This window comes from Endozoicomonas sp. 2B-B, from assembly GCF_053470045.1.
In genome coordinates, this window is the sequence record NZ_JBLZMU010000001.1 from 6,392,055 (window position 1) to 6,507,397 (window position 115,343).

General features: G+C 48.5%; 59 protein-coding genes, 1 tRNA gene and 1 pseudogene (1 of these 61 only partly in view). 38 read left to right on the forward strand and 23 right to left on the reverse strand.

Annotated features, from left to right (window positions below):
• The 3 genes from ACOMHB_RS22765 to ACOMHB_RS22775 all read right to left on the reverse strand — a co-directional run.
• Window positions 1–83, reverse strand: the start of a protein-coding gene (locus tag ACOMHB_RS22765; protein WP_448218338.1) for a transglutaminase domain-containing protein. The gene continues 4,054 nt to the left of window position 1, outside the view; 83 of the gene's 4,137 nt are visible here — the first part of the coding sequence; it begins with the start codon at window positions 81–83; the stop codon falls past the left edge of the window.
• A gap of 17 nt (window positions 84–100) precedes the next feature.
• Window positions 101–3,553, reverse strand: coding sequence for an AAA family ATPase (locus ACOMHB_RS22770; RefSeq protein WP_448218339.1), 3,453 nt, complete (start codon window positions 3,551–3,553; stop codon window positions 101–103).
• Between the two features lie 314 nt (window positions 3,554–3,867).
• Window positions 3,868–11,226 carry an AAA family ATPase gene (locus ACOMHB_RS22775; protein WP_448218340.1) on the reverse strand — a complete coding sequence of 2,453 codons (7,359 nt, stop codon included), beginning with the start codon at window positions 11,224–11,226 and terminating at the stop codon, window positions 3,868–3,870.
• A gap of 266 nt (window positions 11,227–11,492) precedes the next feature.
• On the opposite strand from ACOMHB_RS22775, the gene ACOMHB_RS22780 reads away from it, so the two are divergent.
• The 12 genes from ACOMHB_RS22780 (at window position 11,493) to ACOMHB_RS22835 (ending at window position 43,386) form a co-directional block, all read left to right on the forward strand.
• Window positions 11,493–19,442: an AAA family ATPase gene (locus ACOMHB_RS22780; RefSeq protein ID WP_448218341.1), complete on the forward strand. Its 7,950-nt coding sequence runs from the start codon at window positions 11,493–11,495 to the stop codon at window positions 19,440–19,442.
• A 228-nt stretch (window positions 19,443–19,670) separates the two neighbouring features.
• Window positions 19,671–20,654, forward strand: coding sequence for a transposase (locus ACOMHB_RS22785; RefSeq protein WP_448218342.1), 984 nt, complete (start codon window positions 19,671–19,673; stop codon window positions 20,652–20,654).
• A gap of 393 nt (window positions 20,655–21,047) precedes the next feature.
• Window positions 21,048–28,457: an AAA family ATPase gene (locus ACOMHB_RS22790; RefSeq protein ID WP_448218343.1), complete on the forward strand. Its 7,410-nt coding sequence runs from the start codon at window positions 21,048–21,050 to the stop codon at window positions 28,455–28,457.
• Window positions 28,458–28,577: 120 nt separating this feature from the next.
• Window positions 28,578–36,407 (forward strand): AAA family ATPase, encoded by a 7,830-nt coding sequence (locus ACOMHB_RS22795; RefSeq protein WP_448218344.1) that lies wholly within the window; start codon window positions 28,578–28,580, stop codon window positions 36,405–36,407.
• A 19-nt stretch (window positions 36,408–36,426) separates the two neighbouring features.
• The gene (locus ACOMHB_RS22800; protein WP_448218345.1) at window positions 36,427–37,755 is read left to right on the forward strand and encodes an MFS transporter; all 1,329 of its coding nucleotides are present in this window, start codon (window positions 36,427–36,429) and stop codon (window positions 37,753–37,755) included.
• Window positions 37,756–37,953: 198 nt separating this feature from the next.
• Entirely contained in the window at window positions 37,954–38,547 is a 594-nt protein-coding gene (locus tag ACOMHB_RS22805) for a hypothetical protein (RefSeq protein ID WP_448218346.1), read from the forward strand.
• 162 nt (window positions 38,548–38,709) lie between these two features.
• A complete protein-coding gene (locus tag ACOMHB_RS22810; protein WP_448218347.1) occupies window positions 38,710–39,360 on the forward strand; it encodes a pseudouridine synthase in 651 nt (216 codons plus the stop codon).
• A 433-nt stretch (window positions 39,361–39,793) separates the two neighbouring features.
• Window positions 39,794–40,834: a peptidoglycan DD-metalloendopeptidase family protein gene (locus ACOMHB_RS22815; protein WP_448218348.1), complete on the forward strand. Its 1,041-nt coding sequence runs from the start codon at window positions 39,794–39,796 to the stop codon at window positions 40,832–40,834.
• Window positions 40,835–40,971: 137 nt separating this feature from the next.
• Window positions 40,972–41,403, forward strand: coding sequence for an Mpo1 family 2-hydroxy fatty acid dioxygenase (locus ACOMHB_RS22820; RefSeq protein ID WP_448218349.1), 432 nt, complete (start codon window positions 40,972–40,974; stop codon window positions 41,401–41,403).
• 248 nt (window positions 41,404–41,651) lie between these two features.
• Window positions 41,652–41,912 carry a DUF5062 family protein gene (locus ACOMHB_RS22825; protein ID WP_317144975.1) on the forward strand — a complete coding sequence of 87 codons (261 nt, stop codon included), beginning with the start codon at window positions 41,652–41,654 and terminating at the stop codon, window positions 41,910–41,912.
• Between the two features lie 206 nt (window positions 41,913–42,118).
• Window positions 42,119–42,973 carry a methyltransferase domain-containing protein gene (locus ACOMHB_RS22830; protein WP_448218350.1) on the forward strand — a complete coding sequence of 285 codons (855 nt, stop codon included), beginning with the start codon at window positions 42,119–42,121 and terminating at the stop codon, window positions 42,971–42,973.
• 71 nt (window positions 42,974–43,044) lie between these two features.
• Window positions 43,045–43,386 carry a DUF2956 domain-containing protein gene (locus ACOMHB_RS22835; protein ID WP_422138974.1) on the forward strand — a complete coding sequence of 114 codons (342 nt, stop codon included), beginning with the start codon at window positions 43,045–43,047 and terminating at the stop codon, window positions 43,384–43,386.
• A 17-nt stretch (window positions 43,387–43,403) separates the two neighbouring features.
• Here the strand turns inward: ACOMHB_RS22835 and ACOMHB_RS22840 are convergent, their stop codons facing one another.
• Window positions 43,404–44,873 carry an SLC13 family permease gene (locus tag ACOMHB_RS22840; RefSeq protein WP_448218351.1) on the reverse strand — a complete coding sequence of 490 codons (1,470 nt, stop codon included), beginning with the start codon at window positions 44,871–44,873 and terminating at the stop codon, window positions 43,404–43,406.
• A gap of 200 nt (window positions 44,874–45,073) precedes the next feature.
• On the opposite strand from ACOMHB_RS22840, the gene ACOMHB_RS22845 reads away from it, so the two are divergent.
• Both ACOMHB_RS22845 and dbpA read left to right on the forward strand, forming a co-directional pair.
• Window positions 45,074–46,618 (forward strand): hypothetical protein, encoded by a 1,545-nt coding sequence (locus tag ACOMHB_RS22845; protein WP_448218352.1) that lies wholly within the window; start codon window positions 45,074–45,076, stop codon window positions 46,616–46,618.
• Between the two features lie 103 nt (window positions 46,619–46,721).
• Window positions 46,722–48,101, forward strand: a complete 1,380-nt coding sequence (dbpA, locus tag ACOMHB_RS22850; RefSeq protein ID WP_448218353.1) for an ATP-dependent RNA helicase DbpA — start codon at window positions 46,722–46,724, stop codon at window positions 48,099–48,101.
• Between the two features lie 84 nt (window positions 48,102–48,185).
• On the opposite strand, the gene ACOMHB_RS22855 is transcribed toward dbpA, so the two are convergent.
• A complete protein-coding gene (locus ACOMHB_RS22855) occupies window positions 48,186–49,193 on the reverse strand; it encodes a hypothetical protein (protein ID WP_448218354.1) in 1,008 nt (335 codons plus the stop codon).
• A gap of 228 nt (window positions 49,194–49,421) precedes the next feature.
• Between ACOMHB_RS22855 and ACOMHB_RS22860 the strand changes: the two genes are divergently transcribed.
• From ACOMHB_RS22860 to ACOMHB_RS22880, 5 genes are all read left to right on the forward strand, one after another.
• Window positions 49,422–50,009, forward strand: a complete 588-nt coding sequence (locus ACOMHB_RS22860) for a TIGR04219 family outer membrane beta-barrel protein (RefSeq protein ID WP_448218355.1) — start codon at window positions 49,422–49,424, stop codon at window positions 50,007–50,009.
• A 110-nt stretch (window positions 50,010–50,119) separates the two neighbouring features.
• Window positions 50,120–53,326, forward strand: coding sequence for a hypothetical protein (locus ACOMHB_RS22865; RefSeq protein ID WP_448218356.1), 3,207 nt, complete (start codon window positions 50,120–50,122; stop codon window positions 53,324–53,326).
• Between the two features lie 111 nt (window positions 53,327–53,437).
• Window positions 53,438–53,932, forward strand: a complete 495-nt coding sequence (locus ACOMHB_RS22870) for a SycD/LcrH family type III secretion system chaperone (protein ID WP_448218357.1) — start codon at window positions 53,438–53,440, stop codon at window positions 53,930–53,932.
• Window positions 53,932–55,263, forward strand: a complete 1,332-nt coding sequence (locus tag ACOMHB_RS22875; RefSeq protein ID WP_448218358.1) for a hypothetical protein — start codon at window positions 53,932–53,934, stop codon at window positions 55,261–55,263. Before ACOMHB_RS22870 ends, ACOMHB_RS22875 begins: the two co-directional genes overlap by 1 nt.
• A 179-nt stretch (window positions 55,264–55,442) precedes the next feature.
• Window positions 55,443–57,659, forward strand: coding sequence for a YgiQ family radical SAM protein (locus ACOMHB_RS22880; RefSeq protein WP_448218359.1), 2,217 nt, complete (start codon window positions 55,443–55,445; stop codon window positions 57,657–57,659).
• 124 nt (window positions 57,660–57,783) lie between these two features.
• On the opposite strand, the gene ACOMHB_RS22885 is transcribed toward ACOMHB_RS22880, so the two are convergent.
• Window positions 57,784–58,080, reverse strand: coding sequence for a type II toxin-antitoxin system RelE/ParE family toxin (locus ACOMHB_RS22885; protein WP_448218360.1), 297 nt, complete (start codon window positions 58,078–58,080; stop codon window positions 57,784–57,786).
• Window positions 58,073–58,294 carry a TA system antitoxin ParD family protein gene (locus ACOMHB_RS22890; protein WP_448218361.1) on the reverse strand — a complete coding sequence of 74 codons (222 nt, stop codon included), beginning with the start codon at window positions 58,292–58,294 and terminating at the stop codon, window positions 58,073–58,075. Before ACOMHB_RS22890 ends, ACOMHB_RS22885 begins: the two co-directional genes overlap by 8 nt.
• 276 nt (window positions 58,295–58,570) lie before the next feature.
• Between ACOMHB_RS22890 and ACOMHB_RS22895 the strand changes: the two genes are divergently transcribed.
• The 6 genes from ACOMHB_RS22895 to ACOMHB_RS22920 all read left to right on the forward strand — a co-directional run bounded on the left by ACOMHB_RS22895 (window position 58,571) and on the right by ACOMHB_RS22920 (window position 66,249).
• Window positions 58,571–58,876, forward strand: coding sequence for a DUF1244 domain-containing protein (locus ACOMHB_RS22895; RefSeq protein ID WP_448218362.1), 306 nt, complete (start codon window positions 58,571–58,573; stop codon window positions 58,874–58,876).
• 114 nt (window positions 58,877–58,990) lie between these two features.
• The gene (locus ACOMHB_RS22900) at window positions 58,991–59,962 is read left to right on the forward strand and encodes an aldo/keto reductase (RefSeq protein ID WP_448218363.1); all 972 of its coding nucleotides are present in this window, start codon (window positions 58,991–58,993) and stop codon (window positions 59,960–59,962) included.
• 65 nt (window positions 59,963–60,027) lie between these two features.
• Entirely contained in the window at window positions 60,028–62,199 is a 2,172-nt protein-coding gene (locus ACOMHB_RS22905) for an ABC transporter substrate-binding protein (RefSeq protein ID WP_448218364.1), read from the forward strand.
• Window positions 62,200–62,242: 43 nt separating this feature from the next.
• On the forward strand, window positions 62,243–63,220 hold the full coding sequence (locus ACOMHB_RS22910; RefSeq protein WP_448218365.1) for an ABC transporter permease: 978 nt from the start codon (window positions 62,243–62,245) through the stop codon (window positions 63,218–63,220).
• A gap of 10 nt (window positions 63,221–63,230) precedes the next feature.
• On the forward strand, window positions 63,231–64,601 hold the full coding sequence (locus ACOMHB_RS22915) for an ABC transporter permease (RefSeq protein ID WP_448218366.1): 1,371 nt from the start codon (window positions 63,231–63,233) through the stop codon (window positions 64,599–64,601).
• Between the two features lies 1 nt (window position 64,602).
• Window positions 64,603–66,249: an ABC transporter ATP-binding protein gene (locus ACOMHB_RS22920; RefSeq protein ID WP_422135452.1), complete on the forward strand. Its 1,647-nt coding sequence runs from the start codon at window positions 64,603–64,605 to the stop codon at window positions 66,247–66,249.
• Between the two features lie 342 nt (window positions 66,250–66,591).
• On the opposite strand, the gene ACOMHB_RS22925 is transcribed toward ACOMHB_RS22920, so the two are convergent.
• The 4 genes from ACOMHB_RS22925 to ACOMHB_RS22940 all read right to left on the reverse strand — a co-directional run bounded on the left by ACOMHB_RS22925 (window position 66,592) and on the right by ACOMHB_RS22940 (window position 89,866).
• Entirely contained in the window at window positions 66,592–67,155 is a 564-nt protein-coding gene (locus ACOMHB_RS22925; RefSeq protein ID WP_448218367.1) for a hypothetical protein, read from the reverse strand.
• A gap of 329 nt (window positions 67,156–67,484) precedes the next feature.
• Entirely contained in the window at window positions 67,485–69,170 is a 1,686-nt protein-coding gene (locus tag ACOMHB_RS22930) for a ShlB/FhaC/HecB family hemolysin secretion/activation protein (protein ID WP_448218368.1), read from the reverse strand.
• Window positions 69,171–69,218: 48 nt separating this feature from the next.
• Window positions 69,219–89,063: a leukotoxin LktA family filamentous adhesin gene (locus ACOMHB_RS22935; protein ID WP_448218369.1), complete on the reverse strand. Its 19,845-nt coding sequence runs from the start codon at window positions 89,061–89,063 to the stop codon at window positions 69,219–69,221.
• A gap of 104 nt (window positions 89,064–89,167) precedes the next feature.
• A complete protein-coding gene (locus ACOMHB_RS22940; protein ID WP_422135460.1) occupies window positions 89,168–89,866 on the reverse strand; it encodes a SapC family protein in 699 nt (232 codons plus the stop codon).
• A 193-nt stretch (window positions 89,867–90,059) separates the two neighbouring features.
• Here ACOMHB_RS22940 and ACOMHB_RS22945 point away from each other — a divergent pair, with 193 nt between their 5' ends.
• Together ACOMHB_RS22945 and ACOMHB_RS22950 are read left to right on the forward strand one after the other, a co-directional pair.
• A complete protein-coding gene (locus ACOMHB_RS22945) occupies window positions 90,060–90,251 on the forward strand; it encodes a hypothetical protein (protein WP_448218370.1) in 192 nt (63 codons plus the stop codon).
• Window positions 90,252–90,278: 27 nt separating this feature from the next.
• Window positions 90,279–91,499, forward strand: a complete 1,221-nt coding sequence (locus ACOMHB_RS22950) for an HD domain-containing protein (protein WP_448218371.1) — start codon at window positions 90,279–90,281, stop codon at window positions 91,497–91,499.
• A 23-nt stretch (window positions 91,500–91,522) separates the two neighbouring features.
• Here ACOMHB_RS22950 and ACOMHB_RS22955 read toward each other — a convergent pair whose 3' ends face one another.
• Both ACOMHB_RS22955 and ACOMHB_RS22960 read right to left on the reverse strand, forming a co-directional pair.
• Window positions 91,523–92,884, reverse strand: a complete 1,362-nt coding sequence (locus ACOMHB_RS22955; RefSeq protein ID WP_448218372.1) for an OprD family outer membrane porin — start codon at window positions 92,882–92,884, stop codon at window positions 91,523–91,525.
• Between the two features lie 168 nt (window positions 92,885–93,052).
• Complete coding sequence (locus ACOMHB_RS22960; protein ID WP_448218373.1) at window positions 93,053–94,636, reverse strand: NTP/NDP exchange transporter; 1,584 nt, start codon at window positions 94,634–94,636, stop codon at window positions 93,053–93,055.
• Window positions 94,637–94,984: 348 nt separating this feature from the next.
• On the opposite strand from ACOMHB_RS22960, the gene ACOMHB_RS22965 reads away from it, so the two are divergent.
• A complete protein-coding gene (locus ACOMHB_RS22965) occupies window positions 94,985–97,978 on the forward strand; it encodes a hypothetical protein (RefSeq protein ID WP_448218374.1) in 2,994 nt (997 codons plus the stop codon).
• A gap of 199 nt (window positions 97,979–98,177) precedes the next feature.
• Here the strand turns inward: ACOMHB_RS22965 and ACOMHB_RS22970 are convergent.
• The 5 genes and pseudogenes from ACOMHB_RS22970 to ACOMHB_RS22990 all read right to left on the reverse strand — a co-directional run bounded on the left by ACOMHB_RS22970 (window position 98,178) and on the right by ACOMHB_RS22990 (window position 101,935).
• Window positions 98,178–99,344, reverse strand: a pseudogene (locus tag ACOMHB_RS22970) (IS3 family transposase).
• Between the two features lie 200 nt (window positions 99,345–99,544).
• Window positions 99,545–99,838, reverse strand: a complete 294-nt coding sequence (locus ACOMHB_RS22975; RefSeq protein WP_448218375.1) for a type II toxin-antitoxin system RelE/ParE family toxin — start codon at window positions 99,836–99,838, stop codon at window positions 99,545–99,547.
• On the reverse strand, window positions 99,825–100,076 hold the full coding sequence (locus tag ACOMHB_RS22980; protein WP_422138992.1) for a ribbon-helix-helix domain-containing protein: 252 nt from the start codon (window positions 100,074–100,076) through the stop codon (window positions 99,825–99,827). Before ACOMHB_RS22980 ends, ACOMHB_RS22975 begins: the two co-directional genes overlap by 14 nt.
• Window positions 100,077–100,195: 119 nt before the next feature.
• Window positions 100,196–100,777 carry a phage tail tube protein gene (locus ACOMHB_RS22985; RefSeq protein WP_448218376.1) on the reverse strand — a complete coding sequence of 194 codons (582 nt, stop codon included), beginning with the start codon at window positions 100,775–100,777 and terminating at the stop codon, window positions 100,196–100,198.
• A 273-nt stretch (window positions 100,778–101,050) separates the two neighbouring features.
• Complete coding sequence (locus ACOMHB_RS22990) at window positions 101,051–101,935, reverse strand: transposase (protein ID WP_448218377.1); 885 nt, start codon at window positions 101,933–101,935, stop codon at window positions 101,051–101,053.
• A gap of 254 nt (window positions 101,936–102,189) precedes the next feature.
• Between ACOMHB_RS22990 and ACOMHB_RS22995 the strand changes: the two genes are divergently transcribed.
• Complete coding sequence (locus tag ACOMHB_RS22995) at window positions 102,190–102,429, forward strand: type II toxin-antitoxin system Phd/YefM family antitoxin (RefSeq protein ID WP_422138996.1); 240 nt, start codon at window positions 102,190–102,192, stop codon at window positions 102,427–102,429.
• A complete protein-coding gene (locus ACOMHB_RS23000; RefSeq protein WP_422138997.1) occupies window positions 102,426–102,857 on the forward strand; it encodes a type II toxin-antitoxin system VapC family toxin in 432 nt (143 codons plus the stop codon). Before ACOMHB_RS22995 ends, ACOMHB_RS23000 begins: the two co-directional genes overlap by 4 nt.
• A gap of 172 nt (window positions 102,858–103,029) precedes the next feature.
• Here the strand turns inward: ACOMHB_RS23000 and ACOMHB_RS23005 are convergent, their stop codons facing one another.
• The 5 genes from ACOMHB_RS23005 to ACOMHB_RS23025 all read right to left on the reverse strand — a co-directional run bounded on the left by ACOMHB_RS23005 (window position 103,030) and on the right by ACOMHB_RS23025 (window position 106,226).
• On the reverse strand, window positions 103,030–103,368 hold the full coding sequence (locus ACOMHB_RS23005) for a hypothetical protein (protein WP_448218378.1): 339 nt from the start codon (window positions 103,366–103,368) through the stop codon (window positions 103,030–103,032).
• Between the two features lie 109 nt (window positions 103,369–103,477).
• The gene (locus tag ACOMHB_RS23010) at window positions 103,478–103,801 is read right to left on the reverse strand and encodes a helix-turn-helix domain-containing protein (protein WP_422138999.1); all 324 of its coding nucleotides are present in this window, start codon (window positions 103,799–103,801) and stop codon (window positions 103,478–103,480) included.
• Window positions 103,798–104,124: a type II toxin-antitoxin system RelE/ParE family toxin gene (locus ACOMHB_RS23015; RefSeq protein WP_422413097.1), complete on the reverse strand. Its 327-nt coding sequence runs from the start codon at window positions 104,122–104,124 to the stop codon at window positions 103,798–103,800. The genes ACOMHB_RS23010 and ACOMHB_RS23015 overlap by 4 nt, the downstream gene beginning before the upstream one ends.
• A 426-nt stretch (window positions 104,125–104,550) precedes the next feature.
• Window positions 104,551–104,627 (reverse strand) — tRNA-Arg (locus ACOMHB_RS23020).
• A gap of 513 nt (window positions 104,628–105,140) precedes the next feature.
• Entirely contained in the window at window positions 105,141–106,226 is a 1,086-nt protein-coding gene (locus tag ACOMHB_RS23025; protein ID WP_448218589.1) for an IS630 family transposase, read from the reverse strand.
• Between the two features lie 139 nt (window positions 106,227–106,365).
• Here ACOMHB_RS23025 and ACOMHB_RS23030 point away from each other — a divergent pair, with 139 nt between their 5' ends.
• From ACOMHB_RS23030 to ACOMHB_RS23065, 8 genes are all read left to right on the forward strand, one after another.
• Complete coding sequence (locus tag ACOMHB_RS23030; protein ID WP_448218379.1) at window positions 106,366–107,097, forward strand: hypothetical protein; 732 nt, start codon at window positions 106,366–106,368, stop codon at window positions 107,095–107,097.
• A gap of 157 nt (window positions 107,098–107,254) precedes the next feature.
• Window positions 107,255–107,632 (forward strand): hypothetical protein, encoded by a 378-nt coding sequence (locus tag ACOMHB_RS23035; protein WP_448218380.1) that lies wholly within the window; start codon window positions 107,255–107,257, stop codon window positions 107,630–107,632.
• Window positions 107,633–107,890: 258 nt separating this feature from the next.
• Window positions 107,891–108,901, forward strand: coding sequence for an HNH endonuclease (locus tag ACOMHB_RS23040; RefSeq protein WP_448218381.1), 1,011 nt, complete (start codon window positions 107,891–107,893; stop codon window positions 108,899–108,901).
• On the forward strand, window positions 108,898–109,488 hold the full coding sequence (locus tag ACOMHB_RS23045) for a class I SAM-dependent methyltransferase (RefSeq protein WP_448218382.1): 591 nt from the start codon (window positions 108,898–108,900) through the stop codon (window positions 109,486–109,488). Before ACOMHB_RS23040 ends, ACOMHB_RS23045 begins: the two co-directional genes overlap by 4 nt.
• On the forward strand, window positions 109,488–110,237 hold the full coding sequence (locus ACOMHB_RS23050) for an HNH endonuclease family protein (RefSeq protein WP_448218383.1): 750 nt from the start codon (window positions 109,488–109,490) through the stop codon (window positions 110,235–110,237). Before ACOMHB_RS23045 ends, ACOMHB_RS23050 begins: the two co-directional genes overlap by 1 nt.
• 253 nt (window positions 110,238–110,490) lie before the next feature.
• Window positions 110,491–113,361, forward strand: a complete 2,871-nt coding sequence (locus ACOMHB_RS23055; RefSeq protein WP_448218384.1) for a UvrD-helicase domain-containing protein — start codon at window positions 110,491–110,493, stop codon at window positions 113,359–113,361.
• A gap of 398 nt (window positions 113,362–113,759) precedes the next feature.
• Window positions 113,760–115,094 carry an MATE family Na+-driven efflux transporter gene (locus ACOMHB_RS23060; protein WP_448218385.1) on the forward strand — a complete coding sequence of 445 codons (1,335 nt, stop codon included), beginning with the start codon at window positions 113,760–113,762 and terminating at the stop codon, window positions 115,092–115,094.
• Window positions 115,091–115,333: a hypothetical protein gene (locus ACOMHB_RS23065; RefSeq protein ID WP_448218386.1), complete on the forward strand. Its 243-nt coding sequence runs from the start codon at window positions 115,091–115,093 to the stop codon at window positions 115,331–115,333. The genes ACOMHB_RS23060 and ACOMHB_RS23065 overlap by 4 nt, the downstream gene beginning before the upstream one ends.
• Window positions 115,334–115,343 lie beyond the last annotated feature (10 nt).

Sequence of the window (115,343 nt, forward strand, 5' to 3'; positions counted from 1 at the left end):
AAACTATGCTGGATCAGACTGTTTATTTGCCCACAGGTGACACTGCCGCGAGCGGGCAGGGCACGATCCAGATACCAGCCCACCCAACTGCAGATATCCGTTAAATCCCTGGGGTAAACTCATGGACGGGCAAGAGTTCCTGATAATATTGCCAGAGTGTCATCACACTGTTGCTCGCGCTGTGTGCAATGTCGTTTATTTGGTGCTCCAGCAAATACTCTTGTAAATGCTTGACCAGAGCGGGTTCCACCACTCTGTCCCGAAGAAATGCCTGGTCTAACCGGGGGTAGTAAGCCCTGGGCAGTTTCTCTTTCAGGGCCGGGTCCATTTGGCGCCCGGCGTAATGATCCGGGTTACCGGTGAGAATCACCCGGTGTTTTGGGCTGACCTTGACAGGATGACCATTGACATAGATGCAGGGTTGCGGTTCCCATAAGCCGTTCAATGATGCCAGCAATCCGGCTTGGGCCAAATTAGCCTCATCCAGCAACAGGGTGATGTATGCTCCGTCTTTGTCGGATTTGGTATTGGCCCATTCCATCAATGCCCGGTTTTGCTGCGCCATAGAGCGGTCGCCATTGGTGTTTTGTTGCCACTGCCAGCGTTTCATCAGGGTCTGTTCGCTGTCAGAGGGTCCCAGAGAAATGACCGCAGCCTGTCCCGAAGCCTTCGCCATTTTGGCGGAAAAGTAACTTTTCCCGGTGCCGGTTTCTCCCTGCAGGAAGATAACGGGAGAATCCGCAAACCGGTCATGGAGTCGGGATAAGCGTCGACTTTCACGATCCTTCTGGTTCATTGAGCCGTGATAAAGATCCCGGGCCAGTGCTGACAAGGGGTTATCCGCAGAACCCATCCATATCAGTGATTCAGCCAGTCGATGTTCTATGCGTTCAATGCCTTCTGCCTCAGAATTCGCTGTTCTGGCCCTATGAAAGCAATCACTAGCCAGGGCGTGAATGGCATCGGATCGGGTCTGCCTCGATAGCAAAGATAACTGCCAGCCAGAAGTCAGTGCATCTTGCAAGCGTTTAATCTGCCTTGCTGGCCTGATGGCCAACGATTGCCAGGGCTTTGCTGACGCCGGACTTATTTCCAACTGATACGCTATGGCATCTCGTTGATGTTCGGGCATATAGGCCAGGATCATGGCAGAGAGCCTGTCAAAAGCGTCTGCTTCACCCCCCTCTGGAAATGGACTTTTATAGGACAGTTGTAATTCGTTACCTTTAAATACGGCCGGGTCAAAGGCTCTGGCCAGTGACCACAGGTTCTGTTGCACAAACGATCTATCTAAAGGCAGGGCACTGTTGATGATGGTGTTTAACCGATCCGGGTCTACCGAGGCGGTTTGATCCTCATCCGGTTTTTCATCGGCATCCGGCGTTTTATCCGGTAACAAGTGGCAGCAGGCCACTTTCATAAAATCCCGTACTGATGGGTTCTGCCGGGTACCATGGGTGATGACGCTATCAATGGCCTTGCGCCAGTGGCAGGGTAAAAGCTGTAAGGACTGGTCAACCTGCTGCGCTCGCCGGGCAGCCAGTATCAGGTTATTCAACAACCCTGCGGTTATTTCAGGTAAAGGGTTACAAAGATCGCCGGGTACGGTTTCAAATGCTCTGTAAAGTGAGTGAAGCGCCTGTTCTGGCAGCTCAGCCCGTGAGATTTCATGCCTGACGACATTGATCTCCCAGAGATCGATTTCAGGACAGGGCTCACCCGTGGCAACCATCGAATGAAATACTGAAGACGGGCTTTTCGCTGACTCAGGCCAGAGCAATGTTATATGAGCCTTTGGATAGGCCTGTAACTGGCCGTTCACCAGCAGAGGTTGCCTGACTACCAGGGGTTCCAGAAGCTGCTGAAGCGTTGGATTACTTTCCAGCCCTCTAAATACTACCGGCTTGCCAGTGGTCAATGCCTCCTGCAATGCAGTCTTACGGTGTCCAAAATGGGCCTTTTGTTCCGAGGTGATATGGATATTATCAAACAGCTGGCTGAAGCTGGTCTGTTCATTGATCTGGATGACCAGAGGGGCTGGCTGATGATAATTGATCCAGAGACTTGCCTGGGCGTGCTGCTGATAAGTGACGAAATTAAAGGTGGCGTGATCTCCGGCTTTTTCCTTTGGGCTGGACAGAGGATGCTGATCACTTTCTGTCAATCCCAGGGCTTTGGGCTGCTGTTTCCAATGGGCCAGCTGAAGTCGGGGCTTCAGGCCGGTCGTCTCGCGAATCGTCTGCAATGAACCCAGCAAACGAAACCAGAGTGACTCAGTGAGGGGAGACGTCACGGTAACTGCGCCACCGGCCCGAACCTGTTCCAGCAGGCAGGTATTGGCTACTGCGTAGCCTTCCGGGGCGATGGCAATCGGGTTCAGCCATTGAGCAATATTACTTTGGTTAATGATGATCGGGTTTCGTGGTGCCTGCTCTTTGTGATCTTCTTTGTCACTCTCTTTGTCACGAGAGTGAGACAGGCTTCGGAACAGAGAGTGAATCTCGTCATCCGCTACCGGCATCTGATAAAACTGAACATTGTCGGGTAACTGGCAGACCTTGCCATTGCTCTCAAAGCTCTGCTGCGCCAGCATCTGGCGAATGGTCTGTTCAAAGGCCAGATCCTGCCAGTCAGCCCCTCTCAGAATCACCCGTTGTCCGGCCCTCAATAACTCAAGGCTGCCGGGGATGTGCCGTATCCGTCCCTTTTTATCCACACCGGGGCCGCCCAGCAGTAGCTGTCGCCAGTTGTTGTGCAGGTGACAGTCAATAAGAACGGTATTGTCGTCATCCATAGCGCCTTCGGCAGAGGGGAGTTCAGCCAACAGCGGAGGAATTTTGGCTGGGATATTGTCAGTCTTTGGTTCAGACTGCCAGGTATTGCCCGGTCGATTAATTCGCCGCCAGAAATCAGCACCCGGAGCGCCTGCCGCCGGTGCGTCGGCCTCCTGCGATTTGTCGTGCTTGCCAGCTGATGCCAACTGCTCAGGGTCTGCCACTACCAGCAGAGAAACGTGTTTGCCCAGAGAGCGTTTCTCCTGACTGACTTTGTCGTACAGACAGGGGTTATTCGGGTCCAGTAAATCGTTAAATTTGGGCAGTTCCTCGCTGGTAAGTTTTCGGATATCCAGCACCAGGGTGAATGGTTGCGAACCCTCAAACAGCTTGCCTGAACGCAGAGTCTGACGACCATCGTCGGAAATGCTCAACCGGCTCACCAGATTAGCCTGTGAGAGCTCATCGGGGTGGGAAATAAGGGTGACATCCCGATGGTCATCACAGGTCTGGGAAACCAGAATCTGACGAACCTCATCATCACGGGTGACAAAACGAAAATCGAAGGCATGAGGGGCCTTGCAGAGTGAGGAATCCATTGAGGATACGGTTCTCACCTTATCAGGCAACCTCATCGAAGGTGGCGATAGAGTTAGTTTGGACTTTACTTCCGGACAAATCTTTGCAATCTCTGACGATAAATCCAGATTTTCTCTCTTGGCTGGCACGCCACTTTCAATAACAAGTTTTTTTCTTTTTTCGCCAATCTGACCATCCATAGTCAATCTCCCTCCTGACATCTGAAGGACTGCGTTGAATTTCTTAGTGTTTAGACCTGTAAGGTGTGATTAAAGTTCCATTTCAACTGTTACCCCTCTGCAGGGTTGTCCGGCCTGCTGTTCCGCTGCACTGAATCAGGTACTCAGTTAATGTTTCCATTCCTGCGGAGGAGTTCGTCATTCCGGCGAAGGCGGGAATTCAGCGCCAACAGTGGGACTCCGCCTTCTCGGGGATGACAAGGCCAGGGTGCACCGGGCAACAACCATTAAAGGAAGTTTCCGATCTCGAAAAACTCAACATGACCAAACGGTTATCAGGTATCCAATGCGTCACAAAGCGAATTCAAATTCACGGTACTCAAAAACTCTTCGGCAATTTTTGTCATATCACGGGGTTTGAGTACCAGAGCGTTATTGGCGTTGAGTACCTGCTTCAGGTAGGTATCCTCAATACAGTCGTGCATAAGGGAATAGGTGTCTATTTCTGACATCATGCTGTAAAGCTCTCCTGGTGAAGAGGGATCGTGAGTGCCATAGTTGCCTCTATCTTTGGTTCGCCAGTTGTAAGCATCGATCCAGCAATACGTTAAACTACCGCCTTTCGAGTGTGTTAATTCATACAGATAATGACTGTAGGCCTGCTGAATCGCTTGCTTGCACTTGTCTTTTAAATTATCCACAAGTTTTTCTTCCTCTAACGGCTGCAAGTCCGGGCGTTTCTCAACTTTTTGTCGACAAAGGGCTATGACCTTGTCTTTGATCAATGTTGCGTCCCAGTCAGGTTTTCCTGTGATAATCACCGGACGATGGTTTGCCTTGCCGGAAATGAACTGCACAAATGCAGGGTTGTGCACTAGCATTCGTTCTATGTTCGGAATGCCCTCAGGATTGTCCGTCCAGGCGGTCTCTACAGACGAGTTGGCAATTTTACCTTCAAGGAATGACGAAAACCCATCATGACCATGAGTGATGAAAAAGGTGGAGGTATCACTTGTGTTCTCTCGCAAGCGTTCATAAAAAAATTGCCATGACTGGCTATTTTTTTCCCTGGACAAGAACGTCTGATACCACTTTTTCAGGCAACAGGCGGCTTCAACTTTCAGTTCATCGGAGTATTTTTCCATATACATCAATAGATAATGAAAGTCATAGGCCAGCTCGGGATAATTCTTATCGTACGGCAGTGGATCAAGCCAACCCGATGCCACGGCCTCACGGGCAAAGAGAGTAACCGAAGGTCTGGCTAAGTGCAGAATATCCAGCATTGCCTTCAACCACTGGTGAGGGCTTGCTCCACCCTGAACAATGATTTTTGAGTGTAATGACTTGAGTGGTTCAGTGACCTGATCTTCATCACTGTTGGACAATATTGCTTTTACTGCGTCCGACATCGGCCTTCCGTTATAATGGTTTCTGGACCCGGGACAGACCAATGCCTTCTCGTCATCGCCCAAGGCTTCTGTCTCCAGCGACTCCAGCATTAAGACACCCATGGTAAATCCGGCTAAATCTTGTTGATTCCAAAGCCTCTCTACCATTTGGGAAACAGTCATATGGGCTTGCCGTAATGGACGGTTTGTCTCGAGGGCTTTTTTCAGTTCCTCAAGGTTCATGTCAAACACCTTGGCCAGAGCTTGCTGTTGTGCTGAATCAGCACTTTTCAGAAGATCTTTCAGCAGATTCCTGATCTTCTTTGATGCCCTGGCGTAATCACTGAAGTTCCCGGTGGGTTGGAAGTCAGGACTGATTTCTATTGTCTGCGCAGGGGCCCCGCCCAAATCCAACGATTTCCAGGTTTGGCCTCCATCTTCGGAATACTCGGCAAAGCAGTGGACAGAATTGTCCATTTGCCGACAGGGAATCCCAAAGTAACGACACAAAGCAACAAAAACAGGCACACGATGACGACAGCTACCTTGCCGCTCTGTTACCAGGAATTGAAAGAAATTCTGACTTTCCTCTGGTTCAGACTTACCGGAAAACTGTCTGCAATAGTTATTGATCGCACAAATACGTAGTAGCTTGGATTTAGCGTTTTTTATGGCCTGCAAAAGCTCCTGTAATTCGGTTGGGTGTTGGTTGGTGGGTGCAAACAGTTCGTCCAGTACCTTTTTCATGCCTTCTGAACAGTGGGTGTCAGAAGCTGTTAATCGTTTTGACAGGGCCTCTTTATCAGGCGATTTTATGCCCGGTTCTCTCTCTTCTACGATATAAGCGATCAGAATACTCTGGCTGGCTTTGGCCTCTGGAATAGTCAGTGTGTGAAGCCCGGTACATCGATCCCTGACCAGTTTAAAGTCCAAATCGGGTTTGATACGCAGGGCCACGATATAGTCGTCAGGCGTCAGGCTGGGCAATGCATATTGACCATTTTTTGATCGCATACTCAGGGTCGCCAGCGTTTGATATCCGGTTAATGTCACTTCCAGACCATACTCTGGCAATCGTGCAGGCGTGAGGGGTTCGACTCTCTGAATGTCCTGATCACTCATGTCGATCAGTTCGACGTCACCCTCAACAGTGACATTAATATCCCTTGCCCACCAGCGGTACATATGGGAAGGATCTCGGCTATCAAAGACTTTATAATCGATAACGTTTGGCTTCGCCCGGTCCTCATAATTCGTGTTCTGGTCCAATGTCGAAGCCTGTTTCTCGTGAACTTCCGGATTGTATTTTTCAGAAACCTCAACCCAATGGCTTGGCTGACCCATTTGCTGATGCCAAAACCCGGGCCACAATTGAATGGCATTGGAGTTCCATGCACTTATCCGCCGCTCAGCTTCCTGAAGAAAAGGCTGGGAAGCGGGTAATTTCAGCGTTTGTTCCTCTTCTTCCGTCAGAGGAAAGACGCTATTGGCATCCACGCCTGTGCCCTCAAACGCACGGGTAAACCAGTGTTGCTGGCAGTGTCGGTACAGTGCCCGGGTGAGAATATCGTCCGACTGGTTCGGCTTCAGGGAAAGACCGGATTTCAGCCATCTGGCCTGGGCCACCATCCTGATAATTTCTGTTTTGGCTTCCTCTTTATTCAGATGACTGGTAATACGGATTTCGTGGTGTTTTTCATCGATGCTGTTGCGATCACTGAGTCGAATCAACCAAGGACGATCAATGCCCGATACCGTTTGGTAGAACCAATGGCTCAGCTCAGGCTCAGGCGCTCCTTTACCCATGGCAAGAGCCGATAAATTGGGTAGTTTCTTCAGCGATCTGTTGGCGGCCATCAGATAAAGCCGGTAGTGCTGATTGAGGGATTGATGGAGTGCTTTATCGCTAAAATCACCCCCTCTGTTAACCGATCTGGCGACATTCTGCAGATCAAGACTGGTTGGCTGTAATGGCAGTTTTTCCCGTTGCAGGTAAGCTCTTAAACGACAATGTTTCTCAGTCAACCATTTAGCCGCGATTTTTCCCTGCGGGTCTTGTGGCAACACTTTTTCGGCAATGGCCTGCAATTCTGCCGGGTTATACTGCCGGATGGGCAAATGCCGAAAACGCCCTTTCAGCGCCGGTGATAAGGGTTTTCGCCCGCTGTACTCAGGCGGGTTGATGGTGGCAAACAGGTGGAAACCCGGATGGGCGTCACCGGCCAGAATATCGTTTAACTCCCCTTCCAGATGCTGGCTGTCGATCAGATTCATTTCCGAAATCACCACGATGCCGCCTTCAATTTTGGCCTTCTGGATCTTTTCACACACTTTGTCCCAGTAACAGTCGCAGGCATTCAGGTAAAAGACTTCTGGCATGGACTCTCTCTGTCGCCTGGCCTCCTGTCTGACACTTTCAATCACCAGGTTGAGCGTGGCATCCTTGCCCCGTCCCGCCGGGCCTTCAATCAGTGTCGCCTGACGTCCGTCGTGTTTTCTGTTGAGGTGATAAGCCTGCTGACAGCGAATTAAATCCTGTCCGAGCCATTGCACCAGCTCACAGACTGCCGATCCGGAGGTATCAAAGTCTGGTCGGAATTCTCTGGTGACTGTACAGAAGTTCTGCTGAATATCTGACAGGGTCTGGTTACGAACACTGTCGCTTAGGGTATTGTTCGGGTGGTAACGGGCAGCAAACCAGATTTCCAGTGCCGACAGGGCATCCTGATGAGTTTCAGTGATTTCCGGCCCCAGTACGTCCCGAAAACTGTGTTGGATCAAACTGTTTATTTGCGCACAGGTCACACTGCCGCAAGCGGGCAGGGCACGATCCAGATACCAGCCCACCCAGCTGCAGATATCGGTTAAATCCCTGGGGGTAAACTCATGGTCGGGCAAGAGTTCCTGATAATATTGCCAGAGTGCCATCACGCTTTTGGTAGCACTGTGTGCAATGTCGTTTATTTGCTGCTCTGGCAGATGCCGTTGTAAATGCTTGACCAGGGCCGGTTCCACCACACTGTCCCGAAGGAATGCCTGGTCTAACCGTGGGTAGTAAGCCCTGGGCAGCTTCTCTTTCAGGGCCGGGTCCATTTGGCGCCCGGCGTAATGATCCGGGTTGCCGGTGAGAATCACCCGGTGTTTTGGGCTGACTTTGACAGGATGGCCATTCACATAGATGCAAGGTTGCGGTTCCCATAAGCCGTTCAATGATGCCAGTAATCCGGTTTTGGCCAGGTTGGCTTCATCCACAACCAGAGTGACATAGTGTCCATCCTTCTCGGACGGAGTCTTGGCCCATTCCATCAACGCCCGGTTTTGCTGCGCCATAGAGCGGTCGCCATCGGCGTGTTGTTGCCACTGCCAGCGTTTCATCAGGGTCTGTTCGCTGTCGGAAGGTCCAAGAGAAATCACCGCAGCCTGTCCTGAAGCTTTCGCCATTTTGGCAGCAAAGTAACTTTTCCCGGTTCCGGTTTCTCCCTGCAGGAAGATAACGGGAGAGTCCGCAAACCGCTCATGGAGTCGGGATAAGCGACGACTTTCACGATCTTTCTGACTGATCTCGCCGTGATAAAGATCCCGGGCCAGTGCCGACAAAGGCATAGCAGCGGAACCCTGCCATGTCAGTGATACAGACAGTCGATTTTTTATACGTTCAATGCCTTCTGTCTTGGAATTCGCTGTTCTGGCCCCATGAAAACAATCGGCGGCCAAAGCATGAAGGGCATCGGATAGGGTCTGCCCCGATGGCAAAATTAATTGCCAGCCAGAAGCCAGTGCATCCTGCAAACGTTTAATCTGTCTTGATGGTCTGATGGCTAACGGTGGATGTTCTTCTGCTTCCTCCGGATCAATTTCGAACTGATAGGCTAAAGCATCTCGTTGTTTTTCAGGCCTATGGGCCAGGATCATGGCACAGAGCCTGTCGAGAACGTTTTCTTCGCCCCATGCTGGAAATGGATATTCATAGACCAGTTGTAATTCGATGCTTTTAAATACTGCCTGATCAAAGGCTCTGGCCAGTTGCCACAGGTTCTGCCTGACAAACTTTCTATCCAACCGCCGGGAACTGTTGATGATGGCGTTTAAACGATCCGGGTCCACCGAAGCCGTTTGATCCTCATCTGGCGTCTTATCCGGTAACAAGTGCCAACAGGCCACTTTCATAAAATCCCGTACTGATGGGTTCTGCCGGGTGCCATGGGTGATAACGCTATCGATGGCCTTACGCCAGTGGCGGGGTAAAAGCTTTAAGGACTGGTCAACCTGCTGTGCCCGCCGGGCGGCCAGTATCAGGTTTTGCAACAACCCTTCGGTCATTTCTGGTAGCGGGTTACAAAGGTGAGCAGGTACGGTTTCAAACGCCTGGTAAAGTTTATAAAGCGCCTGTTCTGGCAGTTCAGCCCGGGAGATTCTATGTTTGACGGCATTGATCTCCCAGAGATCCACCTCAGGACAGGGCTTACCCTTGGCAACCATCGAACGAAATATTGACGATGGGCTTTTTACAGACTCAGGCCAGAGCATTGTGACATGAGCTTGTGGATAGGCCTGTAACTGCCCATTGACCAGCAGAGGTTGGCCAACAACCAGAGGCTCCAGAAGCTGCTGAAGAATTGGATTAGTTTCCAGCCCCCGCAATACCACCGGCTTGCCAGCGGTCAATGCCTCCTGCAATTTACTCTGACGGCGTCCGAAATATGCCTTTTGTTCCGAGGTGATATGGATATTATCAAATAGCTGGCTGAAACTGGTCTGTTCATTGACCCGGATCACCAGAGGGGTTCCCGGATGATTATTGAGCCAATGGCTGGCCTGGGCAGCTTGCTGATGGGTGAAGGTATTAAAGGCGGAGCGAGCCCTCATTTTTTCCTGCAGGTAAGACAGAGGCTGCTCATTATTTTCTGCCAATCCCAGAGCTTTCGGCTGATGTTTTGAATGAGCCACCTGAAGCAGCGGCTCTACCCCAGTTGTCTCGCGAATCGACTGCAATGAACCCAGCAAACGAAACCAGAGAGTCTCAGTCAGGGGAGAGGTTACGGTAACTGCACCACCGGCCCGAACCTGTTCCAGCAGGCTGGTATTAGGAACTGCAATGCCTTCCGGGTGAATGGCAATGGGGCTCAGCCATTCCCTGATATTATTCTGGTTAATAACGATTGGGTTTTGAGGTGCGTGCTTTTTATCAAGTCCTTTGTCACATTTTTTTTCATGAGAGTGTGACAGGCTTTGGAACAGTGAATAAAGCTCGTCATCCCCAACCGGCATCTGATAAAACTGAACATCGTCGGGTAATGGACAGATCTTCCCATTACTCTCAAAGCACTGGTGCGCCAGCATCTGTCGAATGGTCTGTTCAAAGGCGAGATCTTCCCAGTCAGCTCCTTTCAGAATCACCCGCTGTCCGCTCCTCAATGACTCAAGCCTGCCGGGGATATGCCGGATTCGTCCCTGTTTATCCACACCGGGGCCACCCAGCAGCAACTGTCGCCAGTGACTGTGCAAGTGGCAGTTAATTAGAAGGGTATTGTCGTCCATGACAGTTTCGGCAGAGGGGAGTTCAGCCAGTAGCTTTGGAACCTCGTCGATCTCCATCGATGGATCATTGCCGGTTTTTGCGTCCAACTGCCAGGTATTGTCCGGTCGATTAATTCGCCGCCAGAAGTCAGCCCCCGGGGCACCGGCCCCCGGTATATCCTCAAGCCTGCCAACCGGTCTCAACTGTTCAGGGTCTGCCAGCACCAGCAGAGCAACATGCTCGCCCAGGGGGCGCTTCTCCTTGCTGACTTTGTCGTACAGACAGGGGTTATCCGGGTCCAGCAGGTCGTTAAATTTGGGCAGATCCTCGCTGGTGAGCTTTCGGATATCGATCACCAGGGTGAGTGGCTGCGAACCTTCAAAGAGTTTGCCCGGATAAAGGGTGTGGCGACCCTCTTCGGAAATGCTCAACCGGCTCACCAGATTAGCCTGTGAGAGCTCATCGGGGTGGGAAATAAGGGTGACATCCCGATGTTCATCGCAGGTCTGAGCAACTAAAAGCCGACGAACGTCATCATCATTGGTGACAAAACGAAAATCGAAGGCATGAGGGGTCTTGCAGAATGAGGAATCCGTTGAGGATACGGTTCTTGTCCGGTCGGGTGACTTAATCTGAGGTGACGATACATTGAGTTTGGCCATGACATCAGAGCAGATCCCGACATCATTTGCTGATAATTCCAGCTTTGGTTTCTTGGATGGTACGCCAGTATCAGAGCCACTATCAAAAACCGATTTGTTTATTTCCCTTATTCCACCATCCATGGTCAATCTCCCTTCCTGATGTCTTTTGAAGAACTGTATTGAAACTGATTGATTGTTTGACCTTAGGATGGGATTAAAGTTCGATTTTGACTGTTACCCCTCTATAGGGTTGCCCAGCCTGCTGTTCGGCTGCACTGAATCAGGTGAGGCCGTCGCATCTGCCATGGTTGCGGCTCTCTATTTAAATGGAACTTACGTTTAATCTTAAGGTCAAAATATATAACAACTTCAACTTGGTTCTTCAGATCGCAGTAAGGAGATTGACTATGGATGGTCAGATTGATGAAGGTACAAAAAAACACGCTCTGGATCCTAACCTTCTTGATCATGGCGGGCATGGCGTGGCAGCCAAGATAGCAAAGCTGGATTTATTATCAGAACAAGAGAAGACTGTAAGAAGCTGCTCTGAAGTAAGGTCCAAACTAAAAAGATCGCCATCTTTGGAGACGGTGCCTGACAAAGTCAGAACCGTCTCTTCAACGAATTCCTCGCTGCCAAAGGCGACTCATTCCTTCGATTTTCGTTTTGTCGCCAGTGATGATGAAGTTCGACAGCTTTTGACTGCCAGAACCTGTAATGAAGATGTTACTGTTATTTCCCACCCCGATGACCTCTCACAGGCTAACCTGGTGAGTCGGCTGAGCATTTCCGAAGAGGGTCGTCATACTTTGCGCTCGGGCAAGCTGTTTGAAGGTTCACAGCCATTCACTCTGGTGATGGATATCCGACAGCTCACCAGCGAAGAACTGCCCAAATTTAACGATCTGCTGGACCCGGATAACCCCTGTCTGTATGACAAAATCAGCCAGAAAAAACGCCCCCTTGGCGGGCATGCTTCTCTATTGGTCCTGGCAGACCCTGAACAGTTGAGGTCGGTTGGCGCTCCGGGTGCCGATTTCTGGCGGCGAATTAATCGTCCGGGAAATACCTGGCAGTTCAAGGCACAGACCGCCAATGATTCATCGATGGATATCGATAAAGTTCCTCCGGTATTGACTGAACTCCCCTCTGCCGAAAGTGCTATGGAAGACGGCAATACCGTTTTAATTGACTGCCATTTGCACGGTCACTGGCGACAGTTGCTGCTGGGCGGTCCCGGAGTGGATCAAGAGGGTCGAATCCGGCACATCCCCGGCAGGCTTGAGTGTTTGAAAGCCGGACAACGGGTGATTCTGAAAGGGGCCAACTGCCGTGATCTGGCCTTTGAACAGACGATTCGGCAAATGCTGGCGAAAAAGTGTTTTGAAAGCAATGGCAAGATCTGTCCGTTACCCGACGATGTTCAGTTTTACCAGATGCCGGTAGGGGATGACGAGCTTCATTCACTGTTTCAAAGTCTGTCCCACTCTCTTACCAGAGAAGGTGTCAAAGAAGATGACAACAGAGAGAACGCGTCAGGAAGCCCGATCATTATTAACCAGAGTAATATTGCCCAATGGCTGAACCCCATTGCCATTGCCCCGGAAGGCTATGCAGTCCCTAACACCTGTCTGTTGGAACAGGTTCGAGCGGGTGGTGTCGTCACTGTAACCTCGCCCCTCACTAAGGCACTCTGGTTTCGTTTGCTGGGCTCATTGGCGACTATTCGCGCGACCACCGGCCTGAAGCCCCGACTTCAGGTAGCCCACTGGAAACAGCAGCCGGAAGCCCTGGGATTGACAGAAACAGATGAGCGCCCTTTGTTCGGGAACCATCAGCAACAGAAAAAAATCAAAGATCATGATGCCTTTGAAGCAGTCACTTATCGGCAACATGCCGAGGCAAGCCAATGGATCAATGATCACCGGGGAGCACCTCTGGTCATCCGGGTCAATGAACAGACTTGCTTAAGTCAGCTATTTGATAATCTCTATATCACCTCAGAACAAAAGGCGTATTTTGAACGACGCCAGAGTGACTTGCAGAAGGCATTAATTGCTGGCAAGCCAGTGGCATTCCTGGGGCTCGAACAAAATCCATCCCTGGCGCAGCTGTTGGAACCTCTGATGATGGGTCAGCCTCTGCTGGTCAATGGCCAATTACAGGCCTACCCCCGGGCTCATGTCACCCTGCTCTGGCCTGAGTCTGCGATAAGCCCATCGCCAGTATTTCGTTCGCTGGTTGCTGCGGGTAAGCCGTGTCCCGAGGTCGATCTCTGGGATATCAATGCCCGCAAGCATGGTATCTCCCGGACTGAACTGCCAGAACAAGCGCTTAAGCAACTTTACCAGGCGTTTGAAACCGTCCCTGGCGGCCTTTGTAACCCTTTGCCTGAAATGACCAAAGGGTTGTTGAATAACCTGATACTGGCAGCCCAACGAGCACAGCAGGTTGACCATGCCTCACAGCTTTTACCTCGCCACTGGCGCAAGGCCATCGATAGCGTCGTCACCCATGGCACCCGCCAGCATCAGTCCGTGCGTGATTTTATGAAAGTGGCTTGCTGGCAGTTGTTACCGGATAAGACGCCGGATGCTGATGAGAAACCGGATAAGGATCAAACCGCCTCGGTAGACCCGGATCGGTTAAACGCCATCATCAACAGTGCCCTGCCATTGAATAGAGTGTTTGTGGAACAGAACCTGTGGTCACTGGCCAGAGCCTTTGACCCGGCAGTATTTAAAGGTAACGAATTACGACTGTCCTATAAAAGTCCATTTCCAGAGTGGAGTGAAGCAGACGTTCTCGACAGGCTCTCTGCCATAATTCTGGCCCATGTGCCCGAACATCAACGAGATGCCATAGCGTATCAGTTGGAAATAAGTCCGGCGGCAGCAAAGCCCTGGCAATCGTTGGCCATCAGGCCAGCAAGGCAGATTAAACGTTTGCAAGATGCACTGGCTTGCGGCTGGCACTTACCTTTACTACCGGGGCAGACCCGATCCGATGCCATTCACGCCCTGGCCATCGATTGTTTCCACATTGCCAGAGGAGAATATGTCACAGAGAATCCCGCAGAAAGCATTGAACGCATAGAAAATCGACTGTCCGATTCGCTACAGCCGGGTTCTGCTTATAGGCCATTGTCAGCACTGGCCCGGGATCTTTATCACGGCGAGATGAGTCAGGAGGATCGTGAAATCCGTCGATTATCCCGGCTCCATGACCGGCTTACGGACTCTCCCGTTCTATTCCTTGAGGGAGAAACCGGCACCGGGAAAAGCTACTTTTCCGCCAAAATGGCAAAGGCCTCAGGACAGGCTGCGGTCATTTCCCTTGGACCTTCCGACAGCGAACAGACCCTGATGAAACACTGGTACTGGAAAAAGTACGCCGATGGCGATCGCTCTATGGCACAGCAAAACCGGGCTCTGATGGAATGGGCCAATACCCCGTCCGACAAAGACGGACACTATGTCACCCTGGTACTGGATGAAGCCAACCTGGCCAAAGCAGGGTTGCTGGCATCATTGAATGGCTTATGGGAACCAGAACCCTGTATCTATATAGACGGTCAACCTGTCAAGGTCGGCCCAAAACACCGGGTGATTCTCACCGGTAACCCGAATCATTACGCCGGGCGCCAGCTCGACCCGGCCCTGAAAGAGAAACTGTCCAGGGCTTACTATCCCCGCCTGGACCAGGCTTTCCTTCGGGACAGAGTAGTGGAACCGGCTCTGGTCAGGCAGCTACAGCGGCATCTGCAGGACTACGACCAAATCAACAAGATTGCACATGAAGCCACCGAGAGTGTGATGGCACTTTGGCGGTACTATCAGGAACTGTTGCCCGAGCATGAGTTTACCCCCAGGGATTTAACGGATATCTGCAGTTGGGTGGGCTGGTATCTGGACCGTGGGTTATCTAAAGGAGACAGTGTTAGCTGTAAGCAAGTGAACAGTCTGATCCGGCAAAGTTTTCGGGATGTGCTGGGTCCCGAAATCACCGAGACTCATCAGGATGCACTTTTGGCACTGGAAATCTGGTTTGCTGCCCGTTATCAACTGGACAACACCCTGAACGACAAAGTTCGTACACAGAACCTGAATGATATACAGCAGCCCTTCATGGAATACACCGAAAAAAACCGACCTGAGTTTGATACCTCCGGATCGGCAGTCATTGAACTGGCGCAACAGCTTGGACAGGATTTAAGTCGCTGTCAGCAGGCTTATCATCACGAGATAAAACACGACGGCCGTCAGGCGACCCTGATTGAAGGCCCGGCCGGACGGGGTAAGGATGCCACGCTGAACCTGGTGATTGAAAGCGCCAAACAGCAGGCCAGACTAAGGCAAGAATCCATGCCAGAGGTCCATCTACTGAATGCCTGTGATTGTTCCTGGGAGCAACTGTGTGAAGTAATCCAGAAAGCAAAACTGGAAGGCGGCATCGTGGTGATTTCAGAAATGAACCTGATCGACAGCCAACATCTGGAAGGTGAGTTAAACGATATTCTGGCCGGTGACGCCCATCCGGGCTTCCACCTGTTCGCCACCATCAACCCGCCAGAATACAGCGGGCGAAAACCCTTATCACCGGCGCTGAAAGGGCGTTTTCGACATTTGCCCATCCGGCAATACAACCCGGCAGAATTACAAACCATCGCCGGGAAAGTGTTGCCAGAGTCCTCAGAAGGGACATCCGCCGCTAAAAAGCTAACAGAAAAACATTGTCTTTTAAGGGCTCATCTGCAAGGCAGAAAACTGCCATTGCAGCCGACCAGCCTCGATTTACAAAATGTCGCCAGGGCCGTCTTCGCAGGAGGCGATTTTAGCGAAAAAGCCGTTCATCAATGCCTCAATCAGCACTACCGGCTTTACCTGATGGCTGCCAATATATCACTGGAGAAACTGCACGAGTCACCGGCTCTTGCCATGGAGAAAAGTGAATTTAGTTCCGGACTTTGCCGTTGGTTCAATCAAATGGTATCGGGCATTAGTCGTCCGTGGCTGATACGAAAAAGTGATTGCAACAGTATTGATGACAAAAACCATGAAATTCGTATTAAGACCCAACTGACTCCGGAGGAAGCCAAAACGGAAATCATCAAGGGGATAGCTCAGGCAGAATGGCAGGCATCCGGTCTTTCCCTGAAGCCGGACGAGTCGGACGACATTCTCACCCGGGCACTTTACCGACACTGGCAGCAATGCTGGTTTGATCGTCAGTTTGGCCAGTCGGGCGTGGACGCCAGTAGCCTATTCCCCCTGACGGAAGAAGAGTCACAAACGCTGAAATTGTCTATTAACCAGCCTTATCTTCAGACAGCTGATCAGCGGATAGAAGCATGGGAAGCCGGTGAAGTTCAATGGTGGCCTGCATTCTGGCGTCAAATCAGTGGTCTGCTGAACCATTTTGTAGACGATTTTATTAACGAAACTCCAGCTGTTAGCGCTTATAAAGCGCCTGAACAAAACTTGCCAAAAGTTCGGGAGCAACAGGCTTCGGCACTGGATCAGAGAACGAACCGTGAGCCACAACCCGTTAATGAAGTATCGACTATCAGCTCTGATAAAACGCCTGAACAAAACATGCCAAAAGTTCAGGAGCAACAGGTTCCGGCAGTGGATCAGAGAACGAACCGTGAGCCACAACCTGTTAACAAAACTTTGCCTGCCAGCGCTGATAAAACTCCTGAAAAATACCTTCCAGAGGCCCACCTGGAAAAGGCTCCGAAGTTGGACCGGAAAACGAATTATGAGAACCAGGAAAGGCCAACCGTTAAGGAATATAAAATTTTTGATACGACGCAGTTTCCTTCCGCAATGATGCGCCTGTTGGCAGAGGATGTTTATGTGTCTCCTGAGGGCAATGTCAAACAGATCAGTATTAATGATCAACACGTACAGGGAGCCGAAGTCCTCGTACCTGCAAGGTTGCCAGAGCCTGACCAGGAAGTGATATTGGCCAGAGATCAAACGCTGGCAACTTTTACCTGGCCATCAAAAAATGGTCAGCTTAAATTGCCCAGCCTGACGACTAAAGACTATATCGTGGCCCTGCGTATGAAACCCGGTTTTTCATATACCCTGCTCAGGGATCGATATACCGGGCTTCACACACTGTTTATTCCGGAAGCCAAAGACAACCAGAATATTGAATTGGCTTATATCGTAGAATCCAGAAAAGCGGGCAAAAAAACACCTGTTGAAGAAGTCCGACCCGCACAATCAACACGTTTTGACACCCGCTGTTCAGAAGGGATGAGAAGCGTACTGAAGGAAGTGTTTGATAACATTAAGGGGCAACCAACCGAAGTACAGATACCTTTGCAGAACATAAAAGACGCCAAAAATACAAGGCAACGCATTATGGCGATCAGGGACTATTGTAAACAGTTTTCCGGTAAGGCTGAGCCGAAAAAAACGAAAAATTACTTTCACTTCCTGGTAGCACAACGGCAGGGGCGCTGTCGTCATCGTGTGCCTGTGTTTGTTGCTCTTTGTCGTTATTTTGGGATTCCATGTCGGAAAATCAGAAGCTATACCCATGCCTTTGCAGAGTTTTCTGCAGATAGAGGCCAAACCTGGGAGTCAGCGGATTTGGGCGGGGCGCCTACTCGGGATATAAACATCCTGTCCAAGTTCCAGCCTCGCAAGCAGGTCAGTGGTTCTGGCACTCAGTCGAAGAAAATCAAGGATATCCTGAAAGATGCTGATTTAGCACAAAAGGCAGCTCTGGCTCAAGCCATTGGTTTGAGCCCTGAGGAATTGAGCAAAGCCCTTGAGCAAGACACTACATTGCCGGTATCCCAACTAGACACTCTCGAAGTACTTAAGGAACTTTGGAGGCGAAAAGATTTAGCCAGTTTTTCATTGGGCGTCGCAATGATTGAGTCGCTGGATACAAAAGAATTGAGCGATGTCAAGCATGAATTGCTCAGTAGTGAGACTCACCCCAATCGCAAGAATGGATTTCCCGATAGTAAGCCTTGGTTCGACTACGACGATAAATCTCTCATTAATAGTCTTTGGACTGGTCACGAGGATCTGCCTCCCAGTCATATTATTCGCGGCGATAGGCATAACACTAAACCTGTGTCAGAAGTAGTAAAAGAATTATTGATCTTCAGGCATGAAGATCAGGTCACTGAACCACTCAAGTCACTCCATTCAAAATTGATTGATCAGGCCGGAGTAAGCCCACAAAAGTGGTTGAGTGCAATAGTGGATATACTGAAATTCCCTTGTATAAATAGTTCGACTATTCGCCTTGCCCATGAAGCACTGACATTGGGTTGGCTGGATCCACTGCCGACCGATATGGTGGGGGCTCATGAACATCACGATCTGTTGGTGCGTCTGCAAAAAATCGATGCACTGAAGGTTAAAGCCACCCGTTGCCTGAAAAAGTGGTATCAGGAATTTTTGTCCAGGGAAAAAAATAACCAGGTATGGCAGTTAGCTTATAAAGACTTCCTGGAGAGAGAAGGTGATGTCATGTTCGTCGAACATCGGCATGGCGGGTTTTCGCGACTGCTTGAAGAGAACATTGCCAGTCAATCTGTAAAAAGTGCCTGGACGGAACAACCTGAGGGAGTTCCTGATATAGAACGAATGCTGGCGCAACAACCCGCATTTTCGAAGTTCATCTCAGGGCAGACAAACCACCGTCCGGTAATTATCCTGGGGCAACCTTCCTGGCAAGACAGTGTGAGTAATGAAAAAATCGAAGCCCTGTTTCAACTAAAAATCAAGAACACCCCCGATTTGAAGGCGGTATTGGAAAGAATCAATAAAAATCATGTAAACAGCGATCAATGCGCCCATAACTTGCGAGCATTGGACAAAGCATTCAGGGAAGCTGGGGGCAATACACAATCTCAGGCTCAAAAAGAGGAATATAAGAAAAAACGGAATGAACTCCTGAATAATTACACCCTTAGTTTAAAGACCCTTACTTCGTCATCAAAGGACAAAGAACTTTTGAATCATTTAAAAGACAAATGCAAGAAAGCGATACAACAGGCCTTCTGTCATTACCTGTATGGAGTAACACACTCGAAAGGCAGTAGCTTAATGTATTGTTGGGCCGAAGCTCGCATAGGGTCTGAGACTCAGGAGAGCGACAACTATGGCACTCATGCTCCATCCTCACCAAAAGAGCTATACGCCATGATGTCTGAAATTGATAGCTCTCGCGAATGTGAGCACAGGTTTAAAGATGCCTACTTAAGGCAAGCACTCAACGTCAGTAATGCTCTGGTGCTCAAACCCGGTATGCTGGCAGCCATCGCCAAAGAATTTTTGAGCAGCGTGAATTTGATCTCGCTTTATGAGTCATTAGAGACCTGATAAAGAAAAAAAGAAAAAAAAAGAAAAGAAAAAAAAGAAAAAAAGACACCCACAAAAAAAAAAGACACCCAAGAAAAAAGAAAAAAAGAAGAAAAGAAGAAAAGACACCCATAAATTTGTTTAAGAAAAAAGAAAAAAAAGAAAAAAAGACACCCATAAATTTGCTTTCCCATCCACCTGGTCTACTTTTTCACCCATCACTGATTTTTTACCCAGACAGGTGAGTTCATGGCCCAAGCTCGCAATACTCTGATTGACCCCGGCTCAACGCCTTATTACCACTGTATGGCAAGATGTGTTCGTCAGGCTTACCTCTGCGGAGAGAACCACCTGACTGGCAAGAATTACGAGCATCGCCGCCAATGGGTGGTGGATAAACTTCAGGAACTGGTTTCAGTCTTTGCTATCGAAGTTTGCGCTTACGCTGTCATGTCGAATCATTATCATGTGGTTTTGCACATCAATCAGTCATCTGCCAGAGGCTGGTCACGGAATGAAGTGCTTCATCGTTGGACGACCTTGTTCGCAGGCCCGCTTCTGGTGCAAAGGCATCTGGCCGCTGACAAACTGGGCAGCGCTGAGTTGGCCCGTATCGATGAATATGCTGAGGAATACCGGCGTCGTTTAACGGATATCAGCTGGTTTATGCGCTGCCTGAATGAACATCTTGCTCGTGAGGCCAATAAAGAAGACGAGTGTAAAGGACGCTTCTGGGAAGGACGCTTTAAAAGCCAGGCATTGCTGGACGAAGCAGCGTTACTGACCTGCATGACCTATGTTGACTTGAATCCGATTCGGGCTGGAAAGGTGGAAACACCGGAAGCATCAGACTACACGTCGATTCAGGAACGCGTGGAGCAGGTTACACATTCTGAGACTAAAAAGCAGCCGCTGACCCTGAAACCTTTTTGTTCGCAGGGCCAGAATACGGACGTTGCCCTTCCCTACCTTCTTCACGACTATCTGGAACTGGTTGACTGGAGTGGTCGCATTGTCAGAACAGATAAGAAAGGTTCCATCCCGTCGCATATCCCTCGTATTCTTGAAAGACTGGAAATTGATCCGGATGAGTGGATGAAAACCATGCAATGGAATAATCGTTTTTATCGGGCAGTTGGCCGTCTGGAGGCGATGAAGGCTTATGCACTTGAAGCGGGACAGAAGTGGCTTCGAGGTTTAAATGTCTGTAGTCGTTTGTACCTGACAGGTTAGTGCAGAAGGCAGTTAAGAAATTAAACACTTTCTCTTTATCTCTCCTCGACTTTAAGTCGGAATAGTTTTGTGTTGTCTGAATCATGGCCTGAGCAGCCTCTGTTCGTGGGATGCTTCTGTATGGCTCGCTGATAGGTTATTCGAAGATGGGTTTTTAGATCCTTTTTTGGGAATGCAGTTTTTAAATGTCTTATTTATTTAATGGGTGTCTTTTTTTTCGTGTTTCTTTTTTTCATTTCATTTTTATGGGTGTCTCTTTTTTTTGCTTTGGGTGTCTTTTTTTTTGTTTTGGGTGTCTTTTTTTTCAATTTTTTTGAACTCTCATCCTGTCTGAAGGTCGAATGATATAACAATTTCGATGCAGTCCTTAATTTGACAGGAGGGAGTTTGACTATGGATGGTTATCCTATTGATAGAAAAACTGATGCCAATGCTCTAAAAATTAGCGAAATTAGCGCGCCAGCCAAGAAAACAAAAAAGCTGGTTGATTCATCTTCAAAGATAATAGCCATCTGCTCTGGTCTCAATGAGCAACTCAATATATCGTCAACTCAAATGATGAAGCCAGAGAAAGCGAGAACCGTATCCTTGACGGATTCCTCGCTGCAAAAGGCTTCCCATGCCTTCGATTTTCGTTTTGTCGCCAGTGATGATGAGGTTCGACGACTTTTAGTTACCCAAACCTGCGATGAACATCGGGATGTTACCCTTATTTCCCATCCCGATGACCTTTCACAGGCTAATCTGGTGAGCCGGTTGAGCATTTTCGACGATGGCCGCCAGGTTCTGGGTTCAGGCAAGCTGTTTGAAGGTTCCCAGCCACTCACTCTGGTGATCGATATTCGAAAGCTCACCAGCGAGGAGTTGCCAAAATTTAACGATCTACTGGACCCGGCTAACCCCTGTCTTTACGACAAAGTCAGCCAGAAAAAGCGCCCTCTGGGAGAACATGTTGCTCTGCTGGTCGTGGCAGATCACAGACAGCTGGCATTGGTTGGCCAGCGTGATGACGCCTCGGGGACCAATGCTCCGGGCGCTGATTTCTGGCGGCGAATTAATCGACCCGAAAATACCTGGCAGTTCGACACAAAGACCGGCAATGATCCATCGATGAAAATTGACAAAGTTTCCCCGGTATTGACTGAACTGCCCTGCTCTGAAAGCGCCATGGATGACAAGAATACGGTTCTTATTGACTGCCACTTGCACAGTCACTGGCGACAGTTACTTCTGGGCGGCCCCGGTGTGGATCAACAGGGGCGAATCCGGCACATCGCCGGCAGGCTTGAATCTCTGAGGGCCGGACAGCGGGTGATTCTGAAAGGGGCCAATTGGAAGGACCTGGCTTTTGAACAGACGATTCGACAGATGCTGGCGCAACAGTTCTTTGAGAGCAATGGGAAGATCTGTCAGATACCCGATGATGTTCAGTTTTACCGGATGCCGCTGGGGAATGACGAGCTTTATTCAATGTTCCAAAGTCTGTCTCACTCTTCTGACAAAGAAGGTGAGAAAGAAGGTGAAAAAGGATTTGATAAAGAGCAGGTACCCGAAAACCTGATCATCATTAACTGCGGTAATATCACGGAATGGCTGAGCCCTATTGCCATTGCCCCGGAAGGCTATGCAGTCCCTAACACCTGCCTGTTGGAGCAGGTTCAGGCGGGGGGGACAGTCACCGTAACGTCTCCCCTCACTGAGGCACATTGGTTTCGTTTGCTGGGTTCATTGCAGACTATTCGCGAGAGGACAGGCCTGCCCCCCCAACTGCTGGTGGCTCATTCAAGACGGCAGCCAAAATCCCTGGGATTGGCAGAAGGCCATGAGCAATCTCTGTTCAAGAACCGTCAGCTACAGAAAAATGTCAGAGATCACGCAGCTTTTGATACTGTCACTTATCAGCAACATGTCGAGGCAAGTTATTGGATAAATAATCAGCAGGAAGCACCTTTGGTTATTCGGGTCAGTGAACAGACCGGCTTTAGCCAACTCTTTGATAATATCCATATCACCTCGGAACAAAAGGCACATTTTGGACGCAGTCAAAGTGCGTTGCAGAAGGCATTGACCGCTGGCAAGCCTGTTGTATTCTTGGGACTGGAGAGTAATCCAACGCTTCAGCAGCTTCTGGAGCCCCTGTTTGTTGGCGAACCTTTGTTAGTGAATGGCCAATTACAGGCGTACCCACAAGCTCATGTCACAATACTCTGGCCCAGGTCTGCAAGAAGTCGATCTTCAATAGTTAACTCCATGGTTGACACGAGTAACCCCTGTCCAGAGGTTGGTGTCTGGGAGATCAATGTTCTAAGGCAGGGTATCCCCCGGGCCGAGCTGCCAGAACAAGCGCTCTACTCACTTTATGAAGCATTTGAAACCGTACCTGCCGACCTTTGTAACCCTCTGCCTGAAATGACCGAAGGGTTGTTGAATAACCTGATATTGGCTGCCCGGCAGGCACAACAGGTTGACCAGTCTCCACAACTGCGGCCCTGCCACTGGCGCAAGGCTATCAATAGCGTCATCACCCACAGCACCCGGCAATGTCCGCCAGTGCGGGATTTTATGAAAGTGGCTTGTTGGCTCTTGTTACCGGATAAGACGCCAGATGCCCATAACAAGCCGGACGAGGGTCAAGCCGCCTGGGTAGATCCGGATCGGTTAACTGCCATCATCAACAGTGCCTTGTGGGTGGATAGAAGGTTTGTGATAGAGAACCTCTGGCAACTGGCCAGAGCTTTTGACGTGGGATTATTTAATGAAAAATTAAAGTTGTCCTACGAAAGTCCACTTCCGGAGTCTGGCGCAGAAGAATTTCTGAACAGGCTCTGTGCCATGATCACGGCCCATGCACCTGAAAAACGACGAGATGCCATAGCCTATCAGTTGCAAGTCGATCTGGAATCAACAGTGCCCTACTCACTATTAGCCATCAGGCCATCAAGACAGATTAAGCGTTTGCAAGATGCACTGACTTGTGGCTGGCGATTACTTTTGCCATCCGGGCAGACCCGGTTCGACGCCGTTCACGCTCTGGCCACTCATTGTTTTCATAGGGCCAGAGCAGCGAATTCTCAGGCAGAAGGCATTGAACGCATAGAACATCAATTGGCTGAATCACTGAAATGGCAGGGTTCTGCCAGTTCGCCCCTGTCAGCACTGGCGCGGGATCTTTATCACGGTTTGATGAGTCAGAAGGATCGTGAAAGTCGCCGATTATCCCGACTCCATGATCGACTCGCAGATTCTCCCGTGCTCTTCCTGAAGGGAAAAACCGGCACCGGGAAAAGTTACTTTTCTGCCAGAATGGCGAGGGCTTCAGGACAGGCGTCGGTACTTTCCCTTGGACCTTCTGATAGCGAACAGACCCTGATGAAACGTTGGCAGTGGCAAGAGCACGCCGATGGCGACCGCTCTATGGTCCTGCAAAACCGGGCGTTGATGGAATGGGCCAATACCGAATCCGACAAAGACGGACACTATGTCACTCTGGTTCTGGATGAAGCCAACCTGGCCCAGACCGGATTGCTGGCTTCATTGAATGGCTTATGGGAATCGAAACCCTGTATTTATGTGAATGGTCATCCTGTCAGGGTCGGCCCCAAACACCGGGTAATTCTTACCGGTAACGGGGGTCAATACGCCGGGCGCCAAATGGACCCGGCCCTGAAAGAGAAACTGCCCAGAGTTTACTACCCACGCCTGGACCGGGCATTCCTTCGGGACAGGGTGGTGGAACCGGCTCTGGTCAATCAGTTACAACGGTATCTGCCGGAGCAGCAAATAAACGACATTGCACACAGTGCCACCAACAGTGTGATGGCACTCTGGCAATATTATCAGGAGCTGTTGCCCGGGCATGAGTTTACCCCCAGGGATCTAACCGATATCTGCAGTTGGGTGGGTTGGTATCTGGATCGTGCCCTACCCGCTCGCGGCAGTGTGACCTGTGAGCAAATAAACAGTTTGATCCAACATAGTTTTCGGGATGTACTGGGGCCTGAAATCACCGAGGCTCATCAGGATGGCCTGTCAGCACTGGAAATCTGGTTCGCTGCCCGTTACCAACCGGAGAGCACCCTGAGCGACAGAGTTCATAACAAGACCCTGCTGGATATGCAGCAGACCTTCAGTACAGTCAGCAAAAAAATCCGACCAGACTTTGATACCTCCGGATCGGCAGTTCGTGAACTGGCGCAGTGGCTTGGGCAGGATTTAAGCCGCAGTCAGCAGGCTTATCATCACGACAGAAAACACGGCGGTCGTCAGGCAACGCTCATAGAAAGCTCGGCCGGAAGGGGTAAAGATGCCACGCTGAACCTGGTGATTGAAAGTGTCAGAAAGCAGGCTAAGCGACGGGGAGAGTCCATGCCGGAAGTTTATCTCCTGAATGCCTGTGATTGTTCCTGGGACAAAGTGTGTGAAAAGATCCAGAAAGCAAAAGTCGATGGCGGCATCGTGGTGATTTCGGAAATGAACCTGATCGACAGCCAGCATCTGGAAGGTGAGTTAAACGATATTCTGGCCGGTGACGCCCATCCGGGTTTCCACCTGTTTGCCACTATCAACCCGCCTGAGTATAGCGGGCGAAAACCCTTATCACCGGCGCTGAAAGGGCGTTTCCGGCATTTGCCCATCCGGCAGTACAACGCGACCGAATTACAGACCATTGCCGAAAAAGTGTTGCCAGAGTCCTCACAAGGGACATTCGCCGCCAAGATTCTAACAGAAAAACATTGTCGTTTAAGGGCTTACCTGCAACTCAAAAAACTGCCATTGCAACCGACCAGCCTTGATTTACAGAATGTTGCCAGGGCTATCAACAGTGCTGGCGATTTTAGCGAAAAAGCCGTTCATCAATGCCTCAATCAGCACTATCGGCTTTATCTGATGGCAGCAGACCTGTCGCTGGAGAAACTGCCAGAGCCATCGACTCTGACCATAGGTAAAGGAGAACCTGCTGCTGAACTTTGCAGTTGGTTCAATCAAACAGTAAAGGGAATTAATCGCCCCTGGTTGATACGAAACTGTGATCACAAAAGCATTGATGAAGAGCGCCATGAAATAAGTATTGAGGCCAATCTGAATGAAGCCGAAGCCAAAACAGAAATTATCGGGATGGTGGCTGAGGCAAAATGGCTGGCATCCGGTTTTTCCCTGGAGCCAGACAAGTCGGACGATATTCTCACCCGGGCACTGTACCGACACTGGCAGCAAAGCTGGTTTGATCGTGAGTTTGGCCGGACGGGCGTGAAAGCTAATCTTATATTTCCCCTGACGAAAGAAGAGGAGCAAACTCTGAAAATGCCGGCTTGCCAGCCTTATCTGCGCGAGGCTGATAAGCAGATAGCGGCATGGAAAGCTGATGAAGTTCAATGGTGGCCTGCGTTCTGGCATCAGATAAGTGATCTGCCAAACCATTGGATGGACAATTCTGAAAAATACAATCCAGAAGTCCTCGAGAAAAAGGCTAAGGCACTGGACCAGATAACAAACTATGAATGTCAGGAGAAACCAAAAGTTGACGTTCATGAGGTTTTTAATACGCGCTACCATTCTCCTGCGATGTATCGCTGGCGGCCAGTGGATACCTATGTGACTTCTGAGGGTAATATCAAACAAATCAGTCTTGATGATATTCACATTCTGGGGGTCGAAACCCTCATACCTGCCCGGTTACCGGGGTCTGAGCAGGAAGTGACATTAACCAGCAAGCAAACGCTGGCGACCTTTACCTGGTCATCGAAGAATGGCCAGTTTGCATTGCCCAGCCTGACGCCCGACGATCATATCGTAGCCCTTCGTATAGAACCCGATTTGCCATATACCCTGATCAGAGACCGATATAACGGACTACATACATTGTTTGTTTCCAAGATGTTTGTTTCCAGGATCAATGCTGAACAGAGTATTCAATTTGCTTATATCGTAGAACCCAGAGAACCGGGTAGAAAAGAAGCCCGGCCAGAACAATCAACATGGTTAGACACCCACTGTTCAGAAGGTATGATTACTGTACTGGAGAAACTGTTTAAGAGCATTGAACAACAACCAATCGAAATACAGGAGCCTTTGCGGTCAATAGAAAATGCTGGAGACACCAGGCAACGTATTGAGGCAATCACTGAGTATTGCCGACAGTTTTCCGGTGCGTCTCAACCAGAGAGTGCTAAAAATTTCTTTGCATTCCTCGTAACACAGCGGCAAGGTAGCTGCCGTCATCGTGTGCCTGTTTTTATTGCTTTTTGTCGTTATTTCGGGATTCCATGTCGGCAAATTAATAACCGTATCCACTGCTTTGCCGAGTACTCATTAGATGAACGCCAAACCTGGGAGTCAGTGGATTTAGGCGGAGCACCAATACGGCCAAAAGAAATCACTCCTCAATTCCAGCTCACCAGGAAAGTCCGTAATGCCAGCACTGCATCAAAGAAGATTAAGAATCTGCTGAAAGGAGCTGACTTAGCACAACAGCATACGTTGGCTGCAGCCTCTGGAATGAGTCTTGAGGAAATGAAAAAAACCCTTGAGACAGACAATGCTTTGCCAGAAAGCAATCCAGGTATTCCCGAATTATTAAATAACCTTTTTAAGGAAAAAAGTTTATCCGCTTTTTCCATGGGTGTCTCAGTGATCGAGTCACTGGAGAAAGAAGAGTTTGATCATTTCAATTTGAAATTTAAACCCATATCGGAGGCAATCCATCAAATATTGTCCAGCAGTGATAAAGATCAGGTCAGTGAACGACTCAAGTCACTCCATTCAAAAATTATTCTTCAGGTCGGCACCACCCCTTACAATTGGTTGGCTTCAATGGTCTATCTACTTCATAAAAGTAACCTGAGCAGGCCTTCGGTTCTTCAATTGACCCGTAAAGCCATGGCATGGGGTTGGCTGGATCCTGTGCCGGACTACGATAGCAAGATTATGGGAGCCAATATACATCACGACCTTTTGGTGCGTCTGGAAGGTGTAGATGAATTGCAGGTCGGCGCCACCCATTGCCTGAAAAAGTTGTATAAGCAGTTATTTTCGTTGAAAAAAAATAGCCAGAAGTGGCGGATGGCTTATCAACGCTACCAGGAAAAAAATGGTAATGCCTTCTTGTCCATCACTCATTGTTATGAAGGTTTTTCAGCATTTCTGGAAGATAAAATTGTCAGCTCATCTCTACAGAACGCCTGGACAGACGAACCTGAGGGCATTCCGAATATAGAACGAATGCTGGTGCATCATCCTGCGTTTGTGAAGCTAACCTCAGGCAAGGCGAACCACCGTCCAGTGATTATCATGGGGCAACCTCACTGGGGCGATACGGTGTTTGATGAAAAGGTTGATTCCCTGTATCAACGAATAATCAATAACAGCCCTTACCTGAAACCGTTATTGGAAGAAATCAAACTAAATCCCCATGGGGTGTCGTGGGATGACCAAAAGCTTCTGGATGATATAAAAACCAAATCCAAGCCCATGATTGAGCAGGCTTTCATTCAATACCTGTATTCAGTAACACACTCGAAAGGTGGTTGTTTAACCTATTGTTGGGGAGATGCTCTCTTCGGGGACTGCGAGGATCAACGTTACTATGGCGCTCATGATCCGTCTTCACCAGAAGAGCTGTTAGTCATGATGTGTAGTTTTCATAGCTCTTTAACGTTTCAGAATTCTGTTAAGGATGCCTACCTGCGGCAGGCACTCAACGTCAATAACGCTCTGATACTCAAATCCGCTGAGCTGACAGCCATTGCCGAAGAGTTTTTGAACAGCGTGAATTTGAATTCACTCTCTGAGTCACTGGATACCTGATAACCGTTTGGTCATGATCAGTTTTTCGAGATCGTTAAAATGGAACTTTAATCACACCTTAAGGTCTTACCACTAAACAATTTCAATAACTTCAAATGACAGTTGAGAGGGAGATTGACTATGGATGGCCAGATTGCTGGAAGTACCAAAAAACGCGTTTCTGATCCTGGCCTGCTTGATGATGGCATGGCAGCCAAGATGGCAAAGCTGGATGTATCGTCAAAGGAAAAGCAGGATGTAGAAATCTGCTCTGAAGTAAGGTCCAGACTAAAGAGATCGTCCTCTTCGGAGACTTTGCCTGACAAAGTGAGAACCATCTCTGCGGATTCCTCGCTCCAAAAGGCGACTCATTCCTTCGATTTTCGTTTTGTCGACAGTGATGACGAGGTTCGACAGCTTTTGGTTGCCAGAACCTGCGATGAACATCAGGATGTTACGGTTATTTCTCACCCCGACGACCTCTCACAGGCCAACCTGGTGAGCCGGTTGAGCATTTCCGAAGAGGGCCGCCACACTCTGAGTCCGGGCAAGCTCTTTGAAAGTTCACAGCCATTGACCCTGGTGATCGATATCCGAAAGCTCACCAGTGAGGAACTGCCTAAACTTAACGATCTACTGGACCCGGATAACCCCTGTCTGTTCGATAATGTCAGCCAGAAGAAACGCCCTCTGGGCGAACACGTTGCTCTGCTAGTGTTGGCAGACCCTGAACAGTTGGCATTGGTTGGCCGGCGTGAAGACGCACCCGGTGCTGATTTCTGGCGGCGAATTAATCGACCGGGCAATACCTGGCAGTTCGAAGCACAGACCGACTATGACTCATCGATAGAGATCGACGAGCTTCCTTCGCTATTGGCTGAACTCCCCTCTGCTGAAAGTACCACGGATGACGACAATACCGTTCTTATTGACTGCCACCTGCACAGTCACTGGCGACCGTTGCTGCTCGGCGGCCCTGGCGTGGATAAACAGGGGCGAATCCGGCACATCCCCGGCAGGCTTGAGTCATTGAAGACCGGGCAACGGGTGATTTTGAAGGGGGCTGACTGGAAAGATCTGGCCTTTGAACAGAGCATTCGTCAGATGCTGGCGCAACAGTGCTTTGAGAGCAATGGGAAGATCTGTCCGTTACCCGACGATGTTCAGTTTTATCAGATGCCGGTAGGGGATAACGAGCTTCATTCACTGTTCCAAAGTCTGTCCCACTCTTCTGTCAAAGAGGGTGACGATAGCGAGTGCACATCAGAAAAACCGATCATTATTAACCAGAGTAATATCAGGGACTGGCTGAGCCCGATTGCCATTGCACCGGAAGGCTACGCAGTCCCTAACATCCGTCTGTTGGAACAAATTCAGGCAGGTGGTGCAGTCACCGTAACGTCTGCCCTCACTGAGGCAGACTGGTTCCGTTTGCTGGGCTCACTGCAGACTATTCGCGAAACAACAGGCCTGGAGCCCCGGCTTCAGGTGGCTGATTCAAAACGGCAGCCAGAAGCCCTGGGATTGGCAGAAAACGATAAGCACTCTTCGTCCAGCAGCTGTCAGCTGCAGCAAAAAATCAAAGATCAACGCGCTTTTAGTACCGTGACGTATCAGCATCATGCCCAGACCAGTCACTGGATAAATAGTCAGCAGGAAGTGCCTCTGGTTATTCAAGTCAATGAACAGACCAGCTTCAGCCAGCTATTTGATAACATTCATATTACTTCCGAACAAAAGGCGCATTTTGGACAACGTCAGAGTCAGTTGCAGAAGGCATTAACCTCTGGCAAGCCGGTTGTATTCCTGGGAATGGAGACTAATCCAACACTTGCGCAGCTTCTGGAACCCCTGATTGTAGGGCAACCTCTGTTAGTGAATGGCCAATTACAGGCGTACCCACAAGCACATGTCACCCTGCTTTGGCCTGAGTCTGCGAAGAGTCCGTCTTCAGTAGTCAATTTGATGGTCGCCATGGGTAAACCCTGTCCTGAGATCGATCTCTGGCATATTAATGCTCGCAAGCATCAAATCCCGCAGACTGAGCTGCCAGAACAAGCAATTGCTAAACTTTACGAAGCCTTTAAAACCGTTCCTGCCCACCTTTGTAACCCTCTGCCTGAAATCACCGAAGAGTTGTTGAATAGCCTGATACTGGCTGCCCGCCGGGCACAGCAGGTTGACCACTCCAAACAGCGCCTGTCCTGCCACTGGCGCAGGGCCATCAATAGCGTCATCACCCATGGAACCCGGCAGGATCCGTCCGTGCGTGATTTTATGAAAGTGGCCTGTTGGTACTTGTTACCGGATGAGGATCAAGCCGCCTCGGTAGACCCGGATCAGTTAGCTGCCGTCATAAATAGCGCCCCGCGATTGGATAGAACGTTTGTCAGGCAGAACCTGTGGCCACTGGCCCGAGCCTTTGACCCGGCAGTATTTAAAGGTACCGAATTACGTCTGTCCTATGAAAAACCATTGTCAGGGCAGGCTGAAAAAGAATTTCTGGACAAGCTCTGCGCCACAATTGTGGCCCACGCGCCTGAAAAACAACGGGATGCTATAGCGTATCAGTTGGCAGTCAATCCAGCGGCAACAAAGCCCTGGCAATCCTTAACCATCGAGCCAACAAGACAGATTAAACGTTTGCAAGATGCACTGGCTTGTGGCTGGCAGTTACCTTTGCACTCAGGGCAGACCCGATCCGATGCCATCCACGGCCTAGCCAGCGATTGTTTTCACATCGCCAGAACAGCGAGTTCTGAGGCAAAAGGCATCGAACGCATAGAAAATCGACTGTCTGAATCACTGAAATGGCAGGGTTCCTCTGATGAGCCTCTGTCTGCACTGGCCCGGGATCTTTATCATGGCGAGATGAGTCAGAAGGATCGTGAAAGTCGTCGATTATCCCGACTCCATGACCGTCTTACCGACTCTCCCGTTATATTCCTTGAAGGGGAAACCGGCACTGGGAAAAGCTACTTTTCCGCCAAAATGGCAAAGGCTTCAGGACAGGCCAAGATCATTTCCCTTGGACCTTCTGACAGCGAACAGACCCTGATAAAACGCTGGCAGTGGCAACAACACGCCGACGGCGACCGCTCTATGGTGCAGCAAAACCGGGCATTGATGGAATGGGCCAATACCAAATCCGACAAAGACGGAGAATACGTAACCCTGGTTCTGGATGAAGCCAACCTGGCCGAAGCCGGACTGCTGGCGTCATTGAACGGCTTGTGGGAACCGAAACCCTGCATTTATGTGAATGGTCATCCTGTCAGGGTCAGCGAAAAACACCGGGTGATTCTCACTGGCAACCCCGATCATTACGCCGGGCGCCAAATGGCCCCGACCCTGAAAGAGAAACTGCCCAGGGCTTACTACCCACGTCTGGATCAGGCTTTCCTTCGGGACAGAGTAGTGGAACCGGCTTTGCTCAATCATTTACAACGCCATCAAATAAACGGTATTGCACATAAGGCCAGCAAGAGTGTGATGGCACTGTGGCAATATTATCAGGAGCTATTGCCCGACCATGAGTTTACCCCCAGGGATTTAACCGATATCTGCAGTTGGGTGGGCTGGTATCTGGATCGTGCGTTATCCGAAGGAGACAGTGCCAGCTGTGAGCAAGTAAACAGTTTGATCCAACAAAGTTTCCGGGATGTACTGGGTCCCGAAATCGGCGAGACTCAACAGGATGCCCTTTCGGCACTGGAAATCTGGTTTGCTGCCCGTTACGAACTGGACAACACCCTGCGCGATAAAGTTCATAACCACACCCTGCCAGATATTCAGCGGGACTTCGAAGCATTCACCAAAAAATTCCGGCCTGAGTTTGATACCTCCGGATCGGCAGTTATTGATCTGGTGCAACATCTGGGACAGGATTTAAGTCGCTGTCAGCAGGCTTACCATCACGACAGAAAACACGACGGCCGTCAGGCGACGCTGGTTGAAGGCCCGGCTGGACGGGGTAAGGATGTCACGCTGAACCTGATGATTGAAAGTGTCAGACTGCAAGCTGAGCAACGGGGAGAATCCAGGCCGGACGTCTTTCTCCTGAATGCCTGTGATTGTTCCTGGGATAAAGTGTGTGAAGCGATCCAGAAAGCAAAAGTGGAAGGCGGCATCGTGGTGATTTCAGAAATGAATCTGATCGACAGCCAGCATCTGGAAGGTGAGTTGAACGATATTCTGGCCGGTGATGCCCATCCGGGTTTCCACCTGTTTGCCACCATCAACCCACCTGAGTACAGCGGACGAAAACCCTTATCACCGGCTCTGAAAGGGCGTTTCAGACATTTGCCGATCCGGCAGTACAACCAGACCGAATTGCAGACCATTGCCGGGAAAGTGTTGCCACTGACTCCGGAAGGGAAAACTGCGGCTAAAAAGCTGACTGAGCAACACTGTCGATTAAGGGCCTGCCTGCAACAGAAAAACCTGCCGTTGCAGCCGACCAGCCTTGATTTACAGAATGTCGCCAGAGCGGTTGACAAAGGGGGCGATTTTACCGAAAAAGCATTGCTTCAATGCCTCGATAAGCACTACCGACTTTATCTGATGGCAGCCGAACTGTCGCTGGAGAATCTGCCAGAACCACCCGCTCTCGCCATAGGTAAAAGTAAGTTTGATTCCGGACTTTGCGAATGGTTCATCCAAAGCATACCCAACATTGATCGGCCGTGGTTGATACGAAAAAGTAACCTCGACAGTATTGATGAAAAAAACCACGAAATTCGTATTAAGGCGCGTCCGAATGAAGAGGAAGTCAAAGCGGAAATCATCAGGAGGGTGGCTCAGGCCAAATGGCAGGCATCTGGTCTCTCCCTGAAGCCGTATCAGTCCGGCGATATTCTCACCCGGGCACTTTACCGACACTGGCAGCAACGCTGGTTTAATGATGAGTTTGGCCGCACCGGCGTGAAGGCCGATGACGTATTCTCCATGACGAAAGAAGAGGAACAAACCCTGAAAACACCGGCCTGCCAGCCTTATCTTCGGGAGGCTGATAAGCTGATAGAGACATGGAATGCCCGTGACATTCAATTTTGGCCTGCATTCTGGCATCAGATGAGTGACCTGCCGAACCAGATGTTGAACGATTCTATTAACGAAGAGACGCAGGTTAAGGCATTGGCTGAAGAAACTGACTTTTGCGGCCTGGCTGCGAGTGATGGTAACAAAACGACGGTGAATCGGGCATTGGATCGGGAAACGGACTTTGAGAGACTAACGAAGCCAACAGTAGAAGAGCATAAAATCTTCAATACTGAGAACCCCCCTCCCAGTATGTATCGCTATGAGGTGATGAATATTCGTGTGACTGTTAAGGGTGATATCGAATGTATCGATATTAATGATCAACACATTCAGGGAGTCGAAACCCTCACACCAGACCCGTTACCCGGGCATGACCAGCCAGTGACATTAACCAGTGATCAAACATTGGCAAGCTATAAATCACCCCCACAAAGAGGCCAATATGTATTGCCCAGCCTGACGCCTGATGACTATATTGTGGCACTGCGTATGGAACCCAATTTGCCATATGAACTGATAAGGGATCGGTATACCGGGCTTCACACAGTGATTATTCTCGGCACCGGAGCCAATCAGAGTATTCAGTTCGACTATGTCGTGGAATCCAGAAAACCGGGCAAAAAGACATTGGCTAATGAAGCCCAATCTGAAGGGTCAGATCCATCAGCACGTCTTGATGCCCACTGCTCAGAAGGTATGAAAAGCGTACTGAACGAACTTTTCAAGACCATTGCCGATCACCCGCCGGAAATACAGCAGATTTTGCGGGCAATAGAAAACGCAGAAACCACAAAACAACGAGTTGAGGCGATCTCGGACTATTGCCGACAGTTTTCCGGTAAAGCTAAACCGGAACGCAAAAAAAACCTCTTTCACTTCCTCGTCACCCAGCGGCAAGGCTCCTGTCGTCATCGAGTGCCTGTTTTTATTGCTTTTTGCCGTTATTTCGGGATTCCATGTCGGCAAATAAATAGCCTCAACCACGGCTTTGGCGAGTATTCAGTGGATGGTGGTCGAACCTGGGAGTCTGAGTCTTTTGGCGGGGAACCTGTAGAGGAAAAGGAAATCAAACCTGAATTCCAGCCTAACAGGAAGGCAAATGCTCCCAGCACGCCCGCCAGAAAGGGTAATGCTTCCGGTACAGGCACCAGAGAGAAAAATGCTTCCGGCACGCCCACCAGAATGGAAAGTGCTTCCGGCACTTCCACCAGAATGGCAAATGCTTCCGGCACTTCCACCAGAATGGCAAATGCTTCCGGCACGCCCACCAGCATGGCAAATGCTTCTGGCACGCCCACCAGAATGGCAAATGCTTCTGGCACGCCCACCAGAATGGAAAGTGCTGTCAGCGCTGCGTTAGCGAATTTTATAGGTCTTTTGAAAGATGCTGTTATAGCAAAACATCAAAGAGCCTATGGTGAGAGCCTCGAAGAACTGGACAACGCCGATGAGGCAGACTGTGAATTGCCGGAAACCAATCCAGGCACCGCCGAAATGGTCTTGAAACTTTGGAAACAAAAAGATCTAACCAGTTTTTCCATGGGTGTCTCAATGTTACTGGAGCAAGAAGCATTGGGCGATGCAGAGAAGAAATTGATCGAAGGGGGCTATTTTTTAGCCCGGATTGAGTCCCCGATGACGGCGACAGTCAGAGAAATATTGCTCAATAATGATGGAGATCAGGTCACTGAACAACTCAAGTTATTGCACTCAAAAATGATTGTTCAGGGCGGTGCAGACCCTTACGAATGGTTTAAATCAATAGTGGAGATTCTGAAACGCAGGATCTTGACCGACCCTGCGGTTATTCACTTTGCCCATGAAGCCCTGAAATCAGGTTGGCTGGACCCAGTGCCGACCAATGGGGGCCATACTGAATCGGCCAGTTATTATTATGATCTATTGAGGGAGCTGGCAAAGTTCGATGAACTGAAGGTCGAAGCTACCCATTGCCTGAAAAAGTGGTATAGGAAATTATGGTCCAGAGAAAAAAATAGTCAGGTATGGCGGTTGGCTTATGAGCGCTTCCGGGAGAGGGAAGGTTATGGCTTTTTCATCACTCATTGTCATGACGGGGTTTCACGATACCTGGAAGATAGCATTATCAGCTCATCTATACAGAACGCCTGGACAGACCAACCTGAGGGCATTCCCAATATAGAACGAATGCTGGTGCACCGTCCTGCGTTTTCACAATCAGTCTCAGGCAAGAAGAATCACCGTCCGGTGATTATCATAGGGGGATCTTTCTGGTGCGACACAGTGATTAAAGAAAAGGTCAAGGCTCTGTTCCAACAAAAAGTAGAGAACAATCCGGACTTGAAGGCGAAATTGGAAAGAATCAATCAATATAAGAAAACTGCGGCAGCGCTTGAAGATTACATCAACTCTGGGCGAAATAGGATTGAAGAGCTTGAAACAGCCATGGATCAACAACAAAATCAAGCTCAAAAAGAAGAATATAAGAGAAGTATGCTTGCTATGAAAAAAACGCACCAATCCATTCGCAGAAGTTACGAATCTAGTCTGAAGTCATTAGAGCTGTCGGATGAAGAGAAAAATCTTCCTGACATCTTAGAAGACAAATGCAGGCAAGCGATTCAGCAGGCCTTCAGTCATTACCTGTATGAATTGACACACTCGAAAGGCGGCTGCCTGACGTATTGTTGGGTCGGTGCTGTCATCATGCCCAAGAATGATTACCAATGTGGCTCTCATGCCCCATCTTCACCAGAAGAGCTCTGTGCCATGATGTCCAGGGTTCAAGGCTCTTCCGCAAACTCTTCTATTGAAGACTCCTACTTAAGGCAGGTTCTCAACGCCAATAACGCTCTGGTACTCAGATCTGATAAGATGAGAATAATTGCCGATGAGTTTTTGAAAAGCGTGAATTTGAGCTCAATTTGTGACTCATTGAGCCTGTCATAAAAAATAACGAGGCTTTAACATGAGGCAACAGAGTCAGCTGGCACTGCTGGGTAAAAGACGCTTTCTACCTTTTTTCCTGACCCAGTTTCTGGGTGCTTTTAACGACAACCTCTATAAAAACTGCCTGTTACTGATGGCGGCATTCGCTGCAGCAGAAAACCTGCCACTTAACTCAGATCTATACATCAACCTGGCTGCTGGCCTGTTTATTCTTCCTTTCTTTCTTTTTTCCAGTGCTGCCGGGCAGATCTGTGACAAATATGAAAAGTCGATGATTATCCGCCGGGTCAAACTGCTGGAAATTGTCACCATGGCGGTCGCTTCCGGCTTTATCATTACCCAGAACTACCTGATCCTGTTGGTTCTGCTGTTCCTGATGGGGGTTCAAAGCGCTTTTTTCGGGCCGGTTAAATACGCCATTATTCCCCAGCACCTGAATGAAAATGAACTGATTGGCGGCAATGCTCTGGTAGAAATGGGTACTTTTGTTGCCATACTGGCGGGTACGCTGGGTGCAGGTATTTTGATTGAACAGACTGATGCTACTGTCTGGGTAGCCGTTTCTGTCGTTCTGTTTGCCGTTCTGGGTTATTTGGCGTCTCTATTTATACCCGGGGCTGCAGCGGCTGATCCCAACCTGAAAATCAACTGGAACCTCTTTCAGCAGACCCTGACTATAATCCGGAAAACCCGATCAAACGACAGCGTTCACAAATCCATTATTGCCATTTCCTGGTTCTGGGCTCTGGGGGCTGCTTATCTGACACAGCTTCCCAACCTGGCCAGCGAGACCCTGAAAGGCAGTCCACAAGTCGTCAGTGTCATGCTGGCGATATTCATCATTGGCGTCGCTGCCGGTTCGCTGTTCTGTGGACGACTTTCCAAAGGTCATATTGAGCCGGGTATTGTACCCATTGGTGCCCTGGGTCTGAGCCTGTTCGGAATTGATTTGTATTTTGCTGTCACTCCTGCCACAACGACAAACTTACTGACCATTGATGCCTTTATGGAAAACAGTGAAAATCTGAGAGTTTTGCTGGATCTGGGCATGATTGGTTTTTTCAGCGGCCTGTTTATTGTTCCTCTGTATGCCATGGTTCAGCAGAGAACACCTGCGAACCGTCGTGCACAGACGATTGCTGCCCTGAATGTTCAGAATGCATTCTATATGGTGGTCAGTGCCCTTTCTGGCATGGTATTCCTGGGGTTACTGGAGCTGTCCATTGAACAGTTTTTCCTGACACTTGGTGTACTCAATCTGCTGATCTGTGCCCTTATTTTCAGAAAAGTGCCGGAATTTATAGAACGTTTTGTCGCTCGCTTCGTTAAGAAAGTCGCCAGTGATTGAGTTCATTGTCGGTACTTCCGTATCGTGACATAAAACGACAACTATGTTGTAGCGGGGGACTGCATAATGCTCGCACATTCATTATCGACCCTGTGCATAACCTTTGACAGTCCACTGGAATTTTTTTGTTATGTTTTCTGGAATTTTGCAAATTCTTTTTTACAATGAGGACTGCATTCGAAGTAATGAGATTTATTTATGATAAGAATCATGCTTCTTTCTATATTGATTTTTTTGACATCGTCTTCTTATGCCAGACCAACAATTAATTATTTTGAGTTATTGGGCTCATGGTATGGTAAGAGTGCCAGCCTTGATCATATCAATCTGGAATTTCATGAGCTAAATACCTTCGCTTCTGAAAAACTGTTCATACTCTCCATGCAGGATGAAGATGGTCGTATCGAGATCGGCCAGGTAATGAGAGATGGTAGTTATGGGACCTACACTATGAATGTAACAACAGATGAGGGAATGTTAAGTCATAGCGCCTTATGGATTTCAGCTTCTCCCCCTGAAAATCCCGACTTGAATGGTGTTTTTTTAACAAAAGAAACCAATCTGGAAGAATTAAGAAAAATGCCTGGAAGAATGACCGCTTACATACGGTTAAAAAAAATTGCTACTGGGAAATTAGTCATTTGCTGGGAAGATTTTGATTACTACCTTCACAATCAGAGATTATTTTTTAGAGACTCCAATTTAAAAGAAAACAAAAAAATTTGGCCCTCGACAGATTCAAGCATTTGCTCAAGTGAAAGAGATATAATACTAAGAAAAGATGAGCTATGAAAACTCAATGTCAGGTTTCACTTTGTCGGGCAGAGTCCTTAAGCTGGATACTACGAGCGTAGGCTTTACCGGTGGTGACAGCAGCAGTGATTAGAAGTCTTACTTTTCATCCCCCCCTCAATCCCTGCATAATGCCCGCACATTCATTATTGACCTTTTTGCATGACCTTTATTGCGCCTCACTGTCAGGAACCTTTGACTGAGCTGTACCGTGACTCCGAACTGGTGGTTGTTGTTAAACCTGCGGGATTGTTAAGCGTTCCCGGTCGTCCACCCAACGATAACGACAGCGCTCATGCGCGCCTGCTTGCCATTGAGCCGGAAACCCGGGTGGTCCACAGGCTGGATATGTCCACATCCGGGCTCATGGTGTTCGGCCTGAATGCAGCCAGCCACAGAGAACTGAGCCGACAGTTCCAGGATCGGGAAGTGGAGAAAGGGTACATTGCAGAAGTCTGGGGAACGCCGGAACAAGACTCCGGAGAGATATCCCTGCCATTGATTTGCGACTGGCCTAACCGACCCAGACAAAAGGTGGATCATGAGCAGGGAAAAAAGGCCCTGACCCGGTATTACTCCGTAGCGGGTGATGGCACTCACGGCAGGGTCTGGCTGGAGCCCGTGACAGGACGGTCTCACCAACTCAGGGTTCACCTGGCTGAGCTGGGACACCCTATTCTGGGCTGTGAGTTTTACGCTCATGATGAAGCCAGAGCAGCGTCTGACCGTTTGCGCCTGCACGCCAGCCTTCTGACATTCAAACACCCTGCCACGGCAGAAACCATGAGATTTGAGAGCCAGCCTCCTTTCTGAGGGCTGGCGGAGTTGAGTTTTTACAGGAAAAAAGTAAACAAGGGATTCATGCCCATAGCGGGAGCCAGAACAACAGGGTAACGGGCGAAAACGCCTATTGATGAGTGCGTTCACCCATTAAAGCGGCCACATGATACAGACGTGCAAATGTTAGAAAAGCAGAATTATTGCTTACTGATATATAAAAATACTGATAGATGGATTTTGTTCTAAGTAGAAACCTCTGAAAGAACAACCGATTGTACGAAAGTCCACATTCGATCACTTCGTTTGTTCCCTTTTTATTTTCCTGTCCGATGTCGGCCTGGTAAAAATCCCGATAGCCAGTGTTATCGCTTATCCTGATCACAGACCTATTAAGGAGAAGCCTCCATAGTCCACTTTTTCGAGGGCTGTGATACTGCCTGCAGTTTTCCACAGGGGGTCCTGATGAATGCCTGCCGATTCATTTTATAAAGCCTGCACCAGACTGTTTGACAGGCCTCATCGCTCGACCAGCAAATCATTCACCATCAAAGTCAGACGCAGCTTGCCTGCCGCTCTGATACTTTCAGTGTCTTTCTCAAAGATTGCTTTTGCTCATTCCACTGACAGGCATGAACCCGCTGCTTTTGAACTGTTCAAAACTTTTACCGGCGAAATTCAGGGGAGCCTTTACCGGAGTGCACGAAAAGCGGGTGTTTCAAGCTCATTCATTCATAAGTTTGCGGCCATTTTCCGATATAAGATTGATTTCAGTAAAGATCTGAAGGCTGGTGATCGCTTTAAACTATTGACTGACAATTCCCTGAAAAACAAGAAGGGAGCTGGCGGTGTCATTCTGGCTGCCCGACTCTATCAGAAGGACGAAATCCACACGGCGGTTCGCTACAGCGATGGGAAGTACTATACACCGGAAGGAAAAATACTCGGCAGCTCTTTCTCCCGGTACCCTCTGGGTAAAAAGGGCCGGGTCAGTTCCGGTTTTAATCCAGCCAGGAAGCATCCCATCACCGGCCAGATTCGCCCGCACAATGGAACAGATTGGGCTGTGCCCGTAGGAACTGCCATTTATGCTCCAGCTGACGGCGTCATCGTCAAAGCAAAAACCAATCACCCGGCAGCCGGTCACTTTATCGAAATGCGAAACGGCAGTCGCTATGTCACCCGGTACCTTCATCTGAGCAAACTGCATGTGAAAGAAGGGCAAAAGGTTCGCAAAGGCGATTTGATTGGTAAAACCGGAAATACCGGTTTGTCCACTGGTCCCCACTTGCATTACGAACTGTTTATCGATGGCAAGGCAGTGGATCCTATGACCGCGAGACTGCCAACCGGTGAACCTTTGCAAGGTGATGCATTGAAGCGATTTAAAAAGACCACACAACCGTTGATCGCAGCCATGAATCAGAATCAGCAGGAAACACTCCTTGTCAGTAAGGCAAGCAGTGCTCCTGATAACTGGCTAACTCTGAAAAACAGTGACGCATTTTAAAATCATTGTGAACAACTCCATGGTGCGAGGTATCATTGACATGCCTGCCACTGGGTTCAGTAGCAGGCATTACGCAGAATAAAGACAAGAATAACAAAAACGCTGCTTTAGCAGGTTTCATTAGAATGAGGCCCCCTATGCAAATACGACCCCTGAGTGAATGGCTCCAAGCCTATGGTGAAAGTCACCAGGACCCCACCAACAAACAGATTCACTGGATCTGCGTTCCGGCAATTATGTTCAGTATTATTGGCATTGTCTGGTCTTTCAGCCCTGCTGCGGTCATTGTGGTCATGGCCATGACCCTGATTTTCTACTTTATGCTGTCTCTGCCTTTATCTCTGGCCATAATTGCCTTATACGCAGTTATGAGTTGCATCGCCGCCAGCCTTGGTGAGTATTTACTGACCCTGAGCATTACTGTTTTTGGGGTGTCCTGGATCTTCCAGTTTATCGGCCACAAGATAGAGGGCAAAAAACCCTCTTTCTTTGAAGACATTCAGTTTCTGCTGGTCGGGCCACTCTGGTGTCTGAATTTTCTTTTTAAGAAGTGGAATTTAAGGGTCTGACAGGGTGTTTTTATCGGTGACACCCTCTAAAAACCCAAAACATTCTTTGCAGTCCATTGAGTGGCTATTCCATGGTAAGAAAAAACAACAGGGTCTGGTGCCGGATTTAGCCAATAGTACTCAAATTAACTCTGGAATTGCTTACCTCAGGCAGGTCCTCAGTGCAAACTACTCGGGAGCATGAGATCAGTTGAGCTATTATGATGTACCCTTTATTGTGAACCTTGGAGAACAAAACCGGGTAGCCAATGAAAAAACTCAAAAATGAAAGCGAGCTGGTCAAAGAAGCTCTGAGAGTCGGAGCTATTTATGCCCAAAAACGCAAAGTAGGTCAGTTTGAACCGACAGATTCCGCCAAGCAAAAAGTTGAATATCTATACCGCCTGCTGGTTCATGACAAGTTGATACAACCTCTGGTGAAAGGGGAAGAGTCAGAACCAAGCATGAAACGCAAACTGGCGCTGTGGATATCTCGCCAACTGCCAGAAAATCATCCGCTGTTGAAATAAGCGCCCTGAATTAGGCCATTAGAAGTCATAGCTGATTTAATGTTCGGCGCTGCGGACATTTTTTTCATGGCAAAAAGCAGTAATTACAGTAAACTTCCCGGCTCGAGCAGCTCTGAGCTAAATCCAGTTCCCAGCAAATCGTGGAAGTGGCTTAAAGGCCCGGATGCGCTGCATTTGCATTATCAAAAAAACCTTTACTGGTAATCATGACCCTGACTCTGCGCTGCCCCGTCTGCCACGAATCTCTGACACATTCATTCCACACCTCCGGTACGGGTCTGGGCTGCCTCCGGAATCACCAGTTTGATCGAGCCAGACAAGGGTATTTCAATCTTCTTCCGGGGCATAAAAAACGCAGCAAAAACCCCGGCGATGACAAAACAATGGTTCAGGCCAGAACCCGTTTTCTGGACAAAGGCTACTATCAGCCAGTGGCTGATTCACTTGCCAAAACTCTGGACAGCCTTGAGAAATTTTCAGAAAGTAATCGGTCTATTCTTGATGCCGGCTGCGGTGAAGGGTATTACACAGAAAGGCTGCAACAGGCGTTTCCGGGAGCCGCAGTAGTCGGCATTGACATCTCCAGGCCTGCCATAATGGCCTGCTGCAAAAGAAGCAAAACTGTCCAGTGGCTGGTTGCCAGTGTTAATGACATTCCCGTTAAAGACCAGGAAGTTGACGTCATTGCAAGTGTATTTTCACGATGCGACTGGAACGAATTTGCGCGGCTGTTAAAGCCTGAAGGGCATGTTTTGGTGATGTCTCCCGGAGAGAAGCACTTGCTGGAACTTCGTCAGGTTATCTACGAAGCGGTTAGGCCTTACCCTGTGGATAAACTGCTTGATCAACTTCCTGAAAGTTTTAACCTGACAGAAACAAAAGCGGTTCAAGGCAGTATGCAGCTGAATTCAGCAGAAGATATCATGGACTTACTGGCAATGACCCCACATTACTGGCATGTCAAACCTTCCCAGAAAGAAAAGCTGGCCAGCCTGGGTGCTCTGCAGTGCCGCTTTGATATGAAACTCTATGTGATCCAACGCGCATCACACAAAAGATAGAAATCTGAGCTGATTTCGTCGGGGTCTTGCTCTATTATCCGTCTCTCCCTTCCCCAAGATTGTTATACGATATGGCCAGCCCCCGGAAGAAAACCGATTCATCCAAAACCCGTGAAGAGGCTATGTCTGTAGCCAGGGCCACCCAGCGACCCGGCCAGAGCAAAGAGCAGACCAGGCTGATCGCCCAGGGCATCCAGAAAGGCATTGAGCACTATAAAAAGCAGCAAAAAGCCAAAGCCAGAGAACTCGACAAACACCTGAAAAAAGTTAAAAGGCAGGTAGAGAACCCTGCCGCAGAAACTGAAACCATCACTAAGGAATTGACCCGCTATAGACAGCATTGGCTGCCCTGGCTTTTACTGGCTCTGAGCTGGGCAGCATTTACCGCTTACCTTTTTGCGTCTGAAGTCTAAAACTTCAGATTTTCTGGCTAGAAGACCCTGTCCACCAGCAGAGCGCACAAAACAGTAATAATCACGATACCCGCCAGATTCAGAATCAGGCCACTTCGAATCATCTGACGAATCGATAACAGCCCCGAACCAAACACGATTGCATTGGGGGGAGTGGCAACGGGCAACATAAAGGCACAACTGGCGGCTATGGCTGCCGGAATAGCCAGAACTTCCGGGTCCAGGCCAAGGGAGACAGCCAGCGCACCCAGAGGCGGCAGGAAGGCAGCCGTAGTCGCTGTATTACTGGTAATTTCAGTCAGGAAGATAATCACAGAAACCACCAGGACTATGGCGGCAATGGTAGGCAGTCCATCCAATACCTGGAAGTTGCTGGCAATCCATTCTGCCAGCCCTGTTTTACGGATAATTGCCGCCAGACTCAGACCGCCTCCAAACAGCAGCAAAACATCCCAAGGCAACCTGCGAATATCTTTCCAGTTAAGAAGAAAGTCGAGCTTTTCACCCCAGCGGACGGGAATGATAAACATCAGCAGCCCACCAGTAAGGGCTATGGCAGTGTCAGTCAGCTTTATGTCTGGTAAAAAGCCGGACAGCCAGGGTCGGAAAACCCAGCATAATGCGGTCGTAGTAAAAATTACTGCCACCCATTTTTCAGCCCTGCTTAAGGAACCCATTTCAGCTAATTGCTCTTTTAAAGACAGGCGTACAGATTCATTTTCTCCCGGACGAAGCTCATAGCCCCCGGAACTGAGCCACCAGCCCGTGACCAGCAGCATTAACAGCGTCACAGGCATACCTACCAGCATCCATTGGGCAAAGCCAATTTCAATGCCGTATTGTTCGCTGAGAAAAGCCGCCAACAGGGCATTGGGTGGTGTTCCAATCAAAGTGCCAAAGCCGCCGATGGAGGCGCCATAGGCAATAGCCAGAAGCAGAGTCGCAGGAAAGTGTCCGTGAGAACCCCGTTCTTCTTTCATCATTGCGATCACTGACATACCAATGGGTAACATCATTATGGCCGTTGCAGTATTGGACACCCACATACTGATAAAGGCGGTGGTAAGCATGAACCCTATGACCTGCCGACGTTCACCGGTACCAGAAGCCAGCATGGTCAAAAGCGCAATCCGCCGATGCAGGTTCCAGCGCTCCATAGCCAGACCCAGCATGAAGCCTCCCATAAACAGATAGATGACAGGGTGTGCATAAGCCGAAGCGACTTTATCCAGAGATAACAGGCCAACTAACGGAGCCAGCAGAAGAGGTAACAGTGCGGTCACTGAAATAGGGAGTATTTCCATGGACCAGAAGACCGCCATCATCAGTGCCAGACCAGCACACTGCCAGGCAGCAACAGGCATATTCTCAGGTGCAGGCAGCACCAGGGTCATCACAAACAATGCCCCCCCTGAGATCAGCCCAGTCAGCCAGATGTAAGGGTTAGCCCCCGCTTCCAGCTCTGTTGAGGAGGGTTGTTTGCTCATGGTCTGTTCCTTGGAAGTATTCTGTTTATAAGTCGGTCAATTCCCTGATTTATTCACCCGTCTACCTCCAAAAATCCAGATACCGCCCTCTTCCATAGTGTGCAAACGGTCATTCTGACCAATTTTTACCTGAGCAATATGACAATTTTTATTCTACGCTTTGTCGGATTATCAAAATAAAATTATGAATGACTACGGCAATGGACTCCTTATTTTCTGTCAAACTCTTTTCAGTCAGAATTGCTTTCTTTATGAGCTTTGTACTGATGCTGTGTGTAGCGGCATCAACGTATCAGGCAAAAGCAGCTGACAGGCCCTCCTGTGACATGCCTGTGTGTTCGAAACACAGCATGGCTATGGAACCGGACGGCAGCGGGGGGCACTTCTGTCTTCAGTGCATGTCAGATGAAATCAATAAGTTGGAAGATGATATGGAGTTTCAGCTAACCTATGGCTATGCTGCTGAAACGGTATCGACGGAAGCTGAACAAAGCCCCTATTACAACGTTAGAGATCATACCTCTTCACTGGCGGACCTGATGGAAAGGGCCCGTTTGTTACTCGATCCGGGGCAGGCAACAGGCGGCTATATTTCTTCTTCTGCCATGGTGAGTTCACGTTCCGGTTTATCGCTGCCAGCCACTGCCAAATACAGCTTTGAAGGGACGGCAGAGCACAAGACCAGCTTACCCACTCACGATGACCCCCACGAAAATCTGGCCGTCGAATCATTGCCTGCTGAAATGATAACGACAACCACTCCATCTGTTGCTCACAATATTATTGAACCCGCCGAACAAGGAGGTCATGAAGAGTTTCAAACCGTGCGGACTTCTGTGCAGGATTTAGAAGGTTCATCTATTGCTTACAACCTTATTGAACGACTTGAAAAGAGAGGTTATGGAATATCAGGCACTCATGCTTCAGCCCTTCCACCCGGGGAAGCCATGTTGCTGCTGAGAGACAAGGTGGAACTGCCTGTCCTGCTCCCACTGTTGTCGCATTTTAATATCGAATTTGCAGCTCAATCCCTGTTGAATCTCAAGTCGCTTTTGCTTTCAAGTAAATACCTTATTATCCGGATGACCCAAAAAGATGGGATGATCACGGTTATCCATATTCACCCTGTAGAAAACCAGCAGGCTCTGATTATTACAGAGCTGGGTCTGCAGAGTTCGCCCATTTGTATCGAAAACCTGCCCCTCCTTCTAAGTGCTTTTGTGTACCATGAAGGGGTGACAGAACTGGCTGTTTTTACTCACGAGGCTGTCCCAGACGATCCCGCCCCGTCATCAGAAGGCGCTTCTGCCGGGGCTATACTGACTCAATCTCTAACAGTCGCCATCATCGAACATATCCAACGACTGGGGGTTTCTTCACAAGAATATGCTCCTATCGAACATACTGGCGCTATACGGGAACTTAAAAAGACTCAGGATCAGGCCAAACTTGCGCTATCAATGCCAGATTATGGCTTCCAGCAAAATCCAGCTGAAGGTGATGCTTTGCAGAATGTCGAAGCACTGACCGGAGCACAAACCCCCTTTATCGCTCAATTGATAACCCCGGACCAACAGGTCACTGTGATTAACTTTCAGCCTGAAGCATCGGGCGATGTTATGCTGAGCCTGTCAGGACAGCACTTCCTCATAGACAGGAGAGAGATAGGCGCCTTGTTTGACTGGATCATCAACCAGTTTAAGCCGCTGATACAGATTTTTACTCTGGCACCTATCTATCTCTAAGCCCACGTCCGCGCTTTTTCCTCAGCTCTGTTATAATCCGGGCCCAAACTGCATTGCCGCACAGATTTGAATGATGCAGACTTTTCACGGTAGAGAGTAAACCTTGAGTACACAACCTTTTTCCGACTTGCCGCTGCCCGAAGCGCTGCTGCACAACCTGGAGCAGATTGGCTACCGGGAAATGACCCCTATCCAACAAAAAAGCTTACCTCTGGCCATGGCTGGCAGAGACCTGATTGCCAAAGCCAAAACCGGCAGTGGTAAAACGGCAGCCTTTGCCATTGCTATGCTACTGGGCATTCATCAACGCTTTTTTGGTTGCCAGGGACTGGTGCTGAGCCCGACTCGTGAACTGGCAACCCAGGTCGCCAACGAGATTCGAAAACTGGCTCGCTACCGGCAGAACATCAAGGTCGTTACCCTATGTGGTGGGCAACCTATTGGTCCACAGATCAGCTCACTCTCCCATGGTGCCCATATCGTCGTCGGTACACCGGGAAGAATTCAGGATCATTTGCGTAAGCGAACACTGACTATCGAGCATCTAAAGACGGTGGTATTGGATGAAGCCGACCGTATGCTGGATATGGGATTTATTGATGCCATTGAAAACATTCTGGATCACACCCCACCAGACAGGCAAACACTGCTTTATTCAGCTACCTACCCCAAACAGATCAGGGCTTTGAGCCAAAAGTTCCAGTCTGAACCTGAAGAAGTCACCGTTGCGTCAGTGCATACTCACCAGCACATTCAACAGTTTTTCTATCAAGCTGAGAACGGTGATAAATCAGAAACCCTCTGCAAACTGCTCAACCATTATCAGCCCGGTTCTGCTGTCATCTTTTGTAATACCAAACAGACCTGTAAAGAAGTTGGAACATATCTTTATGATCAGGGTTACAAGCCATTGGTACTCCATGGTGATATGGAACAGCGAGAACGAGACCAGATGCTGGTCCGATTTTCAAACCAGAGTGCCGATGTTCTGATTGCTACCGATGTCGCAGCCCGGGGTCTGGACATTGATGACCTGGCCGCCGTCATCAATTATGACTTGAGTCGAGATCCGGAAGTCCATGTCCACAGAGTCGGGCGAACAGGTCGTGCCGGTAAGGAAGGGCTGGCCCTAAACCTGCACACCTCCCGTGAGCAATACAAGCTGGATGCTATTGCCGATATCCTGCGGACGGAACTGACTTTTGGTGACCACAGAGCACTGAAGCCAGCAACACAGCCACCCCCAAAAGCCCCAATGGTGACACTGGCTATTGACGGAGGAAAAAAGAACAAGGTGCGCCCTGGTGATATTCTGGGTGCTCTTACTGGTGACGCTGGCATTCCGGGAGATCAAGTTGGCAAAATCAATATCTTTGATTTTGTCGCCTATGTGGCCATTAAAAGAGAAAATGCCCGAAAAGCCTTGGCTCGCCTTGAACAGGGCAGAATTAAGGGCCGGAAGTTTAAAGTTCGCAGACTCTGATAACTCCCGTGTTTTAAGTGCTCACGGCCCATAACACATCCAATTTGTGTTATGAGCCGGGATCTTTGGAAACCGCCTCTTAAATCAAGGGGTAATACACTTGATCTTGCTCCAGTCCAGTTTTTTCGCTTCCTGAGTTATCTGTTCATTGCAGACATAACAGTAGTTGCGGTTGTGATCACTATCGTGTTTGACTTTTCTGCCAATAATGCAGTGACCCTTCATATCCATGCAGAACCTTGGTTCGTAGTTGAAACGGGCACACTCACCCAGATCCCTGGCAGAATGCTTCATTTCCTGACCGTCCCGAATCCAGTAATGGCCGTTATGAGTCCCTATATCAAACTTGCAGACATCAATGTTGCCTTTAACATATTCAGGGAACCTGCATACCTGATTTTCCGATGCCAGGTCTGAGAAAACCTGATTTTCGTAATAACGAGACCCACCCAGCTCACAGCGCTCGCCATCGGCTGATTTAGTACCAAAAGAGAAGTAACGGTGCTCTTCTCCACGAACTTCTTCAGTTCCGCTACCCGTACAGAACCTGAGTCCCTGCGTGGCAGGCTCGTGTTCCTGGGTAGGTTTGTCTCCACCACCGGGGGTTGATTCTCCCTGATACTCTGCATCCTTAGCATCAACCTCGGGCTCACCTGTCGGTAGATCACAAAACTCAAAAAAACGTTTTGATAGAAAAAGTTCAGTACTAATTCCCGCAGGGTCCTTCAAATAGGGATTAGAGGTTTCTGCTTCCTGTAACTGAGTGTAATTGGCCAATAGCCACTGAAACTCATAACCGTAAGAGCTATTTCCGTTGGCATCCTTATACAAGCAGGCCAGAACCTCGGCGCCTTCTACCCCCTCAAGAGACACATGCCCAACCTCAATACCAGAGCGTGTCGGCGAATTCGTCACACAAAGTGGCACATCGTCCATAGACTCAATGATTTCAGAGAGGGCATCGACGTTATACGAGCTGCTGGAATAGGTAGAGAGCCAACACGCTTTATTTGCATTTGCTTCCGCATGTGCCATGGACAGTGAAAGGAAAGCCCCAGTCAGACTGGATAAAGCCATTTGAACTAAACGCATCAGAGTTCACCACTGCTAAAAATTGATAATTCAGAACCGGCTGCCTTAGAGCTTTTGGAGTTATCTTTTTCTAGACACAGTTATATAGACGAAGTTAGGATTTATCGCCACATCCTCTCCCTCAGGGACATGAAATATCACTGAGCATTGGCTATAGGTAAAAGTCAGCATGGGAGCCAGTGCTCACAAACGGTAATTTTGTTATTTTTATCTAAGCAATAACGACAAATGAAAAAATTGATTCTGACGGCTGTCATCCTGGCGGCCAGCTCTACCCTTGCCCAGGCAGATATTATTGGCGCAAAACTGGGTTACAACTATTGGAATACTGCCGATCACGGTGACTTTCACACTGTTTACGGACAGATAGAGCACCCCATCCCACTGCTCCCCAATCTCGCGGCAGGTTATAGCAAACTCAATCATGACAAGCTGAAATTCGACAGTTACGATGCCTCCGGCTACTACGAAATTCTGGATAATGGCAATATTGCCCTGGACCTGGGTCTGGGGGTTCGTCGCTTTGACAGCGGTAAATACCGGGACGCCTCATTCAGCGATACAATCCCCATGTTAACTGCCGATGTGGAGCTGTTTCAGGCCAGCACTATCAGCTTTTACAGCAAGCTGTTCGCAGGTCGCTCTGAAGATACTGACTTTAACGATCTGGAAGTGGGTGCCCGTTTTTACCTGTTTGCCGACCTGAAACTGCAGGCTGGCTACCGCCTCTACGAAATCGATATGGATGGCACCAAGGGCATCTATAACGATGAAAGCATCAAGGGCTTTAATCTGGGTCTGCACTGGGATATCTGACCTATCCCTCACATAGAGCTGGCTCCTGTGAGTCAGCTTCCTGCCTATTCTGACAAATCTGCTAGACTTTTCAGACTGAAAAAAACTAACTAACAAAATGGCAGGTTACGGTGGACGGAACAAGCCGGGGTGAGCCCTCTCCCCAAACAGGGAATATTCCCCCTCCTCAATCTTTAATGGGCTCTGAACAGGAAAGCGAAGTCACAGGTGAACATCATCATCGTGCTATCACTCCCACCAGCGGCGAAAATCTGGTAGCCAGAGCAGCTGTCGCAGCTGGCAAGGACGAGCAGTTGTCGCAACGAAGTGTCAGCAGAAAGAAATACACTCCGGATGAAATGGCCGAAATGGGCTACAAGGTCGAAAAGTCCCGGAAAGCCATTGCAGCGTTTCTAATAGAGAATGGCTTAAATGAAGGGGTACCCGAACTTAAATGTGAACTTTACGATGGCTACAAAGAGTCCACTCAGGTCCTGTTCGTAGAGATGAAACGATTACTGGATGCGCATTTTTCTAATGTGAACCGGATGTACCAAGTGCTCCAGTCGGATTACAGAGCGTATGGAAAACTGGAAAGCACCGCCAGAAGAGCTGCCAGATCGCGACGGGTCAGCGAAGAGGAACAGAATCTCCTGAAAGACCTCGTCATTCTGGGAAATTCTGACAAACGCTACAAGGAGTACTGGCAAGAGAAAAAACGGATACTCCTTTATGCCAGTCTTTGTGGAATACGCTTTAGCACAGCTCTCAAAGTGATTCCTAAACTTGATGCCATACGAGGGAGCGAAACCTTCCGCCAAAGGATAGAAGACTTTTTGCCCCAGTCCATTGAATGCATGAAAATGTACCAGGAAGTCATTCAATGTCAGCTGGGGCTTGAACAATATTCAAAACTTGAAGAAAGCCTTAATGCCCACGATAGAGCGGCCTTCGGGGCAGCCATGCTGGCTGATCTGGCCATGGATGACTACATGCCCACTGACGGTAAGGATAAACTTCGTCAAATGCTGGCGACCCATTCCTGCTGCTTCATCCAGTGGCTGACTGACTTCGACCCGGAGCAGCCACAAGTAGTGAAGCTGTGTAGCTGGAGAGTCAAGCATCTGATCAATGCCGCCATTCTGGCAGACAACCCCAAACAAGCTGAGCGCTTCTTACAGTTCTTCCGGAAACAGATGGAAGCAAATAATCCTGACTTTGCCCCACAGGATGTTTTCTCACTCTGCCATTCCCTAATTACATCGCTAGCCTATCTTTATGACCGCCCTGAACCACTGGCCCATTTTAAAGCACGGCTGGAAGGGACTGTAGCTCCGTTAACTGAGTTAGTAACCCTGATCAGAACCATTAACAAGAAAAAAATGCTAACTGACGACCTATGGGCTGCGCTGGTGTACCTTTTTGAGCGGATCAACAACGACTACCAATTAGTAATAAAGGATCTTCGTGAGCGCGAAGCAGGGGTCGTTCAGATAGCTTCCGACCTGATTAGAGAAGAAGAAGAGGAACAAAAGCAGATCAAAGAAAAACTGGTGGCCAGAGCAAAAAAACGTCGGGAAAAAGAAGAACAGAGACAGGAGGCCGAATGGCAAAAAAAGCAGGCCACACAGGCCGCAGCCGCAGAGAAGAAACCGGAGCCCCCTGAGCCAAAGCCCTATGACCTGGAAAGTACTCTGAGCAAGGCTACCGAGGCGTTTGCCCGAAAAGAGCCTATTGGCGTTCTGAACAATATCTTCAAAAAAGTGATTCAACATCCCCGGGTCAGCGGCTTTGACAAGGCTCAGGCTCACTACAGTTATGCAGACATGGTGACCTCCAGGCTTCGGCGTCAACTGGAGTCTGTTCACAAAATGATTGAGCCCGTTTATGCCTTCAGTGAAGCTCTGGAAAATCAGGGTCCGCCTGAGCTGGAGAAAGACATCAAATTCAGGAAAGCACTGAGGCAGTTCAAGCTTAATATGCAGAAAATCAGTATCAACACCCTGATCATGAACAAGGCCGTCAAAGAAGCGCAGGAGATTTTCTTTAGCCTTAATGAGGATCAGCCAGAGTTTGTTGATGCACTAGTGGACCTTCACAATGACATGGAGTACCTGGTTGCACAGGGAAAAGCCGTTATTCAATGCTGCAAGGACATTCCAGATATTTATGCCCGTCGGGGTCAAATGATTCAGCATTACAAGCTATCTAAAAAAGTTGGCTCACAGCGGCGCAGCGAGTTAAGAAGTGACTCAGAACGACATCGCGAGCTAAGCGATCACATCAAGGATCTGGAAGAACTCGGCAAAAAGCTCGATACCAGTATGGGAATGTTGGAAAAAACCCTTACATGTGAACAGGCGGCTCAAGTCCGACAGACGCTTTCAATCGCGAAAAAAAATACCCCGACGCCGGATGAAAAAACCAGCCCTGGTTCCATTGAAGACAAACAGCAGACCCCGAACCCTGATGATCCGGGCCCTGCGCCTGAAATTAGTAATGATTCTGCACAGGGCTCTCTGCCCGAACCGGCAACCTCATCCATGGCAACCCCTCCGGTAGCTACTGCTGAGTTTTCAAAGGACTCCGACGAAGGGGAGATAGAAACCCCATCAGTTGCTGATATTGAAGAAGCTCATGGGGTTTTGCTACCCCTGAAGCTGCCTATCCCCGAGAACATGATGGTCGCCCTGGGCTTTTCGATCATAGAGCACAAGCTCATTGCACCCATGAAACTCTACGATTCAGAAAGCGTTCAGGAAAAAAATCTGACCGCTGCAAAATCCAGAAAAGGCAAAAAAGGAAAGCGGCAGGGGCAAAGAGAAAAAGCTCCAACAGAACCTCAAGCCACCGCTGTTAAAGAGGAAAATGCCGATCCCGGTGAACTGGGCCTGAAACTCCAGACAAGGCTCTGTGACTATCTTGAAGTGCTCAATGAGACCGGAAAAACACCTGATGGCAAAGCTGTGCCTGAGAAGCTGAATGTAAAAGCAATGCTGGCAAGAGTGAAGCAGGGTACTTTTCTGAAAGACTCCGGGTACTTTGGCGTTGACTTTACCTTTCTGTCAGATGCTCTGAACATTCCTGTTCAGGCTAACCTGCCATTGAGCAACAGGCTCTACTTTCGGCCAGGTCTGGTTAGGCCCCAGCAACTCGACCTCTGGACAAACCCGGAACCCCACCTGCATCTGGAATACCCCACTTATTCCGGAGAAGAACACCAATGGTTTGCTTCTATGGAGCATTACTTTCAATCCGGTTTTGAGGAAGATTACCAGTTGTTTACCAAGGAAGCCAAACCCAAAAAGGCAGACGATAAGTCCAAGAAAGGATCGTGAACCACTCATTAGGCCTTTTTATAACTTTCGTCTTCACAGGCAGGAGTCTCCTGAAAGCAGATGCTATACCTTTAGAAACAGTCATTTGAAATACCAGCAAGGATGCCGTCGATGTCGAAACAGATCTTTCAGGCCCCTCACAGTCAGGAACTGGCCACTATCACCGAATACCTGCTCACTGGAGGAACACTGGCAGAAGCCAACCAGATGAGTGAGAAGGCCCTTGAGTCCATTTATTCCCATGGCTACAACCAGTACCAGAATGGTCATTTTGAAGAGGCTGCCAAAATCTTCCAATATCTCTGCTTTTATGACCACTGGAATGCCCGCAACTTTCTTTGCCTGGGTTCCTGTCAGATGATGCTGAAAACTTACGGTCAGGCCATTAAAACCCTCGAATACGCCGCGCGAATGGATATCAGTAATCCACTGGCCAAAGTCTATATGGCTGATTGCTACCTGGCTCTGAAGGAAAGAGGCATTGCTGAAGTGATTTATAAAAGCGCCTTGAAAGATGCCAGAAAACATCAGTTTAATCATCTGGAGCTGAAAAGAGTTGAGAATCTGCTCCAGACCTTTGAGGACGATAAGGGAGGGCTGTCCTGATGGTCGATTCAGTTAATCGCAATGATGGTATTTTAGTCCCAACGCAGGCAGAAGCTCTAAAAGAGATTGAGAAGACTAACCCTGTCTCACAGGGCTATGAAAACAAGAACTCGGTATCAGTCAGAACCGGGGAAGATCAGGTTGTTCTGCCTCCCGGTGGTTCAGAGGCTCCTTCCATTCCAGAACCCGACTCAATGAATGCGGGCCAACTGGATGACCTTGAAAAGCATTTAACCCAACAAACCACAGCCAAACTGCGAGGCGAGATTGGCGGCATGTTTGGTGAAAGCCCGAACTCAATTACCATTAGCCGACCAGAGTTAGTGACTATGGCGGTAGGTGAGACTGTTCTGGATACCGAAGCCAAACTGTCACGGGTGGTGGAAGCCTCTCCTCGGGTCATGCAGCACATTGGTCATTCCGTAGATCAACTTCAAATGGAGCATATTGAGGGCACACTGACCGCCGACAAGCTCGAAGAAATACTGGCTCAGATCAATGCCAGCCTGGAAGACAGCTCGGTTAAATACGCTGAAAACAAGATTGAGATGGCTTCCCTTGATGCTCAGCAGCGGCATGATAGTAATATCGAGCGTATCCGGGAACACATTGAAGAGGTTAACAGCGCCAGTGCCGAGGCTACAGCCAAGCCTGAAAATATTTTCCTGAAAGCCCTGTCTTTCCTGTTCCCGCCTGTCATGCTGTGGGAATCCGCACTGATGATTGACCGGGAGGTCAACCCCGGCAAAGACAACTCTCATCTAAGTATCTTTTCTAAAAATGAAATCGACTTTATGCTGCAGCAGACCGGGGAGGCCAATGCAAGCTTTATCAAACATGCAAGCCCCTTTATGCCAGCTTCCATGGTGGAAATCGGCACCTCTGAACAAACCGATAATCACCCATCAAAAACCGATGATACCCAAAAACGCAAAGAAGTCTCTGATGAATCCGGCTCTCCAGTGAGCGATGCCACTGAAGGCCTTCAGATTGCCAGCGAAGGTCTTGATCACTTTGAGAGAAGAAAGGCTCTGCTCCAGACTCTCCAGCAACAGGCAGAATCGGAAGAAGCCAAGAAAAAGCTTGAGGCAGCTATCAACGCACTGCAAGGCGGAGACCCTGCTCTGGCAGAAGAGATTCTGGGCTCTCAGGGACTGGATAGCAGTATCGGAGACAGCATGAGTGCGTCAACCGGTGATAAAGAGCTTACAGAGGCAAAGGATATTAAGAGGTTTGTCGATGACATATCCGGTGTTCCTGACGAGGTGCTCTCTTCCATGAAGGATGCAGACGGTGAACTGAGCCTGATCAAGCGCTTCACCTCTGTGTAAGTACCTGACCACCCTGCCTTTGCCATGAATCAATGATGTTCATACCGAGGCAGGGATGGTTTATCACCACATCACTTCGGTTTCATCTCATCCCCTGGCTGCAATTCGTGCTATCAAAGCGACGCATTTTTTGAAAAAATAGTGCCCCTTCAGAAAGAGCAGATAAAACCAGAACATTCATGAGTCACTCCTCCCTGCAGCAACCGTTGCCTGCCAAGGAACTGTTTTCCTACCCAAAGTATTGGGCTGAATGCTATGGCACAGCGCCTTACCTCCCCATGACCCGAGCAGAGATGGATGAGTTAGGCTGGGATTCCTGCGACATTATCATTGTCACAGGCGATGCTTACGTAGATCACCCCAGCTTCGGTATGGCAGTCATTGGCCGTTTCCTGGAATCCCAGGGCTTCAGGGTGGGCATTATTGCCCAGCCAGATTGGAGCAACACAGCAGACTTTATGCGTCTGGGTAAGCCCAACCTGTTTTACGGTGTCACCGGTGGCAACATGGACTCTATGATCAACCGCTACACCGCCGACCTGAAAGTTCGAAATGACGATGCTTATACACCGGATGCAGAGCCGGGCAAACGGCCTGATCGCTCGGTGATTGTTTACAGTCAGCGTTGTAAAGAAGCCTATAACGATGTGCCCGTCGTTATTGGCGGTATTGAAGCCAGCCTTCGCAGGATTGCCCAGTATGATTACTGGAGTAATGAAGTGCGCCGTTCTGTTCTGATGGATTCCACTGCAGATATCCTCCTCTATGGCAACGCTGAGCGAGCCATGGCCGAGGTGGCGGACAAACTGGCTGCGGGCGTTAATATCAAAAATATGGATGATATTCGCGGTACGGTTGTCGTTAAGCCTGGCACACCAGAAGGCTGGACCGAAATAGACTCTACCCGTATCGACTGGCCAAGAGATCCGGGATCTCTGGAAGAAGCCTATGGCACCAACCCATACGAATATGTGCAAGAAGAAGAGTGCGAATCCAAAAAAAGACAGGAGCCGGATATTCAGCCTGTCCGCATTGTTCCACTTCCGCTGCACCGCAAGACTGACTTTGATACCAGCAAAAGCTGTATTCGTCTGCCGTCGTTTGAAAAAGTGCGTAAAGATCCCGCGCTATACGCCCATGCCTCCCGAGTGCTGCACCAGGAATCCAACCCCCATAATGCCCGGGTGCTGGTGCAGAGACATGGCAACCGGGAAATCTGGGTAAACCCGCCTCCCATTCCTCTGGAAACGCCGGAGATTGATGGTGTCTTTGCCCTGCCTTATCAGCGCAGGCCACACCCATCCTATGGTGATGTAAAAATTCCGGCCTACGACATGATCAAAACGTCCGTGAATATCATGCGGGGCTGCTTTGGTGGCTGTACCTTCTGCTCCATCACCGAGCACGAAGGTCGGGTCATCCAGAGTCGTTCCCAGGAATCCGTCCTGCAGGAACTGGAAGAGATCAGGGACAAGGTGCCTGGCTTTACCGGTCAGATTTCTGACCTCGGTGGCCCAACCGCCAACATGTATCACCTGAACTGCAAGAGTGCAGAGATTCAGGCCAGTTGCCGCCGTCTTTCCTGTGTGTTCCCGGGTATCTGCAAAAATCTGGAAACCTCACACAAGCAAACGACAGAGCTGTACAGAAAAGCCCGTGCCATTCCCGGCATCAAGAAAATCGCCATTGCTTCGGGTCTTCGTTATGACCTGGCAGTAGAAGATCCGGAATACGTCCGTGAGCTGGTCACGCACCACGTCGGTGGGTATCTGAAGATTGCGCCGGAGCATACCGAGAAAGGTACTCTGGACCTGATGATGAAACCCGGCATGGGCACCTACGACGCTTTCAAGAAAATGTTCGACAAATTCTCCAAAGAAGCCGGAAAAAAGCAGTATCTTATTCCTTACTTCATTGCCGCCCACCCGGGTTGTGAAGACGAAGATATGATGAACCTGTCGCTTTGGCTGAAACGTCACAAATTCCGTGTCGACCAGGTACAAACCTTTTATCCGTCGCCTATGTCTCTGGCAACGGCTATGTACTATTCCGGTCGTAACCCGCTCAAGAAGCTTAATTACAAGGGTGACAGACTTTATATTCCCAAAGAGCTGGAACAACGTCGTCTGCAAAAAGCCTTCCTGCGTTATCACGACTCCAGAAACTGGGATGTCCTCCGTAACGCCCTGAGAAAGATGAACCGCTCCGAACTGATTGGCGATGGCCCCAATCAACTGGTACCTGCGGAAGAACAGAGCAAAGACAACCGCCGACCACACAACAAAAAGCCTGCGGGAAAATTCCAGAAGGCCCGTGGTGGTCAGTGGGATAACCGAGCACCCCGCAAAAAGCCGGTAGCCCGGAAAAAGCCTTCAGCTAATAAAAAGTCCAGATAACCCCTAAAAAAAAGCCCCGAATTCTTCGGGGCTTTTTTATTGACCCTTGCTCGGTTGATGGGGATGGCAAAAAGTGGCCTTGCCAATATTTGCTAATATATAGCCAATATTTTTTTTAACCGCATCACTGGCGCTCATGCCGCTCAAGGTTCCGGTAGAAATTTTCATGGGAGCCAAAGGAGATCAGCTCCAGTACCAGCTTGCCGTCGTCAAAATAATAAGCCAGCAGGGTCAATTGTTTTGCCATTTTGAATTTATAAACCTGGAGGTGGCTCAGGACGCCTTTCTTCTTATCGCCAATATCGGGATTATTGGCTACGGCTCTGATAGCTGTATCAAGATCCGCTTTCTGGTTGGGCTTGAGTTTTTTCACGGCTCTTGCAAACCGGGCTGTCTGGAGTATCGTTTCTGCCTTAGCCAAAACGGTACTCCGAGACCAGTCCCTGTTTGCGCTCTTCTTCGGCTTCCAGAATATCTTCAATGAAATTAATGGGCAGATCAGGGTTTTCCTTGGCAATCTTGCCGAGGCAGGCCCAATATTCCACCTGTTTTGCCGCCGAGCGTTTTTTGACCTTGCCAACAAGGGTTGCAGCGGTCACCAGCTCTTCATCCAGTCGTAAGGGTGTGCTTGGCACGTTTCAAATCCTACTTTTTGTATCAAATTGCTACAAATATAGTTATATGCATCAAGCCTGTCAAAAGCCCTGACCCTTTTCGTGAAGTCACGAAAAGTGTGCTACCTCTGGTGGTTTAATTCAGGGATTGATTCCAAGCCAATCTTGCAGCTTAGAAATGCTGCAATGGTGCCGGAGCTGGTAGCAATAATCGGGAAGAAAGCCCCGAAGATTCTGGGGCTTTTTTATTGACCCACAATTTCTTACACTGCCTGACAACCTTATAAGGAAGATGTGATGAATACACAGATTGATCAGGAAACTCAGGACAAACTCGACGCAGCTACTTTTCGCCACCTGCTGAAGCACCTCGACGATAATAAAGAGGTGCAGAATATTGACCTGATGATTCTGGCGAACTTTTGTCGGAACTGCTTGGGCAAGTGGTACAAAACGGCTGCTGACGATCTGGGTGTTGAAGTGTCCGACAATGAAGCCAGAGAACGTATCTATGGCATGCCCTATTCCCAATGGAAAGAAAAGCATCAGCAGCCCGCATCGGAGGAACAGCTGGCCGCTTTTGAAGCCAGACAAAAGAAGTAGTGCTCTGAATACTGACTGAATACCCAACAAACAGCCATAGTAATGCCAACACAGCCATGAGTTTTTCCGAACAGCCTTGAGCTGTCCGAATAGTCCTTAAGAAGGGAGCTGAGTATGAATCGTTTCCCGCTTCAGATTCACATTCCTAAAGCCAGCCGACTGATTTATGGTTGTATGGGCCTGGGAGGTGAGTGGAACAATAATCCTATTTCCGATCACGACCACACTCTGGCCCATAATGCCGTGAATACAGCACTGGAGTGTGGCATTAACTTCTTTGACCATGCTGATATCTATACCATGGGCAAAGCAGAACAGGCATTCAGCAACGTTATTAAAGCGGAGCCAAAACTTCGCCAGGACCTGATCATCCAGTCCAAATGTGGCATTCGCTTTGCCGACGACGACAACCCCGGTCGATACGACCTTTCTCCCCAATGGATAGAGTTCAGTGTCAATGGCATTCTCGAAAGGCTGGGTACAGAGTATCTGGATATTCTTTTACTGCATCGCCCTGACCCGCTGATGGAACCCGATTTAATCGCCGAAGCGTTTACTCGCTTATACGACAGCGGAAAAGTACGACACTTTGGTGTTTCCAATATGAACCAGCATCAAATCGCCTACCTTCACTCCTGCATCGAACAACCTTTGATCGTCAACCAGTTGCCCATGAGTCTTGCCCGTTGTGACTTTGTGGAAGACGGGATACTGGTCGCCATGAGTGAGAGTGCCGACACTGGCTTTACGCCGGGAATGATTGATTACTGTCGTAAAAATAACGTTCAGCTTCAGGCTTGGGGCTGTCTGGATCAGGGACTGTTCATCGGAAAAGATACCAGTAAGGAACCAGCGGCCGTTCAGGCCACTGCAAAACAGGTTGCCGAGATGGCTGAAGACTATCAGACTTCCGGAGAAGCCATTGCTCTGGCCTGGCTGATGAGGCACCCGGCCAGCATCCAGCCTGTGATTGGCACAACGGATAAAGATCGTATTCGTGCATGCTCTCAGGCGATGGAAGTTCATCTAAGCAGGGAAGACTGGTACAAGCTTTATATCGCCTCCAGAGGGCAGTCTCTGCCTTGATTTGAAAATGACTCAGTAACTCTGACATCGACGAACAATTATTAGAAAACGGGGATGAAGTTATTATGAACCAGAAAGCAACCAGATATCTGGCTGCCACACTCATAGCTACCACTCAGCTGACGGGCTGTTCAGGTCCCTGGAATAATCCTCATCAGGAAAGTTCTGGTCATCAAAACCAGACTGTCTACTACACCAATTTTCAACTCCCACCCCAGCACTTTGATCCGGCTATTTCGTACAGCACTGATGAAAGTATGCTGATCGACCAGATCTACGAGCCTCCTCTTGGTTATCACTTTCTGAAAAGGCCTTATGAACTGCAACCTCTGGTGGCTGAATCCATGCCAGAGGTTCGTTTTCTTAACGCCAACCACGAGGAGACCACCTTTGATAGCCCTGACATTGCCTTCAGTCGATACACCATCACCCTCAGGGAAGGTATTGTTTATCAGCCTCACCCGGCGTTCGCCAAAAACGGTAAAGGCGATTACGTCTATCTCTTTAACGATGAAAGTGAAACCGTAAACTACAAAGCTCTTTCCGACTTTGGTCAAACAGCAACTCGGGGGCTGGACGCAGACGACTTTCTCTATCAGATCAAAAGGATTGCCGACCCTCACAATAAAGCACCCTTAATTGGCTTCCTTGCTCAGTATATAGACGGCATGAGTGAAGTGACCGAGGAATTAAAAACTGTTGAAAGAGACGGGTGGCTGGATCTTCGTGAATTCAAAATGAGGGGACTGGAAAGAGTTGATGAGCGGACTTTCTCTATTACTATAAAAGGCATCTACCCCCAGTTTTCTTACTGGCTGGCCATGCACTTTTTTGCACCTGTCCCCTGGGAGGCGGATCGCTTCTATAACAACCCCGGGTTCAAAGACAACAACCTGACTCTGGACTGGTATCCAGTCGGCACAGGTGCCTACATGATGACCAGAAATGACCCTAACAGGGAAATCATTCTGGAACGAAATCCTAACTTCAGGGATGATTTTTATCCCACTGAAGGAGCCCCCGGTGATAAAGAGGCAGGGTTGCTTGCTGATGCCGGAGCAAAGGTACCTTTCATAGATAAAGCCATTTTCAGCCTGGACAAAGAAGTTTTGCCTATGTGGACCAAATTCCTGCAGGGATATTACGATCGCTCAGGAGAAAACCACGGCAACGTCACCCAAAACTTTGACCAGGCCTTGACCATCGGCCCCGAGGGTGTAGAGCTTACCGACGAAATGCAAGACAGACAGATCACTCTGTCCCAGGATGTTAAGCCTGCGGTCTACTACATGGGCTTCAATATGCTGGACAATGTGGTGGGTGGTTACTCCCCGAAAAAGCAAAAGCTGCGTCAGGCCATCTCCATTGCCTGGAATTCTGAAGAATATATAGAAATATTCCGAAACGGCTCCGCCATTCCTTTCATGGGGCCCATTCCTCCCGGTATTGAAGGTTCTCTGAAAGCAGAGGCAGGCATCAATCCCTTCACCCACGACTGGAAAAATGGCAAGGCCGTTCGCAAAGACCTTGAATACGCCAAACAGCTTTTGGCTGAAGCGGGCTACCCCAATGGTCGTGATGCTGAAACAGGTGAGCCTTTGAAGCTCTATCTGGATGTCCAGGCCCAAGCCACCAGCAAAAGCCGTGAAGACTGGCAAAAACGCCAGCTCAAAAAACTCGGCATAGAGTTAGAACTCAGAGCGACAGACTGGAATCGCTATAAAGAGAAAATGAGCACAGGGAACCACCAAATGTTCTCCTATGGCTGGTTGGCCGATTACCCTGATCCCGAGAATTTTCTGTTCTTGCTCTATGGCCCTCAAAGCCCTGTCGCCTGTCAATGTGACGGCAACAACAATGCCAACTATAACAATCCTCGCTATAACACGCTTTACAAGCAGATGAAGACCATGCAGCCCGGTCCTGAGCGAAATCGGTTAATCGCCGAAATGTTGGATCAGGTTCGCGCTGATGCTCCCTGGTTTACTGGCGAATACCCGAAAGAGTATTACCTGAATAACCAGTGGGTTTCTAATACCAAACGTCATGGCATCTCCAAGGCTACCCTTAAATACCTGAAGATCGATTCAGAAGTGAGAAAACAAAAACGGGCTGAATGGAACCAACCCAATCTTGTCCCTCTGGTGGCAGGCATGGGTGTTTTTGTCGCTTTGTTTATCCCTGCTATTCGCGCCTATAGACGACGCCAGAAGCTGGTCATAAATACCGACAGCTAATAAAAGGCTGAAGAATAATTTTCAGGTTTAAGGACGTTCTACCATGCTTGCTTATATTATCAGACGACTGATTTACGCCATTCCTATTCTTATTGGTGTCAATCTGATTACTTTTTTACTCTTCTTTGTGGTGAACAGCCCTGACGATATGGCACGAGCTCAGCTGGGGGATAAATACGTCACCGAGGAAGCCATTGAACTCTGGAAAGAGACGAATGGCTACCACCAGCCACTGTTTTTCAATCACGAAGAAGAAGGTCTGAAAGCACTGACAGAAACCATCTTTTTCAACAAATCCATCAGTCTCTTCAGCTTCGACTTTGGACGGTCGGAGAGCGGTCGGGATATTACCAGCGATGTTTCCCAGCGCGTGTGGCCCAGCGTCATGTTTGCCCTGCCAACACTGCTCATCGGACTCTGGGTCAATATCAGCATAGCCCTTTTAGTGGTTATGTTCCGCAATACCGGACTTGAGAAAGTGTTTGTGGTCTCTTTTGTTGGCTTGATGTCTGTCTCTTACCTGTTTTACATCATTGGTGGCCAGTATCTGGTCACCCGTTTGTGGAACCTGGTGCCTGTGTCGGGTTTCCAGCCCGGACTGGGTTCCTTCAGGTTTCTGATTCTTCCGGTTGTTATTGGTGTCATTGCCGGTACCGGAGCCGGAGCACGACTCTACCGGACACTGTTCCTGGAGGAAGCGGATCAGGATTACGCCCGCACGGCCAGGGCAAAAGGGGTAAGCGAAGTCAGCGTCCTGTTCCGGCACATTCTGCCCAACACCATGATCCCGATTCTGACCAATATCGTGATTGTCATTCCAATGCTGTTTATGGGCAGCCTGGTGATGGAATCCTTCTTTGGCATCCCAGGCCTGGGCAGTTACATGATTGATGCCCTGAAATCCCAGGACTTCGCCATTGTCAGAACAATGGTGTTTATTGGCTCAGTACTCTACATCATAGGCCTGATTGCCACTGACATTTCATACACACTGGTCGATCCCCGTGTCAGGCTGAATTAGGAGAACATCCATGAAACCGGTTATTTTATGGAGTGATGCATTGCTGTTTATCCTACTGGCAGCCATGATCGCATTCATTGTCAGTATCATTCGCAACAACGAGAGTCGTGAACGCTGGAGCAGAGTTTTTCGTTCCCGACTGGGCATGTCCTGCTTTCTGATTATTCTTACCTACATTGTCATAGGTGTTCTGGATTCACTGCATTTTCGCAAGGCGATCGAACCTCTTGAAGGTCAGCATAAAAGTGACGTTTATTACTCCAGTCATATAAACAGTGTTCTGGATCTGGTGCTGGGCGAAATGGGGGAGGACAAGGAAAAAACCTATTCAGCCCCCTTCTCACTGAAATCATACTCCAAGGAAAATATGCAAGATGAACAAGGCAATACTTACCGGGATTATGCCAGCTTGAAACATGCAGGTAAGCATCTGGAATCCTCTGATGACAGGCTTGTGGATATTGCCCTGCAATCATTTCAGGCGCTTCTCACTGGCCTGTTGTTCAGCGCTCTTCTGATTGCTGCCCATGCCTATTGGATGAAAGGTAAAAACAGCATCTACCCGTGGAAAACGGCCTATATAACCCTGGCAATTATTATTTGCCTGCTCACCTGGATGATTCACATCGGCTGCCTTTATCACATCCTGGGCACAGATAAAGCAGGTAACGATGTTCTCTACAAATGCCTCAAAGGTATTCGCACCGCCATGTTGATTGGCACTCTGGCTACTCTGATCATGATGCCTATTGCCATTTCCCTTGGAATAGCCGCTGGTTATTTCAAAGGCTGGGTAGACGACATTATTCAGTATTTGTATACCACTCTCAGTTCTATTCCGGGTCTTCTGTTGATTGCAGCCTCCGCTCTGCTGTTCCAGATATGGATTGACCTGAACCCTGATTACTTTAGTACCGGACTCGAAAAAGGTGATGCCAAATTCATCGGCCTATGCTTTATTCTCGGAGTCACCAGCTGGGCCACCCTCTGTCGTCTGCTCAGAGCGGAAACCTTGAAAATCAGTCAACTTGACTATGTCCAGGCTGCCCATGCTTTCGGCGTCAGTCATGCCAGAATCATCAGCAAACACATTCTGCCCAATGTTACCCATATCATTCTGATCATATTTGTTCTCGACTTCAGTGGTCTGGTAATGGCCGAGGCAGTGCTTGCCTACATCGGTGTGGGAGTCGACTCTTCAATGCACAGCTGGGGTAATATGATCAGCACTGGCAGCGCAGAACTCAGTCGGGTACCCGCCGTCTGGTGGAACCTTGCAGGCGCTTTTACCCTGATGTTTGTTCTGGTGCTGGCAGCCAACCTTTTCTCGGACCTCGTCAGTGACGCCTTTAACCCCAAAACCCATTTGGAGGCTGCCTGATATGAGCATTACAGAATCCTCAGGGGAGAACATGGCCAAAACGGCCGAGAGCAAAGAACCGGCACTGCAGGTATCCAATCTTAATGTTGTCCTCAGACATGAACCCGATACCCGGATTCTAAAAGGCGTCAGTTTCCAACTGAACAAGGGTGAAGTCTTTGCATTGGTTGGCGAGTCAGGCAGTGGCAAGTCGGTAACATCGTTGTCAATCATGCGTCTGCTGCCCGATGCTCTGAAAATCACTCAGGGAATAATCCGGCAAGATGATACCAACCTGTTTGCCCTGACCGAGCAGGAAATGGGCTCCGTTCGTGGTAAAAAGATCGCCATGATCTTTCAGGATGCATTGACCTCTTTGAATCCGGTTCAAAAAGTGGGTGACCAGATTGCAGAAACCCTGAAAATACACACCAATCTGACCGGTGACGAGATCAGAAAACGCACTGTCCAACTGTTTGAAGAAGTCGGCCTTCCTGACCCGGATAAACGTGTAGACTGGTATCCCCACCAGATGTCCGGAGGTCAGCAGCAGCGGGTTATGATTGCTATGGCTCTGGCCTGTGAGCCGGATATTCTGCTGGCGGATGAGCCCACCACCGCCCTGGATGTCACCATTCAGAAGCAGATTCTGGAGCTGGTAAAAGCATTAACCATTAGCCGTGACCTGGCGGTATTGTTGATTACCCATGATATGGGCGTAGTTCGTGAAACCGCTGATCGTGTTGGTGTTATGTATCAGGGTGAGATCATTGAGGAAGGCAGCTGTGATGATTTCTTTGAGAATCCTCGTGAAGAATACAGCCGTCGTCTGATTAACAGCCTGCCTGACATGGACGCTTACCGGCCTCAGACCCATCCCACTCCCTTGTTGAAGGTAGATAATCTGGAAGTTCACTTTCCCATTCGTAAGGGAATCCTCCAGAGAGTTCACGATTACACCAAAGCGGTTAATGGCATCAGCTTCTCCATCGCCAAAGGTGAAACGCTGGCCCTGGTAGGCGAATCGGGTTGTGGCAAATCCACCACTGGTCGTGCCATTCTTAACCTGGAAAAAGCGACCGGTGGTGAGATCTGGTACAACCACCGGAAAATTCACGCGCTTTCCCGCAGGGAAATGTTGCCCCTTCGCAAAAAAATCCAGGTCATCTTCCAAAGCCCTTATTCTTCCATGAACCCACGTATGACGGTGGGTGACATTATCGAAGAAGGTATGATTAGCCTGCAGATGGGTCTGAGCAAAGCTGAAAGGGAGCAACGTGTTGAATCGCTTTTAAAGAGGGTCCAGCTGGAGCCTGAGCACCGCTATCGCTATCCCCACGAGTTCTCTGGTGGTCAGCGTCAGCGCATAGCCATCGCCCGGGCGCTTGCGGTTGAACCTGACCTGATCATTTGTGATGAACCTACCAGCGCACTGGATGTATCTATCCGCTCAGAAGTCATGGATTTGTTGCTGGAATTGCAAAGAGAGCTGCAAGTCTCGTACCTGTTTATAACTCACGATCTTTCAATCATTCCTCATCTCGCTCACCGGGTCGCGGTGATGAAGGGAGGCAAAATCGTCGAACAGGGCCATACCGAAGATGTAATGACCAGACCTCAGCATGATTACACTCGTAAGCTGCTCAGCGCTGTTCCGGAAGTGCGTTAAGCGCCATTCCCCGCCCATCACGCTTAGTTATGGGCGAGCAGCCTGTCGGACTTAAGACTGTCCTACTCGGCAACTGCTCCTGTGTTGCTCTAGCTCCTGCATCCATGCAGTCGTGCGGTTGCAATAAATTGGTCTAAAAATCTCTGTTTCTTCGTCAAATAGCTCGCTATTCTCCTCAGAAACAGAGATTTTTATCCTCAATTTCTTGCAATCCTCGCTACGGACGCTCAAGTCCGACAGGCTGCGAGGGTTCTGGCTCGTTATGCATCCGTGAAGATAATCAGGCTCTACACCCTGAAGAAATGAACCCGATAGTGAAAAACTGTCCGGAATGTTTGAGACTCAAAGTTCATTATTCTGAGGCTCGTTTTGAGCTATCGGGGACAGAGTTATAACCACATCACTGCTATCTGAGAAAGGTACTCTCTCAAAGCAAGTGGGAGACCAGTTACTCTCCCTGTTTGTTTTCACTGGACCGTAATCCCTTCCATCCACTGACAGTGTAATCATATACGGCTGCTCATCAGGATAATAAAATATGCCACCTGCAAAAACAGAGAAAGTATAGGTGGGCTTATAAACATCGGGACTATCAAGGGACCAGGCCACAGTCCCCTTGGGATACCTGGCATCAGTGGGATGAAGGTCATTGTTCACATTCTGGAGACTGATACTGGTACTGATGGGAAGATAAACACCAGACTTAATAAAACTGTCCAAAGTGGCCTTCAAGCCACCCACCTTCCTGAAATATCTAAAAGCATTATGTTGAAAACCTGCAGCTATTGCACTAAAGCCATAGCCTAACCCCACCGTTTCATCTCTGAATGTCACTTCTGCTGCCGATGCTGTGGACAGGAAACCGGAAAGGAGTAAACCAACAGGAATAGCCATTAAAACTTTCATAACTAAAAAAGCCTCTTCTGATATTATAACCCGGGAATATCATGAAGCTGCTTTAACCAGACCAAGGTCACATAAAAAATTCCAGTCACCATTTATCCATCTGTAGAAAAACAAACGAACGTCACCAGTCGGATTTTTACCAGCTCACTCGACACTAACGTGTCGTCAATCAGATAGCAGAAGAAAGAGAAGTACTTCGCTTTATCAGATTCCCGAATTAACCCAACGCTCAAGTATAGATACTCATTTCCATCACTGCTTTTTTTACTGTGACTCCCTCTTATTATTTAGGGAGGCGTCCTGGCAACCTGTTTGATGATCAAAGCATCTCAATCCCAGCTGGTCAGACTAAACCGCGCATAAACCCGAAAGTCATTCCCTGAGACACCCACCGGCTCAAGCGTCTGGGCGGCGCTGATTTCCAGAGCGCCCCATTCGGCAGAGACTTTTGTCCCCAGGCCAGCGGAGGTGAGTTTTTCGTGGGAACCGGGCATCCTTGTCTCGCCATGATCAAGAAAGACAAAAGGTTCGATTGCGCTCTGTCGATAGGACAGGCCAGAGTAGTGCAGCTCTGTCTGCTGACGCCAGCCTTTGTCGCCGGTCACAGCACTGTTGTTATAGCCTCGAATGCTGTACAACCCTCCGAGAGCAAAGCCAAGGCTCGAAGGCAGAGTTGCTTCACTGGCCCACTGAGCCTCCCATGAAGACAGCACATAGAGTGGCGAGTCAAAGTTGTAGATCAGTGTCAGGCTCGGGTTCAACAAACTCAGGTACCGCACATCATCATTCAGAATGGACTTGCTGCGCAGTCTGCTGAACAGCAGTCGGCCATTAACCTGCCAGTTGTCGTCCAGCAGATTCAATTCCTGCCCGAACTGCAGCTGATCATTACGGTAGTTCGACAAAGGTTCATCCGCAACAGCGTTTTCCGAACGGGTACTGCTGGCTGAAAAAAGCAGGTTCAGCCAGCCATCAATGTCGGACCAGAACAGGTAACTGGCATCCAGGGTGTAACGTGTCGTGTCACCTGTAACGTCGACATCAACTGTTGTGATTTCGAGCTCGCTGTCGGTGTACTGGAAACTGCCTCCCAGTCTCCAGCCCTCTTCGCCCAAGACCAGGTTGTAGCTGGCGCTGAATGACTTGAGTCCATCAGACGTCAGACCATAGCCCAATAATTTGTCGCCGTGGCTGAACACCGACGTTTTCTGGTAGAGCAGACTCAACTGCTCTTCTCCGGCGTTTTCAGTGCCGTGGTTATCAAAATAGAGCGACGCTCCTTCTTCCGATTCAGGAATCTGAACAACGACATCGGTCAATCCAAACGCCTGACCGGCCTTAAGCTCTGACTGCAATCTCTGGCCGTGAACCCGGTTATAAAACAGGATATCCCGCTCCAGCGCTTCGACATCGATGGAGTCTTTCTGCCAGTCTGTATTGATCCACTTCTGAAAATACTCTCTGTCATCCTCTTCTACTTCGCCAGCAAAAACGAGTTCACCAAAGCGACCTTCTACCAGTCTGATACTGACCAGCCCATTCTCTATTTTCTGTTCCGGAAACACTGCAGCAGCTGTGTAAATGCCTTTGCTCTTGTAGAGTGTATTGACAGCTCCAAGCAGGGTTTGCAGATCCTGATAATTGACCTCTTTGCCCAGCCAGGGCTCCGCCAGCGACTGCAATTCCTCTCGGGACAGGTGTCTGGATTCTGTGAAGCGAATGCCCTGCAAAAGAAGCATTGGACCACCGCTTTCCTGAACCGCTTCCGGCTCCTGATCCTTCTTCACAGTTGGCGTCTTTTTTCTCAGTTCAGGCTCAACCAGGCGCTCTTTCTGCTTCTCAATGTCTCTGCTGAGATTTCCCGAAGGATCTGGCAGCGGTAGTTGTGTGGCCAAAGTGACCGTTGATTGCAGCCAGAGACTGCATAAAGCCAGCCCGGCTGCATTCAACGAGAAATGGAATTTAGAGAAAAGTCGCTTTCTGCAAGCATTATTTTTCTTGTTATACGCGTCCAAGTACATCTACTCCCAGGCCTGCCCATCACTGGACAGGCCAATTACACCCTAGAAAAATCTCCCCCATCCCCAACTGCGGCTTTCAGAGGCAGGCTTGATATACGCATAGTGCTGTGTATCGACTTCCGTACTGGTGCCCTCGTCATCGACCTGAGTCACCCGGATATCAGGTGCGTAAAAGCTGACGCCATGCCTGCCAGTCAGACTGAGTTCTTCAACCTCCACGCCATTTTCAGCACGAATCGAGCCACGTTCCATGGTCATTTTGCCGGCAAACAGGAGATCACCCACCACCAGCCAGGCGTTACCTTCCAGTTCATCAATGGACAGTGAGCCCAGAGTTGTCATGTAGATATTGCCACCGGTCGTCTTAAGCAGACTGGCCTGAAGATCGGCACGGGCCAGAATGTTGATATTGCCACTCTCAGTTTCTGCTGAAAGCCATGGCAGATCAACCACCAGCGGATGCCCGATACCTGTAGCAGCCTGAAGAACAGCCTCTCCGTTGCTGGCTGTCAGGTGACTGGCATCACGCCACTTACTGAATCTGTATTCATTGTTTCCGTAAATGCCGCCTTCTGCAGAGGTGAGAGCAAAGGCCAATCCATCAGCGTGGGATGTCAGACTGCCGAGATACTGGTTACCGCGGGTATGAATGGTTACCGCGCCACTGGATTCAATGGAACTCTCATAGCCCATTGAGAAACGATCAGCTCCGTAATGCTCAGAGGAACCTATTGTCAGTGAGGCCGCCTTAAGGTCTGTCCAGCCCGAAAGACTAATGTCCCTCTCGGAGAACAAGCTTACAGCACCTTCAGCAATGACTGATCCACCCAGGTCAATATCTCCCCATCCTGCCCTGGCGGTGAAGTCGCCTCCTGCAGTCAGCGCACGGTAATTCTGGGAAGACGTGGTGCTGATGAAGAGATCACCGTCGGTTTCTATAACACTGTCATAGCCCGTGCTGAAGCGATAGGCACCGACCGAATCTTCTGAACCAACGGTAAGGGAGCCTGCTTTCAAATCAGTGTGTGAAGCCTGATGGATATCCCTTGCGGAATAAAGATTCATCGCTCCTGCGACGTTTACATCACCATTGAAATTGATCCAGCTATGTGCAATGGCGTCAAAATCACCGCCAGCCGTCACATCACGATAAGACTGGTAGTTTGTGGTGTGTATGAACATGTCGTCAGCAATCTCAATACGGCTGTCGTACCCTGCATAGAAGTTGTATGCCCCGGCCTGCTCCTGACTGCGAATGGTCAGAGAGTTGGCGCTGAGGACACTTCGGCCTGAAAGGTCAATGTCACGTCCTGCCTGCAGTTGCATATCCCCTGCAGCAATCACGGAGTCAGCAAAGTAAATCCGCCCTTGCTCAGCCACAGCATTAACACTGCCACCGACGTTTGTTGCCTGATACTGCTGATCGTGTCTGGTATGAACCAACAGGTCACCATCAAGTTTGATGGTACTGCTGTGACCAACCGAGAAGTTGTAGGCTCCCACCTGACTCTCTGACCCTACGGAAAGAGAGGTCGCTGTGAGGTCATTGTGGGATGACAGGTAAATGTCCCGACCAGCTTCCAGATTAATAAAGCCCGCCGCAGTGACTGACTCATCGAAGTGAATATTTCCATGAGCAGACCGGGCAACAAAGTTTCCACCAATATTCAGAGCTTCATAGTCTTGGGAATAAGTGGTGTTCACAAACAGATCGCCGTCGGTTTCGATAGACGAACCGTATCCAACCGTGAATCGGTAAGCCCCTTCCTGACCTTCAGTGCCGATGGTCAGTGATCCGGCCTTAAGACCTTCCCAGGCTGAAAGGTAGATATCCCTTCCCGAGTGGAGGTTCACAGCACCACCTGCCGTCACAGAGTCCCGGAAATGGATAGAGCCATATTCAGCCCTTGCCGTGAAATCACCGCCAACGATCAGTTCCTGATAGTCCTGGCTGTAGGTGGTGTTCACCAGCAGGTCGCCCTCTGTCTCGATGGTGCTGCCATACCCCACCGAGAAACGATAAGCTCCGGACTGATTGGCCGTTCCCACAGCGAGAGAGCCCGCAGTGATGTCTTTCCATGACGAGAGATAGACACTACGGCCAGACTCAACACTCATGTCTCCACCTGCTGTGACAGACTCCTTGAAGTGAACATCACCGTATGCACTGTCAACAGCGAAATCACCACCGGCGCTGACGTAGTAAAAGTCGAGTCCATCCCGGGTAGACACAGAAATATCATCCCCGGCCGTCAGGCTGCTACGATAGCCGGTGTAATAACGGTCAGTACTGAGACTGATATCTTCTCCAGCGACCAGATTCCTGCGGTATTGCTGATAAATGCGGTAGCTGGTATCAAGCTCGATGCTCTCGCCGGCATTCAGATCCTGATAGAGATACAGTTCATCGGTGCGAATCCGCAGAGAGCCGCCAATATCACCAATGGTACCGGTCAGATAGAGCCTTCCATCGGTCTCAAGCTCAAGATCGCCACCCGCGCTGATCTGCACACTGTCAGGCAGTGACAGCGTATTATTAATAAGCGCCAGGTTGCCACCGGCATCAAGCACAGTGTTTCGTCCCAGATACAGGCCGTCGGACTCAACCCGCAGGTCCTCTCCGGAAATCAGGCTGCGACCCACTTCCAGATAAACATCTTCAGGCGTAGTCAACAGAATATGTCGACCGGCATTGATGTCCTGCTTAAGCTGGATGTCACTGTCAGTGTTGACCTGGAAAGAGCCTCCTGTCTGCTGCACCTGACCATTCAATCTGACCAGACCACTGGTCAGCAATGCCATATCACCGCCCGCTCTCAGGCTGGTCGTGTCAGGCAAGCTCATACCATTATTGCTGAGTGTCAGGTTTGCCCCTGCGTGCAGATTGTTATTGCCCTGCAGATCCAGCCAGTCAGAAGTCACACGGATGCTGCGTCCAGCCAGCAGGTGTTTTTCGGTAGGCAGAACCAGGGTTTCAGGAACAGTCAGAACAATATCCTGACCCGCATTGAGGCTGTGCAGAATATCGAGACCTTCAGCGCCGGTAATTCGAATGGAACCCGCGCTGGAACTTACCGGGCCATTCAGAACGACCTGACTTTGAACCGTCATGTCGATGTCATTGACAGCAGAAATTTCCACATCGTCGCCCATCTCAAAAGTGTTGAGCAACACAGTGACGCCATCCCCGGAATTCAAACGACTGTTGTCACCCAGCACCAGAGTGTCTGTGTCTATTGAGATGCCACCGGCTGAGGTAATGCTTTCTCCCGCTGCCAGATTCACTGCGCCTGGCTCTGAAAACGCAGACAGTCTCAAGACAACCGGGCTGCCTGTTCTGATGTTGGTATGTCCACCAGCAGTAACAGACTTGTTGAACAGAATCGGTCCAGATCCACTGAACAGGGTCAGATTACCTCCTGCCACCAGTTCGGAAAGATCCATCAGACCGTTGGTGGTCAGTTGCATGTTGCCGCCGGAGAGAATTCTGCTACTTGCCATCTCGAGGAAAGCAGCCTTGAGATCAAGGTTGCCACCCGCGCTCATGCTTCTGCCTGAAGCAATCAGGACACCCTCAACCGCTTCTATATTCATATTGCTGGAAGCGCTGATATCCCCCTGAACATTCAGCCCCTTGCCCATCTTCAGCGTCATGGCGCCTGCAGAAGCACTGATAGAACCACCGGCAGTCAGATCACCTGCGGTTTCTATTTTCACGTCCGCTGCAGCCAGAGAGCCGGACAGTGTCAGGTCGCCACTGGACAGTACATCAACGGTTCCCGCAACTGTGGCAGAATCAATGGCAAGCACGGAGCCTGATTCAATATCGACATCGAGATTACCGCCTACTTCCAGAACGCCAAGCAACATGGAGCCCGGTGTGTAGAGTTTCATGTCAGCACCGGATTTCATCAGACTGTTGTCGCCCATATCGATGAAGGCGGCATTGATGTCCATGTAGCCACCAGCGGTAATGCTTCGGCCAGAGGCCATTGTCAGCCCATCTGCAGCAACAATGTCGATATCATTGAAGGCACTGATATAACCCTGAACATTCAGCCCCTTACCTACCTTCAGGGTCATGGAACCAGCTGAAGAACTGAGGGAACCACCGGCAGTGAGTTCGCCTGCGGTTTCAATGGTGACGTCACTGGCTGCCAGAGAGCCGGACAGATCGAGATCACCGCTGGAAAGAATGTCGACGATACCCGCAACCGTCGCACTGCTGATAGCAAGCTCGGCACCCGACTCAATATCGATATCCAGGTTACCACCCACTTCCAGAGTGCCCAGCAGCATGGAGCCCGGTGTATAGAGCTTCATGTCAGCGCCGGATTTTATCAGGCTGTTGTCGCTCATATTGATGAAGGCGGCGTTAATGTCCATGTAACCACCGGCGGTAATACTCTTGCCGGCTGCCATAGTGACACCTTCAACGGCAACAATATTCATGTTGCTGAAAGCACCGATGTCACCCTGAACGTTCAGACCTTTGCCCATCTTCAGGGTCATGGAACCTGTTGAAGAGCTGATGGAACCGCCAGAGGTCAGGCCACCGGTTGTTTCAATACTCACATCGCTCGCAGCCAGAGAACCGGACAGCGTCAGGTCGCCACTGGAGAGAATGTCCACAAGCCCGGCAACAGTAGCAGAGGCAATACTAAGGGTTGAGCCGCCCTCCAGATCAATATCCAGGTTACCGCCAACCTCCAGAGTGCTCAGCTCCTGGTTGCCTTTGGTGGTGATCTGAAGATTCTGGCCAGACTTTATACGACGAGTGGCATACAGTCCCTTCTGTCCATCGAGAATAATGGAGCCCTGGTCACTGGTGATATCCGCATTCAGGAACATATCGCCACCTGAGGTAAGCAGTATATTGCCTGTAGAGGTTGCGACTGTGTCAATCAGAGTCAGGTCAGCCTGGGTTTCGATGTCTACCTCACGGGCATCCAGACGAGTCGCGGTAATTGAACCCAGTTGAGCATCAAAACCGTTGCTGGCAGTCAGGTCAATCACACCATTGCGGGCTGTCAGATTAAACAGGTTCATGCTGTCTGACGCCGTCATGGTGATATTGCCGGAGCTGGTCACAGAGGCCAGAGAATCCATCGCAATCCTGTTGGCGTCAGCCAGAAGATTTCCACCCTGAGTGACAATGTCACCATTCAGAGTCAGCTGACCATTAGCCAGAAGCGTCAACAAACCTTTGGATGCAGTGACATCTCCCAGAGTGAGGCCGCCAGACTGGGCGTAGATATTCGCACTGCCCACTCTGACGTTCATGGCGCCCAGGTCAATGCTGTCGGCATCTATGTCAGCGTCATTCCCAACGGTCATTGTGTAACCACCGCTGGTCAGAGCGCCATCCACATCCAGAGTCAGGTCAGTAGCGTCAATATTCCCCTGCAGAGCCAGGGCGCCCACTGCGCTGAGGGACAAGGTTTTGTCGATATCAACCTGCCCCAGCGTGAACAGGCTGGAGTCCTTCACGTTCAGCCAGGCATTGCCTGCGTCAGCACGGAAAGTACCCGTACCTGTCATAATCAGATTCAACGCCCCGGAACTGCTGCCCAGATCGTGGCTGTTGACGTCCAGATTGAATGACTCAGCAGCAAGGAAGCTGTCGTTGTTGTACGACAGAAGATCATTACCGTTGGCTATGGAGAGCAGGCCACCAGCACTGATTGATCCCAGATAGAGATCACCACCCACACCCTGAAGGTACATATCCGATGCAGCACCCGCCTGTCTGAGCGCTCCTGTGAGATTGAGCTTCACGGCATTGCTTTGTGAGCCAATATCGCCACGGGTATTAGCGATAAACAGGTCACGGGCAGTTATATTGGTCAGCCCTGATTTAGCTTCAATGGCACCATCCACCACCAGACGAATGTCGTTACCGGAAGAAGCCAGACTGCCCAGGGTCAGGCCGGATTTGGACTCGATGTAGATCTCTTTGGTGGCCGATGCGTAGAGTTCCCCGGACATATCGATCTTGATCGGGTCAACCTGCTTGACGTTGAACGTTACATTGTTCTGGGTCACTGTCGTTGAAATATCACCGGCACCGGCAGCCAGCAGAGCCGCTTTCTGGGCGTCGGTAATGGTTCCGGAACCATCACGGCTGACACTGAAGACCAGATCATTCAGGTTTTCACCGACACTGCCGCCATTGGCAATCAGGTGAATGTCGGAAGCCTTGATGTTGGCCTCCCTGTTGGTCAGCTGGCTTGAAGCATCGCCATTCAGCGCTGTTGCAGAGATACTGATATCCAGCTGGCTCTGCTTCCACTTTGCACCATCCACCATGCCGGTGTACCAGCTCGAGTCTTTCGCCAGAGTCAGGCGATAGCTCTGATCGTAACTGCCAGTGAGCAGATTGCCATAGTCATAACCGAAGAGAGTACCTTTCTGCTCAATCCCAATGGCGTCTTCAGCCTTGTCGTAAACATCAGCGGCAGCAACCTGATCTGCGAACCACTGTTCAAGTCCCTGATAGTCGGCCTTCACCAGACTGGTCAGTTCCACTTCGTCAGTGGTGTTGTAACGCACTTTCAGGGCTTCAACAAAGGCGGGATCGATGGTGAAACCGGCATCGCTGTCGTCAGACAGACGTTGCTTGATCATCCAGTAGGTATGGTACTTGTGCGTGAACTGGTTTTCGTAAGACGACACAGTCACAGCACCGGCGTCATCATCCAGCAGGTTCAGGCTGTCCCATACCGCAGCATCATAAGCCAGCTCTTCATCGGTCTTGTCCAGTCGGCCAATACCGTTGGTAATCCGGCCATTACCCAGCTTGATCACCACTTCTTCGTTAGCATTGGCGCTGTACAGCTCAAGGTCGCCATTGGCCTGATTAACAGCAATATCAGTAGCGGCATTCAGTTTCACTGTGCCGGTGGTGGAAATATTGACGAACTGGTAGGTACCGGTATTGCCAATGGTTCCGACCTTACCAATGCCACCGGTGGAGCTGGTCAGATCCAGACGGTCAGATTGAATAATCGTACTGCTGTCTTTGGCCACAATGCCTTTGTCAACAACACCAACAATGTCGTATTTGGCTTTCAGATGTCGAAGTTCGACATCACCATCGGCGCCTGTCACGTTGAAGTAAAGAGAACCATGACTGGAGCTCAGGCCCAACTCGTCGGTAATGATCGCCAGTGCATTATCCTGGCTGCCAATGCTGCCTCTGGCCGCAATGGTGGTCACGTCAGAGGTAATGGCGGTGGACCCCGAAGTGATCAGATTATTGAGCGTGCTGATATTCGTGGTGCCACTGGGGTTATAAACGTTACCGGTCAGCTCTATAGAAGATTTTGAGGTCAGGTCAATAAAGCCATTAGCCGAACCAGTGAACTGGAAGCTGATCGCGTTGTCCGCCTTCACATAGGTGTGAGCATCCATCCACATACGATAGGGAACGTAAACCACGGGATCGACATTGGTCATGTTACTGCCGTAGTACTTGTCGTAGCTGAGGCCCCACTTCACCCCCCAGACGTACTCACCACCACGGTCATAGACCTGGGTCAGGTAATTACTGGCTGTGCCATTGGAACAGGCTTCCGGCTTGTAGGAACAGGTGGTGTAATAGCTGGTTTCAGTGTTCCAGTTGGTTTCGTAATACCAGTCCCCCAGGGTGTTCGGGTACTTCGCGAAGTAGCCATCGATAGACTTGCCATCATAAGGCGCAGAGCTGTCTCCGGGCGGATCGAAGCTACGCACCACTGTCGCCCCTTCACGGATATAAAACAGCTGTCCGGCCATGGGGTTGTAGGTCATGGTCGACGTTGTTCCGGTGCCGCCAAGGCTCTTCACATAATTGGATTCGTCATAACTGACCGCCCAGGCGTCGGTCTCATACTGTCTGATTTTGTTGCCGGGCGAGTGAACGAACCATTCACTGTAATAGCTGCCATTTTTTCTTTTGTTCAGGTCGGTAATGCGGATAACACCAGTGGCATCGTCTCCGGCACTGATAGTACCGAGCACCAGCTGCTTGCTGGAGTCGTTATTGATGTCAATCTGGCCAAGACCGTCCTTAACGGTAATATTACCTTCTTCGCCGGTTGAGGAAATTCTAGCCCTGATAGCCACATAGCCACCGCCGCTGACCGGAATATCATCAGCCCTGAGCTTGCCGGTAGCAACATCATAAGTCAGACCGATGCCGGAGGTGCCATTACTGGACGACACATCAAAGTTATAGTATTTCAGGGTTTTGAGGCCGGGCAGAGACGGATGTCTGACCCAGAGAGCCTTGGTTTCACCGGGCCTGATATTAATCACATCGCCGGCAGAAAGCCCGGCGTCCCTGATGTAATCGGCGACGGTCGCATCAAAGCCTGAACCCACATCCACAGACCAGGAGTTATCGGTACCGACAATGATCTTGCCGTTAATATCCAGACGCTCGGCATTAATAACAACTTTCTCACCAATAATGGAAGTGCCAGTGCCGCCGAGACTGCTTTTCACCTGAGAGTAGGTAGCGCTCTGCTCAAGTTTGGACTGTAAATTCTGAACAGGCTTGAACTTCCACTTGCTACCGCCACGACTGCTGCTGTTGGTGCGCATTTCGAATACTACTGCATCGCTGCCGTTGTATTCTTTACTGTCGCTGAAGCCCCAGTTGAAGTAGATGTTCATCTCGTCGTAGCCGTAGCTACCGCCCTGGTAATAACTCTTCTGGTCGTCGGTATGACGGATTGCACGGCCTGTAAACCAGTTATTGAAGTCATTAATACCAGTAGCATTGATGGCTGTGCTGTATTTGTCGTTGAGATAAAGCTGCACAAAACCTTCAGCGGAGGGTTTCCAGCCAGCAGTGTAGTTGACCAGCGCCTTGGGATCACGACCGTAAGTTTGTGGCTTGTTGGAATTCAGCAGCAGGCTGCCGTTCTCTACGTTCAGGTTAATGGCGTTAGCTTCGATGGTAGCCTGCTGAATCAGATCGCCTTCTGCCACATCAATATTGACACTGGACAGCAGGTTAGAGATATCACCATTAATAATAACGTCAGAGTCAAGGTAGTTGGCGCCGGTTGGCGCATGGCTGATATCAATGCCAGTCTTCGACGTGAAATCACTGCCGGACTGCTCAAAGATATAATTGCTGCCCAGCGAGGCACCGCCAGTGACAAACACGTTACCGCCGGTCTGATTGGTAATGCTCAGGTTTTCCAGCAGCAAATGTTCATCGGTCTTGTTCTCCACTTTGATGTAGGCGTCGCCTTTGGCAGTAAAGTCAGGTTTGTTACTGCCAGCCAGTGTAATGGTGTCTGCCACCAGGTTGATATTCCCTGCTGTAGCCTGAACATCCGCCACCCTGATGGCATCGTTCGGATTCGCAGACAGATCATTGACGATAGCCGACAGCAGTACAATTTCTGACTTCAGCTCATTGATCTCATCCTGGTAAGGGTTTGTGCCACCATCGACGATGCTCTCGGAGCCGGTGCCGGATGAGCTGCCGGTATCTTCGCCATCGCCATCACTCACTGTAATCCCATCGATAAGGATGCTGGAACCGTCCCAGGACTCCAGCAGGTCAACGCGATCCTGAAGATCCTTGATGTAGGCTTCCAGTTCTGCCCGGCTGGAGTACTTCTCATTCATCCGGGCTGCCGTACCATAACGGTAGAGCTGCTTATTAATGGTGCCGTCGGACTCTATTTCCACCCACTGATAGGCGTACTGCCCGGCAACTACCTTACCATTGCCGTTAAAGGTCAGAATATTACTGGTGCTGGAGTCACTGCTGCCAAAGCTGGTTTCAGAACTGAACAGCTCCAGGTAGGGGTTCTTTTCAATGCCACGGTGCGTGGAACTGACCTGTCCTTCATTGGCTTCAATAAACACATGGCTGTCGGAACCAATGTCAAAACCATCAGCAAAGTTCACCTTGTTATTCAGGGTGATGTTGGATTTTGCCTTGTTGCCAGCCGGAATAGGAATAGCCGTCCAGTTATAGACGTTGGCCAGGGCATTACCTGTCAGTTGATTCTCCTGAAAGTAATTACTGCCACGGCCGCTGTAGATTCCGACATTACCATAACCATTGATAATGGCATTTTTACCAATATCAATCTGGTTAAGAACATCCAGATCAACGGTACTGACACCACCGGCAACACCAGCTGCCGCCCAGACGGTTACATTAGCCTGGGACACGGCACTGCCCCGAGAGTAAGTGCCGATACCAATCTCTCCCCTTGGGTTATAAAGTTCAGCCCCTTCACCCAATGAGATTTTGTTGCGGGTTTTGACATCCACATCGGATTCAGCGCCTGCACCCTGCAAGGCACCACCGATTTCCAGCTTGGACTCGTCGTAGACAAAGAAATCCGTGTTGGCGTCCAACATAATGTTGTGGTCGTAAGTGCTGTCCATCCAGGCCAGGTCAGAAATCTTCAGCACAGCGTTTTTACCCACCACCACTTCGGCGGCGAGGTTTTTCAGATCCTGGTAGGAAAGTCCCGCAGTACCGTTGGCGGCACCACCGCCCGCGCCGTGAATAGAAGAGGTAAAGCCATTGAAGTAAGGATTCTGAATCTGGTAAGCGCTGTTGAAAGCGTCAATATCAATATCCAGCGCCGAGAAGCTGACATTCTCGCCCAGCTCCACCCTGGCATTGGTATCCACCTCGACCAGAGAAGTTGCGCCTGAACCACCCACTACAGAAACGGTGGTAGCATCGGTTCCGGCAAAGAACTCCGTCTCACTGCTGGCAGAAATATAAACACCACCGGCATCGACAGGAACAATCCGATAGTTGCCAGACCAGTCATCAATCTTGACCGCAGCGGACTCATTGCCATTGCTGTGATCACCAGCATCCATAACCGATTCTGCAGCACTGCCAGAGTAATAGCCGCCACCGCCTGCGGTGGTAAAGCTCTGGTTCTGGTTGTAACTGGTGGCGTCCAGAGTCAGGTCACCCGGACGTTCCAGGGCAGCTATCGGATTCTTGCCAAACTCAACCCGGCTTGAGCTGAAAGATTGAGCAACACCTGTCTGATAGCCTCCGGCCACCAGACCAACAAAGTAGCCGTCGGCATCAGCAATCTGCACCCCGGTATGACGGGCATTCACAGTGAAGTCGGAATACGGCAGATACACGCCATCACCTACTCTGGCGATAGACTGAGACTTGTTAGTGGCCCTGGCTTCACTGCCTGCAATACCAAGGAGCAAACCACCGGAAGCGGCAAAGGCTGCAGCATAGGCACTTTGATAACCGTCCGCGCCACTGCCGGTCTCGGAGCGAACAATAACTTCACCACTGCCGTTAAATACCGTTCCGTCAGCCACTTCGGCTTCCGCTTTAGTGTCAGCAATGGCATAAGCAAAAGAGCCGCCCATGGAACCACCCGCCGCAACGGTGACACCATAAGCACTGGAGTAAAGCTCCGATGCAGACTGGGCATTGATATTAACGGCACTGGAATCAGAGCCGGTATCAATGGTGCCGTAAACTGTCGCTTTTACATCGGAATCATCGCGGGCGTCAGTCACAACCCCCTGAACTCCTGCCAACAAACCGCCTGCCAGAGCGAAGCCTGTGCTCTTCACCATACCTTCGTTGAGGGCAGAAACGGTGATGTTGTTATAGCCGTCAATCAGCTTGCCTGTTTCACCCACCCAGGCATCAATGTCACTGTCCTTTTCTGCATAGCCAATGCTGACCCCAAGAGCCCCGGCGCCAATATTGATGTTCAGGGAACCATCGGTAACCGATGAGGGCTTACCGCTGCTGACATCCCCAAGACGAATATCAGTGGAATCGGTAGCGGTAACTTCAAGATCTCCGGTGTCGTTACCCTCTGCTGAGTTGATTCCGGCCACAACCCGGTTTTCACTGCGCGCATCGGTGTAGTTAATAACGACGCTGGTACCACCCAGGCCAACAATAAAGCTCTTCATTTCAAGAGCGCCGTCATCGCTGCTGGCATTCTCCAGGCTTGCGCCGATCACCGCATTGTCTGCCTTGACATTGCTGTCTACGGTGGCGATGTTCATTTCATAGGAACGACTGATACCCACCACGCCTGCAATACCCACAGAACTGGCCTGAGCTGCGCCCAGCCCCTGGTAGCTGTGCTGCAGCGTACGACCGTTGACGTTAAGCGTATCGACATCAATCTTGCCGCCACTGATCCGGGCAGCAGTGACACTTTCACCACTGAGCTTGAGAGACTTACCTGATTCTGTAGTGGTTGAGGTAGAAGGCGCCTGGCTGCGAGTGATGGTGACATTGTTGTCGGCTTCCAGCGTAGCAATTTCTTCATCAGACAAATGTCTGTTATAGCTGGCAGTGTCCGAAGCCAGAACCGTGTTGGCTTCGTTTCGGCTTGGATCAAACTCATCTTCAGCGTTGGTGCCATCTTTGGCTGTCGTATCACCCTGACCATAAAGAGCAAGACCGATACTCACCGCCGCCGCAGCGTTAGTAGATGCAGCACCAGCAACACTGATCAGATTGGACTGGCGCTGGGCATTGGCGTCAATATCCAGTGTGCCCGCTTCAATGTCCGAGCCAACCGCTTCACTGTAGACCTGGGAACGTCCCAGCACCACATTCGCCACAGCACCCACACCCAAACTGGCGCCAGCACCGATACCCGCAGCCCACTGATCAGCATCCTGAAGTTCTTGAGCATTAACGGTCACGTTAGTGGCGGCAGAACTGCCGTCACTGCCACGAATGTCTGTGGTGAGGTTGCTATTCTTGAGATAACCATGAATTGCAGCACGTGTTTCGCCACGGAACTCCGTAGTATTGATCATCGCTGCGACACCATAGCCGCCACCCAGTCCAGCACCAAAGACATAACTTTTTGCACTGGAAACCCGATCAGCATCCACTGTAACCGTATCTGAGTTCACTGCGGTAGTCAGGGTATCGCCGTTATCGTCCAGATCATTGCCAATAGTGGCTTTCGAATCACCACCCACAATATTGACGGCCAATCCAATACCAACACCCACTGTCGTACCGATACCGGCTGCACCGGCGGCGACATTGGCTTCCTGACGTCTGTCGGAGACAACCACTACCTCTCTGGCATTGGTTGTGCCACCTCGTAACCAGGCACGCGTGTTACCGGCCTGTTCAGTGATAACCACTGAAGCAGCGCCACCCAGGCCACCGGTTGCGCCTAACCCGGCTGCCACACCCGCTGAAACGGCCTGAGCCAGTTTCGAGGTATTGGCGTCAATGGTTACTTTATCCGCATTAACAGTGCTGTTTTCAATCGTGGCTTCACTGGAACGCTTCTGGTCATTGGTGGCAAAACCACCAACTCCCGCGCCAGCGGCTTCACCGCCACCAGAAACGGCAACACCTGCAGAAACAGCCAGTCCCGCTTCATGAGCATTGGCACGAACATAGACATCTGCACCATCTTCACCGGAAACGCCGGAATTAATGGTGGCATCCTTGATGTAAGCTTTAGTAGCGTTATAGGTGCCGTTAGTAGCAACATTGGCATTGATAGCAACGGCCTTGCCACCAGCACCGCCGACAGTAATCGCTCGCTGCTTGGTTCTGGACGTTGCGTTAACAACAAGACCGTTGACGGATTCTTTGGTGCGCTCCACAGATAACGTGTTGAAGCCGGAAGTCAGGTCACCCATGGAGACAGCATCCGGATTGGAACTGTCACCGGCAGTAGAAAGATCCGGCAGATCACCATAGCCCTTGAGATCACCGGTATCCACCTGCATAGTGCTGCCCTTGCCTCTGGCAATCACTACTGCATCGTCAATGTAGGCTTCAGTCTTGCCGTATTCCATCGCTGTAGAGATGGCAACAGCACCAGCGCCAGCATCGACACCAATGCCAACAGCACCACTGCCCACCAGATTGACGCTCATCGCATCAGCATTGACCAAGACATTGTTCCAGGCATCTATTCGGGCATCGTCGGCAATTCTTGCTGTCACATTGCCGTCTATAACGCCGGTTCCCACGGAGCCGACCAGGGATACCTGCTTGGAAGCCGCAACACCGGCGTCGATGGTTAGCAGCCAGTTACGACGGAAAGCGTCAACAGTAACGTTTTGCGCCTTGAGTGTTGTACTGCCAGGGTTGCCTTTGTTACCCAGCACTTCTGCCGTGACATCTGAATCGACACGGTTGGTAGCAATGGCGACACCACCGGCGGAACCATTGCCGGAGCCAGCACCCATCCAGGCTGTGGCTACGCTATCACTGTAATCCTGACCCTGGACAACGACATCACCGCCACTGGTTGAAGATGCTGCGCTGGAACGATTGGTGGCGGTGTCTTTAATACCGGCTTCGATGGATTGATCGACATTGTTGGTAGAAATTGCGCCGGCAAAGCCAATACCACTCTGCCCAAGATTGGCACCTATAGCGATGGCGTTGCCCACCAGCAGATTATGATCATTGGATGTTCCGCTGAGCGCCCTGACGGTAAGATCCTCATCCACCTTGAGGCTGGTGTTGCTGACCCTGGCTTTTGTTGAATGCTCGTCAGTACCTACAAGATTCAGGGCTACTGCCAGACCTCCGGCAGTAGCGCCACCCTGACCACTGGCCACCGCTACTGAACCAGCGACGTTAATCAGATCCATGTCATTCTGGGCGACCACAGACAAGTCACTGGCGTTGATGGTCCCCTTATCGGAACCGTTCCAGTCACCAATTTCAGCCAAGACCTGGTTATTCAGGCGGTTAACCGCAACAGAGCCGACACCGGAGAAGCCGCCAGTGCCTACACCCACACCAATGGCAACACTGTAGAGCAGGGAGTTGTCACGGGCATTGATATTAACGTCTGCCCCGGCTCCTGACTTATTGATATTGACGTCTTCCATGCGGGCTTTGGTTTCACTTTTCACATCCGCATGGGCGTAGGAAATACCCAGATTCTTCTTACCAGCTTGAACAGCACCGGCCACAGCAATGATGCGCTTGCCTTCTGAGGAGTAGTTGTAAGTCGAGCCGCTACCGTCTTCACTGGTGTGGACGTTGGTATTGTCCATGGCTTCAGCACCGCTGAAGTCGTAATCCTTGTTAGTATTGCTGGAGCCGAGGTCACTGAGAATCTTGTCAAGATCGCCGTCTTTCTCACCACTGGCATTAAGATTAACGACACCCGCCCCGGTGATGTTGGTGCCTTTCATCAGCGCCTTGGTATCCGCACCGATGGAACCTATGGCAAAGCTGCCCTGGAAGCCCAGGGAATCTTCCTGATTATTGTTATAGCCAATACCTGCGGCGCCAATACCGATCCGGTTCAGGCTGCGGGCACTGATGTCGACCCGGTCAAAGTTATTGAGATAAGAGCGGTTGGAACCACTGAAGTCAACGATGGCTTCGGTGGCTGCACCGTCATAAACATCCTCATCATAGGCGGTACTGAGAACATTGTTACCATCCGGGTTGGCGTCTCCGGGAATGGCGGACGGATCATTAATCTCGGCAAAGGTAATGGCCAGACCGGCCCCCTGCTTGCCGCCGCCGTAAAGGGTACCGCCCCCTACGCCCACATAACTGTTGTTATAGGCGGAGACTTCAAGATCATTATTCGCCCCCTGATTTGAGCTGATTGACGAACCTTCAATCCGTGCTGATGTGCCGTCGTATATCTGGGCACCCGAGATGGACAGCGCACCATTACGTGTCTGGCCAGAGGAAGAGTCCGGCCTGGTGACAGATAGCGCCAGGGCGACGGAAGTCAGTTCACCACCGTGCAATGCCTGGACATTTACGTCATCGGCATAAGTGATGACAGAGTCTTTAATCCAGGCCAGGGCATCATTGAAACTGATCTGATAGGAAATAGCCCCGGCAATAGTATCCTGATTGGTAGGCGAATTTGCTCCCAGCATAGACAGCGCTGCTGAACCTGTCGCAGAAGCCGAGATCACTTTTTCCAGAGCCTGAACGTCAACATCGACATCGTTGTAGCTGTTACCGTTCTGGTGACCGCTGATGGCAGCACCATCAATAATGGCCTTGGCGTCCATATTGTTGACGGAGACAGTAAAGCTGCCCGCCCCTGTCAGGCCCAGCTGATCCTTGGAGACTTCCGCAGAACTTTTGCCAGAACCTGAGCCACTGTCGTCGTTCTTGCCGCTTTCTGACGATTTGCCTATCGATGAATCACTGCTGCTTCCGGTAGCGCCGGTGTAATTCGCAGCCAGCTTTGAAGACAAGCCGTTGTACCAATTCTCGAACCTGGCGCCAATGCCGGGCTCATCACTGGGCTCAGTGGTTAATGCTCCGGCAACCGCCAGAGATCCGTTGGTACCTGTTGAGCGGGCACGCACGCTGACCGAGTTAACGACGATGCCTTTTGTTGGATCAGGTGCAGTTGGCGAACTTGGGGAAGGTTTATCGGTCTCGTTATTGTTTTTGTCCTGGAACTTGACCTTATTGTATTCCTTTGAATTGTCACCAATAAACGCCTTGGTATCGCCCTGGGAAACGTTCGCCGCTATAGCGATGCCAACCGCTGACTGGTCTGACCAGCTGAAGGCACCAGCCGCCGCCCAGTTGCCAAATTCATGATCAGCAATGATAACGAGATTATCAGCGCTCAGCTGAGCCTGATTGTGCAGGGATGCGTGAGTCAACACTTCCGAATTGAGAAAACCAAGAACGCCGCTGAAGCCAATACCACTGGACTGCCCGGAGGAAGGCGTCACCAGGAAGTGACGTTCGTCCGTTTCTGCGTACACCCCCACATTGCCACTGGCATTGACCGTGGCTTTGCCAATACCCGCCACGGCTGAGCCGGACTGCTGGATATAGGAAATGGAGCCGCCAACCGACTTACCTTTTTCATTGGTGCCGTTTGCGTTCGGTATCAGCCCCAGACTACCGAGATTACCAGCAACAGTGGCGGTCTCCATCAGGTTGTAGGCCCTGACCGCTACCGAGTCATCAAAAGAGAAGGTATAGGTGACGTCTTTAAAGACCTTGCTGCTACCCAGAATTCCGGGAACTTCACTGTTGGCCTTCAGTTCTCTGCTCGCACTCCAGTTGCCCGTACCGGTTGTCGTTATTTTGGCCTTGTCGCCTACCCAGGCCTTGGTGTCCATATCGTTCCACAGGACATTAAAGCTGCCGCCGTAGGCTTCTTTATCAGCTGCAGCACCGGCATTAGCGAAACCGGTCAGAATATTGTTTTGTAACCCGCCGACACCGTTAAATTTGCCGACGACATCAGAGAAGGTGTCCCACTTGTCGTAGGTGGAGACAATAGGCATATGTTGCAGAGCAATGACACCGAGATTAGCCGCATCGATCTGTACCGACTGGCCGACTTCTGCTACCGCGTCACTGTCGTTAATGGCAAGGTTAAGGGCCAGCGCCAGACTTTTGTCCGATGCCGGAGTCTGGTTGCTGCCACTGGAATTCTCTTTGGGAGCCGATACAGCCGCTTCTGCCGAAGTTCTGTAACCGCCCTGGTCGCCTCCCAGGGCACCATTGTTGTTACCACCCACAACGGCCTGATTATCGCTGCCCAGATCGGTCTGGCTGGCAACCAGAATATTGCCAGTCGCAATAATATGTGGTGCATCCGTCTGCCCTGATACATTGGTGCCGAGGAAACTGTAGGCATCGTGATCCGAAAGATTGAGGGAAAATGCCAGGCCGCCTTTGAAGCTGACCTTGCCCGTTTCATCGGTGGGAGCAGAGTGCCCTATCGGGAGGTATTTGGTGGTGAAGTTGTGGACACCATTCTGCAACGCAGAAACCCCGCTGATGGCTTTGGAGCCGATGGTGCGCATGAACAGGTTACTGCCCACTGTCACACCGGAGTGAACCCTCTGGTTCAGAGTCCGGTCCAGGGCTGTGATGGTAACATTTCCCGTCTTATCCTGATCGGTTCCAAGGCTACTGCCCAGCTCGGCCGTAGCATTGGTATCAAAATCACCCACAGCAACCGCAACACCATAGCGGGTTGCTTTCAGGCCATAGGCAGAAGCAGAGATATGGTAGTAATTCTGGTTCTCTGCGGCTACCACCAGATTGTTGGCGTCCAGGGTAACGCCGCTGTCAATCTTGGCGGTTGCGTCTACATCGGATTCCCCGACGGCGGCAGCAATCACTACCTTATTGGCATCTTCAGCAATAAGGTTGAATGCTGTGGCCGCCACATAGGACTCGTTGTGGGCAGAAACGTCCAGGTTTCCTCCCGCCTGAATCGTAGCTCCTGACTTCACGTGGGTAGTACTGGTGGCGTCACTGGTGGCGTAAACTGCCGCCAGTGCTCCGGGCAGAGCATTGCCCAGGGTAATGGCGGAAGCGTCGGAAACAGCATGGGATTCCGATGCCAGAGAAACATTACCACTGGCGTTTATATTGGCGCCGCTGTTGACGTTGACCGTTGCTTCAGCATCGGCGTCCATCAGGTAAAATGACGCTCCGGCAAGGGCACCACCCACCACCGAGCCCATGGCTACGCCAGGTTCCTCTTTGATGCTGCTGGCAGCTTTTGATTTGGCGCTTGCGGTCAGACTTCCGGCGTACACCTGACCACTGAAATCAATGTTGGTTGTCGCGCTGGCAGAAGCCAGGCTGACATCCTGGCTGGCTGAAGCCGTGAGCGTTACATCACCCCGGGCAGTGTCGCTTGAGTTTCGAGTATCGAGAACACTGCCGCTGTTCAGATCTATATCTTTGGAGTCAATACTGATGCCCGATTCCGCAGCCAAAGTGCCACTGACGCTGGCCTGAGTAGCAGCCGTGACCGTTACACTGCCCTCTGCATCCAGAGAACTGCCGGAATTCATCTGAACCTTGTCACCGGTAACTGTCACTGATCCATCAGAGAGAACACTGCCAATCAGGTTAATGCCGGAATCATTGGTTTCCGGAGAAGCTGTAGAACCACTCTGGAGTAGTACACGATTGCTACCGCCATTAAGAGTCAGTGTCGTAGAAGCGCTACCATCAGCCTGAAACTGAATACTGCCGGACGAAGCCAGACTGGCGCCGTCTCTTGCATCCAGAGTGGAACCCGAGTTGACGGAAATTTTCTCAGCCGTGATGGTAAATCCACCATCGGCATAAAGATCACCGGAAAGGTTAATGGCAGCGTCTGCGCTGCTGGAAGCCTTGAGAACAATAGTGCCGCCATCGACCTTTAATTCGTTTGGAATAGTCAGGTCATCGACGTTAACCGCCGTGTAATCGTTGTTTTGTCCATAGTTGCTGACACCGCTGGCAGCCGCTGCATTGCCGACAATGATGATAGCCTTTTCATCAACATCAATGGTGTTGGCGTAGATGTCTATGCCTGAAGCTGTGTTGATCTTGCCCTGGATTCTCACCAGGCCAGAGGAAGAGACGCTGAAACTGTTACCGAGGAGATCACTGACCTCACTGTCTACCGGCGCGCCATTGGACAGAAGCGCAGCGATTTCACTGCTATCGGGTGTTTTTATAGAAAGCTTGCCGACATTGACGACACCGGTCTCACCTACGATGAAGCCAGCTGAGCTGGCGAATACCACATTACCGCCCAGGGAGCCGTTCTTGTAGCTGTTCAGGATACCGTGTACTTCCGGCGCATCGGAGCCCCTGACGATATTGACCAGATTACTGGCGTCAGCAGGTACTGTCAGGTTAGCGGTATGGGAAGTGCCGACTACAAACTTGTCAAAGACATTGATGGCGGAAGCATTGGAGCGCTTTGTGGAAGTAATGGTATGGACATTACCGGAACTGGACACCGAGGTGATTCCATCTACGGCACGAATGTCGTTATCCACTGCCATTGCCGGCGCAGAAAACAGAGCACCGGTCACTACCGGCCAGGGAACCTTGTTGAATGTTGCCCTGTTAGCCAGGCCAATAGAGGTCGACAACAGCGTGCGATTAAAGCATGTCATAGAATCCCTTTCCTTTTTTTTATTCCTGACGCTGTCCTTCAGGCGCCCCAGACGAAGAAGAGGGGGCAAGCCCCCGTCTGTTTTAACTCTCAATGACTGCAGTTTTACTGTTGTTTTTTCAGCAACCGCTTGAGCGCTCCCAGAGAGTGCAGGTGCGCATAGCTCCAGGCCAGCCAGCCAGCCTTGAACCAGTCATTTATTTTTTCTTCCTGCAACCCGGCCAGCTTTTTCTCATCGATGACATACAGCCCTTCCAGCCTCAGGGGATTATCCTTATCGGCCATGACCTGAAGATTAAAAGGTGAGAACAGCTCCAGCTCACTGCATTCATCACAATAGGCGCGAGTATTTTTGTACTGCTGGTCGTAGTTGTTCAAAAACTGGATGATGTTGTTCAGGGTTTCAGAGTTTTCACCTTCGTCATTAAAGAGTGCCTCACCCTCTTCACCACCAATTTGAGCAGATTCCTTGTCAAAACAAACCGTTCCCTCATCGGTGAGAGCAAAAGGATAGCGTCTGACAAAGGCTGGAACATAACTGTCTTCCCAGCGTCCTTCGCCATCCAGTTGTTTATGGCCGGCATCCATCAGTGAAAGCAGCGCCAGAGGAAAAAAACGTCCTTCATCATCTTTGCTGAAAAGCACAGGCATATCTCGACTGGCTTCAAAAAACTCAATACCCGTCAGAGGTACAGAATTTACACTATCGGTAAATGAATAATCTCCGGAAGATTGGTATCTCAGTGCCTTGTGAAGATCACGATTGAGTGGTGCAGGGTCTTTATAGAAAAGTAATGCTGCCATGCTTGAAGTCCATTCTCGTATAATTCTTGTTTAATCTCATTGGCAAGAGCATTGTCGCACAAATCACGCGCTCTACTCAAACCGTAATACAGGTAGAAGGTCGCAAATACGACTGCAATTCCGTTAAAGACGATGAAAGCCGGACTGGATCAATAATCACAATAAACGAAGAGTCTACAACGGTAGCTCACAAATGGACTCAAAACATTTATTGAAAAACCTCGACATTATCCTCGCTTCTGCATTGGCTCTTGCTTTGATCAATGGCGTTTCAAACAATGCAGTTTATGGTATCTCACTTGAAGAAAGTCTCAGGGAGTCGGAATGGAATCTATGGAAGAAATTTTACGCTCCCCTGGATTACTTGCACACTCTCTTTAACTAACAGCCAGTTTAGATAAAAAGGGCAGAAATGGCGACTATACTGGCAAACACCGCTTTAGAGCTAACTTTGGTTTACCAGTGTTTTAAGGTGCATCAAATGATAACCTGTCATACTCTGTCTCAGTGCTGCCACCAGCAGTTCCAACGCTTCTCGTGGTACCTGCTTTTAGGCCATTTATGTGTTTTGGGATTCCTGGCCAAAGCCCATAGCAACGACCATGAGCAGATAGAAACCTATTATGGCGTGTTGGAGTTTAATCGTGCCCAGTTTCCTCTATTGTCAGAACTGTTGAACAGTCAACCTGTTAAACGACTGAAGAACATTAACCAGTATGGAATTATTCAGCTGGTTGACTCTCAGGGGCATAACAATGAATCTTATACCCGTTATGACCATTCCCTTGGAGTACTTTATCTTCTGAATTATTTCGGGGCTCCTTTTGAGGAGCAGGTCAGCGGGTTGCTCCACGATATATCTCACACAGCATTCAGTCATGTCTCAGATTACCTTTTTACTACAAGCTCTGCAGGAAATCCTGATTACCATGATTCGCTATTTAGAGGTTTTTTAGAAAAGCACGGGCTTGCCTTGATATTAAAAAATCATGATCTAACGCCTGACAACATAGTCCCAGAAAACATTCAATTTACAATGCTCGAAAGAGAGCTGCCGGATATATGCGCAGACCGGCTGGACTACATATTACAAGGCTCAGCCAGAAGGAAGACTTTAACCCGGGAACAGATCGATCAGATCATAAAGTCCCTTCACCATGATCCGTTAACTAACCACTGGTATTTTAGCAGTCAGGATTCAGCCCAGTTACTTGCAGATGCAAGCCTGGAGCTCAACAAGAATATATTTGTCACCGCCTGGGGACGGACACTTTACCAATGGACGACAGAGGCAATCAGACGCATGATATCTATAAATGAACTGACTTTGGAAGATATCAAATACCAGATGGGAGATAGAGAAGTATGGCAGTCCATGCTAAGCAGCGAAGATACAAAGGTTGCCGCTCTTGTCGAAAAAATAAAATCAGCCTGGTACCGGGTTTATGAGACGACTGATGCAAATGAGGCTAGCACAACCTTTGAAAATCTTCGTTGCCGGGTTGTTGATCCCAGGGTAATGGTTTCAGCGAGCTGGAAAAGGCTGTCAGCCCTTAGTCCATCCTTTAAAAGGAAATATCAGGCTGAAATGGAACGTTGTCGGCTCTTTTATGCAGCCATTAAGTCTCCATAAGGCGACAGCACCTCCGGCTGAAATCAGAAAATCCGGAAATCATAATCAAGCCAGACACGCAAATCGTTTTCTTCTTTGTGAATGGCTTTTCGTAATGCCTTATCATTTCGATAAAGACCGTATTTCAGTTTAAATTTCAACCCTTCCAATACAGTCTTCGGAAAGGCATAAACCAGATGAATGTCGTGTTCCTGTTCTGCGACAGCTATTTTTTGGCCGCCGGGGGTGCTAACCTTCATACCGGAGCCATAATGAAATGAATAACCTGCCTTCAGCCCTTTGAGCCAGGATTCTGAAAAATGATAAGTAACACCCATCATCCATGCGGTTTCACCGTCATACAACATATCTTCTGCAGAACCTGAAGTGTTAATGTCCCAGTACCCGTGGGTGTTTGCTCCGAAATCATAATAATAAGCACCGGGTGGAGTGTAAGCATTGCCTGAAGCTTTTACGCTGGATGGTGCCTTAAAATGACTGACTCCTGCACGAAAATGCCATGAACCAGCAGCCAAACCCCCGTGAAGGTTGATAACACTGGCTTTATCGTCAAATAATGGCGAGCCACCCCAGCCTGCACCCTGCCAGAGACGACCACTTTTTTGGGTTTGATAATAACTACCCCCCAAGTTAATTTTGAGATTCTGTCCTGCGTATGTGGTAAACAAGATATCGCCATTGTGTGCCTTTAAAAATTCTTTGGCAAAAGCATTGCGATATTTAAGCCGCAATTCACGCTCTTTGGAAAACTGAAGTGTATAGATCGCTTCAGCACCTATGATGTAATCAATTTTTTCACCGGAAAAGTTCATCAGACTATGAAAACCTGCCTGATTTCTAAGTGACATTTGATCAACCAGAGCAAAACCGATTTCCAGGTTTTCAATCGTGCCTTTGAGATTATACCCATTCCAGTTGCTGGGAACGGTTCTTGAGCTGGAGCCGGAAATCAGTCCGGTACGTAAATTCTGTCGTCCCGCCTTAAAGCTGAGTGATCGGTCTTCGTAAGTTGACGGTAATTTTACTTCGACATAGGCTTGCCCCAGTTTACTGAACCCCTCATTATCACGATTTAAAAGCTGATATGAATAAGCATTCTCTTCGGGCATATACAACTTGACAGCGCTATAGAAACTGGCTCCTAATCCTACTATGTCACCCAGACTGGAACTCAAATCCAGCCATAAGCCTCCCGCCCAAGCTCCAAGTGTCGAGTCTTTTACAGTGTTATCTACATCGTAATATACAGTCCGAAGCTTTCCGCCCAGTGTCGTATTATTAATAAAAGGCGCATTATCTGATAAAGATTCACCCGATAAAACTGCAGTATTCCAAAATCCTGAAGCAAAAAACACTAATGGTTGCAAACCTGATTTTAAGTGCATATTAAAACCTGCTACATAGCTACTGTGGATTGCACAATAGCTACCTTTTGACATTTTAATTACGGTCATACTTGCTTAATGGCAAAACCCGACATCAGGACTGACCGACCAGGATCAATTTCACCTTCGCCAAGATTGGTCAGGTATTAAGGCACTCTGAAAAATGCCTCAGTAATCAGCCGGACCAAGTTTTTTGCCAACAGGTACTTCCGAGCTGTCGGCAGCTTCCTGAGCTTGTGCCCCAGACGACTTTTTCTTTGACCTCGAGAGTTCATTAAATTGGTGCCCTAGTGAGCGGGCTGCGGCAATCCATATAGCAAAAAAGAGCAGAACGATAATAGCTACGTAAGGAGCAATAGCCGCCAGTGAACCCAAATAAATTATTAATATTTGCTGTATGACTGAGCCTGTTGATTTACCGGTCGGATTGCCAATAACATCAACTGCCGCCTTACCTTTCACTTTCTCTTCAGGGTCAAGTGGGATGTAGCTCATTTCCTTGGTGGGATCGAACAAGGAGTACTTGGTCGATTTACTCATGATATTTTGTACACCCCCCAATATGACGGTTAGCATCAATGGAGTGGTGCCCAGCGCCAGAAATAAAATATCGGGTACGATATCCCTGAATAAAACAAAACAAAAAAACAAAGTTCCGGTAATTAATAAAACCACCGGAGTGCAAAGTGCAGCTATTGTCCAGCCAAAGCGACGGATAACATTGTTAGTAAAAAACAGCATCATGGAAATAGTCACAATGCCTGTGCAGGTGGAAAATAATCCCATGAACTGATTGTATTCATGGGGGTTTGGATATTGCATGCGTAGCTGGTTTTTCCAGGTGACTTCAACAATATTGATACAGACACCATATCCAATAACCAAAAGGGCAATACAAAGCAGATATTTTGAATTGATAATATGCATAAAACTTTCTTTCAGGGATAAGGATAATTTTTCCTTATTGGAGCTTGCTATCTCATCAGGTTTATAAAGCCTTGGATCTGTCATCACATACCGGTTGATCCACCAGTAAGTCGCCATAATCAAAATGCCACCAATAGTAAGGACACCCGTCATTAAATTCAGCGAGTAACCCCAGGGGTCAACACCTTCAGCAAGGTTTTCACGAGTCTGTGAAGCAAAGTAGACAAACAGTCCTGCCGTTGGTAATGCCAAATTACCCATCATGCCGAAAAGCGCATAAAATCGTTTGGATTCTGAGACTCGGGTAATATGATTGGCAAAGCCCCAGAACATCAGAGAGAGGCAGACACTTCCCCAAAGCTCAGACATGACGTAGAAAAGAGAAAACGTCCAGTTACGCATAACAGCGATCAATCCCATAAATCCAGGCGGCAAAATACTCTGCAAGTAATCTGCAAACTCTGTTGGATGAAGCATATCCCGAGCGGGATAAAGAACCAGAGAAAAAAAACAGAAAAACAACAGAAAGCTGGATATAACTAAATAAAATAAAGTTCTCCTCTCAAATATATTACTCAGCTTTGCGTATGTAACTGTGAATATTATTGCAAAAGGTACATTCACCCATAATTTTAAAAAAGGTATTATCTCCGCTCCTGAACCAGCACCAGTAACTACCAGAGTGTCTTTCGTGTCTCGCAATATGGTGTAGTTAAAGAGTATCAGGTAGAACATCAGGATCATCGGAAGTAGCTTTTTAAGCTCATAAACGTAGACGGGCCAAAGCCTCGCTCTCCATTTACTGAATTCAGTATTATCTGACATTTTATCGCCTTGTGACTGGTGAATTCTGAGACAAACTCACTTTATCTAGACGAAAAGGTTAAATACGACAACTTTTTTCTAACTATAGTTATTGCAAAAGTGCCGTAAACCCTCGCTCAATTGAGGTTTTCGCAAAAGTTCGAAAACTCATTAATATGATCTCTGTGGGAACGCATTTTTTATTCCTTTCAGTGAAGGTATGGGCTTCCCCGATGGAACCCACAGGGCTTGAGAGCATGGGAACCAGAACTTACGCAACACTTTCGAGAGGGTAGGGGGGCAGTCACGTTACTATGAATATCAACAGCCAATGGTTAAAACTGGTTTTTTCAACCTATCAGGTGACTAATGAACAAAATCACGGTGAACTTGATCATCACGTTCGTGCTGTTTGGTCAATCTGCTTTAGGCACAGAGAAGCAGGATGATGACGATCATCAATTTTACATAACAGATCATTTAAAGACAGGTGTCGCCTGGGGGCTGATCCCCCTTGGTTCAGAGGTAGCGATCACTTCTCTTGATAAGTATCTGGATTCTAAAGGCTATAACTTTCTCTATAAGCTACTAAAGATTCACAGCAATAATGTACAAAGAGCTATGAGCCAACACCTCACTGATAATATCAGTGCCCGCCTCGAAAGTATCAGCTATAAAGCTTTATCGGACAGTCATATAACTAAAAAGACAGACGAACTGCAATCTGATTTGCTCTACCGCTCATTATCAACATTTTCAATATTGAGCCTTCATGCGCAAAAGGCCAGAAAAACCTATTTCCGGCTACTCGACATTATTGATACAGTGTCTTCTTCTGCGAGCCTGGCTATGTCCAGAGGCGATGAAGATCGCGCTGCAGCATTGATGGCATTTAGTGCTCTATCTATGGTTTACCTTCATCCGGAGGCGACAGCCCTTGATGTTTTCGACAGTGTTTACGCCAGCTTCAGCCGGGCCATTGACTGGCGTCAGCATCCTGGCTTCAGATCTCGAGTAACGCACTACCTGAAGGTTATGGATCCACTGATGGAACATTCGGCCACTATGGGTCTCAGGTATTGCGATATGCTGAATCAGTGGAAAGTTGGGAGTATTGATTGCCTTCAATATGAAAACGATGCGATAGATGAGTTAAAAGTGCTTGCCTCTCATTCTAACCTTGAGGAAACAGGGCTTATTAAGTCATTGCTAAAAAGTGTTTCGAAAGATCAAATCAGAACAAGTATTTTTATTTTAGGGGTTTCTGTACCCGGAACTTTCCTTTATTTCGCTGATAAAAAACATATCGCTATTCAGGTGATAACTAAACATTTTTCCAAAATAGTCGGGCTGTCAACCACAAAAGAAAATATGGAACGCTTTGCTTCCCAATCAAGGCGCTCCCTTGAAAACTGGGGTGCTATTAATACTGGGTCATCGGTCAACAGAACATCCGGTATCGCTGAATATACCAACCAGTATTTCAGTACTCTGCAAAAAAAAGCGGGGATGATTCTGGCTGAGCAGCCCAATTTCGCCCGATCAAATAGTCAAAGGGCGATGGAGTTACTGATTATTCACTTTGCGGATGCCTACAGAAACCCCTCTGAAAAAGCCGCTGTTTTAGCCGGTGCCCTGGTCCAGAATTATCGGGAGATCGTTGAAGTAAACGCCCAAGACACACTTATGAGAAGCCTTTTGATAGCTTACCAGCCCATTAAATCGGTATCAGAGGTTAACAAGATCTATAAACAGGTTATAACTCTCGACCCTGCATGTTCTGATTGTGAAGGGTACAAGGAACTCAGCGAAAGCTGGGCAAAGATTTCTTTGGATGGCGCAAAACCTGTTACATCCCATTCAGTGGCAACCAACAACCAGACTGACATTTGCCCTGCAGAAGGGTGTCTACCCGAGGGATTGACTGAACCCGAAGAAGAATCTCCATTTTATTACCAATATTTGCCCAGCAGAGAGACCGTGACTACCGCAACAATACATGGTGCCGCTCTCGGGTACTCAATGATAATGGGGCTAATCAAACCTTTAACCATTGATAAAGTTGATCCAAAGAAAACCGGGCAAAAACATTTCTGGCGACTGGTTAGTTATTATTTCCTGTTCTCAATGATAGAGTTCGGACTTCGTTCAGTGGGTGAACCTGCCATTGTGCATCTGCAAACTGTCGTTAAAAACGGGATAGGCAGCACAACCGGCATTCTTGACCCGGAAGATCAGGAGATTCAGAGCGAGCTTGCTGCCAAGGTGAATGTTGTACACCGGAAACTCAGTATTGAAGCCCAAACCAGTCGCTCCTATAAAATGACGATGGAAGCCATGCTGGTAAAATGCTGGTTACTGGCGAACACACTCTTGACGGATCAGGAGAAAAATTACACTGACTCAGCCAGAGTTGTCGCATACTCTGCTTACGCTCTCAGATATTATCATCCGGAATTTAAAACCAGCAGTAAGGTCATCTCTGCCCTGGCCAACGCACGATTGGGCAATGCTCTGAACATGTTACAACAAAAAAATCTGATGCCCCTTTATGCAAGACAGGTTTTACTCCATCTTGCCGAGCTGGATTCAAACTATGGTGACAAAGCCATTAAGGATAGTTATCTGGATATATTAAATAACTGGGGTATTAAATGTGATCAGGAAGATACAGAATATGCTCAGGATGTCCTGGATTCCTGGGCAGTTTATGGTGAATATATGCTTGGTATAGCAGGCTTTGTAGTGCAGGCGTCCATTAAAGCTTATTTCCACAGCATGGATCTGGTTTCGCGGTCTATAGCTAACTTTTTGGCCAATGTTTTTGAATTCGGAACAACAGATCCTCTCAGAAAAAGAATTTATGCCCATTCCCGCAAGGCCATGTTGAATGTTGCGGCATCCCATAGCGAGGATGAGCAAATGGCAGCAGATTCTGCCAATGAAGAGTTAACGCAGTCTTATCGACGTCAAAAATTCTACTTTGGAAAACCAGAGCTGGATGCCCGCACCCAGCTCGTACAAATTATTACATCTGTCATTCATTGTTTTTCAGAAGCCCGTTTTTTAATGGCTGACAAAGAAACAGACAAAGCGGCTGACCTGATCGCTTCAGCACTGGTTAGAATCGTTTTATACGCTCCGGATTTATCTGGAAATGATATCCATCTGAAAAATGCATTTATAACTCTGACAGCTTCCTATCGTGATGACTTGAATGCTTTGAGCGACAATATTCTCAACAAAGTCAGTGAGCAATTAAAGAGTAAAGCTCCCGTGGAAAGCGATATCTATTCTGACGGAATGATTAAGGTAAAAATGATGCAACAGGCCTGGTCAGAACCTGTGGAAGGTGAAAGTTGACAGCGTAGGTCTTTGGATTATTTTCAAACAGGCAAGGAGCCGTAAAAATCACTCCATGATCGAGATAGGGCGTAGCTTCACAGCTACGCTCACCGGGTAGAAGGAGCTACCAATTGTAGCTCCAACCCCCTCAGATCCCGGCGTGCGGATTTCCCGCACCGGGCTCTTCTGTAGTGGTCAAATAAAAACGGACACCTGATTAAGCTGCTTTTTTCAATTTTTGCTTCTCGAAGTCTACTGGACTCATATAGTCCAGATAGGAATGCAATCTGTTATTGTTGTAGAACAAAATGTAATCAATAACATGTGCCTCTACTTCTGCCCGAGTATCATAAATATAATGATCCGTTCTTTCCCTTTTCAGGCTGCCAAAGAACCGCTCCATCACAGAGTATCCCAGCAATTACCCTTGCGACTCATACTACAGACCATCCCATACTCCCTGAGTTGATTCTGATACTCCAGAGACGCGTACTGGCTGCCACGATCTGAATGGTGCATCACACCATCTCCAGGCTTTCTGCCCCAGTAAGCCATTCTCAAAGCTTCCAGGGGCAGCTCTGTCGTCATACGGTTACTCATCGACCAACCGACGACTTTCCGCGAAAACAGATCAACGACAGCCGCCAGATAAACCCAGCCTTCACGAGTCCAGAGGTAGCTGATATCAGCTACGTATACTCTGTCGGGTGCTGAAACTGAAAACTCACGATTCAAAAGGTTTGCCGCCACTGGCAGTTTGTGTTTGCTGTTGGTTGTCACCTTGAATTTTTTGACCACCCGAACCCGCAGGCCAAGCCGTTGCATCAGGGTTTTGGCCTGATAACGCCCTATGCTGTAACCTTTTGAACGCAGGGCTTTCGCCATTCGACGACTTCCATAAGAGTCACCTGATTGAGCAAAAATCTCTCGGGCATCTGCCTCCAGGCGAAACATCTCCGGGTCAATCTGTTGATTTTTTGCCTGTTGTTTATTCCATTCGTAGAAGCTGCTGCGACTAACTTTTAGTGCTTTGCATAGCGTTACGACAGGATAGGCCTTCCTCTCCCGCCGTATGAAGGCGTATCTTACAGCTGGTCTTTCGCAAAGAAGGCCATGGCTTTTTTTAAGATTTCCTGTTCCATTTTCAGCTGTTTGTTTTCAGCTTCAAGCTCTTTGATTCTCTGCTGTTCAGTCGTCAGGGCCTGATGGCCTTTGCCGGGGAAAGCCAGCTCTTTCTTCTCTTCACTGAGTCGAACCCAACGACGGAGGTTAGTCGCACAAATTCCTAGACTTCTGGCGACTGCTGTAGGCACTGAGCTTGTTCAGTAACCAGTTTTAAAGCTTTGAGTTTGAATTCCTGAGAATAATGTTTTCGCGTTGCCATTATGAACCTCGTTACTGGTTGCACTATTGTGCTTAACGAGGTGTCCGGTGTCATTAGACCACTTCATTGAGGACCAGCCGAAGGGCGAATTCCTTAATGGATGACATGGTTCTCTCCATGGAATAAAACTAAAACAGTTGAGGAGCGACATCAGTGTCGTGAAAAGGTGGTGGGTGTGGATCTGCAGACTGATAGCCGTCTTACGCCTGAAATGTTTCAGAGATATCCTGTCTCCCCATAATCCGAACAATCAGGACATAATCTTCCTGAATTTGGTAATAAATGGAGTGAGAACCGTACACACTCATACGGTATCCCTTGCGGATATGCTCCACTGCCGGGTAGTGAAGTGGAAAATTCGCTAATTCTGTCAAACGGGCCTGCAAGCTATCGTGGTAATGAATTGCCTGATCCAGACCAAAGTTATCAATGCCAAACTCAAGGATACGTCCTATATCCAAAGCAGCTTCATTTGATAGCTTATAACTCGCCATTTTTACGTTTTCGCTCCAGTACCTGGGTCACTATGTCTTCAGGAGTTAATTCGCTGATACCACTGTTTTCTCCTTTGATCAGTGCTTCACGAATCGCTTCAAGTTCACTTTTTCTGGATCGGGCTTGTCTGATCAGGTCATTAATGACATCGCTTTTACTACTGTATTCTTTGCTGTCAACCTGAGCCTTGAGCCACTCATCGTTGGGCTCGGTAAACGTGATGCTCTGTCTGGGCATGAGACTCTCTCCTTGGTTCATATATGCACCATATTAGCACCAAAAAAGAAAAGTGCACCTCGTTTATCACACAGATTTTGTATTGCCCATCAAAAAGGAACACGTGGAAATTTTAGCGACTAGCCCGCCAGATCCAGTTGCATGAAAGAACTCAGCCCATTCCCTGAAATCGACGTATCCGCCAGCACATCGACTTGTAGGGGAATGCTGGCGAAGTCATCCGAGATAAAGCCCAGATTCTGTACCGGAGAGAACTTCACTCGATGTACTCTGATATTGAAGGGCAACCCCTCCTGAGCATCATTCAACCCTTTCATAAACAAGGTAAAGTCTCGCCCGGACTCTACGAGGGCTTGTACCGTATTAGCCTTAAGTGGGGTGTAACTGACCTTGATGCCCTGGTCATCAATACCACCACCTTCAATAACCTGAATGCCAGATTTCATCAGTTGGTGGTCGTCACCTTCTACCAATACGGTATCCGGGCTGTCTTTTACCGTAATGGTCTGATCCAAATCAGGTAAATGCTCAAAAGGAATCAATTCACCCGCCACACCAAAGGTTTCTTGCGCTTCATCAGTCACCGGCGTGATAGAAGCCTCAATAACACTGCCTCGAAGTGCCAGGGAGATATTACCAGCGGTAAAAAAAAAAATAGGACATCCATATAAAAACAAAATGAAAAAAAATAGGACATCCAAAAAAAATAGGACATCCATATAAAAACAAAAAAAATCAAAAAAATAGGACATCCATATAAAAAAATAGGACATCCATATAAAATAAACCGTAATAAACACCGCCCAAAAGCCGCGAGCCCAACAGTCCATCAAGCTCTGACAGCCACTCAAATGAGGATATTAATTGTTTATCAAAACAAACAACAAGCGAATCACTCAAAAAGAGGAAAAGTCAGAAATAGCAGAGCTCCCCAGATGACAGGAGCAACAAATAACAACGGAAAAGTCGGGCAATCAGCTTACGCCATGAAATAAACGACTACAGGTAAACAACCCCTGTACCCATTGCCGCCCCATTTCCCGAGCAAAAGTCTTCATGGCTTCCAGCCTGCCCACTGCGCGATAGAAGCGGTTATTCCATCTCATGGTTTTGAGCCATTCATTTGAATCAATTTCCAGTTGGCTCAGAATGGGTGGGATATCTGAAGGGATTGAACCTTTCTTATCAGATCGGACTGCACGCCCACTCCAGTCAACCAGCTCAAGATAATCGTGAAGTATATAAGGCAACGCCTTAGCCGGATTTTGCCCCTGTGATCGAAAAGGCATAAGGGGGACTGGCTGCTTTCGGGTATCAGAACCTGCCAAATTTTCAATTCGTTCCTGAATCGACGTGTAGTCTGATCCTTCTGGAGTTTCCGACATTTCGGCACGGAGCGGATTCAGGTCAACATAGGCCATGCAGGTTAACAATGCTGCCTCATCCAACAACGCCTGACTTTTAAACCGTCCTTCCCAGAAGCGACCTTTGCAGTCATCTTCCTGGTTAGCCTCACGGGCAAGATATTCGTTCAGGCAACGCATGAACCAGCTGATATTCGTTAAACGATTTCGATATTCTTCAGCAAATTCGTCCACACGAGTCAGTTCCGAATGACTCAGCTGGTCAGCAGCAAGATACCTCTGAACCAGAAGCAGCCCTGTGAAAAGCCTTGTCCATCGACTCAAAATTTCATCTCTTCCCCACTCTCTGGCAGGTTTCTCATTGATATGCAAAACCACATGGTAGTGATTAGACATAACAGCATAGGCACAGACTTCTATAGAAAAGATTGAAACCAGTTCTCTGAGCTTATCTACAATCCACTGCCGACGGTGCCCGTAGTTCTTGCCCGTCAAATAATCCTCTCCACACAAATACGCTCTGCGCACGCATCGAGCTGTACAGTGATAATAAGGCGTGGAACCTGGGTCGATCAAAGAACTTCGTGCACAGGAATAACCTCTCCTGCCGGAACTAAATATCAGCGACAGGGAAAAACTGGGCAAGCTGGCTTATTTGTCAAATATAAGGGTGTTCTTTTTTCTTTATTGCATAACATTAATAGACTAGTATACTGGTCTATATAAACCAAAAAAAAGAGGCTACTCAAATGCTTGAAGAAATTGGCTCTTATGATGCCAAAACCAAACTCCCAGAAATTCTTCGCCGTGTTGAGGCTGGAGAAGCTTTTACTATAACAAACCGTGGCAAACCGATTGCTGACCTCATCCCCAGTCGAGCAAAAAGTCGTTTGAAGGCTCAAGCAGCCATCAATAATCTACTAAAGATGAAGAAGCCAACAATATCTGATGTAGATTTGAAAGCTCTTCGTGAAGAAGGTCGCAGATGAAGACAGACTTCGTGTTAGACAATTCTGTAACAATGCGCTGGCTATTGAAAACAGAAGATACTTCTGATCAGCAGTATGCCGAAGATGTTATGGCAGCACTGGCTTCGGTTGATGCAATTGTCCCAAATCTCTGGCATCTGGAAGTGTGTAATGTAGTGTCTCGGTCAGAGCGCAGAGGTGATATAGACATTGCCCTGTCTGAAGGTTTTCTTGCTCAACTGGAAAATCTGCCTATTTTCGCCGATCCATTAACGTCTAATCAGGCGTTTAGTCGAACACTGGGGCTTGCCAGAAATTACAATCTCAGTAGTTATGATGCAGCCTATTTAGAATTGGCTATTCGTGAAGGACTGCCACTTGCTACTCTGGATGATGCACTAGCGAAAGCTGCAAAAAAAGCAAATGTGAAGCTATATCTCGAAGGTTAAGGCTGATTATGTTCCGCAACAACCCAAAAGCCGCGAGCCCAGCAGTCCATTAAGCCCTGACAGCCTCTCAAATGAGGATATTAATCGTTTACCATAACAAACAACAAGCGAATCACTTAAAAAGGGGAAAAATCAGAAATAGCAGAGTTCCCCAGATGACAGGAGCAACAAACTAACAACGGAAAAGTCGGACAATCAGCTTACGCCATGAAAATAAACGACTACAGGTAAACAACCCCTGTACCCATTGCTGCCCCATTTCCCGAGCAAAAGTTTTCATGACTTCTAGCCAGCCCACTGCCCGATAGAAGCGGTTATTCCATCTCATGGTTTTGAGCCATTCATTTGAATCAATTTCCAGTCGGCTCAGAATGGGTGGGATATCTGATCGGATTGAACTTTTCTTATCGGATCGGACTGCAAGCCCACTCCAGTCAACCAGCTCAAGATAATCGTAAAGTATATGAGGCAACGCCTTAGCCGGATTTTGCCCCTGTGATCGAAAAGACATACAGGATAGACGCAGACTTCTATAGAAAATGAAGCCCTTTCCCCTTGCTCTGGTCTGAGCAGAAGAAGGCTTTGGGGGTATCGGAAGATTGACTCACTCCCTCCCTGCCTCAAGCGACTTTGAGTGTCACTGAAAGACCCAGTTTTTGTAGCATGTCCACCAATGCATCAATGGTGAACTTGCTGGCCTTCCCTGTCATCACATCAGAGACTCTGGGTCTGCTCACATTCAACAACCGTGCAGCTTCTTCCTGCTTCAGCTGGCGATCTCTGATGGCCTTTGTAATTTCTACCATCAGTTGAATCTTGAGATCCGCCTTAATTTTACCCTCAGCTTCCTCTTTCAGTTTCTTTGCTTCTTCAGGGGAAAAGCCCAGGTCGGCAAAAACGTTGCCACCTGTTGGTGTCGTATGTCCGATGTTCTTAATACTCATCCGTCCTTCCTCCTTTTGCTCCGTTCTGCCAGAACCTGCTTGTAACGGCGAGCTGCTACTTGCTTGTCGTGCTTACTGGTTTGTTGGGTTTTCTTTTGAAAACTGTGAAGCACGTATACAGCTTCCTCAAACTTGGCCAAATACATCACTCGAAAAGCACCACCTTCTTCCGAGATGATAATTTCCCTGACACCCGCTCCCACTGTCTTGAAATCCTTCCAGTGTTCAGGGTCAAGATCATGCTGTACCCGGCTTAATTGATAACCCGCTTCTCGCTTGGCCATACCCAGGAATTCAAGCAGGTCTTCCAGGGAGCTACCCATCCAGAAAATCTGCTTTTCGTTATCCAACAGCTTAGCACTCTGTATAAAATATTGTACACTTTAGAACAAATACAGTTCCTCTGTGGAGAAAAAAAGCAGTAAAAAATAATCAAAAAGTTCGCCGACAACACCCCGCCCACACCGCTATAAAAGTGCAAACCCAACACCCGTCCCAGAAACTAAAAAACACCTTCAAATCACTGATTATAAAGAGGAAATCAAGTAACGTACTTCAAAGTAGCCGAAGTACGTTATTTAGAGAGGAGAGAGAAAAAACGGCCCAAATATGGCCAAAAATCGGCTTTTTCAGGAATTTTCCAAGTACGCAGTTATAAGACAGGGGATGATTATCAAACAAACAGAGAGCCAGAAAAAACCACCCCCCAAAACGACAAAAAGCCCTATAAAAATAGGGCTTTCTGAAGATGGCGCGCTCGGTAGGATTCGAACCTACGACCGCCTGGTTCGTAGCCAGGTACTCTATCCAGCTGAGCTACGAGCGCGTAATACTAAATTGTTCACTGGCGGTGGGTGGGGAACCTTCGGCATGTCTTTCTGATAAAACCTGGTTTTGACTCTTCAATAGAAACGACACGTATGCTGGAATAGAGAGGATAGAGGAATTATGCACTTTCTATAAGGTGTCCTTAGAAGCAAAAATGATCGATCAGACCAAAGTAAGAAAGCTGAAGATCAGGGTTAGCCGGTCAACCCGTGATCAGCAAAGCCCCGAGGACATAGAGCTCAATCCTAAGCGACCTTAAGCTAGTAACGAGCCGTATATTAATAAGCAGCTTAAGGTGAATGAGGCAACATTGTTGAGAAAGGCCGCGAAGATCACCGAAACTTATTCGCAAGTTCCCTAATACAAATATGTACTGTTTGCGAGAAACACTAAAATATATGATAAGACTCCCTGTATATTCGTAGAGTTAAAACAAGCAGAATCAAAATCACTTGAGTAGTCTACAACCGAGCAATATATTTCTATGAATTCTGCATTCTTAAAATTTGGTCTAGTGTAGTGCGTCGTTCTTTTTGCAACTTAACCGGCGATTAGCCCGAACGACTTTTTCTAAGATATCATTTGCCTTAGCAGTCCAGATAAACGGCTTTGGATTTTGATTATGCTTTTCAATATATTCATCAATCGCACTGACTAGCTGTGGCACACTGACAAACACACCACGGCGTAAACGCTGACTCGTGAGATCCCGAAAAAATCTCTCAACCATGTTTAACCATGATGCTGACGTTGGCGTAAAGTGCATATGAAAACGAGGATGTTTTTCCAGCCATTCTCGCACCTTCGGGTGTTTGTGAGTCGCATAGTTGTCGCAAATCAGGTGCAGCTCTTTGTCTTTTGCCGTTTCCCTATTTATCTGTTTAAGAAACTTCAACCATTCCACATGGGTATGACGCTGCTGGCACTGACCGATGACAGCACCATCAAGTACATTCAGTGCTGCAAAGAGAGTGGTTGTACCATGTCGTTTATAATCATGAGTCATTGTTGCGGCACGCCCTTTCTTCAACGGTAAGCCAGGCTGTGTTCGATCGAGTGCCTGAACCTGACTTTTTTCATCACAGCACAGCACCAACGCATGTTCAGGAGGAGACAGATAGAGTCCGACAATATCTTCAAGCTTCTCCACAAATTTCGGGTCTCGGGACACCTTGAATGTCTTTTCCAGGTGAGGCTTGAGGCCATATGCATGCCATATCCGGCGAACACTTCTCTCACTGATACCGCTAACAGCAGCCATAGTTCGGGTGCTCCAGTGAGTGGCATTTTCCGGAAGGGTGTTTGTGGTCAGACTCACAATCTCAGCAGCATCAATCTTCTTTTTACGGCCACTGCGAGCTCGATCCTGTTCAATCCCGGAGAAGCCTTCCTGAGCATATCGGTCACGCCAGCGGCTGACCTGATGACGACCGATCTTCAGTATTTGCGCAATCTCAAGATTGCTTTTTCCTTCTGCAGAGAGAAGAACAATCTGGGCACGGCGGGCCAAGCGAAGAGGGCAAGTATTTGATGAAGTAATCTTTCTGAGTCGTATTTCTTCAGAAGCATCAAGTATTATCTCTGTGGCAACTCGCATAGTAAAAACAGGCAGTGGTTGGAATAACATCCATAGTAGACCGTTAGGAGTCTTTATGTACTGTTAATTAGGTCGCACTACACTAGCTATTTCTTTGAGCTTTTATCTTTTGACTGCTCAGTCAATGGAGACTGTTCGAATGATGGGAGAATTCGAAGGCCATTATCTTGCTTTATACGGTAAAATAAAAACTGGCGACCTCAGAAAAATTAAAAGTTACATTAAGAGAGAAGGATATCCAGATGTGATATTCATCAATTCACCTGGTGGCGATGTTAATGAAGCAATAAAAATTAGTAGTTTCTTCAGGGATACTTTCCTTTCCATAGCTCCAGTAAAACAGTGCGACAGTGCTTGCTTCATAGTTTGGGCTGGGGGGTATAATCGAATGTCTAATAGTCTTTTAGGCTTGCATAGGCCACATTTTCAAAAAGAATACTTTAAATCTTTAACTTATGATGAAGCTAAAAAAGAATATAAAAATTCACTAGAAAAAACCAAATCTCACCTAATTGAAATGGATATCCCAGTAAAAATAATTGATAAAATGATGTCAATTGAGTCTAGTGACATTTATTACTTGAGCAATAAAGAAGTCGAAGAAAACATTAGCAGATATCCACAAATACAAAGAGAGTGGCTTATTTCTAAGTGTGGAAACCTTTCAGACTCTGAAGAGCAAGATTTAGAAGATATTCGGAACTACGATATTTGTAGCTCCACTGATCTATTTGAGTGTAGCGCCCAAATCATCAAAAAGACTCAAAATTTTTCAAAAGGATATAAGAAATTTCTTTTTAATAAATCAGCTGATATTTTCAATTGTGAAAGTGATGCAATTGAAAGTGTTAGAACTAACATACAGCTTTAAGCGCTTATAACAAGGGGTTTTAGTTCGATCCGGGCTAAAGCCCATTCTCCCGACGGGCCGAAAGGCAGTTCATGGCTCAGCCCAGAGTTATGTATCAGTACGCCCAATCCAGTGTATACTCAACCTGCTATACACCTTCATCATGCATGTGGCAGTCATGAAAGCTCCCATTATCATATTTGGATTAGTCGTTTCTCTAATTTCACCAGTGAAAGCAGCAAATGTATCTGGCGACGATATTAGTAAAGCACAATCAAACATGTCCAAGAGGCTCTTGGATGAAGCATACTCATTAACAAAGAAGATGGATATAAGTGAAGAATATGTTATTTTCTGTAATTTAGAATTATATCTCCATACATATCAGCACCCTGTAAACGGGCAGTTGCCATTTGGCATAAATTATAAGAGCATAAAAACCTCAGAATCCCTTCAAAAAGTAATATATGTTAGAGAAGTCTACGAGCGCTCATTTATGAAACTTTGTCTATCAAAGGCAAAAAACGAGTTAAAAGGCGCTGATACTAGGCCATAGCTCATAACTAGAGAACTTGCGAATAAGCCTCTCCAATGTGCGGTAATCTCAATCGGAGCAATACCAGCGAACAGCCTGAAGAATGATATCCTTGTGAAAACGGCGACCTGAAAACTTCGTACTTGAACACTCGAGAAGGGCTTGGGATGTAGATCCTGGATGGAGTGGCATAGTTTGCAACAGAACCAAGATAGGCAAAAACTATGCTGACACGGGGTTATTATTTATCAATAAGTCACATAAGGCAGATTGTAGATAATGAAGCATGATTTTGATGATTCCGACTATTGGAAGGGGGTTATTCTTTTTGGGCTGAATGCAGCAACTTACAAGATGGGACTAGCCAGAACCCTCATTGAGTTTGCAGGGCATGGGAAGCAGCATATTACGTGGGATGAGCTGTCAGAAGCCTACTTAAATCAGTACATTGACCGACTCACGAAAGAGAAGATGCCGCAGCAAAGCAACCCTACTCGCCTAACTGTAATGGAAAGAATCGTAAAGGAGCTACAGCTTGGCAATATCACTCATTCCGAGGCTCTAGAGCGTGTGGGTGAACAGGCTTTTGTTGATGTAGTTCCGAGATTCCAAACAATCGGCAGGGATAAGCAGATTGTTAAAGGGCACTTTTATGAGGCTCAACAGGGCAAGTCCCTGATTCTTAAAGATTCACTTTTAAGGTTTGATGCTGAGCAGTTAGCAGAGCTGGACAGGGAAGTAGTTGCTCGTTGGAGCCTATTAGAAGGTGCTTTTTCGATCAATCAGGCACAGTTTGAACTGGCTAATGATATTCGCGAAATCTACCTGAGGGACGGCTATAGCAGACGTGGACTAACTGAAAATATACCTTTCCTCTCAGGCTATCAGGGCAATGTATGCTTTTACTGCTGCGAGCCGATGACTCAGGATGATATCCATGTGGACCATGTTCTACCAAGGCAAGTTATTATGCATGACGATGTATGGAACCTCGTCCTGAGTCATGGAGACTGTAACCTCCTGAAGTCTGATAAACTCGTGGGTCCCCATTTCATAGAGAAGCTAATAGCCAGAAATGAGAACATCATGGGGAGCAACCACCCTTGGAAGCAGAAGATAATTGCAGTATTAGGCACTACGCCAGCTCGAAGAGCCAAGACACTTACCAAACACTATAACAATGTAAAGACGTTACTCGGGAGTAACTATTGGGGGGGAATCAGTAGCTACAATCCTACAACAGACCCCTTTTACAGAAAACTAATTACTGTGCTGAATAATTCCAAATGACTATCGATTTTTACAACATAAATGCAGACAGATTTTATACATCGACGGTCGATGTGGACATGAGCCATCTATACGGCAGGTTTACTGAATATCTACCTTCTAATGCTCTTATCCTTGACGCTGGCTGTGGTTCCGGTAGAGACAGCAGGGCATTCCTTTCCATGGGGTATAGAGTTAAGGCTTTTGATGCTTCCCTAGAAATGGTGAAGCGAGCGAAAGAGCATACAGGGCTTGATGTTCAGTGTTTGAGTTTTGAGCAATTCCAGACAACGGAAAAATATAATGGTATCTGGTCGTGTGCCTCTTTACTGCATATCCCTATAAATGAGTTGCCTGCAATTATGAAAAGGCTTGAGGGTATGCTCGCTGCGGACGGAGTGTGGTATCTTTCCTTCAAGTATGGGGCTGAGCAGAGAGAAAAAGACGGCAGGCACTTTACCGATATCAACGAACGCATTCTGACCGGACTACTTGCACCTCTTCGTAGCTTGGAAGTCGTTTCTACCTGGGTGACTGAAGATGCCAGACCGGACAGAGACGAGAAATGGCTTAATGCCATTACAAAAAAGCTACCTCTGGAGGAATAATGAAACAACTGGTATCACTGATTCTATGTGCATTACTGTTATCCACGGGGGCACGAGCAGAGGTCATCAAGAAAAGTAAGTCCGGTATTTGCCACGATACAGACTCTTCATACTATAGCAGGACAAATAACTTCACCCCTCATGACACCCTTGAAGAATGCCTCAATGCTGGTGGTCGTTTACCGAAAAGTGCAAAAAGCAGAACGAACCAAAGATCCGGTACTTCAGAAGACGTAACCAGCGTTACAAATGCCGCTTCCGGAACGATTCCTGACTATAAGCGTTCATATTTTGGTAATTGGGCAGATGAAGACCGTGACTGCATCAACACACGCCACGAACTTCTGATGAAGCAAAGTACGAGTACTGTAGATACAGGTTCAAACAAATGTACAGTTCAGAGGGGTAGATGGTTAGATCCTTACACAGGCAAGACCTTCTATAACTCAAAAGAAGTCGACATTGACCACTTAGTACCCCTGAAATGGGCATGGGATCATGGTGCACATACCTGGACGCCAGCAAAACGTAAGCAGTTTGCTAATGACGAGGTAAATCTGTTTGCAGTACAAGCCAGTGTTAACCGAAGAAAAGGTGCTCTAGGTGTACTTGATTGGCTTCCACCAGCAGAATCATTCCATTGTCAGTACATATTGAGGTTCACACGTGTCACTAAGAGCTATGGGCTTGTCCTATCTGATTATGAACAGCAGAAGTTCAGCAAACTGAAAAAGCAGAAGTGTAGGTAATAAGGAAATAACATAAGAAGTGAAGAGGATGTAGAAAATTTCCAAAAAGATAAAAGTGTCCCATGTATACCAGCCAGTCATGAGAAAAGCTTTACTTCAACACTGGGGGACACGTCATCAGGCAGATATTGCACAAGCAATGCTCCGTAATGATGTAAGCCAGTTCTATTGCAAAGTTGTACAACAGTGAATAAAAAACCATCTTTTCTTGTGGTATAATATCGTAACCACTTGTTTTTATATGCTTTTTTTAATGAAACATTATAATCAAACACTGTTCGAAAGGTTGCTCAGTACATTTTTTGATCGATATACTTACATAACTTCTAATTCGGAATCATTAGAAGCAAAAACAAGGAGTGGAGAGAATGTAAGCTTCCATTACCGTGAGCTGGTTGATTTTCCTGAAGTTACACGCAGTTTCTTCTGTTTAAAAATCAACATGAAAATGAGAAATAAAAACGAGAGCCTTCGTATTTCTCGCTTTTCACCATTATATCATGACGACAACGGCTCAATATTTGAATACCAGTTTGTCATAGATCATTTTAATAAGCGCATTGAAAGCAAGAAGAACGAGTTTATTATTCTGGCAGTGAAAGAGTATTTACGGGATTCTTCTATCGAGCCTCTGAGTAACAGCGTCTTCTCACTGATCAAAGCTTTCACTCGTGCAAAAGCATCATGGCTTAAATATATCTCAGAGGACAATGCCCAATGGCTACTGAAACACGAGTCATCTTTCCCCCTCGACGATGATGTTGTAGCCAAGCTTAGAGAAAAATTTGAAAAGGATAAATTGCGTGATCGTAAATCGTTCTACGACAGGATCGAGTCAAACCCTCTAACCCCTGAACAAAGGCTTGCAGTTGTCAGAGAGAACGACAGAAACATGGTTCTGGCTGCTGCTGGAACAGGTAAGACTTCTGTGATGGTGGCTAAGGCACTAGATCTCATCGATGGCGGGCAATATAAGGCTAGTGACATATTGGTGCTGGCATACAATAATGCCGCTGCCAAGGAGCTTCGAGAGCGTATAGCAGTCCGTGCTAAAGAGGCTCGCTTGGACTTGGCTGAGGAGCCTCAAATTTCGACGTTTCACTCGCTGGGTAGAAAAATCCTACGGGACTCTGGAGTTCAAACCCACATTTCTTTTTTTGCTGAAGACACAAGGAAGTTTGACAAGTGGGTCTATGACTGGCTTGTCAATTATATTTCTTCAAGCACTGATGCAATGAAAAACTTCATTGCAATTCACTACAGACCATCAAACCCGTTTAAGTTTAAGTCGAAAGAAGAATACGAGCGTTTTGTCCGTGATAATGAGTATCGAGCGTTGAGCACTGACCTCGTTAGAGGGTATCAGGAACTTTTGATTGCAAACTGGCTTTATCTCAATGGGATTAAGTTTGAGTATGAAGCACATTACGTAACCAAAGTTCGAGTCGATATTGGCCATGACTATAGGCCCGACTTCCATATATCTGACACCAATATATACATCGAACACTTTGGTATAGACAGACTTGGAAAGACGAGGCCAGATATTGATGCTTCTGCTTACAGAAAAAGCATGGACAACAAGCGAGAGCTACACAAAAGGTATGGTACAAGGCTTATAGAGACATTCCATTATGATTGGGTTGAAAACTGTTTAGAAGAATCATTAAAGAAGCAGATCTCAGAGCTTGGTGTAAAGATAAATCCAATCAGCGATGAAGAGGTGCTCAAGGCACTGAATGAGTCAGGAATAATCGATAAAGGAGCCAAGGTGCTTCAGAAATCGCTTCAGGCTATTCGTGTGGAACAGCTTGACTCTCAACAGATACTTGAACGTCTCAACTCTAGTAAAGTGCACAATTCTGAGAAGCATGCCGAAATACTAAGCAGCCTACATGATGATTATGTCAAAGAGTTGAAGGATTCCGGGACCATCGATTTTGATGACATGATCATACGTGCCTCAAACTGCATTAGGGAGAAAAAGTTCAAACCCAGTTGGAAATTTATTCTGGTTGATGAGTTTCAGGATATATCAGGTGCTCGGATGAGCTTCCTAAACAACCTCATTGAGAAGGGCGATAATCCGAAGCTGACAGTGGTTGGTGACGATTGGCAGTCAATATACCGCTTTTCAGGTGGCAAGCTGGAACTGACAACCCGGTTTTCTGAACTGGTTGGCAGTAAAACGAAAACAATGCTTCAGAAAACATTTCGTTACAACAACAGCATTGCCGATACCGCAGGAACCTTCATCATGGAGAATGATGAGCAGTATAAGAAGCACATCGAGACTCATACGGTAGTGTCTAACTCTCAGATATATTTGCTTGATAGCAAGGTCAACAAAGATTTAATCAGCATGGCGCTGAAGGCATTGCAGATAGTGAAGAAGATTCGCCAGGAGGATAGAAGTGGTTCCGTTGCAATTCTCAGCCGATACCGATATTTGATTAAAGATGCCAAGGAACAGATTTCCAAGGCAAGGCTATCCGAGAACGTGAAGTTCTGGACGTTTCACGGGAGTAAGGGGCTAGAGGCTGACTACTGTATTCTGATTGGCTTTGCTCAGGGCAAAACAGGCTTCCCGAACGAGAACAAAGATGATGAAGTGGTTGAGGCTCTTTTACCGTCACTGGATGACTATCCCCATTCCGAAGAGCGACGGCTAATGTATGTTGCGCTTACGAGGGCGAAAAAGAAATCCTATATAATTGCAGACCCAACAGCGCCATCAAGCTTTATTAATGAGCTAATATCGCCGAAATACGATTTACATATAGTGTCTGAGACCTTCAAGGAGTCCTACAGGAAGATTTTCAAGTGCCCAAACTGTACTGAGGGGTATTTCAAGAAAATAGATGGCAAGTTTGGAGCCTTCCTGAAATGTAGTTCTGAGCAGGCTTGCCTGATAAAGCCCAGAGTCTGTAAATCGTGTGGTGCACCTTCCATTGACAATGCACATAGTAGTGTTTGTCAAAATCCAAACTGCGGAGAGTCATTCAAAATCTGCCCCCGTTGCGCCAGACCAATGGCTTTACGGGACGGTAAGTTTAGCAAATTCTATGGCTGTACTGGCTATGGCATCAAAGAAGATCAATGCAAGTATACTGAGCGCATATGACGGGTGCTTTCTTACCTTAAGGCGAATCTTTTAACCAGTTTTCCGATTTTAGCAGGCGAATAGGGAGGATAGTCTATACTGCTCCTGCGCGGCTTAATTAGGGCTTTCGGAGGGAGCGATTTATCCTCGCTGAACTGATGATCGATATAAACACAAAACGCTCCAATTAAAGGGATTTTCTACTCAGGCTGCGGGATGGTTATTTCAATGCATTCAGCAGATTGATGAATTTCGTGAGAAATATCATTTTGAATTACTTTTCTATGGGTTCAAATCGTTAATTAAGGATTTGATCTAACATTAATCAGTTAATAATTGTTAATACCATTCTCAAAACCAGGATATCAGCTATTACTGGTAAGACGAATGAAAAATAAACAATCAGGATTTCTAACTAGATGAATTCATTACGGAAAATAGATTTTCGGTTGTTTCTGGTTCTACTTGTTTCCAATTTTACCCCTGTTATCTATTCCACGGTCAGGGTCTATTTTCTTGGAGCCATTCCCGATACATCGGGATATAGTATTGCAGCTCAAGCAGTCTGGTTGAATCTGATCTATGAAGTTGTCTCTGAGGGACTGATGTTTTCCCTGTATTTCATACTGGGTCAAGTAACCTGTAGACCGAGACTGTTTTCGGAACGAGTCAGCATCGCATTACTGATTGTAGTAGGGGCCTATGCTCTGCTATATGTGAATATATTGATCTTCGCAGAATCTATCATCCAATCCATGGGCCAGACTCAAGAGCAGGTTGCTGCTACAGCTGACTATATCCGGCTTGAAAGCTTAGCACTTTTGCTTTCATCAGTTTATTGCGTGATGATGGTCGTGCTTTTATTGCAGAAACGTGACCAGTTGATGTATGTCCTGTTAGTTTTTAAAACCACTCTCATTTTAATACTAGACAGCCTGTTTGTAAGCCAATTGCCATTTTCAATCCAGCTAGGTATCAATGGCATAGCCTGGACCAACATTATCGTGAATGGATTATTGTTATTTGTTTCCTTGTCATGGCTGAGAATTTCTGGTGTCTCGTTACGGCATATCCCAAGGAGCAATATGCGAGTCTGGATAACAGACTGGATGAAAGTCAGTGCAAAATCGGGCCTGGAATCACTTGTCAGGAACCTTGCCTTTATGGTGATGATCCTGAAACTGGTCAATGAGGTTCAGCAGGCTGGTGTCTATTGGGTGGCTAATCAGTTTATCTGGGGTTGGCTACTTCTCCCGGTACTAGCCCTTGGAAACTTGATCAAGCAGGATGCTGCATGCAGTAATGGAGAGCTTGGTTTCCGCTTAAAGGGGTATTTTCAGTTCACTCTACTGATTATATTTGGATGGATGCTTACACTGCCTGGATGGGAGTGGTTTATACGGATTATTATGGGCGTACCTCAGGCTGAGCAAGTTATGAATCTGACTCTTCTAATGCTGGGATTCTACATTGTGTTTGCTTTCAACCATATTTTGGATAGCTACTTCTATGGTGTCGGGCGTACCGACTTGCTGCTCTACCAATCGCTAGTAGTTAGTGGTGTTTTCTACGGTGGGGCATATTTTCTGCATCAACTGGGCTATTTTGTCCCAACTCTGAATTCCATAGCTGTTCTCTTCGGGCTCGGCTTAACTGTAGATGCCACCGTTACTGGTCTCCTTTTCTGGTTCTTTGTGAAAAGCAGAGAGCAAACAAGCCCGTTGTTTGATCAGATAAGGGAGAACCGAACGTGACAATTGATGAACAGATGAAATATCAATATAAGAAAAACGGATACTTGATCATAAAGGAGGTAGTTAGTGTTGAATCAGGCAACTATTCTTCTCGCTTTGAGCAGGCCATAGGACGGATGGCTAGATCTATTGGTGTGACAAAGGAAGAATACTTGAATGTCGTTTGCCGATGGAATTCCAAAAACGACTCTGTGAAAGAATTTGCGAAGGAGCTTAGTTTGGTTGTCGAGCCTTTTTAAGAGAGCCTAA

Coding starts and splice junctions, on each gene's coding strand:
- ACOMHB_RS22900 (WP_448218363.1), top strand. CDS start 58,991: ATGAATCGTTTCCCGCTTCAGATTCACATTCCTAAAGCCAGCCGACTG.
- ACOMHB_RS23050 (WP_448218383.1), top strand. CDS start 109,488: ATGAAACAACTGGTATCACTGATTCTATGTGCATTACTGTTATCCACG.
- ACOMHB_RS22910 (WP_448218365.1), top strand. CDS start 62,243: ATGCTTGCTTATATTATCAGACGACTGATTTACGCCATTCCTATTCTT.
- ACOMHB_RS23030 (WP_448218379.1), top strand. CDS start 106,366: ATGATGGGAGAATTCGAAGGCCATTATCTTGCTTTATACGGTAAAATA.
- ACOMHB_RS22960 (WP_448218373.1), bottom strand. CDS start 94,636: ATGTCAGATAATACTGAATTCAGTAAATGGAGAGCGAGGCTTTGGCCC.
- ACOMHB_RS22815 (WP_448218348.1), top strand. CDS start 39,794: ATGCCTGCCGATTCATTTTATAAAGCCTGCACCAGACTGTTTGACAGG.
- ACOMHB_RS22835 (WP_422138974.1), top strand. CDS start 43,045: ATGGCCAGCCCCCGGAAGAAAACCGATTCATCCAAAACCCGTGAAGAG.
- ACOMHB_RS23040 (WP_448218381.1), top strand. CDS start 107,891: ATGAAGCATGATTTTGATGATTCCGACTATTGGAAGGGGGTTATTCTT.
- ACOMHB_RS23035 (WP_448218380.1), top strand. CDS start 107,255: ATGAAAGCTCCCATTATCATATTTGGATTAGTCGTTTCTCTAATTTCA.
- ACOMHB_RS22820 (WP_448218349.1), top strand. CDS start 40,972: ATGCAAATACGACCCCTGAGTGAATGGCTCCAAGCCTATGGTGAAAGT.
- ACOMHB_RS22905 (WP_448218364.1), top strand. CDS start 60,028: ATGAACCAGAAAGCAACCAGATATCTGGCTGCCACACTCATAGCTACC.
- ACOMHB_RS23060 (WP_448218385.1), top strand. CDS start 113,760: ATGAATTCATTACGGAAAATAGATTTTCGGTTGTTTCTGGTTCTACTT.
- ACOMHB_RS22775 (WP_448218340.1), bottom strand. CDS start 11,226: ATGGATGGTGGAATAAGGGAAATAAACAAATCGGTTTTTGATAGTGGC.
- ACOMHB_RS22950 (WP_448218371.1), top strand. CDS start 90,279: ATGGCGACTATACTGGCAAACACCGCTTTAGAGCTAACTTTGGTTTAC.
- ACOMHB_RS22805 (WP_448218346.1), top strand. CDS start 37,954: ATGATAAGAATCATGCTTCTTTCTATATTGATTTTTTTGACATCGTCT.
- ACOMHB_RS23015 (WP_422413097.1), bottom strand. CDS start 104,124: ATGGGTAGCTCCCTGGAAGACCTGCTTGAATTCCTGGGTATGGCCAAG.
- ACOMHB_RS22785 (WP_448218342.1), top strand. CDS start 19,671: ATGGCCCAAGCTCGCAATACTCTGATTGACCCCGGCTCAACGCCTTAT.
- ACOMHB_RS23025 (WP_448218589.1), bottom strand. CDS start 106,226: ATGCGAGTTGCCACAGAGATAATACTTGATGCTTCTGAAGAAATACGA.
- ACOMHB_RS22875 (WP_448218358.1), top strand. CDS start 53,932: ATGGTCGATTCAGTTAATCGCAATGATGGTATTTTAGTCCCAACGCAG.
- ACOMHB_RS22855 (WP_448218354.1), bottom strand. CDS start 49,193: ATGCGTTTAGTTCAAATGGCTTTATCCAGTCTGACTGGGGCTTTCCTT.
- ACOMHB_RS22935 (WP_448218369.1), bottom strand. CDS start 89,063: ATGACATGCTTTAATCGCACGCTGTTGTCGACCTCTATTGGCCTGGCT.
- ACOMHB_RS23055 (WP_448218384.1), top strand. CDS start 110,491: ATGAAACATTATAATCAAACACTGTTCGAAAGGTTGCTCAGTACATTT.
- ACOMHB_RS23005 (WP_448218378.1), bottom strand. CDS start 103,368: ATGTCTTTTCGATCACAGGGGCAAAATCCGGCTAAGGCGTTGCCTCAT.
- ACOMHB_RS22980 (WP_422138992.1), bottom strand. CDS start 100,076: ATGCCCAGACAGAGCATCACGTTTACCGAGCCCAACGATGAGTGGCTC.
- ACOMHB_RS22975 (WP_448218375.1), bottom strand. CDS start 99,838: ATGGCGAGTTATAAGCTATCAAATGAAGCTGCTTTGGATATAGGACGT.
- ACOMHB_RS22895 (WP_448218362.1), top strand. CDS start 58,571: ATGAATACACAGATTGATCAGGAAACTCAGGACAAACTCGACGCAGCT.
- ACOMHB_RS22995 (WP_422138996.1), top strand. CDS start 102,190: ATGCTTGAAGAAATTGGCTCTTATGATGCCAAAACCAAACTCCCAGAA.
- ACOMHB_RS22795 (WP_448218344.1), top strand. CDS start 28,578: ATGGATGGCCAGATTGCTGGAAGTACCAAAAAACGCGTTTCTGATCCT.
- ACOMHB_RS22810 (WP_448218347.1), top strand. CDS start 38,710: ATGACCTTTATTGCGCCTCACTGTCAGGAACCTTTGACTGAGCTGTAC.
- ACOMHB_RS22830 (WP_448218350.1), top strand. CDS start 42,119: ATGACCCTGACTCTGCGCTGCCCCGTCTGCCACGAATCTCTGACACAT.
- ACOMHB_RS22915 (WP_448218366.1), top strand. CDS start 63,231: ATGAAACCGGTTATTTTATGGAGTGATGCATTGCTGTTTATCCTACTG.
- ACOMHB_RS23045 (WP_448218382.1), top strand. CDS start 108,898: ATGACTATCGATTTTTACAACATAAATGCAGACAGATTTTATACATCG.
- ACOMHB_RS22790 (WP_448218343.1), top strand. CDS start 21,048: ATGGATGGTTATCCTATTGATAGAAAAACTGATGCCAATGCTCTAAAA.
- ACOMHB_RS22845 (WP_448218352.1), top strand. CDS start 45,074: ATGGACTCCTTATTTTCTGTCAAACTCTTTTCAGTCAGAATTGCTTTC.
- ACOMHB_RS22800 (WP_448218345.1), top strand. CDS start 36,427: ATGAGGCAACAGAGTCAGCTGGCACTGCTGGGTAAAAGACGCTTTCTA.
- ACOMHB_RS22955 (WP_448218372.1), bottom strand. CDS start 92,884: ATGCACTTAAAATCAGGTTTGCAACCATTAGTGTTTTTTGCTTCAGGA.
- ACOMHB_RS23010 (WP_422138999.1), bottom strand. CDS start 103,801: ATGAGTATTAAGAACATCGGACATACGACACCAACAGGTGGCAACGTT.
- ACOMHB_RS22840 (WP_448218351.1), bottom strand. CDS start 44,873: ATGAGCAAACAACCCTCCTCAACAGAGCTGGAAGCGGGGGCTAACCCT.
- ACOMHB_RS22870 (WP_448218357.1), top strand. CDS start 53,438: ATGTCGAAACAGATCTTTCAGGCCCCTCACAGTCAGGAACTGGCCACT.
- ACOMHB_RS22780 (WP_448218341.1), top strand. CDS start 11,493: ATGGATGGTCAGATTGATGAAGGTACAAAAAAACACGCTCTGGATCCT.
- ACOMHB_RS22880 (WP_448218359.1), top strand. CDS start 55,443: ATGAGTCACTCCTCCCTGCAGCAACCGTTGCCTGCCAAGGAACTGTTT.
- ACOMHB_RS22860 (WP_448218355.1), top strand. CDS start 49,422: ATGAAAAAATTGATTCTGACGGCTGTCATCCTGGCGGCCAGCTCTACC.
- ACOMHB_RS22825 (WP_317144975.1), top strand. CDS start 41,652: ATGAAAAAACTCAAAAATGAAAGCGAGCTGGTCAAAGAAGCTCTGAGA.
- ACOMHB_RS22770 (WP_448218339.1), bottom strand. CDS start 3,553: ATGGATGGTCAGATTGGCGAAAAAAGAAAAAAACTTGTTATTGAAAGT.
- ACOMHB_RS22925 (WP_448218367.1), bottom strand. CDS start 67,155: ATGAAAGTTTTAATGGCTATTCCTGTTGGTTTACTCCTTTCCGGTTTC.
- ACOMHB_RS22940 (WP_422135460.1), bottom strand. CDS start 89,866: ATGGCAGCATTACTTTTCTATAAAGACCCTGCACCACTCAATCGTGAT.
- ACOMHB_RS22945 (WP_448218370.1), top strand. CDS start 90,060: ATGGACTCAAAACATTTATTGAAAAACCTCGACATTATCCTCGCTTCT.
- ACOMHB_RS22965 (WP_448218374.1), top strand. CDS start 94,985: ATGAACAAAATCACGGTGAACTTGATCATCACGTTCGTGCTGTTTGGT.
- ACOMHB_RS23000 (WP_422138997.1), top strand. CDS start 102,426: ATGAAGACAGACTTCGTGTTAGACAATTCTGTAACAATGCGCTGGCTA.
- ACOMHB_RS22920 (WP_422135452.1), top strand. CDS start 64,603: ATGAGCATTACAGAATCCTCAGGGGAGAACATGGCCAAAACGGCCGAG.